The organism is Enemella dayhoffiae, from assembly GCF_002250625.1.
Classification (GTDB): domain Bacteria; phylum Actinomycetota; class Actinomycetes; order Propionibacteriales; family Propionibacteriaceae; genus Enemella; species Enemella dayhoffiae.
In genome coordinates this window covers 57,672-170,413 of the sequence record NZ_NMVQ01000043.1, presented here as the reverse complement: position 1 = coordinate 170,413, position 112,742 = coordinate 57,672, and the positions used below count along the sequence as shown (strand labels likewise).

At 69.9% G+C, this 112,742-nt stretch carries 107 protein-coding genes, 2 tRNA genes and 1 pseudogene (2 of these 110 cut by a window edge); 49 read left to right on the top strand and 61 right to left on the bottom strand.

Going from position 1 to position 112,742, the window contains the following annotated elements:
* On the bottom strand, positions 1-700 hold the 5' portion of the coding sequence (locus CGZ93_RS14785; RefSeq protein ID WP_094364910.1) for a phenylalanine 4-monooxygenase. 194 nt of this gene lie to the left of the window's left edge; only the first 700 of its 894 coding nucleotides appear in the window; it begins with the start codon at positions 698-700; its stop codon lies beyond the left edge, outside the window.
* 240 nt (positions 701-940) lie between these two features.
* On the opposite strand from CGZ93_RS14785, the gene CGZ93_RS14780 reads away from it, so the two are divergent.
* Positions 941-2,071 (top strand): glucosaminidase domain-containing protein, encoded by a 1,131-nt coding sequence (locus CGZ93_RS14780; RefSeq protein ID WP_094364909.1) that lies wholly within the window; start codon positions 941-943, stop codon positions 2,069-2,071.
* Between the two features lie 3 nt (positions 2,072-2,074).
* On the opposite strand, the gene CGZ93_RS14775 is transcribed toward CGZ93_RS14780, so the two are convergent.
* From CGZ93_RS14775 to CGZ93_RS14760, 4 genes are read right to left on the bottom strand one after another with little or no spacing between them, the layout of a single operon-like run.
* Positions 2,075-2,998, bottom strand: a complete 924-nt coding sequence (locus tag CGZ93_RS14775) for an ABC transporter substrate-binding protein (protein WP_094364908.1) — start codon at positions 2,996-2,998, stop codon at positions 2,075-2,077.
* 3 nt (positions 2,999-3,001) lie between these two features.
* Positions 3,002-3,724, bottom strand: coding sequence for an ABC transporter permease (locus CGZ93_RS14770; RefSeq protein ID WP_094364907.1), 723 nt, complete (start codon positions 3,722-3,724; stop codon positions 3,002-3,004).
* The gene (locus CGZ93_RS14765; RefSeq protein WP_229117481.1) at positions 3,721-4,371 is read right to left on the bottom strand and encodes an ABC transporter permease; all 651 of its coding nucleotides are present in this window, start codon (positions 4,369-4,371) and stop codon (positions 3,721-3,723) included. Before CGZ93_RS14765 ends, CGZ93_RS14770 begins: the two co-directional genes overlap by 4 nt.
* Positions 4,368-5,717, bottom strand: coding sequence for an ABC transporter ATP-binding protein (locus CGZ93_RS14760; RefSeq protein WP_176451792.1), 1,350 nt, complete (start codon positions 5,715-5,717; stop codon positions 4,368-4,370). The genes CGZ93_RS14765 and CGZ93_RS14760 overlap by 4 nt, the downstream gene beginning before the upstream one ends.
* Before the next feature lie 98 nt (positions 5,718-5,815).
* Between CGZ93_RS14760 and CGZ93_RS14755 the strand changes: the two genes are divergently transcribed.
* From CGZ93_RS14755 to CGZ93_RS19060, 4 genes are all read left to right on the top strand, one after another.
* Positions 5,816-6,475, top strand: a complete 660-nt coding sequence (locus tag CGZ93_RS14755; RefSeq protein WP_094364905.1) for a GOLPH3/VPS74 family protein — start codon at positions 5,816-5,818, stop codon at positions 6,473-6,475.
* Between the two features lie 100 nt (positions 6,476-6,575).
* Positions 6,576-9,515, top strand: coding sequence for a (Fe-S)-binding protein (locus CGZ93_RS14750; protein ID WP_094364904.1), 2,940 nt, complete (start codon positions 6,576-6,578; stop codon positions 9,513-9,515).
* Positions 9,516-9,545: 30 nt separating this feature from the next.
* The gene (locus tag CGZ93_RS18540) at positions 9,546-9,800 is read left to right on the top strand and encodes a hypothetical protein (RefSeq protein ID WP_141211238.1); all 255 of its coding nucleotides are present in this window, start codon (positions 9,546-9,548) and stop codon (positions 9,798-9,800) included.
* On the top strand, positions 9,776-9,937 hold the full coding sequence (locus CGZ93_RS19060) for a hypothetical protein (RefSeq protein WP_176451790.1): 162 nt from the start codon (positions 9,776-9,778) through the stop codon (positions 9,935-9,937). The genes CGZ93_RS18540 and CGZ93_RS19060 overlap by 25 nt, the downstream gene beginning before the upstream one ends.
* Here CGZ93_RS19060 and CGZ93_RS14745 read toward each other — a convergent pair.
* From CGZ93_RS14745 to CGZ93_RS14705, 9 genes are read right to left on the bottom strand one after another with little or no spacing between them, the layout of a single operon-like run.
* Positions 9,900-10,958: a DUF2330 domain-containing protein gene (locus CGZ93_RS14745; RefSeq protein ID WP_141211237.1), complete on the bottom strand. Its 1,059-nt coding sequence runs from the start codon at positions 10,956-10,958 to the stop codon at positions 9,900-9,902. The genes CGZ93_RS19060 and CGZ93_RS14745 overlap by 38 nt on opposite strands.
* Before the next feature lie 36 nt (positions 10,959-10,994).
* On the bottom strand, positions 10,995-11,753 hold the full coding sequence (locus CGZ93_RS14740) for an SDR family oxidoreductase (RefSeq protein ID WP_324252450.1): 759 nt from the start codon (positions 11,751-11,753) through the stop codon (positions 10,995-10,997).
* Positions 11,750-12,583 carry a 5-dehydro-4-deoxy-D-glucuronate isomerase gene (gene kduI / locus CGZ93_RS14735; protein WP_094364902.1) on the bottom strand — a complete coding sequence of 278 codons (834 nt, stop codon included), beginning with the start codon at positions 12,581-12,583 and terminating at the stop codon, positions 11,750-11,752. The genes CGZ93_RS14740 and kduI overlap by 4 nt, the downstream gene beginning before the upstream one ends.
* Positions 12,584-12,628: 45 nt before the next feature.
* Positions 12,629-13,759: a glycoside hydrolase family 88 protein gene (locus CGZ93_RS14730; RefSeq protein WP_141211236.1), complete on the bottom strand. Its 1,131-nt coding sequence runs from the start codon at positions 13,757-13,759 to the stop codon at positions 12,629-12,631.
* A complete protein-coding gene (locus CGZ93_RS14725) occupies positions 13,752-16,505 on the bottom strand; it encodes a hypothetical protein (protein WP_094364900.1) in 2,754 nt (917 codons plus the stop codon). Before CGZ93_RS14725 ends, CGZ93_RS14730 begins: the two co-directional genes overlap by 8 nt.
* A gap of 16 nt (positions 16,506-16,521) precedes the next feature.
* Positions 16,522-17,430, bottom strand: a complete 909-nt coding sequence (locus tag CGZ93_RS14720) for a carbohydrate ABC transporter permease (RefSeq protein ID WP_094364899.1) — start codon at positions 17,428-17,430, stop codon at positions 16,522-16,524.
* Positions 17,427-18,404 (bottom strand): carbohydrate ABC transporter permease, encoded by a 978-nt coding sequence (locus CGZ93_RS14715; RefSeq protein WP_094364898.1) that lies wholly within the window; start codon positions 18,402-18,404, stop codon positions 17,427-17,429. Before CGZ93_RS14715 ends, CGZ93_RS14720 begins: the two co-directional genes overlap by 4 nt.
* Complete coding sequence (locus CGZ93_RS14710; protein WP_176451789.1) at positions 18,394-19,692, bottom strand: ABC transporter substrate-binding protein; 1,299 nt, start codon at positions 19,690-19,692, stop codon at positions 18,394-18,396. Before CGZ93_RS14710 ends, CGZ93_RS14715 begins: the two co-directional genes overlap by 11 nt.
* A 20-nt stretch (positions 19,693-19,712) precedes the next feature.
* Positions 19,713-20,561 carry an IclR family transcriptional regulator gene (locus tag CGZ93_RS14705; protein ID WP_176451788.1) on the bottom strand — a complete coding sequence of 283 codons (849 nt, stop codon included), beginning with the start codon at positions 20,559-20,561 and terminating at the stop codon, positions 19,713-19,715.
* Between the two features lie 137 nt (positions 20,562-20,698).
* Here CGZ93_RS14705 and CGZ93_RS14700 point away from each other — a divergent pair, with 137 nt between their 5' ends.
* Complete coding sequence (locus CGZ93_RS14700) at positions 20,699-21,310, top strand: DUF3558 domain-containing protein (protein ID WP_094364895.1); 612 nt, start codon at positions 20,699-20,701, stop codon at positions 21,308-21,310.
* Between the two features lie 69 nt (positions 21,311-21,379).
* A complete protein-coding gene (locus tag CGZ93_RS19055; protein WP_176451787.1) occupies positions 21,380-21,547 on the top strand; it encodes a hypothetical protein in 168 nt (55 codons plus the stop codon).
* A gap of 1 nt (position 21,548) precedes the next feature.
* Here CGZ93_RS19055 and CGZ93_RS14695 read toward each other — a convergent pair whose 3' ends face one another.
* The 10 genes from CGZ93_RS14695 to CGZ93_RS14650 all read right to left on the bottom strand — a co-directional run bounded on the left by CGZ93_RS14695 (position 21,549) and on the right by CGZ93_RS14650 (position 38,765).
* Positions 21,549-21,956, bottom strand: a complete 408-nt coding sequence (locus CGZ93_RS14695) for a YchJ family protein (RefSeq protein ID WP_176451786.1) — start codon at positions 21,954-21,956, stop codon at positions 21,549-21,551.
* 72 nt (positions 21,957-22,028) lie between these two features.
* Positions 22,029-23,279, bottom strand: coding sequence for an MFS transporter (locus CGZ93_RS14690; RefSeq protein ID WP_229117489.1), 1,251 nt, complete (start codon positions 23,277-23,279; stop codon positions 22,029-22,031).
* 181 nt (positions 23,280-23,460) lie between these two features.
* Positions 23,461-24,039: a dCTP deaminase gene (dcd, locus tag CGZ93_RS14685; protein WP_094364892.1), complete on the bottom strand. Its 579-nt coding sequence runs from the start codon at positions 24,037-24,039 to the stop codon at positions 23,461-23,463.
* Between the two features lie 136 nt (positions 24,040-24,175).
* The gene (locus CGZ93_RS14680) at positions 24,176-25,420 is read right to left on the bottom strand and encodes an RDD family protein (RefSeq protein ID WP_094364891.1); all 1,245 of its coding nucleotides are present in this window, start codon (positions 25,418-25,420) and stop codon (positions 24,176-24,178) included.
* A gap of 19 nt (positions 25,421-25,439) precedes the next feature.
* Positions 25,440-27,830, bottom strand: coding sequence for a transglutaminase domain-containing protein (locus CGZ93_RS14675; RefSeq protein ID WP_141211235.1), 2,391 nt, complete (start codon positions 27,828-27,830; stop codon positions 25,440-25,442).
* Entirely contained in the window at positions 27,827-29,086 is a 1,260-nt protein-coding gene (locus CGZ93_RS14670) for a DUF58 domain-containing protein (protein WP_094364889.1), read from the bottom strand. The genes CGZ93_RS14675 and CGZ93_RS14670 overlap by 4 nt, the downstream gene beginning before the upstream one ends.
* Positions 29,083-30,057, bottom strand: a complete 975-nt coding sequence (locus CGZ93_RS14665) for an AAA family ATPase (RefSeq protein WP_094364962.1) — start codon at positions 30,055-30,057, stop codon at positions 29,083-29,085. The genes CGZ93_RS14670 and CGZ93_RS14665 overlap by 4 nt, the downstream gene beginning before the upstream one ends.
* An 88-nt stretch (positions 30,058-30,145) precedes the next feature.
* Positions 30,146-35,959 carry an Ig-like domain-containing protein gene (locus CGZ93_RS14660; protein WP_141211234.1) on the bottom strand — a complete coding sequence of 1,938 codons (5,814 nt, stop codon included), beginning with the start codon at positions 35,957-35,959 and terminating at the stop codon, positions 30,146-30,148.
* Between the two features lie 113 nt (positions 35,960-36,072).
* Complete coding sequence (locus tag CGZ93_RS19050; protein ID WP_094364887.1) at positions 36,073-38,004, bottom strand: FHA domain-containing protein; 1,932 nt, start codon at positions 38,002-38,004, stop codon at positions 36,073-36,075.
* Positions 38,001-38,765, bottom strand: coding sequence for a PP2C family protein-serine/threonine phosphatase (locus CGZ93_RS14650; protein WP_171197176.1), 765 nt, complete (start codon positions 38,763-38,765; stop codon positions 38,001-38,003). The genes CGZ93_RS19050 and CGZ93_RS14650 overlap by 4 nt, the downstream gene beginning before the upstream one ends.
* A gap of 42 nt (positions 38,766-38,807) precedes the next feature.
* Between CGZ93_RS14650 and CGZ93_RS14645 the strand changes: the two genes are divergently transcribed.
* Positions 38,808-39,329, top strand: a complete 522-nt coding sequence (locus tag CGZ93_RS14645) for a DoxX family protein (protein WP_094364885.1) — start codon at positions 38,808-38,810, stop codon at positions 39,327-39,329.
* Positions 39,330-39,356: 27 nt separating this feature from the next.
* On the opposite strand, the gene CGZ93_RS14640 is transcribed toward CGZ93_RS14645, so the two are convergent.
* Positions 39,357-40,577, bottom strand: coding sequence for an NAD(P)/FAD-dependent oxidoreductase (locus tag CGZ93_RS14640; RefSeq protein ID WP_094364884.1), 1,221 nt, complete (start codon positions 40,575-40,577; stop codon positions 39,357-39,359).
* An 84-nt stretch (positions 40,578-40,661) separates the two neighbouring features.
* On the opposite strand from CGZ93_RS14640, the gene CGZ93_RS18525 reads away from it, so the two are divergent.
* The 3 genes from CGZ93_RS18525 (at position 40,662) to CGZ93_RS14620 (ending at position 43,151) form a co-directional block, all read left to right on the top strand.
* Complete coding sequence (locus CGZ93_RS18525; RefSeq protein WP_171197174.1) at positions 40,662-41,666, top strand: glucosaminidase domain-containing protein; 1,005 nt, start codon at positions 40,662-40,664, stop codon at positions 41,664-41,666.
* 143 nt (positions 41,667-41,809) lie between these two features.
* Positions 41,810-42,271, top strand: coding sequence for a hypothetical protein (locus tag CGZ93_RS14625; RefSeq protein WP_141211231.1), 462 nt, complete (start codon positions 41,810-41,812; stop codon positions 42,269-42,271).
* Positions 42,272-42,302: 31 nt separating this feature from the next.
* Positions 42,303-43,151, top strand: a complete 849-nt coding sequence (locus tag CGZ93_RS14620; RefSeq protein WP_094364882.1) for a TIGR03560 family F420-dependent LLM class oxidoreductase — start codon at positions 42,303-42,305, stop codon at positions 43,149-43,151.
* Between the two features lie 44 nt (positions 43,152-43,195).
* Here CGZ93_RS14620 and ppdK read toward each other — a convergent pair whose 3' ends face one another.
* Positions 43,196-45,850 (bottom strand): pyruvate, phosphate dikinase, encoded by a 2,655-nt coding sequence (gene ppdK / locus CGZ93_RS14615; protein WP_094364881.1) that lies wholly within the window; start codon positions 45,848-45,850, stop codon positions 43,196-43,198.
* A 121-nt stretch (positions 45,851-45,971) separates the two neighbouring features.
* Positions 45,972-46,853, bottom strand: coding sequence for a pyruvate, water dikinase regulatory protein (locus CGZ93_RS14610; RefSeq protein WP_094364880.1), 882 nt, complete (start codon positions 46,851-46,853; stop codon positions 45,972-45,974).
* A 255-nt stretch (positions 46,854-47,108) separates the two neighbouring features.
* On the opposite strand from CGZ93_RS14610, the gene CGZ93_RS14605 reads away from it, so the two are divergent.
* The 5 genes from CGZ93_RS14605 to CGZ93_RS14585 all read left to right on the top strand — a co-directional run bounded on the left by CGZ93_RS14605 (position 47,109) and on the right by CGZ93_RS14585 (position 51,662).
* Positions 47,109-48,086: a class I SAM-dependent methyltransferase gene (locus CGZ93_RS14605; protein WP_094364879.1), complete on the top strand. Its 978-nt coding sequence runs from the start codon at positions 47,109-47,111 to the stop codon at positions 48,084-48,086.
* Positions 48,087-48,181: 95 nt separating this feature from the next.
* Positions 48,182-49,018: a YwiC-like family protein gene (locus CGZ93_RS14600; protein ID WP_094364878.1), complete on the top strand. Its 837-nt coding sequence runs from the start codon at positions 48,182-48,184 to the stop codon at positions 49,016-49,018.
* A gap of 54 nt (positions 49,019-49,072) precedes the next feature.
* The gene (locus CGZ93_RS14595; protein ID WP_094364877.1) at positions 49,073-49,963 is read left to right on the top strand and encodes a D-hexose-6-phosphate mutarotase; all 891 of its coding nucleotides are present in this window, start codon (positions 49,073-49,075) and stop codon (positions 49,961-49,963) included.
* Positions 49,964-50,031: 68 nt separating this feature from the next.
* Complete coding sequence (locus CGZ93_RS14590) at positions 50,032-50,640, top strand: lysoplasmalogenase (RefSeq protein WP_094364876.1); 609 nt, start codon at positions 50,032-50,034, stop codon at positions 50,638-50,640.
* 29 nt (positions 50,641-50,669) lie between these two features.
* The gene (locus CGZ93_RS14585; RefSeq protein WP_094364875.1) at positions 50,670-51,662 is read left to right on the top strand and encodes a hypothetical protein; all 993 of its coding nucleotides are present in this window, start codon (positions 50,670-50,672) and stop codon (positions 51,660-51,662) included.
* 3 nt (positions 51,663-51,665) lie between these two features.
* Here the strand turns inward: CGZ93_RS14585 and CGZ93_RS14580 are convergent, their stop codons facing one another.
* Together CGZ93_RS14580 and CGZ93_RS14575 are read right to left on the bottom strand one after the other, a co-directional pair.
* Complete coding sequence (locus CGZ93_RS14580; RefSeq protein ID WP_094364874.1) at positions 51,666-52,715, bottom strand: sulfate/molybdate ABC transporter ATP-binding protein; 1,050 nt, start codon at positions 52,713-52,715, stop codon at positions 51,666-51,668.
* Positions 52,712-53,479, bottom strand: a complete 768-nt coding sequence (locus CGZ93_RS14575; RefSeq protein WP_229117480.1) for an ABC transporter permease — start codon at positions 53,477-53,479, stop codon at positions 52,712-52,714. The genes CGZ93_RS14580 and CGZ93_RS14575 overlap by 4 nt, the downstream gene beginning before the upstream one ends.
* 90 nt (positions 53,480-53,569) lie before the next feature.
* Between CGZ93_RS14575 and CGZ93_RS14570 the strand changes: the two genes are divergently transcribed.
* From CGZ93_RS14570 to CGZ93_RS14550, 5 genes are all read left to right on the top strand, one after another.
* The gene (locus CGZ93_RS14570; RefSeq protein ID WP_094364872.1) at positions 53,570-54,775 is read left to right on the top strand and encodes an ATP-binding protein; all 1,206 of its coding nucleotides are present in this window, start codon (positions 53,570-53,572) and stop codon (positions 54,773-54,775) included.
* A gap of 318 nt (positions 54,776-55,093) precedes the next feature.
* The gene (locus CGZ93_RS14565; RefSeq protein WP_176451784.1) at positions 55,094-55,453 is read left to right on the top strand and encodes a DsrE family protein; all 360 of its coding nucleotides are present in this window, start codon (positions 55,094-55,096) and stop codon (positions 55,451-55,453) included.
* Between the two features lie 2 nt (positions 55,454-55,455).
* A complete protein-coding gene (locus CGZ93_RS14560) occupies positions 55,456-56,004 on the top strand; it encodes a carboxymuconolactone decarboxylase family protein (RefSeq protein WP_094364871.1) in 549 nt (182 codons plus the stop codon).
* Positions 56,005-56,053: 49 nt separating this feature from the next.
* Complete coding sequence (locus tag CGZ93_RS14555) at positions 56,054-56,287, top strand: YlcI/YnfO family protein (protein ID WP_094364870.1); 234 nt, start codon at positions 56,054-56,056, stop codon at positions 56,285-56,287.
* Between the two features lie 5 nt (positions 56,288-56,292).
* The gene (locus tag CGZ93_RS14550; RefSeq protein ID WP_094364869.1) at positions 56,293-56,601 is read left to right on the top strand and encodes a type II toxin-antitoxin system PemK/MazF family toxin; all 309 of its coding nucleotides are present in this window, start codon (positions 56,293-56,295) and stop codon (positions 56,599-56,601) included.
* Positions 56,602-56,629: 28 nt separating this feature from the next.
* On the opposite strand, the gene CGZ93_RS14545 is transcribed toward CGZ93_RS14550, so the two are convergent.
* Entirely contained in the window at positions 56,630-57,169 is a 540-nt protein-coding gene (locus CGZ93_RS14545) for a DUF4334 domain-containing protein (RefSeq protein ID WP_094364868.1), read from the bottom strand.
* A 24-nt stretch (positions 57,170-57,193) separates the two neighbouring features.
* Between CGZ93_RS14545 and CGZ93_RS14540 the strand changes: the two genes are divergently transcribed.
* On the top strand, positions 57,194-58,231 hold the full coding sequence (locus CGZ93_RS14540) for a zinc-binding dehydrogenase (RefSeq protein WP_094364959.1): 1,038 nt from the start codon (positions 57,194-57,196) through the stop codon (positions 58,229-58,231).
* Between the two features lie 407 nt (positions 58,232-58,638).
* Here the strand turns inward: CGZ93_RS14540 and CGZ93_RS19595 are convergent.
* From CGZ93_RS19595 to CGZ93_RS14520, 3 genes and pseudogenes are all read right to left on the bottom strand, one after another.
* A pseudogene (locus tag CGZ93_RS19595) lies at positions 58,639-59,052 on the bottom strand (DJ-1/PfpI family protein); the annotation flags it as partial.
* Positions 59,053-59,468: 416 nt separating this feature from the next.
* On the bottom strand, positions 59,469-60,356 hold the full coding sequence (locus tag CGZ93_RS14525) for a DMT family transporter (protein WP_094364866.1): 888 nt from the start codon (positions 60,354-60,356) through the stop codon (positions 59,469-59,471).
* The gene (locus CGZ93_RS14520) at positions 60,353-61,402 is read right to left on the bottom strand and encodes an alpha/beta fold hydrolase (protein WP_176451783.1); all 1,050 of its coding nucleotides are present in this window, start codon (positions 61,400-61,402) and stop codon (positions 60,353-60,355) included. Before CGZ93_RS14520 ends, CGZ93_RS14525 begins: the two co-directional genes overlap by 4 nt.
* Positions 61,403-61,484: 82 nt before the next feature.
* On the opposite strand from CGZ93_RS14520, the gene lhgO reads away from it, so the two are divergent.
* Positions 61,485-62,666: an L-2-hydroxyglutarate oxidase gene (lhgO, locus tag CGZ93_RS14515; protein ID WP_094364865.1), complete on the top strand. Its 1,182-nt coding sequence runs from the start codon at positions 61,485-61,487 to the stop codon at positions 62,664-62,666.
* Position 62,667: 1 nt separating this feature from the next.
* On the opposite strand, the gene CGZ93_RS14510 is transcribed toward lhgO, so the two are convergent.
* Positions 62,668-64,032 carry an aspartate aminotransferase family protein gene (locus tag CGZ93_RS14510; protein WP_094364864.1) on the bottom strand — a complete coding sequence of 455 codons (1,365 nt, stop codon included), beginning with the start codon at positions 64,030-64,032 and terminating at the stop codon, positions 62,668-62,670.
* 82 nt (positions 64,033-64,114) lie between these two features.
* Positions 64,115-64,594 (bottom strand): NUDIX hydrolase, encoded by a 480-nt coding sequence (locus CGZ93_RS14505; RefSeq protein ID WP_094364863.1) that lies wholly within the window; start codon positions 64,592-64,594, stop codon positions 64,115-64,117.
* Between the two features lie 65 nt (positions 64,595-64,659).
* Here CGZ93_RS14505 and CGZ93_RS14500 point away from each other — a divergent pair, with 65 nt between their 5' ends.
* Positions 64,660-65,067, top strand: a complete 408-nt coding sequence (locus tag CGZ93_RS14500; protein ID WP_094364862.1) for a PPOX class F420-dependent oxidoreductase — start codon at positions 64,660-64,662, stop codon at positions 65,065-65,067.
* Between the two features lie 48 nt (positions 65,068-65,115).
* Entirely contained in the window at positions 65,116-66,018 is a 903-nt protein-coding gene (locus tag CGZ93_RS14495; protein ID WP_094364861.1) for an SDR family oxidoreductase, read from the top strand.
* A gap of 145 nt (positions 66,019-66,163) precedes the next feature.
* Here the strand turns inward: CGZ93_RS14495 and CGZ93_RS14490 are convergent, their stop codons facing one another.
* Positions 66,164-67,039, bottom strand: a complete 876-nt coding sequence (locus CGZ93_RS14490) for a LysR family transcriptional regulator (protein ID WP_094364860.1) — start codon at positions 67,037-67,039, stop codon at positions 66,164-66,166.
* 79 nt (positions 67,040-67,118) lie between these two features.
* Here CGZ93_RS14490 and CGZ93_RS14485 point away from each other — a divergent pair, with 79 nt between their 5' ends.
* Together CGZ93_RS14485 and CGZ93_RS14480 are read left to right on the top strand one after the other, a co-directional pair.
* Positions 67,119-68,015 (top strand): EamA family transporter, encoded by an 897-nt coding sequence (locus tag CGZ93_RS14485; protein ID WP_094364859.1) that lies wholly within the window; start codon positions 67,119-67,121, stop codon positions 68,013-68,015.
* Positions 68,012-68,641, top strand: a complete 630-nt coding sequence (locus tag CGZ93_RS14480) for an NAD(P)-dependent oxidoreductase (RefSeq protein ID WP_094364858.1) — start codon at positions 68,012-68,014, stop codon at positions 68,639-68,641. The genes CGZ93_RS14485 and CGZ93_RS14480 overlap by 4 nt, the downstream gene beginning before the upstream one ends.
* 126 nt (positions 68,642-68,767) lie before the next feature.
* Here the strand turns inward: CGZ93_RS14480 and CGZ93_RS14475 are convergent.
* Positions 68,768-68,841: transfer RNA gene (locus tag CGZ93_RS14475), tRNA-Gly, on the bottom strand.
* A 59-nt stretch (positions 68,842-68,900) separates the two neighbouring features.
* On the opposite strand from CGZ93_RS14475, the gene CGZ93_RS14470 reads away from it, so the two are divergent.
* The gene (locus tag CGZ93_RS14470; RefSeq protein WP_094364857.1) at positions 68,901-69,314 is read left to right on the top strand and encodes a type II toxin-antitoxin system PemK/MazF family toxin; all 414 of its coding nucleotides are present in this window, start codon (positions 68,901-68,903) and stop codon (positions 69,312-69,314) included.
* Between the two features lie 103 nt (positions 69,315-69,417).
* Here CGZ93_RS14470 and CGZ93_RS14465 read toward each other — a convergent pair.
* Positions 69,418-69,488 (bottom strand) — tRNA-Gly (locus CGZ93_RS14465).
* Between the two features lie 102 nt (positions 69,489-69,590).
* On the opposite strand from CGZ93_RS14465, the gene CGZ93_RS14460 reads away from it, so the two are divergent.
* From CGZ93_RS14460 to CGZ93_RS14450, 3 genes are read left to right on the top strand one after another with little or no spacing between them, the layout of a single operon-like run.
* Positions 69,591-70,301, top strand: a complete 711-nt coding sequence (locus tag CGZ93_RS14460; RefSeq protein WP_094364856.1) for a DUF1707 SHOCT-like domain-containing protein — start codon at positions 69,591-69,593, stop codon at positions 70,299-70,301.
* A complete protein-coding gene (locus CGZ93_RS14455) occupies positions 70,291-70,797 on the top strand; it encodes a PH domain-containing protein (RefSeq protein ID WP_229117479.1) in 507 nt (168 codons plus the stop codon). Before CGZ93_RS14460 ends, CGZ93_RS14455 begins: the two co-directional genes overlap by 11 nt.
* The gene (locus CGZ93_RS14450; RefSeq protein WP_094364855.1) at positions 70,794-72,230 is read left to right on the top strand and encodes a PH domain-containing protein; all 1,437 of its coding nucleotides are present in this window, start codon (positions 70,794-70,796) and stop codon (positions 72,228-72,230) included. Before CGZ93_RS14455 ends, CGZ93_RS14450 begins: the two co-directional genes overlap by 4 nt.
* A gap of 80 nt (positions 72,231-72,310) precedes the next feature.
* Here CGZ93_RS14450 and galE read toward each other — a convergent pair whose 3' ends face one another.
* The gene (galE, locus tag CGZ93_RS14445) at positions 72,311-73,270 is read right to left on the bottom strand and encodes a UDP-glucose 4-epimerase GalE (RefSeq protein WP_094364854.1); all 960 of its coding nucleotides are present in this window, start codon (positions 73,268-73,270) and stop codon (positions 72,311-72,313) included.
* 98 nt (positions 73,271-73,368) lie between these two features.
* On the opposite strand from galE, the gene ppgK reads away from it, so the two are divergent.
* The 3 genes from ppgK to CGZ93_RS14430 all read left to right on the top strand — a co-directional run bounded on the left by ppgK (position 73,369) and on the right by CGZ93_RS14430 (position 76,547).
* Positions 73,369-74,178: a polyphosphate--glucose phosphotransferase gene (gene ppgK, locus CGZ93_RS14440; RefSeq protein ID WP_094364853.1), complete on the top strand. Its 810-nt coding sequence runs from the start codon at positions 73,369-73,371 to the stop codon at positions 74,176-74,178.
* Between the two features lie 28 nt (positions 74,179-74,206).
* Positions 74,207-75,037 (top strand): aldo/keto reductase, encoded by an 831-nt coding sequence (locus CGZ93_RS14435; protein WP_094364852.1) that lies wholly within the window; start codon positions 74,207-74,209, stop codon positions 75,035-75,037.
* Positions 75,038-75,152: 115 nt separating this feature from the next.
* Positions 75,153-76,547, top strand: a complete 1,395-nt coding sequence (locus CGZ93_RS14430; RefSeq protein WP_094364851.1) for a cation:dicarboxylate symporter family transporter — start codon at positions 75,153-75,155, stop codon at positions 76,545-76,547.
* Positions 76,548-76,641: 94 nt separating this feature from the next.
* On the opposite strand, the gene CGZ93_RS19045 is transcribed toward CGZ93_RS14430, so the two are convergent.
* Together CGZ93_RS19045 and CGZ93_RS14415 are read right to left on the bottom strand one after the other, a co-directional pair.
* The gene (locus tag CGZ93_RS19045; protein WP_176451782.1) at positions 76,642-77,838 is read right to left on the bottom strand and encodes a zinc ribbon domain-containing protein; all 1,197 of its coding nucleotides are present in this window, start codon (positions 77,836-77,838) and stop codon (positions 76,642-76,644) included.
* A gap of 62 nt (positions 77,839-77,900) precedes the next feature.
* On the bottom strand, positions 77,901-78,554 hold the full coding sequence (locus CGZ93_RS14415) for a DUF4352 domain-containing protein (RefSeq protein WP_094364849.1): 654 nt from the start codon (positions 78,552-78,554) through the stop codon (positions 77,901-77,903).
* A 182-nt stretch (positions 78,555-78,736) separates the two neighbouring features.
* Between CGZ93_RS14415 and CGZ93_RS14410 the strand changes: the two genes are divergently transcribed.
* From CGZ93_RS14410 to CGZ93_RS14400, 3 genes are all read left to right on the top strand, one after another.
* Positions 78,737-79,978: a sensor histidine kinase gene (locus tag CGZ93_RS14410; protein WP_171197137.1), complete on the top strand. Its 1,242-nt coding sequence runs from the start codon at positions 78,737-78,739 to the stop codon at positions 79,976-79,978.
* 41 nt (positions 79,979-80,019) lie between these two features.
* The gene (locus CGZ93_RS14405; RefSeq protein ID WP_229117478.1) at positions 80,020-80,694 is read left to right on the top strand and encodes a response regulator; all 675 of its coding nucleotides are present in this window, start codon (positions 80,020-80,022) and stop codon (positions 80,692-80,694) included.
* A 101-nt stretch (positions 80,695-80,795) separates the two neighbouring features.
* Positions 80,796-81,872, top strand: coding sequence for a hypothetical protein (locus CGZ93_RS14400; RefSeq protein WP_094364847.1), 1,077 nt, complete (start codon positions 80,796-80,798; stop codon positions 81,870-81,872).
* Positions 81,873-81,878: 6 nt separating this feature from the next.
* Here the strand turns inward: CGZ93_RS14400 and argS are convergent, their stop codons facing one another.
* Positions 81,879-83,513, bottom strand: coding sequence for an arginine--tRNA ligase (gene argS / locus CGZ93_RS14395; protein ID WP_094364846.1), 1,635 nt, complete (start codon positions 83,511-83,513; stop codon positions 81,879-81,881).
* 128 nt (positions 83,514-83,641) lie between these two features.
* Entirely contained in the window at positions 83,642-84,349 is a 708-nt protein-coding gene (locus CGZ93_RS14390) for a hypothetical protein (protein ID WP_141211230.1), read from the bottom strand.
* A gap of 251 nt (positions 84,350-84,600) precedes the next feature.
* Between CGZ93_RS14390 and CGZ93_RS14385 the strand changes: the two genes are divergently transcribed.
* The 5 genes from CGZ93_RS14385 to CGZ93_RS14370 all read left to right on the top strand — a co-directional run bounded on the left by CGZ93_RS14385 (position 84,601) and on the right by CGZ93_RS14370 (position 89,970).
* Positions 84,601-85,428, top strand: coding sequence for an aldo/keto reductase (locus CGZ93_RS14385; RefSeq protein WP_094364844.1), 828 nt, complete (start codon positions 84,601-84,603; stop codon positions 85,426-85,428).
* Positions 85,429-85,517: 89 nt separating this feature from the next.
* Entirely contained in the window at positions 85,518-86,930 is a 1,413-nt protein-coding gene (locus CGZ93_RS14380; RefSeq protein WP_094364843.1) for a hemolysin family protein, read from the top strand.
* Positions 86,923-87,333, top strand: a complete 411-nt coding sequence (locus CGZ93_RS19590) for a CNNM domain-containing protein (RefSeq protein ID WP_212753552.1) — start codon at positions 86,923-86,925, stop codon at positions 87,331-87,333. The genes CGZ93_RS14380 and CGZ93_RS19590 overlap by 8 nt, the downstream gene beginning before the upstream one ends.
* Positions 87,270-87,956: a CNNM domain-containing protein gene (locus CGZ93_RS14375; protein ID WP_212753551.1), complete on the top strand. Its 687-nt coding sequence runs from the start codon at positions 87,270-87,272 to the stop codon at positions 87,954-87,956. The genes CGZ93_RS19590 and CGZ93_RS14375 overlap by 64 nt, the downstream gene beginning before the upstream one ends.
* Before the next feature lie 94 nt (positions 87,957-88,050).
* Entirely contained in the window at positions 88,051-89,970 is a 1,920-nt protein-coding gene (locus CGZ93_RS14370; RefSeq protein WP_094364842.1) for a glycogen debranching N-terminal domain-containing protein, read from the top strand.
* Positions 89,971-89,982: 12 nt separating this feature from the next.
* Here the strand turns inward: CGZ93_RS14370 and CGZ93_RS19040 are convergent, their stop codons facing one another.
* A complete protein-coding gene (locus CGZ93_RS19040) occupies positions 89,983-90,225 on the bottom strand; it encodes a hypothetical protein (RefSeq protein ID WP_171197132.1) in 243 nt (80 codons plus the stop codon).
* Between the two features lie 15 nt (positions 90,226-90,240).
* Here CGZ93_RS19040 and CGZ93_RS19585 point away from each other — a divergent pair, with 15 nt between their 5' ends.
* On the top strand, positions 90,241-90,642 hold the full coding sequence (locus CGZ93_RS19585; protein WP_212753550.1) for an SDR family NAD(P)-dependent oxidoreductase: 402 nt from the start codon (positions 90,241-90,243) through the stop codon (positions 90,640-90,642).
* 4 nt (positions 90,643-90,646) lie between these two features.
* On the opposite strand, the gene CGZ93_RS14360 is transcribed toward CGZ93_RS19585, so the two are convergent.
* The 6 genes from CGZ93_RS14360 to pgi form a co-directional block, all read right to left on the bottom strand.
* Positions 90,647-92,188: an aldehyde dehydrogenase family protein gene (locus CGZ93_RS14360; protein WP_094364840.1), complete on the bottom strand. Its 1,542-nt coding sequence runs from the start codon at positions 92,186-92,188 to the stop codon at positions 90,647-90,649.
* Entirely contained in the window at positions 92,185-92,598 is a 414-nt protein-coding gene (locus CGZ93_RS14355; RefSeq protein WP_141211229.1) for a hypothetical protein, read from the bottom strand. Before CGZ93_RS14355 ends, CGZ93_RS14360 begins: the two co-directional genes overlap by 4 nt.
* Before the next feature lie 7 nt (positions 92,599-92,605).
* A complete protein-coding gene (locus tag CGZ93_RS19580) occupies positions 92,606-93,022 on the bottom strand; it encodes a GMC oxidoreductase (protein ID WP_212753549.1) in 417 nt (138 codons plus the stop codon).
* Positions 92,932-94,014 (bottom strand): GMC family oxidoreductase N-terminal domain-containing protein, encoded by a 1,083-nt coding sequence (locus CGZ93_RS14350; RefSeq protein WP_212753548.1) that lies wholly within the window; start codon positions 94,012-94,014, stop codon positions 92,932-92,934. Before CGZ93_RS14350 ends, CGZ93_RS19580 begins: the two co-directional genes overlap by 91 nt.
* A gap of 117 nt (positions 94,015-94,131) precedes the next feature.
* Positions 94,132-94,794, bottom strand: a complete 663-nt coding sequence (locus CGZ93_RS14345; RefSeq protein ID WP_094364838.1) for a SanA/YdcF family protein — start codon at positions 94,792-94,794, stop codon at positions 94,132-94,134.
* Between the two features lie 34 nt (positions 94,795-94,828).
* Entirely contained in the window at positions 94,829-96,505 is a 1,677-nt protein-coding gene (gene pgi / locus CGZ93_RS14340; RefSeq protein ID WP_094364837.1) for a glucose-6-phosphate isomerase, read from the bottom strand.
* A gap of 99 nt (positions 96,506-96,604) precedes the next feature.
* On the opposite strand from pgi, the gene CGZ93_RS14335 reads away from it, so the two are divergent.
* Both CGZ93_RS14335 and CGZ93_RS14330 read left to right on the top strand, forming a co-directional pair.
* On the top strand, positions 96,605-96,934 hold the full coding sequence (locus tag CGZ93_RS14335) for a plasmid stabilization protein (RefSeq protein ID WP_094364836.1): 330 nt from the start codon (positions 96,605-96,607) through the stop codon (positions 96,932-96,934).
* A gap of 33 nt (positions 96,935-96,967) precedes the next feature.
* Positions 96,968-98,533: a deoxyguanosinetriphosphate triphosphohydrolase family protein gene (locus tag CGZ93_RS14330; RefSeq protein WP_094364835.1), complete on the top strand. Its 1,566-nt coding sequence runs from the start codon at positions 96,968-96,970 to the stop codon at positions 98,531-98,533.
* Between the two features lie 4 nt (positions 98,534-98,537).
* Here CGZ93_RS14330 and CGZ93_RS19030 read toward each other — a convergent pair whose 3' ends face one another.
* The 7 genes from CGZ93_RS19030 to CGZ93_RS14300 form a co-directional block, all read right to left on the bottom strand.
* On the bottom strand, positions 98,538-98,678 hold the full coding sequence (locus CGZ93_RS19030) for a hypothetical protein (RefSeq protein WP_176451781.1): 141 nt from the start codon (positions 98,676-98,678) through the stop codon (positions 98,538-98,540).
* A 539-nt stretch (positions 98,679-99,217) separates the two neighbouring features.
* On the bottom strand, positions 99,218-100,312 hold the full coding sequence (locus CGZ93_RS14325) for an SH3 domain-containing protein (protein ID WP_094364834.1): 1,095 nt from the start codon (positions 100,310-100,312) through the stop codon (positions 99,218-99,220).
* 113 nt (positions 100,313-100,425) lie between these two features.
* Entirely contained in the window at positions 100,426-101,016 is a 591-nt protein-coding gene (locus CGZ93_RS14320) for a TetR/AcrR family transcriptional regulator (protein WP_094364833.1), read from the bottom strand.
* Between the two features lie 97 nt (positions 101,017-101,113).
* The gene (locus CGZ93_RS14315; RefSeq protein WP_141211228.1) at positions 101,114-101,662 is read right to left on the bottom strand and encodes a TetR/AcrR family transcriptional regulator; all 549 of its coding nucleotides are present in this window, start codon (positions 101,660-101,662) and stop codon (positions 101,114-101,116) included.
* Positions 101,663-101,742: 80 nt separating this feature from the next.
* Complete coding sequence (locus tag CGZ93_RS14310) at positions 101,743-103,578, bottom strand: acyl-CoA dehydrogenase (protein WP_094364831.1); 1,836 nt, start codon at positions 103,576-103,578, stop codon at positions 101,743-101,745.
* 88 nt (positions 103,579-103,666) lie between these two features.
* A complete protein-coding gene (locus CGZ93_RS14305; RefSeq protein WP_212753547.1) occupies positions 103,667-103,768 on the bottom strand; it encodes a hypothetical protein in 102 nt (33 codons plus the stop codon).
* Positions 103,761-104,093, bottom strand: coding sequence for an HAD family hydrolase (locus tag CGZ93_RS14300; RefSeq protein ID WP_407643952.1), 333 nt, complete (start codon positions 104,091-104,093; stop codon positions 103,761-103,763). The genes CGZ93_RS14305 and CGZ93_RS14300 overlap by 8 nt, the downstream gene beginning before the upstream one ends.
* Positions 104,094-104,245: 152 nt before the next feature.
* On the opposite strand from CGZ93_RS14300, the gene CGZ93_RS14295 reads away from it, so the two are divergent.
* Both CGZ93_RS14295 and CGZ93_RS14290 read left to right on the top strand, forming a co-directional pair.
* Positions 104,246-107,008 carry a 5'-nucleotidase C-terminal domain-containing protein gene (locus tag CGZ93_RS14295; RefSeq protein ID WP_094364829.1) on the top strand — a complete coding sequence of 921 codons (2,763 nt, stop codon included), beginning with the start codon at positions 104,246-104,248 and terminating at the stop codon, positions 107,006-107,008.
* 128 nt (positions 107,009-107,136) lie between these two features.
* Positions 107,137-107,874 (top strand): DUF4282 domain-containing protein, encoded by a 738-nt coding sequence (locus tag CGZ93_RS14290; protein ID WP_141211227.1) that lies wholly within the window; start codon positions 107,137-107,139, stop codon positions 107,872-107,874.
* Positions 107,875-107,878: 4 nt separating this feature from the next.
* Here the strand turns inward: CGZ93_RS14290 and CGZ93_RS14285 are convergent, their stop codons facing one another.
* The 4 genes from CGZ93_RS14285 to CGZ93_RS14270 form a co-directional block, all read right to left on the bottom strand.
* Complete coding sequence (locus CGZ93_RS14285) at positions 107,879-109,360, bottom strand: dihydrolipoamide acetyltransferase family protein (RefSeq protein WP_094364827.1); 1,482 nt, start codon at positions 109,358-109,360, stop codon at positions 107,879-107,881.
* The gene (locus CGZ93_RS14280; RefSeq protein WP_094364826.1) at positions 109,360-110,340 is read right to left on the bottom strand and encodes an alpha-ketoacid dehydrogenase subunit beta; all 981 of its coding nucleotides are present in this window, start codon (positions 110,338-110,340) and stop codon (positions 109,360-109,362) included. The genes CGZ93_RS14285 and CGZ93_RS14280 overlap by 1 nt, the downstream gene beginning before the upstream one ends.
* Positions 110,340-111,461, bottom strand: coding sequence for a pyruvate dehydrogenase (acetyl-transferring) E1 component subunit alpha (pdhA, locus tag CGZ93_RS14275; RefSeq protein WP_094364825.1), 1,122 nt, complete (start codon positions 111,459-111,461; stop codon positions 110,340-110,342). The genes CGZ93_RS14280 and pdhA overlap by 1 nt, the downstream gene beginning before the upstream one ends.
* A 189-nt stretch (positions 111,462-111,650) precedes the next feature.
* Entirely contained in the window at positions 111,651-112,127 is a 477-nt protein-coding gene (locus tag CGZ93_RS14270) for a hypothetical protein (RefSeq protein ID WP_094364824.1), read from the bottom strand.
* 214 nt (positions 112,128-112,341) lie between these two features.
* On the opposite strand from CGZ93_RS14270, the gene kdpF reads away from it, so the two are divergent.
* Together kdpF and kdpA are read left to right on the top strand one after the other, a co-directional pair.
* Positions 112,342-112,428 (top strand): K(+)-transporting ATPase subunit F, encoded by an 87-nt coding sequence (gene kdpF, locus CGZ93_RS20140; RefSeq protein WP_141211240.1) that lies wholly within the window; start codon positions 112,342-112,344, stop codon positions 112,426-112,428.
* Positions 112,428-112,742, top strand: partial view of a potassium-transporting ATPase subunit KdpA gene (gene kdpA / locus CGZ93_RS14260; protein WP_094364822.1) — the 5' portion only. 1,347 nt of this gene lie beyond the right edge of the window; only the first 315 of its 1,662 coding nucleotides appear in the window; the start codon lies at positions 112,428-112,430; the stop codon falls past the right edge of the window. Before kdpF ends, kdpA begins: the two co-directional genes overlap by 1 nt.

Sequence of the window (112,742 nt, the reverse complement as noted above, 5' to 3'; positions counted from 1 at the left end):
CGTCCATCTCGCCGAAGCTGGACAGGATCCCGGCGCCGTACGCCTTCAGCTCACCCTGCTCGTGGATCACCCCGAACTCGAGGGAGAACCAGAACACGTCGGCCAGGAACTGCATCCCGGCGTCAGTCTCGAGCCGGGTCGAGGCGACGCCGGCGGCCTCGGTCAGGCGGGCGAAGCGGGGGCTGGCGAGCTGGTTGGCGTGCCCCATCACCTCGTGGATGATGTCCGGTTCGGGGGTGTAGAGCGGCTGGGAGGGGTGGCGCACATATTGCGTCGAGTGGAACACCCGCCAGCCGAGCGCGGCATAGAACCGGCGCAACTCCACCAGTCCGGGGGCGGCGATGTAGGACCAACCGGTGAGCGGGTTGATCAGGGAGCTGACCTCGTCCAACTGGGGCACCCGCTCGGCGGGCAGCCCGAGCGCCTGCTTGGCGGCCAGATATTCGGAATGGGCATATTGTTCGTGCTTGGGCGCCAGCTCGTGGCTGACGATCCGCCAAACCTCGTCCTCGGCCTCGGCGTAGTCGATCCGCGGCACCGGCTGCCCGGGCTCCCAGGCCACCGCCGCGGCCGCGATCTCGTTACGGCGCGCCCGATACGCCTCGTCCCGGAAGCCGGGATGGTTCTCGCCGAGGTGTACCTGGACCCCGCCGTCCGCATCCGCGGTCACCGGTGAGTACAGCTGACCCTCTTCGAACATGCGCCCCCCATCGACAGTGACGTGGTTCACAAGTTCACCACCGGGGCGGCCATTTCCCAACCGTTGCAGTGACCTCTGGTCAGTTCGACCATCACCTGCACACCGAAAGCCGAAACCGTTGGGCAATCTGTCCAGTCGAGCTCCGGCCGCGGATCAGGTGGAAACTTCCAGCGTCCGCGGCGCGACCGACGGGCCCAGCCCGCCCTAGCGTGAAGCCATCCGCACCACGAGGAGCTCGCGATGTCCCACCCGATCCGCCGCCTGACCGCCGCCGCGGCCGTCTGCCTGGCCCTGCTCGGGGCGTTCCTGCTGGCTCCGTTCGCGACCGCGACCAAGGTGGACATCTCCAGCCCGGAGGCCTACCTGAAGTCGGTCGCCCCGCTGGCCCAGGCCAGCATGAGGAAATATGGGGTGCCGGCGTCGGTGGCGATCGCACAGTCGATCCAGGAGACCGGCTGGGGCAAGTCGTCGCTGTCCACCAAGGGCAACGCCTATTTCGGGATCAAGTGCGGCAAACCGAGTCCCTACAGCAACGGGTGCATCGACAAGGAGACCTGGGAGGTCTACGGCGGCAAGAGCACCACGGTGGTGGCCGGCTTCCGCACCTACGCCAAGGCGGACGACAGCTTCCTCGACCACGGGCTGTTCCTGAAGAGCAACCCGCGGTACGCCAAGGCGTTCCAGCACCCGAACAACCCGAAGGCGTTCATCCGCGAGGTGCACAAGGCGGGGTACGCCACCGACCCGGCGTACACCGATCGGGTGGTCGCGCTGATGGACAAGCACAACCTCTACCGCTTCGACAAGGCGACGGGTACGCCGAAGGCGACCGCGACCCCGAAGGTGACTGGTACGCCGAAGGCGACGTCCAGCCCCAAGGAGACTCCGAAGGCCACCGCCACCCCGAAGGCGACCGGCAGCGCCAGCCCGAAGCAGACCGCCAGCCCGAAGCAGACCGCCAGCCCCAAGGTCACGGCGACCCCCAGGGCCACCGGGACCCCCAGGGCGACCGCCAGCGCGAGCCCCAGGACGACTGCGAGTCCGAAGGTGACCGCCTCGCCAGTCCCCGAGACGCCTGCCACCCCCGAGACGCCTGCCACCCCCGAGACGCCTGCCACCCCCGAAACGGCCACCCCGGAGGCGACGCCGACCACGGTGGCGACGCCGCGGGGTTCCGGTGAGGCACCGGCTGAGGAGACCCAGCCGCAGCCGCAGGATCCCGAGGTGGCGACCCCGACCGACGCGGGACCGGCCGGCGCCGCGGGCGGTTCCAGCGCGGAGGCGCCCGCCGACAGCAAGGCCCCGGCCGACAGCAGGTCGACGCCGGCGTACCCCGAATCCAGCGGCGGACTGGCCAGCACCGGCGCCTGAGGCTCAGGCCAGCTGCTTGGCCTTCAGCCAGTCGCCGGCGACCTTCTTGGGGTCGAGGTGGTTGGTGTCGACCTGCTTGTTCAGCGCGGTCAGTTCGGCCGTGGTGAGCGCCGCCTGAACCGCCTCGACCGCCTGCACCGCAGCGGCGTTGTTCTTCACGTCGGCGCGGACCAGCGGGATCACCTGCTGCGGCAGGATCATCTGCTGCGGATCGGTCAGCATGACCAGCTTGTTGTCACTGATCGCGGCGTCGGTGGTGAAGAAGGTGGCGACCTGCACCTTGTTGTCCAGCAGGTCCTTCACCTTCACCGCCATCGCGTCGTAGGTGCGGAACTCGGCAAACTTGGCGCCATAGATCGCCTCGAGCCCGGGCGGGCCGTAGGGGCGCTGCTTGAGCTCGGCGGGGCCACCGAGGGCGGCCTTGGCGGAGATCTTCTTCAGGTCGGCCAGGCTGGCCAGGCCGTTCGCCTGGGCATAGCTGCTGGTCACGCAGTAGACGTCCTGGTCGGCGGCCTGGGAGGCCTTGAGTACGGCCAGGTTCTTCTGGGCGACGACGGTGGCCAGCGCCTGCTCGATCTCGGGGGCCTTGGTGGCCGGGTTGTCCTTGGCCAGGTATTGCAGCAGGTTGCCGCCGTATTCGGGCACCAGCTGGATCGACCCGTCCTGCAACGCCTTGAGGTAGACCTCGCGGCTGCCGATGCCGTGTTTGGTGCTGGCCTGGATCCCCTTGGCGGACATCGCCTGGGCGTACAACTCGGCGAGCACCATCGATTCGGTGAAGTTGGCCGAGCCGACGGCGATGCCGCCCTGGGCGGGGGCCCCGGAGGCACCCGGGGTGGAGCTGGACTGGGCCATCGGGTCCTTGCCCACGCCACAGCCGACAAGCGGGGCGATGGCCGCCAGGGCCAGGAAGTTGCGACGTCTCATCGGTCAGCCTTTCGCGTCAACGGTCTCGGTAGGTGCTGCGGTGGTGCCTGTGTCTTTCGGATCATCCTTGCAGGTACGCCCCCGCGTGCGGCGGCGCAGCGCGGCGGTCAACGCGCCGAGGGCGATGTCGAGGGCGATGGCGAGCGCCATCACCAGCACCGCCCCGGCGAACACCTCCGGATAGCCGCCCTGGCGCTTCTGCCCATCCAGCACCAGTCGGCCCAGCCCTCCGGAGGCGGCCATCGCGGCGACGGTGGCGGTGGCGATCACCTGCAGCACCGCCGAGCGTACGCCGGACACCACCAACGGCAGCGCGAGCGGCCACTCCACCCGGCGGATCACCTGCATCGGGGTCATCCCCATCGCGTGGGCGGCGAGCACGGCATCCCTGTCGGCGTTGAGAAATCCGGAGACGGTGCCATTCAGGATCGGCGGGATGGCGAGCACCGCCAGGCAGAGCACCACGGGCAGAGTGCCGGTGCCCATCAGCGTGACCGCCAGCACCAGCAGACCGAGGGTGGGGATGGCCCGAGTGGCGTTGCTGATCCCGGCGACGACCACGTTGCCGCGGCGGGTGTGCCCGATCAGGATGCCGAGCGGGATGGCGATCAGCATCGCCGCGAGCAGCGAGACCCCGGAATAGAAGAGGTGCTCCAGCAACCGGGCGCCGATTCCGTCGCCGCCGGTCCACTTCGTCGGGTCGAGCAGGTGGTCGAACAGATTCATCGCGCCCTCAATCCGAACCAGGGCAGGAAAACCCGCTGTAGGAACAGGATCAGCCCGTCAGCGACCAGGGCCAGCACCAGGATCAGCACCATGGCGATCACGATCGGGGTGGCGAACCCCTGGTCGAACCCCTGGGTGAAATATTCACCGAGCGCACCCATGCCGATCACCGCACCGACCGAGACCAGCGAGATGTTCGAGACCGTCGCCACGCGCAGGCCGGAGAAGATGACCGGCATCGCCAGCGGCAGCTCGACACCGAGCACTCGGCGTACCGGGCCGTAACCCATCGCCACCGCCGACTGGCGCACGGTCTCGTCGACCGCGCGGAAGCCGTCGCTGACATTGCGCACCAGCAGCGCGAAGGCGTACACGCTCAGGGCCGCGACGACGTTGGCCGGGTCGAGCATCCTCGTCCCGAGGATCATCGGCATCAGCACGAACATGGCGATCGAGGGGATCGCATAGAGCAGCCCGAGCACGGCCAGCCAGGCCCCGGCGGCACGGCCGCTGCGGCTGACCAGATAACCGGCCGGCAGCGCCAGGACCAGGCCGATCAGCACCGGGAGCAGGGAGAGCACCACGTGCTCGCCGGTCCGCCCGACGATCTCGGAGGTGTTGGCCTGCAGCCAGGTCCAGTCGATCACGGGGTCTTGCCCTTCGACTCGTCGCCGCGCTCCTCGCTCACCGACCGTGGGGACTCGCCGCGCTCCTCGCTCACCGAACGCGGGGACTCGTCGCCCACCGGTTCCTTGCGACGCCTGCGCCCCTTGGCGTTGCGGCGCTCCTCCTCGGCGGCGGCAGCCTCGGCGCGGCGGCGCTCCTCCTCTGCGGCCTTTTCGGCGGCGAGCCGTTCGGCCTCGATCCGGGCGGCCTCGGCGTCCTGTTCGGCCTTCACCTGACGGGCCACCTGATCGTCGGCAACCTCGGCGCGGTAGGCCTTGACCTGTTCCATCACCCGGGTGGCGGGGAGGACGCCGGCGTACCGGTTGTCCGCCCCGACGGCCACGGCCAGTCCGACCGGGGAGGTGAGGGCCGCCTCGACCAGCTCGCGCAGCGGGGCACCGGGGTGGGTGAACGTGCTGCCCAGCCCGAGCAGCCGACCGGGGCGAGCGTTGTCTGCCCAGCCCAGCGGGAGACCGTCGGCGTCCACCACCAGCACCGGTTCGCCGGTCTGCCCCTCGCCGCGCTGGTGGGCGGCGTTGCGCACGGTCCGCACCCGCTCCAGCGGCGCATCCGGCGTACCGGCGAAGTTCAGCGAACGGTAACCGCGGTCGCGTCCCACGAAGGAGGCGACGAAGTCGTCGGCCGGGTTGTCCAGGATCTCGTCGGGGGTGTCGAACTGGGCCAGCACGCCGCCGGTGCGCAGCACGGCCACCCGGTCACCCATGCTGAGCGCCTCGTCCATGTCGTGGGTGATCAGCAGGATCGTCTTGTTCAGCTCCCGCTGCAGCTTCTTCACCAACTCCTGCAGGTCGGCGCGCACCAGCGGGTCGACCGCCGAGAACGGCTCGTCCATCAGCAGCAGGTCGGGATTGGCGGCCAGCGCCCGGGCCACGCCGACGCGCTGCTGCTGCCCACCGGACAACTGGGCCGGGAAACGGCGGGCGAGCTTGCGATCGAGCCCGACCAGCTCGAGCAGTTCGTGGGCGCGGGCGGTGATCTTGGCGTCGGACCAGCCGAGCAGCTCGGGGACCGTGCCGATGTTCTCGACGATGGTGCGGTGCGGGAACAGCCCACCGTTCTGGATCACGTAACCCATCTGCCGGCGCAGCACCGTCTTCTTCAGCTTGCGGATCGGGGTGCCGTCCCACTCGATCGAACCGGAGCTCGGCTCGACCATCCGGTTCACCATCCGCAGCAGGGTCGTCTTGCCGCAACCGGACGGACCGACCATGACGGTGATGCCGTCGGAGGGCACCGTGAGGTCGAGATCGGACACCGCGCGGGTGCCGTCCGGGTAGACCTTGGACACCGACTTGAACTCGATCAAGGCGATCCTCGCTGCCGGGGACTGGGGAAGTCCGACCAGCCTAACCGCTGTCACCGACATCGCCGGGGACGACCCGATCCACGGGCTAGCGTGGCGCCATGCTGATCGCCGAGAAGCTCCTGCTGCTGCTCACCGCCGACGACACCGGGAAGGTGAAGGGTCAGTACGCCGACTATGGGCTGGCCGGTGCGGTGCTGCTGGACCTGGCGCTGCGCGGGCGGGTACGCCTGACCGAGAAGGGTGAGCGCGGACATTGGGCGAACCGGGTGGTGGTGGTCGACGACTCCCCCACCGACGACGCGCTGCTGGATGACGCCCTGGCCCGGCTGGCCGGTCGCGACCGGTTCCGGCAGAGCTCGATCACCCGGCTCCATCGCCACGTCCGCAAACCGCTGCAGGAGCGGCTGGTCGGGGCCGGGATCCTGCGCGACGTAGAGCAGGCCGTGCTCGGGTTCATCCCGGTCACCCGGCACCCGACGGTGAATCCGGAGCCGGAGCAGCAGGTGCGCGCCCAGCTGTTCCGGGTGCTGGCCGAGAACGAGGCCCCGGACGCCGAGACCGCAGCCCTGGTCGGCGTACTGTCCGCACTCAACCTGGCGCACACGATGATCGGTGACGAGGCGTCCGGTGCGGCGAAGCGGGCGGTGAAGGCGCGAGCCAAGCAGTTGCGCGAGGAGAACTGGGCCGCGGAGGCGGCGTACAAGGCGATTCAGGCCGCGCAGAGCGCGGGTGCCTCGGCCGGCGCGGCGGGCGGCTGAGACGAGGCACTGGCCCCGGGGCCCTACTGAGCAGTAACATGGCGCAAACGCCGCGTGCCGCACAATGGGCACCGAAACCACCGACCCATCGGAGTGTTGCGTGAACACTGTGCCCGTAGTCCTGGCCCTGCTGATCTCGGTCATCGGCGTCGCCCTGTTCGCTCGCGCGGTCGCGCGGATCGTCGGGGTGGTGAAGCTCGGGCAGCCGACCCTCGGGCGTACCGACAACCCGGGTGAGCGCTGGAAGGCACTGCTGCTGGAGACCTTCCTGCACACCCGGATGCGGCAGTGGACCAAGGTCGGTGTGGCGCACTGGGCGGTGTTCCTGGGCTTCCTCTACCTGTTCTTCACGCTGGTCGCGGCCTATGGACAGCTGTTCTCGCCGAGCTTCGCGCTGCCGATCATCGGGCACTTCTTCCTCTATGAGTGGGGCACCGAGATCCTGTCCTGGCTCACCCTGCTCGCAATCATCTACCTGATGATCAACCGGTTCTTCGTGGTGGGCAACGGCAAGGGCCGCTTCTTCGGGTCGCACAACGGTCAGGCGATCTACATCGAGCTGACCATCCTGGCGATCGGCCTGCTGGAGCTGGTGATGCGAGCGCTCGACTTCGCGCTGCTGGCGCACGAGAAGCCGGAGTACGCCACCCCGTTCCACTTCCCGCTCACCTTTTTTCTCGCCCCACAGGGGATGTCGGTGGAGGCGCTGGAGACCGCGATCGTCTGGGTCGCGGCGATCAAGATCATCATCTCGATGGTCTGGTTCTGCACACTCGGGCTGATTCTGACGATGGGCGTGGCCTGGCACCGGTTCACCGCCTGGCCGAACATCTGGTTCAAGCGGAAGGCCCGCGGCACCGCGCTCGGTGAGCTGCAGCCGATCAACCTCGACGGCCGCCCCATCGGGTTGGAGGACGTCGAGGAGCTGGAGGAGGACGACCAGGAGCGACTCGGCGTCGGCAAGGTGGAGGACTTCACCTGGAAGGGGCTGCTCGACTTCACCTCGTGCACCGAGTGCGGGCGTTGCCAGTCGCAGTGTCCGGCGTGGGCGACCGACAAGCCGCTGTCGCCGAAGCTGCTGATCATGGGGCTGCGCGAGCACGCGTACGCCAAGGCGCCCTATCTGCAGGCCGCCGAGTCGGCCCGCGCGGGCCTGCCCGAGGGCGTACGCGCGGAGGCGGAACGTCCGCTGGTCGGACCCAACCCGGACGTCGCCGCCCAGGCCCACGGGGGCCCGATCCAGGTCGGCACCGACGGCACGGTCGGCGTGATCGACCCCGACGTGCTGTGGTCGTGCACCAGCTGTGGCGCCTGCGTGCAGCAGTGCCCGGTGGACATCGAGCACGTCGACCACATCCTCGACATGCGCCGCTTCGAGGTGCTGGTGAAGTCGGAGTTCCCCGAGGAGCTGAACGGGCTCTACAAGGGCCTGGAGACCAAGGGCAACCCGTGGAACCTGAACCGCAACGGGCGGATGGACTGGGCCAAGGGGCTGCCGTTCGAGGTGCCGGTGGTCGGCGAGGACGTGGAGGACCTGAGCGGGGTCGAATACCTGTTCTGGGTCGGTTGCGCCGGTGCGTTCGAGGATCGCGCCAAGAAGACCACCCAGGCCGTCGCCGAGCTGCTGAACACCGCCGGGGTCACCTTCGCCGTGCTGGGCAAGGGGGAGACCTGTACCGGTGATCCGGCGCGGCGCTCGGGCAACGAGTTCGTGTTCCAGCAGCTGGCCGCCGAGAACGCGGCGACGCTGACCGAGGCAAAGGCGCACAAGGTCATCACCACCTGCGCGCACTGCCTGAACACGCTGAAGAACGAATATCCGCAGGTGGGCGTCGAGCTCGAGGTGGTGCACCACACCCAGCTGCTGAACCGACTGGTCCGCGACGGTCGACTCACCCCGGTCGCCGCGCCGAGCGGTGAGGTCGCCGGGCGCACCATCACCTATCACGACCCGTGCTATCTGGGTCGGCACAATCAGGTCTATGAGGCGCCGCGCGACCTGCTCGGCTCCATCCCCGGGGCGACGTACGCCGAGATGCCGCGGCACGCCGAGAAGTCGTTCTGCTGCGGCGCTGGCGGTGCGCGGATGTGGATGGAGGAGAAGATCGGTACGCGGATCAACCGCAACCGGACCTCCGAGGCGCTCACGGTGCTGGGCCAGAACGACAACTCGGCGATCGCCACCGCCTGCCCGTTCTGCCGGGTGATGATCTCCGACGGCCTCACCGCCGAGCAGCACGACGGCAACGGCGAGAACGTCGAGGTGCTCGACGTCGCCCAGCTGCTGTTGGAATCAGTACGCCGCGGCCAGCCTGCGATCGCCACCCAGAAGGACGAAGCCGCTCAGCCGATGGCCGAGCCCGAGGTGGTTGAGCCTGTCGAAGCCCGCACCCCTCCGGCTGAGCCTGTCGAAGCCAAGGAAACGGCGGCTGAGCCTGTCGAAGCCCCCCAGGCCGAGCCCACCGACAAGCCCCTCTCCCCCATCGAGCGCGCCAAACTCAAGGCCGCCGGAAAGGGTGCCGCGGGTGCCGGGGTTGCCGGTGCCGCCGCCAAGAGCGATACGTCGGCTGAGCGAGCGCAGCGAGTCGAAGCACCCGATGCCAAGGAGACGGTGGCCGAGCCAACCGAGACCCCCCAGGGCAACAAGCCGCTCTCACCCATCGAGCGTGCCAAGCTCAAGGCCGGCAAGGGAAAACAGCCGGCCAGCGACACGACGACTGAACCAGCCGAACCCACGGCGGCTGAGTCCGTCGAAGCCACCCAGCCCGAACCCACCGACAAGCCCCTCTCCCCCATCGAACGCGCCAAACTCAAGGCCGGCAAGGGAAAGCGGACGACCACCAACACGCCGGCCGCCCCGGCCGATCTGACGGTGGCTGAGCCCGTCGAAGCCACCCAGCCGGAGGCTGAGCCCGCCGAAGCCACCCAGGCGGCACCCGGTGACCAGCCCGAATCGGCACCGGCCACGAGCAGCAACGGCAAGGAAAGTCCGATCGAGCGGGCCAAGCGACTGGCGGCGGAACGCCGCGCCAAGGGCTGAGCGCCAAATTCCTCTGTGTGAAGAGCCCGGTTGAACACTCCGCGCTACCGGGGGGCGGTGGCCGCCCGGGCCCGCGTCGGCGTACCTCGACACCGCGGCCGAACGGATCCGCCGGCTCGACCCGACGACGAGACCACCAGCGGGGCGATGGGGTGGCTGTCGTACGCCGTCGGCGCCCGCCCCGAGCTGCAGGATCGGCTTCGCGCCGAGCTGGCCGAGGTGACCGACGGGGCGGTCCCCTCCGCTGCATCGGCTCGTCGATGGCGACCACCGAACTCACCGTGATGCTGGCCCGACTGCTCGCCCGAGGTCGATTCACCCTCGAACCGCAGCGCGTGCGCGCCGTGGCGGTGTCGGCGATGCGGCCGGCGAACGGCATCATGCTCAGCCTCGACGGCGAATCAGCAGCCACGCCACGATGACGCCCACCCCCAGCAGCACCACTGGTACCACCACGATCAGCAGACCGAGGATCCGGCCGGGCGTACGGTCCATCACGGGGTAGGTGCGGAAGAATTCGCTGTCGTCGGGTGCCCGGGCGAAGGCATAGTCGGCGACGAAGGCGTCCGGGTCGACGTTGCCGGACCAGGCGGTGAGGAAGATCCGCCCGTCGCCGGTGAACCCTTCCGGGCGCTCGATCAGGCGACCTGGCTGCCAGCCGGCGTACATCAGCTGGAGCGGTTGCCCCGGCGCGGCGTCGGTGGTGATCGCCATCCGATGTGGCGCGGCCAGATAGAGTGCCACGCGCTGCTTGCCGCCGGCGTGCCGGGAGAGCCGGATCGGATAGCTCACCCGATCTGTGTCGAAGCGCAAACGCAGCGGGGGCAGGCTTTCCTGGAACATGCCACCGGCCTGCTCGGGGACCAGGCGTACCGCCTGGATCCGCCACCCCTGGTCGAGATAGCCCTGAAAGGTGGGCACCAGCTCCGGTCGCACCGGATAGCGGTTCTCCGCCAGCCACCGGTTCACCGAGCCGGCGTCACCGACCAGGGTGGTCACCCGAAACGGGCCGATGTCGACGACCCGCTCGACCCGCGCCCCCGAACCCGGCGGGGCGCCGCCGCTGCGGGCGTCCCCACCCGTCAGCCAGTCGAACCGGGGCGTCCAGTCGGCGACCTTGACCGGTCGCGGCGCGATCGCCACGTCAAGCCCCGGCCACACCTTGTTGCTGCCCAACGACAGTTCAGTGCCCGCGGGGGTGGGCATGATCCACGCCGCCTCGCTGGCACGCCCGCCAAGCCGCATGATCAGGTCGATGGTCTCGGTCCGCCCGTCCCAGGTGATCAGCGCGGTCTCACCGGTCACCCGCTGGTTCTCCCGCGTCGGCGCCGCCCCGCACGCGCAGGCCGGCGCCGTCGGAGCGACCGCGACCTGCCCGCCCGCGACGAACAGCACGATCAGCAGGCCAGCAACAAGACGAGCGGCGAATCGACGGACGAACATGCAGTCGATGGTGCCCCTCAGGCGGGCCACCTCGGGTCAGCGTCCCAGCCAGCCCCCGTCGACGGGCAGGATCGTGCCGTGCACGTACGCCGCCGCGGCCGAGGCGAGGAAGACCGCGGCAGCGCCGATGTCGGACGCCTCGCCCCAACGCCCGGCGGGGATCCGGCCGAGGATGTCGACCGACCGTTTCGGGTCGTCGCGCAGGGCCTGGGTGTTGTCGGTGGCGATGTAACCCGGCGCGATCGCGTTCACGTTCACCCCGCGGCTGGACCACTCGTTGGCGAGCGCCCTGGTCAGGCCCGCGATCGCGGACTTGGCGGCGGCGTACCCCGGCACGTTGATCCCGCCCTGGAAGGAGAGCAGCGAAGCGGTGAAGATGATCTTGCCGTGACCGCGCTCGAGCATCGCCCGGCCGACCTCGCGGGAGAGCACCCAGGGGGCGTCCAGGTTGACCTGCAGCACGTCGGCCCAGTCGGAGTCGGAGTGTTCGGCCGCGGGCGTACGCCGGATGATGCCGGCGTTGTTGACCAGAATGTCCACCCCGGTGAGAGATCCGGCCAACTCCCGGACCGCGTCCGGGTCGGACAGGTCGGCCTGCCGCCAGGTCAGCTCGCGCCCGCAGCGTTCGGCGGTCTCGCTGAGCAGCGCCGAGGGCTCGCCGCCGGTGGCGGTGCCGATCACGTCGGCCCCCGCCTCCAGCAGTGCCACCGCGATCGCTTCACCGATCCCGCGGGAAGCCCCGGTGACCGCGGCCGTCTGCCCGGTCAACGAGAACAGGTCCAGCACCCCGCTCATCGCAGCGAGGTGATCGGCTGCTGCTCGCAGTCCGCATAGTCGGTGTTCTCGCCCGCCATCGCCCAGACGAACGTGTACGCCGCGGTGCCCATGCCGGCGTGGATCGACCACGGCGGGGAGATCACCGCGTCCTCGTTGGCCAGGATGACGTGTCGGGTCTCCTCCGGCTCACCCATCAGGTGCACCACGCGGTGATCCTCGGGCAGGTTGAAGTAGAGGTAGATCTCGGAGCGGCGGGCGTGCACGTGGGCCGGCATGGTGTTCCACATCGACCCCTCGGCGAGCACGGTCACCCCCATCACCAGCTGGCAGGACTTGGCGCCCTCGTCGTGGATGTACTTGTAGATCGTGCGCTCGTTGGAGTTCTTGATGTCACCGAGCGCGACCGGGGCGGCCTCGTCCTTGGTCACCTTGACCGTCGGGTGCTCGGCGTGGGCCGGCGCCGAAACCAGGTAGAGCCGGGTGTCACCGGCGAAGGTGACCTTCCGGGTGCCGCGGCTGATGTAGAGCACCTCCTGGTTGGTGAGCTTGAATTCCTCACCGTCACAGGAAACAGTCGCCTCCCCTTCCCCGATGTTGACCACGCCGACCTCGCGACGATCGCAGAAGTTCTCGGCGCGCAGCTCGTCCGGGACGGGCAGCTCCAGGGTCTTGCCACCGGGCACCACCCCACCGATCACCAGCCGGTCGGCCATCGAATAGCACAACCGGACCTCGCCGTCGGCGAACAGGTCGGTGACCACGAACCGGTCCCGCAGATCGGTCGTGTCGAACAACGGCAGCTGGTCGGGGGCGATGGCGTGGCGTACGTCGAGGTCATGGTCGGTCATGGGATTTCCTTTCCTGGTGCCCTTTCGGGCGGTTCGGGTCGGTCGTCAGATGAGGTGGCGCAGCGCGGCGGCCCAGCCGTGCAGGCCAAGCCCCTGCCCCCACAGTTGGAGGCGGTCGGTGCGGATCACCGAATAGCCGAAGGGGATCAGCTGCAGCACGGTGCCCGCGCTGGTCTGGGTCAGTCCGCCGCGTTCGTCGAGATAGGGGTGCAGCCGCAACATAGCGGTACGCCCGGTGCGGCGGTTCACGTCGGGGTCGATGCCGAGGTCGGCCGCCCGCAGCAGGGCGGCCACCAGTCCGGCGGCGGCCGAGGTCTCCACGATCCCCCTCGTCTCGGGATGTCCGTCCATCAAGACGTACCACACGGCGTCTGGCGGCAGGCAGTCGCGTACCCCGGAGAGCTGGTGCGCCAGCCGCTCGCGGACCTGCTGTTCCACGGTTGCGTCGAGCGCGCCGTCGTGGAAGTCCAACAGCTCACAGGCCGCCAGCGCCAGCCAGGCGTTGGCGCGACCCCAGCGACAGGGTGGCACCTCGCCGCGGTGTGACCCGTGCGCCATCAGCCCGGTGGTGGGGTCCTGCAGGATGTCGGCGTGCGCCAGCCACTGCTCGGCGGCTCGCTGCACCAGGTCCTCGCGTCCGACCAGGCGTCCGTGGTGCACCAGGAACGTCCCCATCATGTACGCCGTGTCTGCCCACACCCCGCCCGGCCAGTGCTCCACTGCGCCGTTGGCGTCGAAGGTGGCGGCACCCGGGGAATCCAGCCAGGCAAGCAATGTGTCTCCGACCGCAGCGTCGCCGAGTCGTGCGGCGGCGGCACCGGGGGCGAGGTTGTTCACGTGTTCGATGACCAACTGCTGCAACCGGTGGTGGGTGAAGAAGCCGGGCACCACGTCGTGGATCGGCTCGCCCAGGGCGAGGGCGGCGTCCACCAGTCCGCCGAGCACGACGCCCTCACCCCAGAACCAGCGGGACAGGTCGAGCTCGGCGGAGCACGAGATCAACCGGTGCAGGTCGTCGGTCAGTCGATCGCGGGTGAGCTCGGCCTCGGGCAGCGGGGGCAGCGGCGGGTCGGCGAGCAGTGCCACGGTAGGGTCGAGGCCGACCTCGGTGGGCTCGTCTGCGGGGCCGGGGAGCGCCCCCGGCACCTCGGTCAGCGGCCGATGTTCCTCAGCCATGCCCGACCTTCCGCTCGCCGGGAGCACGGGTGTCGACCCGATATTCCCTGCCCGCATGGTGATAATGGAGTTCGTCGGCGTCGCCGGTGACGAAGGGGCCCTCGATTCCCGGCTCGTTGCCGAGCGGTTCGGCGACCCGGCCGTCGACCAGCAGCGGGCCGTCGAAGTCGAGCTCGATCGCGGGACGGCCCTGCGGGGAGACCATCACCCGCGGCCCGAGGTCACCGGCCGCATAGTCCGGTTCACCCAGCGAGGCGACGAACTCCGCAAGGCTGCCGTCCTGGCTGGCCCGGCCGACGACGCACACCCACGCGGTGCCGTCACCGATCGGTCGCAGCTCCTGCAGCGCGTCAGACCCGCTGCGGACCAGCCGCGTGCCGCCGGCGGTGCTCAACGCCACATAGCCGTCGCCGCGGCGGCCGGCCGTCCACGACCCGCGTTGCAGCCACTCGTCGAGGTGGGTGGTGGGGAACCAGGCGTGGCTGTAACCCATCGGGTCGTCGGCGCCGATGCGGTGGAGCGCCACCAGCACGTCGCGGTGCTGGTGCACCCGCGGCAGCTCCCGGTTGCCGGCCCAGCTGTTCGGGCGGGCCGACGGGGACACCGACGCGTTGGGGGCGTGGCTCACCGCGATCTGGGTTTCTGGGCCGAGGGTGGCGCCCCAGATGTACTCCTGCAGACCGGGCAGCCCGGAGCGGTAGTCCTGGGCCGAGGAGAGCATCACCTCGGGTGCCCGATAGAACACCGCGCGGGAGCGGTAGGGGCGGCTCAGCAGGTCGTGCTCGAACCGGTAGTCCCCGGCGTACCGCTGTTCGTGCCAGGTCGGCTCGTCGCCCGGGATCGCCAGCTGACGCGCGATTTCCGGCAGCTCATAGCGTTGCGCCGTGGCGATCGCGGCGGTGGGCAGCACGGCCTCGTTGAGGGCGCCGACACCGAAGCAGACCCACTGGATCGGGGCGGTCTCCTCCAGCCGGGAGGAGCGCTGGGTCTGCACGTAGGAGCGGCCGTGGGCGGCACCGTGCACCCCGCGCCAGGAGTTGGTGGCCAGGGAGAGCAGGATCCGGTCGGCGAGTGCCGTGGCCAGCTCGCGCAACTCCTCGTCCTCGGCGAGCTCCACCAGCGAGACGGCGGCGAAGCAGTCGATGGCGAGATAGGCGTTCGAGTCGAACTCGGCGAAGCCGCCGGGCAGGCGTACCCTCAGCCAGTCCAGGGCGAGCCGACGACCGTGCTCGGCGTGCTCGGCTCCAGTCTGGCCGGAGTTGCTGAACCGGCGATCGGCGAACAGCGAGCCGATCAGATATTCGGCGGTGTGCCAGACGAACTGGTGGTTCTCGGTGAAATAGCACATCGCGTCCAGACCGGGCTGGTCGATCCAGAACTTGAAGTCCAGCAGGGATTGCTCGACCCGTTCGCGTACGCCGTCGGCCCACCGATCCGCCGGGATCCGGTGCAGCAGGTGGGCCAGGCCCACCGCCTCGAAGTCGGCGCAGTCGGCGCGGTGGTCGATCATCCACAACGCCTTCTCGACGCGCTCGGTGGTGACCACGGGGGCCTCGACAGGCTCAGCCGACGTGGATGCCTCGGCCGACGTGGCTTCGACAGGCTCAGCCGACGTTGACGGCTCAGCCAGCGTGTGAGCGGCGAGGGCGGCGGCGGTGCCGCCGATGCCGATGGCGTGCTGCAGGAACTCCTGGCGCCACTGCTGCGGATCGCCCTCGGGCTCGGAACGGTAGCGCCTGGGGAGCCGGGCGAACGGGAGCAGGCGGCGGATCGGGCTGCTGGGCTGGTCGGCCACGGCGATCTCGACCTCGTCGTAGGGCCGCGACAGCATCGATGCGCCGGTACCTCCGGTGGACAGGTCGTCCGCGTCGTCCTCGTCGTCAACCGCCGTGAAGTCCAACTCCACGGGGGTTTCCGAGAGTTCGACCCTCCGGCTGACCCCATCCACGGTGGCGTCCACGGTGAGCCCGCGCGGACCCGTCAGCAGAAGTGTGCCCTGCTCGCTGCCCCAGCGCGCCGAGCCGACGGCGTTCAGCAGGTGCTCGCACCCGCGGGCCGCGTCCTCATCGGCACCGGGGCTGGGGATCACCACGCGCACCGGCAGGCCGAGCACGCGGACGCGGTAGACCTGGCGGACCTCGCGGAAGGCGACCTGCCAGCCGGCCAGCACGAGGGTGGAAGTCCCCGAAGGCAACCACACGTCTACCCGATGCGGGGCGGGTTCCATGTAGCGCACTTCGTCTGCTGACAGGATTTCCTTGCCGTTCAGCCACAGGGTGAACGGCCCGGTGGCTGCGACCTCGATGGTGCGCCGGTCGGCCTGGTCCACCTCGAGCACGGTGGCCGCGGTGGCGAATCGCCACTGGGGGGTGTAGCAGAACTCCGACCAGTCCAGCAGTCCGTCGTCGGCCAGGTGCGCCCGGGACCACTTCCCGACGTGGTCGGCGCCCCCCGCGGTGAGGGTGAACGGCCCACCCTCGATCGGCTCGCCGTTCGGCGGCTCGGTGATCCGCCGGGCCGGCAGGATCCGTTCCTTCAGCGGGGTCACGTCGGGGCCGTTGGTCAGCACCCAGCGCGCGTGCTCGTGGCTGACCTCCGGCCCCGAACTGTCACTCCGGAACGGATCCCCTTGATCCGCAAGCTCGGCGGCCAGGTCGGCCGGGGTGGCGTACGCGGGACTGATCAGCCAGTCCCGGATGTTGCGCCGGGCATCGAGGGCGTGCACGGTGCGGTCGGTGATGGGCACGAACTTTCCTTCTGGGTCACTTGATGCCGGTGTTCGAGATGCCGGTGACGATGTGGCGCTGCAGGAACAGGAAGATGATGATCACCGGCAGCATCGTCACCACCGACATGGCGAGGATGTAGTTGAACGAGACGGTCTCCTCGGCGCTGAACTGGGCAAGCGCCACGGGCAGGGTGTACTTGGCCCGGTCCTGGCTGATGATCAACGGCCACAGGAAGTCGTTCCAGCGCCACATCACCGAGAAGATGGTCACCACGGCGATGGCCGGTCCGCAGAGCGGGACGATGATCCGCAGGAAGATGGGGAATTCCCGCGCCCCGTCCACCCGTGCGGATTCGATCAGCTCATCGGGAATCGTCAGCATGTACTGCCTGAGCAGGAAAACGCCGGTCGGGGTGGCGGCCGGTGGGATGATCAGGCCCCACAGCGAGTTGACCAGGCCCAGGGTGTTGGCAACCTGATAGACCGAGATCAGGATCACCTGCAGCGGCACCATGATCATCGCCAGCACCAGGATGAACAGCGCGGTCCGGCCCCGGAAGTTGTACTTGGCCAGTCCGTAGGCGCACATCGTGTTGATCACCACGGTGAGCACGGTGGCGCCGATGGTGACGATCACGGAGTTGGTGAGGTAGGTGGTGAACTCGAACCGGGACAGCGCCTCGACGTAGTTGGTCGGGGCGAAACTCTCCGGCAGCAGGGTCGGCGGCCGCTTGCCCAGCTCACCCTGGGACTTGAAGCTGGACAGCAGTGTCCACACCAGCGGGATCAGCACCCCGATCGAGGCCGCGATCAGCACCGCATAGCGCAGCACCACGACCGTGGTCGGAGCCCCGGTGGATGAGGTGGAGGTCCAGCGCTTTCCCTTGTCCTGCTTGCCAGCGGGTCGGGTGGCCTCGGTATCGGTGGTCGCGGTGGTGCTCATGCCGCCTCCTTGCGTCGCCCGTACCAGAAGTTGAACATCGTCAGCACGAACACGATGAAGAACAGCACCACGCCGCCGGCTGCGGCCAGGCCGTAGCGGCTCGGGGTGCTGAACCCCTTCTCGTAGATGTACTGCACGATCAGCGTGGTGCTGCCGACCGGTCCGCCGCCGGTGAGGGTCCAGATGAAGTCGAAGGACTGGAAGCCGGAGATGGTGGACAGGATCAGCACCACCAGCGTCGTCGGGCGCAGCAGCGGCCAGGTGATCCGGAAGAACCGCTGCATCGTGCTGGCGCCGTCCACCCGGGCGGCCTCGTAGACGTTGGGGTCGATTCCCTGCAACCCGGCGAGCACGATCAGCGTGTAGAAGCCGGTGTGCATCCACAGGCCGACGAAGATGACCACCCCGAGGGCCAGGTTCTCGTTGACCAGCCACGGAATCTCGGGCAGCCCGAAGCTCGAACCGACCACGTTGATCAACCCGTTGGAGCGTTCGAACATCCAGCCCCAGATCAGGCCGATCACCACAGCCGACAGCAGCGACGGCAGGAAGAGCACGGCCCGGAAGAAAGTGCGTCCACGGAACTGGTCGTTCAGCAGCACCGCGAACAGGGTGGCGAAGACGACCGTCAGCACGACGAAGAAGACGGTGAAGATCGCCGTCTGCCAAAGGATTCTGGCGAACTCACCGTCGGTGGCGATCTCGGTGAAGTTGCCGAAGCCGACCGGTTCGAAGGTGCGCCCGTTCTTCGAGTCGAACAGGGACATGTTGAACATGTAGCCGGCGGGGATGATCGTGAACGCGATGAACACCAGCATGTTGGGCAGCACGAACAGGTAGGGCGCGACCGCCTTCCCCGACAGGTGATGCCGCTTGATGCGGCGATTCTCCGAGCCACCGTCGGCCCGGCTCGCCGGGGCGGAGCTGGTCGCTCCGCCCCGGGAGCCCGGTCCAGGATTTTCGTCAGCCGGCATCCTTGATGGCCTTTTCCGTTGCGGCCTTGATCTTCGAGGTGGCCTCGGCTGGCTGCTGCTTACCCGCGAGCACGTTGGAGATCTCGGACACGAACGCCTTGGCCGCGTTGCTGAAGGCTGGAGCGTACGCGCCCGCGTAGGTGTCCTCGGGGGTGTTCTTGATCTCGGCCTTGAACACCTCCATGTCCTGCTTGCGGGTCTTGTACTCGATCGTGGTGTCGACCAGATCCTTGCGCGTGGGCAGGAAGTTGGCTCCGGCGTCCATCTGCTTCTGGTTCTCCGCCGAGTTCATCCAGGCGATGAATTCCGCTGCCAGGGCAGGGTTCTTCGACTTCTTGAAGCCGGCCATGAACTTGCCACCGGGGTAGCCCCCGCAGCGGGCCTGGCACGGGTTGGGCACGGCCTGCCAGCCGAACTTGGCGTTCTTGTCGAACGCGGCCACCTGCCAGTTGCCGGACAGGTAGACCGGCACCTGCTGGGCGAGGAACACCTCGTTGGCGGCCTTGTACTTCGAGCCGGCCTGCAGGGTGAGGTCCTTCGGCATGGTGCCGTCGTTGTTCCACTTGGCGAAGTCGGAGATCATCTGGGTGGTCTTGGCCTCGTCCATCCCGACCGACTTGCCGTCGGCGCCGATCAGGTTGGTGCCGTACTGGCTGAGCATGGTGGAGAACCGGTGCCCGGAGACGTCCATCGCGACCGAATATTCGGTCTTGTTGGCCTCTTTCACCTTCTTGGCGGCGTCCACCATCTCCTGCCACGACTTCCACGGCTTTTCCTTGGTGGGAACCTCGACGCCGGCCTTCTTGAACTGGTCGACGTTGACGAACGGGCCGTTGATGGTGAGGTCGCTGGGGACGGCGAGGCGCTCCCCCTTGTCACCCTTGGTCGCCCTGTCGAAGCCGTCGATGAACTTCCCGTCCAGGTTGTCCTTCTGGTAGGTGTTCAGGTCCAGCAGGTCGGTCTTGAAGTTGGTCAATGCCGACAGCCTGGCGACGTCGGGAGCGTTGCCGCCGCTGAGCCGGGCCTGCAGGGTCTGCTCCAGGTTGGCGAAGGGGACGATCTCCAGGGTGACCTTGACGTTCTTCTCCTTCTCAAACTTCGCGATCAGGTCCCGGGTGGCCTGCTCGTCGGGCCCGTCGGTGAAGTACAGGTAGGTCAACTCCTGCGGACCCGAGCGTGGGTCACTGTTCGTCGTCTGGGTGGTCGGTTTCTCGCCCGGCGTACAGGCGGCCATGGTCAACGCACCAACACAGGCGAGCGCGACCGCGACACTGCGGATCTTGTTCATTGGTTTGCCTTTCTGGGACATCACTGGCTCGTCTCCGTCAGCTGTTGCTGCTGGTCTAGGTGACCCATCCGCTCCGAGAGCGCACGGGCAGTTGCGGTGACCTGGGCGATGACCCGGTCCTGATTGGCCCGGATCCGGTCCTGCGGTCCGGCGACCGAGATGGAGCAGACGGGGTGGTCAACATGGTCGAGCACGGCGACACCGAAGCACATCACGCCGTTCTCGTGTTCGCCGAGATCGATCGCCCAGCCGCGCTCACGGGTCTCGGCCAGCTGGGCGCGCAGCTCCTTGATCGAGGTGATCGTGGTCGGCGTGAACGCCTGCAGTTCAAGGGATTCCAGCAGCGGTTCGAGTTCGCTGTCCGGCATCGCGGCGAGGTACGCCTTGCCCAGCGAGCTGGCGTACGCCGGACGGCGGGCGCCGAGCAGTCGGCGTACACCCACCATGTGGTCGCTGTGGTCCTCGTGGGCGATGTAGACCATCTCCGCCCCGTCGCGGATCGCCATCAGCGCCGACTCGCCGAGGGTGTGCGCCAGCTCGGCCAACAGGTGCCGTCCGTGCTCCCAAGGGTCAAACGTGCGCAGGCCGCTCACCCCGAGCAGGACTGCGCGCTCGCCGGGGACCACCCGCCCGCCCAGGGTGGAGTCCCACTCGACCAGGGCGTGCTCGCGCAGCGTGGCGAGCACGCGGAAGGCCGCACTCTTGGACATGCCGACCCGGTCGATCAGCTCGCTCACCGTGGGCCGCTCGCCGAGGGCCAGCAGGTCGAGGATGGCCAGACCACGCTGCAGGGTGCCAGCCGGCGCCTCCACCTCGACCGCCCGTGTCACCATCGCCACCTCCCCGGCACGATCCGATGAGCGAATCATCGTCCCGATCATTGATGAGAATCTAGGCGGCCGCGGCGGCCTGCGTCAATGGCCGGGACGCTGATCCAGTGAGTGGATTCGATAACGATTTGAGGGCTGGTGTTCGTGATGACCCGGACTAATAGGATCATTAAGGAATGTTCAGATACTTTGCGGCGCTGCCGCTGCTCCTGGTGACCGCCTGCGCCGGCCAGTCCGGCCCCGGGGCGGCACCCACCGCTGCCGACCCGAGCCAGCCGGCCACCCCCACTGCGGGGACGAGTCCCACCGTGTCGGCCAGCCCGACCGCGTCCCGTGACCCTGCCCTGGCTGCGGCGCCCGCCATGTCGGGTGATCAGCTGTGCTCCCTGCTGACCGACGCCCAGGCGTCCGAGGGGACGGGCCTGACCGTGGAGAAGCACCGAGGATCCTCCGGGGTGAGCCACGAGGCCTCCTGCTCCTGGTACACGGCCAAGGGGGAGTTCGTCACGACCAGCATCTCGATCCTGTCGTTCACGGTCCCGGCGACGACCCAGATGGAGAAGTGGGGGGTGACCTTGGCGGACAAGAAGTCACCCTCGCCGGGAGTCGGGGACCAGTCGTACTACCTCGTCGGTGGCTACAACACGAACGCCGGGGTGGTGTTCGCCAAGGGCACCAACATCTTCAACGTGGGGGTGACCGCCGGTGATCCGAACAAGCGGGACGAGCCCGCCGACCGGGCCCTCGCTCTCGCCCGGGCCAAGCAGATCCTGGACAAGGTGCCCTGATCCGTCGTCGACCGATGGGGCATACTGATCGACACATCGACCGTTGACGCACCCACCGGGAGGCTGGACATGAGCGACCACGAGCAGGAGCAGCGCGAGCCCAAGCAGTACGAGACCGCCTACAGCGAGGCGCCCACCGACGGCGAGAGCCTCGACCCGACCCAGCTGGGCACCGAGCAGGACCACCCCGAGCAGTTCGAGACGGCCTACTCCGACCCCGAGGAGAAGTCGAGCTGACTCAGCCGGCGCCGTCGAGGTAGAGCCAGCGGCCGGCGCGGCGCGCGAACCGGGAGCGCTCGTGCAGGGTGCCCGGTCGTCCGTCGATCCGGTGCTGGGCGAGGAACTCGACCACGCCCTCCTCGTCCCCGGGCGTACCCGCCACGGTGTCGACGATCTCGAGCCCGGTCCACTCGATCCCGTCGACGCTGACGGATTCGGGTCGGGTGCGCGGGTGCCAGGTGCGTAACAGGTGCCTCGCATCCCCCACCGCGAACGCCGTGTAGCGCGATCGCATCAGTTCCTCGGCGCGCTCGGCCAGCCTGACGCCGTCCAGCAGCGGACCGCAGCAATCAGCGTACGTCCCGCCCCCGCACGGACACTCGGGAGACGTTTCCACTGATGCTCGACGGGGGATAGGGCTGGGCATGCCGGGATGCTATCGACCCGAATTTGCCCGATCATCCTGGGACCGGCACTGCGGGAGGGCCCGGAGTCAGGGTCAGACCTCGATCCGGGAGGACTGGTAGGCGTGGCCCTGTTCGCGGTCGAGGTGGGTCTGGGACTTGTTCTTGAGGGCAAAGAGATAGACCGCCAGTGAGATGGCGATGCACACGGTCACGTAGACGATGAACATCGGCACCTGGTTGGCGCTCTTGGCGGCCTGGTAGATCATCGGCGCGGTACCACCGAAGGCCGCGTTGGCCAGGCCGTAGCCGAGCCCGACCCCCAGCGCGCGGATGTGGGCGGGGAACAGTTCCGCCTTCACCAGCGCGTTGATCGAGGTGTAGCCGACCAGGATGATGTAACCGACCGCGACCAGCAGGAACGACAGCGCCGGGTTGGTGGTCTTCGGCAGATAGGTGATCAGCACGTAGGTCCAGATCAGGCCACCCACCCCGAACCAGACCAGCAGCGGCTTGCGGCCGACCTTGTCGGAGATCAGGCCGCCGACCGGCTGCAGCAGCATCAGCAGGATCAGCCCGCCGAGGTTGAGCCAGGTGGCGGTGGCCGGGGAGTTCTTGAACGTGGCCTTGACGATCGCGGGCGCGTTCACCGAATAGGTGTAGAACGCGACCGTGCCGCCCAGGGTGATCAGGAAGCACAGCAGCAGCGGCTTGAACTGGTGGGTGAACAGCTCCTTGAGCGAGCCGGCGGCCCGGTCCTGGCCGGTGGCGACCTCGTTGAGAGCCTCCTTGGACAGCGACTCGTCCATCGACCGGCGCAGCCAGAACACCACCACTGCGGCCAGGCCGCCGATCGCGAACGGGATCCGCCAGCCCCAGTCCTTCAGCGTGTCCTGGGACATGGTGAAGGTGAGGATGAGCAGGGTGAACTGGGCGAGCACGTGCCCGCCGACCAGCGTGACGTATTGGAACGAGGAGAAGAAGCCGCGCCGTTCCTTGGTGGCCGCCTCGGACATGTAGGTCGCCGAGGTGCCGTATTCGCCGCCGGTGGCGAAGCCCTGCACCAGCCGGCAGGCCATCAGCAGCAGGACCGCCCAGATGCCGATCGACTCCCGGGTGGGCAGGCAGGCGACGACGAAGGAGGCGGCGGCCATCACCGACACCGAGAAGGTGAGCGCCGCGCGCCGGCCGTGCCGGTCGGCGTACCGGCCGAAGAACCAGGAGCCGAACGGGCGCATCACGAAGGTGACGGCGAAGATCGCGTAGATGTAGAAGGTGGAGTTGGCGTCGGCCGGGTTGATGAACTGGGCCTCGAAATAGGGGGCGAACACCGTGTAGGCGTACACGTCGTACCACTCGACGAGGTTGCCGAGGGAACCCTTGATGGTGTTGGCGACGGCCCGACGGGTGGCGCCCGGCTCCGATCGCGGTGCTGCGTTGACTGGGGTGCTCACGCTGACTCCTCCTGCCCGAGACCGTTCTCGGAGCAAGGGGAATCATCACCCGCAGCGGCGCCGCTGTCGAGTCTCAGCGCACCTCGGTGCGGTGGAAGTTGAGGTGCGAGCGGCTCGGGGTGGGGCCGCGCTGGCCTTGATAACGCGAGCCGTAGGCCTGGGAGCCGTAGGGGTGCTCGGCCGCCGAGGACAGCTGGAAGAAGCAGAGCTGACCGATCTTCATCCCTGGCCACAGCTTGATCGGCAGGGTCGCCATGTTGGACAGCTCGAGCGTCACGTGCCCGGAGAAACCGGGGTCGATGAACCCGGCGGTGGAGTGCGTCAGCAGCCCGAGACGACCGAGCGAGGACTTCCCCTCCAGCCGCGCGGCGACGTCGACCGGGAGCGAGATCACCTCGAAGGTGGAGCCGAGCGCGAACTCGCCGGGGTGCAGGATGAACGGCTCGTCGCCCTGCGGTTCGACCAGGCGGGTCAGCTCCGGCTGGTCCAGCGCCGGGTCGATCGTCGGGTAGCGGTGGTTCTCGAAGATGCGGAACATCCGGTCCAGCCGGACGTCGACGCTCGAGGGCTGGACCATCGCCGGGTCCCAGGGGTCGAGGGCGATGTCACCGGCATCGATGCGGGCGCGGATGTCACCGTCGGAGAGCAGCACGGCAGCAGACTAGCGCGGGTGGGCCTCGGGTGCTTCGAGTCCAATCTCCTGATCGACCACTGGTCGGGGGCGCTGTTCGGCAGACCCGCATCCCCACGTCGACGGCCAGCAACGCGTGGTCGATCCGGAGGGCGGCTCAGCCGCGACGGACCTCGAGCCGCTGCTCGCCGAAACCGATCACGGCACCGGCGCCGACCCGGATCCGCTCACCGGGCGGGATCCGATCGAAGCCGCCGTGTGGGGCGCGGATCCCCGAGCCATTGCGCGAACCGAGGTCGGTGACATAGGGGCCCTGGTCGTCGACGCCTACGAGAAGGTGGTTCTTGGACACCGTCCGGGTCTCATCGCTCATCCGGATCGGCTCAGCGGGTTGGTTGGGCAGCGGGTCGGGGTTGCGGCCGATCACCACCGCCGGGCTGAGCGGCACGGTCCGCCCGTCGCCGAGCACGACCTGCCACCCGCTCTGCGGGGCCGGGCGGCTGCGCGGCCGGATCTGGGTGCGATCGGGGTTCTCGTCGGCCGGGCCGGCGGCCTGGGGAGGTTCGGCGGCCGAAGGGGCCGAGTACGCCGAGGGGGCCGACTGGGCGGACGGGAGCACCTCGGGCGGCTGCCAGCCGCTGGTACCGGCGGGACGGTGGTCGCCCCAGGGGGTCTCGCCGAACTGGTTGGGGCCCTGCACCGGCGGCTGGCCGGGCTGCCGCGGCGGGCCGGGCTGCCGCGGCGGGCCGGGTTGCTGCAGCGGGCCGGGTTGCTGGGGCGGGCCGGGCTGCAGCGGGGGCGGGCCGGCCTGCTGCGGCGTACCCAGTCCCGCGGTGCCGACGGGCTGGAAGCTGGTCGAGCCGGTCAGGTGCGCGGGCAGCGCCACCCGGTTGGTACGCGGCCGCTGCACGGTCAACGGCTCCTGGGTCTGCTCGGCGACGGTCTCGGGTCGGGCGATCACGATGGCGCCACCGGCCCGGTCGTGCCAGCCGCGCTGGTTGGCGTCGAGGACCAGGAAGATGAGCATCAGCACCAGCCCGATCCCGCTGGCGGCCAGCAGCCAGTACGCGAAGGAGCGGGCGAAGAAGCTGCCCCAGCCGATGTGACCGGCGGTCTTGACGTTCACGATCTCGAGCTCGAGCAGCTTCATCCCGGGGGTGGCGGCCCGTTCGGCGCCACACCACCAGACGTAGACCGCCCAGCCGAGGACGATCATCACGGTCAGGATCACCACGACCAGCCCCAGTCGCGAGCCGGCCGGGATCCGGGCCAGGGCCAGCACGCAGCCGGTGATCGCGATCACCGGGAGCACCTGATCGACCATGCAGGCGAGGAAGCGCGCGAACAGCCCGCCGGGGCGGATCCCCGCGGCGGGCGCAGCGGGCCCCTGACTGACAGACATCGTCTCGAAATCTACCCGCTCACCGGTCTGGTCGATCGGCCCGGTGGCGCAGCGATCCGAGCGCCAGCAGGGCGAGCAGGCGGCGCGGGACCGGCACCGACCGGGTCATCCCGCGAACCACCGCGCGCACCCCGTCCCAATATTCGGCGGCCTGGCGGGTGGTCGGCGTACCCGTGCCGAAAACGGTGGCGTCGGCCCGCCAGGCCAGCAGGTTGGGGTCGGCCGGGCCGTCGGCGGAGCGGCTGAACCGCCGGGAGAGGACCTGGGCGGCCTCGGCGCGGGTGAGCGAACGGTGCACCGGTACGCCGAGGTCGCGGGCCCGGTCGATCACCTCCGCCCAGCCACCGGAGACCCGGGTGACCGCGCTGCGGGCCAGCCGCCGGGAACGGGCCCGCCGCAGCTTCATCCCGATGATCGCCGCGGCGGGCAGCACGAGCACCAGCAGCGGGATCCCGGCACCCAGGATCCAGGGCAGGTTGGCGACCAGGTCGAACCCCTTCTCCGGCGGCTCCTGGTCCTTGGGCGGCACCGGTTCGGTCTCGTCCGGCGGTACCTTCTCGGGGCGCTCCGGCGGAGGTGGCGGGTTCTCCACCTGGGGCCGCAGCTGACCGGGGTCGGGGTTGTTCAGCTTCGGCGGTTTGCGGTCCTTCGGCGGCGCGGGCTGGTACGCCACCCAGCCCAGCCCCTCGTACTTGACCTCCACCCAGGCGGTCACGTCGGCGCCGCGTACGCTCACCCGACCCGCCCCCTGCGGCGCGAACCCGTAGCCGACCCGCGCCGGCATCCCGGCCTCGCGCAGCATCAGCGCCATCGCGACGGCGTACTGCTCCTCATCGCCGACCATCACCTCGTCGGTGAACATCCGCTCGATCCGGTACGCCGAGTGGCCCGGCAGCGACGGATGGTCGACCCCGTGGCTGTAGTAGCCCTGCCGCAGCCGGGTGACGATCTGGTTGACCGCCTCGGCGTCGGAGCCGGCCCGCGCCGTCCACAGGGCGAGCCGTTCCTTGAGCACGTCGGGGGCCGGGGCGCCCGTGGGCAGCGAGGCGTCGGCGGCCGAGGCGTCGCGGAGCCGGTCGGCGGGCGGCGCGGGCACCACCACGGCCTGCAGGGTGGCCTGGTCGCCGCGGCGCAGCCCGGTCGTGCTGAGGGCGGTCTGGCTGGCCCGGTTGAGATAGAAGTTCTCCCGCAGCGCCGTGCCGCGCTGGTCCGGGCCGGTGAACGCGACGGCGCTGGTCGCCCCGACGGTCGGCACCCACACGTCCTGGTAGGCCTCGGCGCGGACCTGGACGCTCGCCTGCCGGCCGTCCTCGGGGTCGGGCACCAGGTCACCGATCCGCCGGAAGGTACCACCGTCGGTCGCCGAGGGATCATCGCTCACGTTGTAGGTGACACCGTCCCAGACATCGAGGGTGGCCACCCGGATCCGCGACCCCGCCGGCAGCCCGTCCACGGTCAACTGGACCTGGTCGGCGCGGTCCACGGCGTACGCCCGAAAGCCCTGCAGCGGAGACGGCCAGTCGTGCACCTGCAGCGGCGGCTGGACCACATCGCGCAGCACCACCCGCGGACCCAGCGGCTGCAGCATCGGGAGCGCGAGCAGGCTGACCGCGGCGGCGATACCGAGCACCAGCGCACCCGCGCCCACCGGCAGCACCCGGCCGGCGATCCCACCGGCCCCGCCGACCCCGGCCCCGGCGCCGGAGGACGCGGTCCGGGTGAGCACCCCGTGCCGGGCCCGGGAACGCTGCAGGGCGGTCCAGACCAGGCTGACGGCCAGCACACCGAGGGCGATCGGGGCCGGCCAGACCGCGGTGTGCAGCCCGAACAGGATGCCGACCACGCCGGCGACCAGCCACGGCAGCCACGCCCACCGGGTCCAGCGGCCGGGGGCGTACCGGCGGCCGGGGCTGCGGGCCAACCGCACCGACACCACGGCGGCGATCAGCAGCGTGATCAGTGGCACGGCCAGCAGCCCGCCGGATTCGCCGATCGGCGGGTCGACGGTCAGCGCCGATTTCCACGCCTGGACCGCCGCGGTCGCGAGCCCGGTCAGGACGCGGGCGTTCGGCAGCAATCCCGCGGTGGCCGTGCTCGGCATCGCGAGCGCCCCGCCCACCAGGAAGTACGCCGCTGCGGTCGCCAGTGCGGTGGCCCAGCCGGGCAGCCGGAACAACCGGGTGAGCAGGCCGACGCCGATACCGAGCACGGCCCCACCCAGTCCGGCCCGCCAGATCGTCGCATGCCCGAACGTCGGGGCGAAGGTGAGCACGACCAGCCCGGCCAGCAGCAGCATCGCCACCAGGTCGACGAGCAGCCCGGCCACGCCGCGCGGTTGGCGGGGCGGGGCCGATGGCCGGGGAGCACCGGGTCCAGGGGCGACGCGAGGGCGCAGCACGGTCGTGCTCATCCGCGCACCACCCGTCGCATCGCCGCCGGCAGCTCGGCCAGACCTGGCAGGGTGGCGGTGGTGGTCCGGCCGGCGGTCCGCACGACCAGCGGTTCGGCCGTGGCCAGGCGTACCGCCAGCACCCGGACGTCCGGCCCGAAGAACGCGACGGCCCGCCGCAGGTCGACCGGGGAGGCCGCCGAGCCGGTGACCAGGCAGACCACCGAGGCGCCCGGGGCCGCCCGGTCCACCCGGCGGGCGAGCGCCGACGGCCCCCTCGACTCGTCGCTGCGCTCCTCGCTCGGGGAACGTGAGGGTTTCGCGCTGCGCTCCTCGCTCGGGGAACGTGAGGGTCGCAGTTCCACCGCGCTCAGGGAGTCCAGGGCGCGGGTCGGTGAGGCGGCCGGGAGCTCGTCGTCGCCGGCGACCAGGACCAGCGGGTTGTCATCGACCAGCGCCTCGAGGGCGATCGACCCGGCGACCGATACCCCCGCCTCGAACTCGTCGTCGTCGGCCCAACCGACCGGATTCAGGTCCAGCCCGACGGCCACCTCGGAGCGGCGGGTCTCGGTGAACTGACGGACCAGCAGCTTCTGCGCCCGCGCGCTGGAGCGCCAGTGCACGTGCCGACGATCATCACCGGAGACGTATTCGCGCAGCGCGTGGAAGGACACGTCGGAGGTGGCCAACTCATCGGTACTGTGCCCCTCCAGATCGCGGACGAACCCACCTCGGCGCCCGGCCAGCCGCACCGTGCGCGGGTGAACGAACAGCTCCTCGACCCCGGTCCAGGTGACCGAGCGGGCGAACAGCGAGAACGGGTCGGCGCGGACGCTGCGCGCCGGCCCGACCAGCAGCCGGGCGCGACGCTGGGTGGGCAGCGCGAACACCACGGCGTGGGTGGCCCGGCCGGCCAGCGACGGCACCGGCAGGCTGGCCGTCTCCGGCCCGACCGGCAGGTCGATCCGGGTCGGCAGGGTCCGCCCCGAGCTGGTGTTGCTCACCACCAGCCGCCCCTGGGCGGGTTCGCCGACCACCACCCGGTTGCCGGCCAGGTCGAGCCGGATGGCGTACGCCTGCCGGCCCAGGGTGAACAGCACCGCCAGCGCCAGCACCACCGCCGCGGCGACCGCGGCGATCCGCAGCTCCACCCAGCCGAGCAGCCATCCGGCGAGCGCCGTCAGCGCCGTCGCGAGCAGCAGCCACAGCCCCGCCGGGGTGAGCCCGATCCGGCGGGCGAGGTGACCCAGCCGGGCGAGGACGGCACGCGGGTTCACGCCTGCTTGCGCTCCACCGGCGGGGCGACCTGGGCGAGCACCTGCTGCAGCACCGACTCGCCGGTGGCACCGTTGAACTCGGCCTCCGGGTCGAGGATCACCCGGTGCGCCAGACAGGCGACCGCCAGCGCCTTCACGTCGTCGGGGACCACGAAGTGCCGGCCCTGCGAGGCCGCCCGGACCCGCGCGGCCCGGACCAGCGCCAACCCGCCGCGCACCGAGACGCCGAGGCGTACCTCGGGCAACTGACGGGAGCCCTCGAGCAGCCGCGCCACATATTCGAGCACCGAGCGATCCACGTAGACCTGCTCGCCGAGCGCCTGCATCTCCACCACCACGCTGGAGGCGATCACCGGCTTCAGCGGCACCGAACGCGGCCGGGTCCCACCGGAGGCGAGGATCTGCACGGTGTTCTGCAGATCCGGAGGGCCGAGGCTGGTCTTCATCAGGAACCGGTCGAGCTGGGCCTCGGGCAGTCGATAGGTGCCGGCCTGCTCGATCGGGTTCTGGGTGGCGATCACCATGAACGGGTCGGCCACCGGGTGGGTCACCCCGTCGACGGTGACCCGCGCCTCCTCCATCACCTCGAGCAGCGCCGACTGGGTCTTCGGCGAGGCCCGGTTGATCTCGTCGGCGATCAGGATCGAGGTGAACACCGGTCCGCGGTGGAACTCGAACTGCTGGGTCTTCTGGTCATAGATGGTCACGCCGGTGACGTCGGAGGGCAGCAGGTCTGGGGTGAACTGGATCCGGTTGTGGCTGCCCTGCACGATCTGCGCCAGCGCCCGGGCCAGGGTGGTCTTGCCGGTGCCGGGGGCGTCCTCCAGCAGCAGGTGGCCCTGGGCGAGCAGGCAGGTGACGGTCAGGCGTACCGTGTCGGTCTTGCCGATCACCACCCGCTCGACGTTGGTGACCAGGGAGGCGAAGGTTTCGGCGAACCAGCGCGCCTGCTCGACGCCCATCGTCTCCATGCTCACCTGGTGTCCTCCTGCGGGTTCGGGCTCGGGTTCGGGTTCGGGTTGGGGTGCGGATCGCGGCCCATTCTGGTGTACGCCCCGGTCACCGCGCCTTGGCGGCGGCCGTTCCCTCCGGCCCGGTGCCCGCCTCGTTGGTGGCCCGGGCGTCGATCCGGTGCTCCTGGCCCGGGGTCGAGGGGAGGTCGCGGCGGCCCTTGGGGTCGACCTTCTCCCACTGACCGCCGTCGATCCGGATCTCGGTCTTCGTGATCGGCGAGCCGTTGTCGTTGCCGATGGTGGAGTCCCAGGCGACCGACACGAACCCGACATTGCTCTTGGCGTCCACCGGGACTGCGCCCGGTACGCCGCGGGGGGTGGCCTGGTTGGAGGCGGGGCTCCAGCTCTGGGCGCATTTGGTGCCCGAACACGCGATCACCGAGATGCTGTAGGTCTGCCCGTTGGTCGCCGCCAGCTGCCACCCCTTGGCGGCGTCGGCGGCGCTCACCTCAAGGATCTGGCCGTTGTTCAGGCGTACCCGCCAGCGGGTGATCGAGGCCCCGTTGGTGGGGGCCTGGAACGCGTCGGCGCGGATCAGCTTGTCGCCCTCGTGCAGCCGCGGCGCGGCCGCCGTGCCGGGGGCGCCATAGGGGGTCAGCGGTTCGGTGGCCCCGCTGGCCGGCCCGTCGCCGGCCTTGTTGTGCGCGATCACGCTGAAGCTGTAGGGCATGCCGTTCTCCAGGGTGAACTGCATCCGCGTGTTCCGGCCGGCGTCGGCGATCTTGCGTCCGTTGGCGAGCACCACATAGTTGTCGATCTCGGCACCGTTGGCGGAGGCGGGCGGCTGCCAGCTGACGGTGACCTGCTGGCCGAGCACCCCGCCGGAGTCGCTGGCGGTGACCTGACGCGGCGCGCTGGGCCGACCGGCCGGTTCGACCGGGTCGGACCAGGCCGAGAAGTCCGAAGGGGTGGGTGCCTGGTTGTACGCCTGCACCCGGAAGCGGTAGGAGGCGCCGTTGGTCAGCCCGTCCCAGACCAGCTCGGTGGTGCTGCCGTTGACCTGGCGGGTCTGGCTGCCGCTCGGGCCGGTGATCTGGACGACGTAGCGGTTGACCGCCGACCCCCGGGTCTGGGCGGCGGGCCAGCTCACGGTGGCCGACCTGTCGCCGAAGTGGGTGCTCGGCCGGCCGGGCGGATCGGGGTGCACGTCCGGGCGTACGCCGGCGGAGGCGGCCGAGGCGGGCGACTGGCCCACCTCGTTGATCGCGACGACGGTGAAGGTGTGCACGACGTTGTTCATCAGCCCGGGCACGGTGCAGGTGGTGGCCCGGCAGTCGACGCTCTGGCCGCCCTCGGGGGAGCTGGCGGTGAGCCGATAGCCGGTGATCCTGGCGCCGTTGTCGGCGGGCGCGCTCCAGGTGAGCACGGCGCGCTGGTCACCGACCTCGGTGGCGCGGGGTACGCCGGGACGGCTGGGTTTGCCGCGCACGGTCAGCCGGACCCGGCCCTCGGCGTACCGGCTCGGATCCTTGGTCGCGTCCTCGACCTGATAGCGGACGACCATGGTGCCGACGAACTCCGCGCCCGGGGTGACGACCACCTTGCCGTCGGCGACCTGGGCCTGGCCCGAGCCGGACTCGACGACGGCCTGCAGCAGGTTGAGCGGGCCGCGTTCGGGGAACGGGTTGGCGTCGTTGGCCAGCACCGGCACGGTGACCGCCCTGCCCTGGTTGGCGTTGGGCACGTTGTCGTCCAGCGCCTTGGCGCGCGGGCGGGCCGAGGAGGCGACGACGATGGTCAGGTCGATCATCGTGGTGCCGCCGTGGGAGTCCTTGGCCTCGGCCTTCAACTTGGCGGAGGTACCGGGGCGGGTGGTCAGCTCGGCCCGGGCGGTGACCCGGGTGGCCTCGGTGGTCATGGTGATCCCGGTCGGCACCTCACCGGTCGGCTTGGCAATGATCACCTCCTCGCCCTCGGGGTCGGTCACCGAGCGGCGCAGGTCGATCGTGCGCGGTTCCTCGCCGGCGCCGACGGTGAGGGTGACCGGCTGGGCGCGCGGCGGCTGGTTGAGCGGTTTACCGGGGTCGTCCCTGGGTTTGTCGGGGGCCTTCGGCAGCACCGTGATCGGGACGGTGATCACCGCGCGGCGGCCCTCCGGGTCGGAGGAGTTGCGTCCGTCGGTGACCTCGAAGGTGACCGCGGTCGGCCCGGCGTACAGGCCCGGTGCGGTGAACCGCAGCTTGCGCAGGTCCAGCGGCTGGACCTCGCCGTGCGCGGCCCAGATCCGGTCCTCGGTGGTCAGCGTGACCTCCTTGGCGCCGGTACCGATCACGAACCGCGACAGCGGCAGGTCGATCGATTCGCCGGCGATCACGACGGGATCGGGTACGCCGGGGGCGCGCGCCGGCACCGAGTCGGCGCGTCCGGGGACGGTGATCACCCCGTGGGCGGTCTGCCCGTCGGAGTCGGTCACCGCATAGCGCACCTGCTGCAGCTTGGGTCCAACCTTGACCTGGACCCGGTCGCCGACGACGCGGGGGCGGATCGACTCGGGGATGGCGGCGGCGTCGGGCAGGGTGACCGTGGCCAGCTTGAGGTCGCCGTCGGGGTCGATGTCGTTGGCCAGCACGGGGACGGCGATCTCGTTCTCCCGGGCCACCGCGGCGGCCGAGACGATGTCGTCGCGGGCGATCGGCGGGGCGGGCGGGGCGTTCGGGTCAGCGGTGACCACGACGGTGCCGGTGGCGTCGGCGCCGCGGGTGTCGACGACCTGGTACTGGCCCTGACTGGTGCCGGGGGCGGCCGGGATGGTGAGCTCGATCAGGTCGCCGGCGAGCGCGGCGTCGTGCTCGCGGGGAAAGTCGAGGGCCTTCTCGGCGAACCCGAACCGGTCGCCGTCAGGGTCGGTGTCGTTGGTCAGCACCGGCACCTTGACCCGGCGGCCGGGTTTGGCGACAACCTTGTCCTCCAGGGTGGTCGGGGCGGTGTTGGCGGCACCGCGCGGGACGACGCCGACCCGCACCTCGCCGGTGGCGCGGGCACCGAGGGCGTCGGTGATGGCGTAACGGAAGGTGTCGGTGCCGGCGGCCGTCGGGTACGCCTCATATTCCAGCCAGCGCTCGCCGACGGTGACCACGCGGCCCAGCTTCGGAGCGGTGTCGATGCCGATCAGGCGTACCGCATCGCCCTGCGGGTCGATCCCCTGCAGCGGGACCAGGATCCGGCCCTTGGCCCCGGCCAGCACTCGGCCCTCGACCGGGCGCGGCTCGGGTGGGGTGTTCTCCACGTCGGCGGCGACCACCAGGAAGCGCACCTGGGCGGAGGCTTCCTGGCCCTGCTCGTCGCGGATCCGGTAGACGGCGCGGTATTCGCCGGGGACGGTGGGGGCGATGAAGCGGACGTTCTCGCCGTCGGTCCAGGCGACCGCGGGGGTGGGCTGTTCGGCGAGTTCCTTGTCCAGGGTGAGTTTGGCGCCGATCGGGGAGGTGTCGTTGGCGAGCACGGGGACGCTGACCTGGTCGCCGGCGCGGACGGTGGCCTCGTCACCGGCGGCGATCGGGCGGGTGTCGGTGACCGCGGGGGCGGGCACGACCACGAGGGTGCCGGTGACCTGGGAGTGCCCGTCGGAGACCGTGTAGGGCAGGGTGACCGGGCGGGTGGGGGTGTTCACCGCGGTGATGGTCAGGCCGCGGCGTTGCCGCAGTTGCACCTTGAGGTCGGGGTGCTCGCCGACGCTCTGCAGGACGAGCACGTCGCCGTCGGGGTCCTCGTCGTTGGCGAGCGGGTCGACCTCGACGCTGCCGCCGGCGGGCAGCAGGGCGACGTCGCGGGCGGCCACCGGGGGCCGGTTGCTCACCGAGCGACTGGACACGTCGATCCGGACCAGCCCGGTCGCCCGGGGTCCGTTGGAGATGGTGTAGCCGACGTAGTAGGTGCCAGGGTTGTCGGCGCGGAAGGTGAACTGTCCGGCCGGGAAGTCGGGGGTGACGGTGGCCCCGCGGACCTGGTCGACCGCCGACAGGGTGAGGTTGGCGCCGGTGTCGTTGAGCATCGGGCGGACGACGACCTCGTTGCCGGCCGAGGCGGCCACATAGTCGCCGTTGGCGACCGGGGCGACGTCGGCGGGCCGGCGGGCGTTGAGGACGAGTACGCCCCGGCTGGTCGCCTGGCCGTCGGAGATCTCGAGTTCGATCTCCTTGCGGCCGGGTTTCGTGCCGACGTCGGTGAAGGTGAGGGTGCCGTCGGGGGAGAAGGTGACCTCGTCGTCGCCGGGCGCCTTCGCCTTCACCAGCAGCAGGTCGTCGCCGTCGGGGTCGACCCAGTCGAGCAGGACCCGGCGGGTTTCCCGCCCGCCGAGCGGGACGTCGATCGGTTTGTCGTGGCCCGGGCGCAGGGTGGGCGGTTGGTTGGCGGCGGACTGGTCGGCGGGCAGCACGTTGAGGTTGACCCGGGCAGTCGCCTTGCCGCCGCGTCCGTCGGAGACGGTGTAGTCGAAGCTGAGCACGCGGGGGGCGTCGGCGGGCAGGGTGAGCTGCAGGGTGGTGCCGCCGCGGACCAGGGCGAGTTGTCCGGCACCCGCCTCGGGGACCCGGTCGACGGTGAGGATATCGCCGTCGGGGTCGGAGTCGTTGTCGAGCAGCGGGAGCACGGTGGCCCGTCCGGCGCGGGCCGAGAGGGTGTCGTCGCGAGCGCGGGGTGGGCGGTTCGCCTCGCTGCGTTGCGGTGGTACCTGCTGGGTCTGGTCCTGGTTGTTCTCCTTGCCGCCCTCGGTCGGTTTGGGCGGGACCACCGGGTCCCAGTCGCGGACCAGTTTGAGGTTCTTGTCCAGCAGCCACACGTTGCCGGTCTGGGTGTCGTTGAGCACGGCCACGTCGCGGTTGCGGCGGAGCACGAGGTTGCCGCCGGGGGTGTATTCGGGGACCTGGCTCAGGGTGGGCCCCGAACCGGTGCACAGTTGGGCGGCGGTGGCCGGGCCGCCGACGAAGGTGCCGTACGCGCAGCCGGCCGCGACGAGCGGGCGGACCGGCGTACCGGCTGCTTCGGCGAGGGTGAGCAGGCGCCCCTCACCGACCCCGAGCAGTCCGGTGCGGGTGGCCAGCACGGCGTCGACGGTGCGCTGGCGGGGCAGGATTCCGGGTTCGGTGACCTGGACGCGTTCCTTGTCGGCGGCGGGTGGGGCGAGCAGCGCGGTCGCCGCGTCGGGCACCTCGACGGGATCGGACCCCTCCACCCACACCTGGCGGGTGGCCTGGTTGAGCACCACGGCCCGGTCCCCGACCGCGCTCAACTGGACACCGTCGGTGATCGCCATCCGGATCGGGATCTTCACGGGCTTCTGGTCGCCGCCCGGGCGTACCACCTCGCCACGCTCTACCGACAGGCCGAGCGCCTGGCCGGCGGTGGTGACGGTGGCGGTCCCGCCGGGGCCGAGGTCGAGGTCGGAGCGGGCCTTGATCGTGTCGACGGTGAAGATGCTGGACATCGGGCGGGCCCACATCCGGCCGTTGGTGGGGTTGACGATCGCCACCGTCTCGTTGCCGAGCGCGACGGTCGCGTTGGCGGGGACGATCATCGGCGTACCCAATCGGGACTGGGCCGCGTCGATCGCCTGCAACTGGTTCGCGGCCCGGTCGCGGCTGAGCGCGTTGCGGCCGTCCTGCAACACGTCGAAGTCGCGGTTGACCATGGACACCGAACTGGCGAGCCGGTCGATCTCATGGTTCACCCGGCCGATCAGCGAACGGTTCGAATTGGTGACCAGGACCGATCCGTCGTGCAGATCCACCTCCGCCGCGGGCGAACTGGGCACCACGACGGCGGCGACGACCAGGGCCAGGCCGAGCAGGGCCGTGAGCAGCGCGGGCAGTCGCCGGACCAGCTGGCGCATTCCCATGCTCACCCCCAGTCCCGACGCCGCCACCCCTGCGATGCTATGTCGAGTCAGGGGCACCCGCGAAGCCGAAGCATTCCCCAGGCTTCCCCCTCACGAGATCAGGACTCCACGCCCGGCGGCGGTACCCAAGGGGGCAAGGGTCAGGGGGCGTGGTCGACCAGGATGGTGATGCCGTCGCCGAGGTCGAGGACGCAGCCGGGATAGACCGGGACGGGCTCGCCGGGGGCGAGGCGCTCGGGCTCGGGGTTGCCGGGACGGACCAGGGCGGTGCCGTTGGTGGAGTGCAGGTCGGTCACCAGCAGGTCCCAACCCTCGGGGCTCACCTGGACGTGGTTGCGGGAGATGTCATTGCTCGGCGACGGCACCGTGAGCAGCCGCGGCAGCCGTTCCCGGGCCACCCGGTTGGCGTGCGGGGAGCGTCCGATGAGTACGGTCCGATCCACCTCGACCGGCTGCCCGTGGCTCGGCTTGAGCAGGGCCATCACCGGTCGGTTCACCAGGTGCTGCTGCCCCTGGACCGGGTTGCCGCAGCGCCGGCAGCGCTGCGCCTCGGGCGGGTTCGGGTGACCGAGGGTGCAGTTGACCGCCAGGACGAGGGATTCGCCGTCGCTCGGCGGCTCGCCGAACGGATCCCCCTGCGGACCCTGCGCTCCCGGATGTCCTTGCTGACCGTGCGGCCCCGGGCCGGGTTGACCGGGTTGACCCGGCTGGCCAGACGGGCCCTGCTGGTCGAACGGACCGGGCTGCCCCTGACCCGAGGGCACCTGCCCGAACGGTCCCTGCTGGCCCTGACCCGAGGGCGCCTGCCCGAACGGTCCCTGCTGCCCGAACGGACCCGGCTGACCGAACGGTCCCTGTTGACCCTGACCCTGCCCATGCCCCTGCTGACCCTGCCCCGGTCCCTGCTGCCCGGACTGTCGGGGCTGACCCGGGGCGTACGCCTGCTGGCCGACGAACCCCTGCGGGTAGGGCTGTCCGCCCTGTCCACCCGATTGACCGGGCGGCGGCCCCTGCGGGGTGAATCCCGGCGGGTAGGGCTGGTTCTGCCCGGGCCCGTTCTGCCCGGGCCCGCCGAACCCCTGATGCTGGGGCGACGGCCCACCAAACCCCTGACCGAACGGCGAGGGCGCCTGCGGCGGCGCGGGCTCGGCGTGCGGTTGCGGCGGACCCGGGTACGCCCCAGCGGCCGACCCGACCGCGGCGGCACCGAGCCCGGCGCCCAACGCCGCACCACCAGCCGCACCGGCCGCCGCGAACCCCGCCCCGGCACCTGCCCCTGCGGCAGCGCCGGACCCGGTCCCAGCCGCAGCGTCACCCTGCTCACCGAACACCGGCACCTTGCTGATCGCCGGCTCGGGCTCGGCCGCCTGCTGCTGCTGACGCTGCGCCTCGCGCGGTTCCATGTCGAGGGTGCGATCGGGCGAAGGGTCCTCGGTGGCGGATCCGCCGAACAGGCTCGCCACCAGATCGGCCGGGTTCTGGGCCGCGGCGTCCCCACCCGAGCCCCGCTCGTCACCGCTCGCCCCGTCGGCGCCAGCCCCCGACCCGGCCGTCTCCGCGGACCCCACGCCCGGCGCCGGTACCGCCCGCTGCGGGCTCCGCACCTGGGCCCCGTCGGTGGCGTCGAGCTGCAGCACCGACGCGGTCACCGCGCCAACGACCAGCGGAAGTTGGAGCAGTTCCTCCTGGTCGACCTCCTCCATCGCGATTCGCACCTGGCGTACGTCACCGTGGCCGGTCTCGGACCAGGTGCGCACCCCCTCACCGTTGGCGATCGCCTCACCGCTGGCCAGGTCGACCACCTGGATCTTGCCGCGGACCAGGCTGCGCAGCTCACCCTCGGCCCAGAAGAAGACGCCGAAGCTGGGCATCTGGTCGATCCGGAAGGCGGCGAACTTCTCCACCAGGTCGTCGATCGACTCGGCGGCGAGCACCACGTCCCAGAAGCTGTTCACCATCGCCGAGGCGCGCGCCGGCGCCGGCTGCATCACCGCCAGCGAGGTGGGTCCGGCGAGCACCACCCAGCGCCCGGGGGTGTAGGTGGCCCGCCAGAGGCCGATCTGCTCGCTCATCCAAGCTCCCGTCCGGTTTCCGGCACGTCCTGGGCCGGCTGTGAGTGCACGTCCACCACGATAATCGACACATTGTCTCGGGCTCCGGCCCCGAGCGCCAGATCGAGCAGTCGGCGTACCGCACGCTCGGGGTCCTCCTCCGACCGGGCGATCTCCGCCACCGCGGACAACTCGCTCTCGCGCAGCAGCCCGTCGGAGCAGAGCAGCAACCGGTCCCCGTTCACCATCGGCACCAGCCAGAAGTCGGGACGGAACCGTTCCCCGGCCCCCACCGCACGGGTGATCACGTTGCGGTCGGGATGCTGCTCGGCCTGCGCCTCGGTGATCACCCCGGCCTCGACCAGCTCCTGGACGTGGGAGTGGTCCACGCTCACCTGGGTCAGGTGCCGCCGGTTGCCGCTGATCCGGTACACCCGGGAGTCGCCGATGTTGAAGATGATCCAGTACGCCACCTCACCCATCCGCATGCCGACGGCCCCGCAGGCGGTGGTGGCGGAGTCGTGATGGTCGCGGCGCTGCGCCTCCATCACCTCGGCGTGCGCCCGCTGCAGGGTGTCGGCGACCAGGTCGGGGGCCAGGTCCTGCCGCTCGAGCAGCTCCGCGAAGGCCCGGGTGACCATCTGGGAGGCGATGTCCCCGCGGTTGGAACCGGAGATCCCGTCGGCCACCACGAACACCGGGCTGTCGGCCAGAATGCTGTCCTCGTTGACCTGCTTGACGGTCCCCCGGTGGGTGACCGCCGCGAAGTCGAGGATGTCCACCGCCGCAGGATAGCCAAGAGGGGGCCCTGTAGTGTCCGGGCCATGAGCAGACTGTCCGCGGCCGGGACCGCCGGCCTGATTCTTCGCGGCGCCATCGGCGGCATCATGATCGCCCACGGTCGCAACCACGCCAAGACCCTTGACGGGACCGCCGGCTGGTTCAAGTCGATCGGCTTCCGCGAGGAACGCCTGCACGCCAGGCTGAGCGCGCTCAGCGAGATCGGCGCCGGCGCCGCCCTGATCGCCGGAGCGGGTACGCCGCTGGCGGCGGCCGGGGTGATCGGCACGATGGCCGTCGCGATCCGCACCGTGCACGTGAAGAACGGCTTCTTCATCACCAAGGAGGGCTGGGAATACACCGGCTCGCTGATCGCCGCCGCCGCCGCGCTGGCCGCGACCGGCCCCGGTCCGGTCAGTGTCGACCGCGCCCTCGGCCTGGACAAGGTCGGCTCCCCGATCGGCCGGGCCCTGCTCGCGACCGTGCTGGGTGGAGCCGCGGCGGCCGGGCTGCTGTCGGTCTACTGGAGCGAGCCGACCCCGCAGGTCGAGGACGACCAGGCCTGAGGATCCGCCTGCGGCGTACGCCTGGGGTCAGCGCAACGGGTCGAGCGCCCGCAGCTGCCGCGGAACCTGACCGGTGACCAGTTGCTCGGCGAGCAGCCGTGCGGTGAGCGGACCGAGGGTGAGCCCCCACATGCCGTGACCGCCGTGCACGAACACCCGGGGCGACCGGGTGGCACCGACCAGGGCGAGACCGTCGGCGGTGCACGGCCGCGACCCCACCCACTCGTCCTGCCGGGCCGCCCAGTCGACGCCCGGGAACAGCGGCCGGCAGGCGCGGACGATGGAGCGGATGCGTGCCTGGTCCAGGGGTGCGTCGACGGCGTTGAACTCCATCACCGAGGTGACCCGGAAGCGGTCGCCGAGCGGGTTGCAGGCGACGTGCGGTTCGGGCAGATAGATCGGTGCGGTCGGCATCGGGTCCGGCCACACGCTGAAGCTGTACCCGCGGCCGGCCTGCACAAAGGAGCGCACCCCGAACCCGGTGGCCAGCTCGTTCAGCCAGGCCCCGTTGGCGAGCACCACGGCGTCCGCGCTCAGTTCGCGATCGGAGCCGCTGAGGCGTACGCCTGAACCGGTGTCGTGCACCGCGTCGACCCGGACGCCCTCGAGGATCTCGGCGCCGCCGGCGCGCACGGCGTCGGCGAGCCCGGCCATCAGCTGGGGTGGATTGACGTACGCCTGACCGTGCAGCTCGATACCCGCGCGGATCGGGTCACCCAGGATCGGCAGCCGCTCCTGCATTTCCCGCTGGTCCAGCGCGACCGGGTCGACCGAGGGCCCGGCCGCCGCGAACAGCGGCAGTGCGCGGTCCCGCGCGGCGACCGACAGATAGCCGACCAGGAACGGGTCCCGGCGCAGCGCCACGCCGCTCACCGCCGCCAGCTCGTCGTGCGCGCCCAGCGCCTGACTGCGCAGGTCCTGCAGCACAGACAGGGTGTGCCGGAAGCCGCGGGGGGTGGAGGCGGCGAGCATCCGCAGCAGGAACAGCCAGCGCCGCGGATCGGTTCCCGGGCGCACCTGGAGTGGGCCGCGGGGGTTGCGGGCGACGGTACGCGCTGCGTCCAGCAGCACGAGCGGACCGTTCAGCGGGTCCGTGAGCTCGGGGGTGAGATAACCCGCATTGCCCCAGGAAGCGCCGGCCGCGACCCCGGTGCGGTCCACCACCGTGACCCGAATTCCGCGCTGCTGGCAGTACCAGGCCGTGGCCAGGCCGGTGATGCCGGCCCCCACGACGACGATCTGCTCCATTCCGCCTCTCCTGACCGTTGGTCTGCTCCGGCCCATGCTGTCACTCGGGGGTCCGGCGAAAGCACGCGGGTAGCCTTGGGCCCCGTGCCTGACGCCGCCCGCAAGTCCCCCCGCCGCCGCCTGGGCTGTCTCATCGCCCTGGCCGTGGTGCTGGTGCTGTTGATCAGCGGCACCGTGCTGGGGCTGAACTGGCGCACCGACCGGGAGCGCAGCCTGCGGATCGGGGACACGGGACTGCGGGTGACCGCGCTGCAGTACCTGCTCACCGACTCCGGCAACGAGGTCAGCGCAACCGGCACGTTCGCCACCCAGACCGCGGCCGCCGTCCGGGCGTACCAGCAGGAGAACGGGATCAGGACCGACGGAGTCGCCCACCAGGACACGCTGAATTCCCTGGGCACCGCGACCGTCGCGCCCGGGGCGCCCTATGAGCGGCGGTTTCGGGTGAAGGCCGCGCAGACCCTGCTCGGCCTGCACCAGAACCCCGTATCGGTCACCGGGAGTTTCGACCAGGCGACCACCGACGCGACCCGCGCCCTGCAGACCCAGCGGCGGCTCCCGGTCACCGGGGTGGTCGACGAGGCCACCTGGGGCACCCTGCTGACCGGGCCCCGCAGCGGCCCGGCGGTCACCGAGGCGGATCAGTTCTTCGAGGCGATGGCCCCGCACGCGCGCGCCGCCAAGGCCGAGTTCGGCGTACCCGTTGCGGTGGGTCTCGCCCAGTCGGCGCAGGAGACCGGTTATGGCCACTCGGCGCCGGGCAACAACTTCTACGGCATCAAGTGCTATCGGCAGGTACGTTCGCCGGTCGCCTTCGACTGCGCCGACCGGAAGACCACCGAGTTCGTCAACGGACAGAAGGTGGATGCCACCGAGAGCTTCCGCAGCTATCGCTCGATGGCCGATTCGGTACGCGACCACGGCGCCTTCCTGCGCGCGAACAGCCGGTACGCCCCGGCGTTCACCAGGACCGAGGACCCCGACGGTTTCGCCCGCGCCCTGCAGGCCGCCGGCTATGCCACCGACCCGACGTACGCCGATTCCTTGATCAGAATCATGAGGGCGAAGAACCTGTATCAGTACGGCTGATCATGGACCCAGGCGCTGACCAAGCCCCTGAAGTGATCAAGGAATCGGTCCCACTCGTGTTCGGGATAGGTGCTGCGCACGGTGTCCACCAGGATGCGGTCGAAGCCGGGGCTGGCGAACCAGTCGTGCACCGCCTCCGGCAGGTGGGCCAGGTTGTCCTCGCACCAGTTCCAGTAGCGCGCTGCGTCCAGCTGCCGATCGGCGAGCTCGAGATAGGCGTCGATCTCGGCGCGATAATCCAGGGCCGGGTCGTCGGCGATCGCGACAACGACCCGTCGGACAGCCGCAGCGGCAGCCAGGACCGGTCGCCGAAGCTGCCGCCGGCCCGGCGCGGGTTGCCCGGGTCGGGCACGGTCTCGGTGATCCCCTCGGCGGTGGTCAGCCGCACGCCGTATTCGAGCCGGTCCAGCGGGGGCAGCGGGAAGCTGAGCTCCCAGCCCCCGGGCACCGTCGTGTACGACCGCGGCAGCGGCACGGCGAGATGGGTGTCCAGGGCCACCGCGGCCCACACCCGGTCGGGGTCGGCCAGCGTCAGCCGCACCCTGCCCCCGCGTGCACCCGGCGGCGCCAGTGGCTCGGGGTTCGCGGGCTGGGGCACCGGGTGAGCGTAGCCCACCGTCCGGATAGTTTGTGCCCATGACTGAGTACGCCGTGAAGACGCCTCCGCAGCACGGCAGCTGGGCCGACTATCTGGACGTCTGGCGCACCGCCGATCAGATCGACACGTTCACCCACGCCTGGGTGTTCGACCACTTCTATCCGCTGGTCGGTGACCGCGTCGGCACCTGCCTGGAGTCCTGGACGATGCTGTCCGCACTGGCCCAGGCCACCTCGCGGATCCGGATCGGGTCGATGGTCAACGGGATGCACTACCGGCATCCCGCGGTCACCGCTGCGGCGGCCGGCACCCTCGACATCATCTCGGGCGGCCGGTTCGCGCTGGGGCTGGGTGCGGGCTGGTTCGAGCCGGAGTCCGAGGCGTACGGGATCGAACTGGGCACCATCTCCGAGCGGATGGACCGGTTCGACGAGGGGGTCGAGGTGATCGTCAGCCTGCTCAGCAACGACACCACGACCTTTGCCGGGAAGTACTATCGGCTGACCGATGCGCGCTGCGAACCCAAGGGGGTGCAGCGACCGCACCCGCCGATCGTGATCGGCGGCACCGGGCGCAAGCGCACCATGCGCACCGCCGCCCGGTACGCCCAACAGTGGGACGCCCTGTTCCTCGACTCACCCGAGGCGTTCACCGAGGTCAACGAGGTGATGAACTCCCACTGCGCCGACATCGGACGCGACCCGGTCGAGATCACCCGGTCGGTTCACCTGGCCTGGGCCGACGGCGCCGACCCGGGTCAGCTCGCCGAGGAGGCCGCCGGGTACGCCGCAGCGGGCGCCGATCAGATCGTGTTCTCCATGCGCGGGCCCTATCGCGCCGCGTCTCTCGAACCGCTGGCGAACGCCCTCATCGCGAACCGGGGCTGATCAGGCGGCCCCGCCGGGTGCGGGACCGCCTGATCCGGTTGGCCTCAGCCCTGCTGCCCGTCGAGCACCGCCCGCGCCGCGGCGAAGCGGGCGATCGGCACCCGATAGGGCGAGCAGGACACATATTCCAGCCCGAGCTCCTCGAACAGCGCGATCGAGTCCGGGTCACCGCCGTGCTCACCGCAGACACCGGTCTTGAGCTTCGGCTTGGCGCCCTTGCCCTTCTCCACGCCGATCTTGATCAACCCGCCCACACCGTCGCGGTCCACCGACTCGAACGGGTTGCGCGGCATCACCTCGTCGGCGACGTATTGCCCCAGGAAGCCGGATTCCGCGTCGTCACGGGAAATGCCGATCCCGGTCTGGGTGAGGTCGTTGGTGCCGAAGGAGAAGAAGTCCGCGTGCTCGGCGATCTGGTCCGCGGTGATCGCCGCCCGCGGCAGCTCGATCATCGTGCCCACGGTGAACTCCAGCTCGGCCCCGGCCCGCTCCAACTCGTCGGCGACGGTGTCCTCCACGACGGCGCGCTGGCGCTTCAGCTCCTCGGCGTACGCCACCAGCGGGATCATGATCTCCACCCCAGCGGTCTCCCCCTTGCGCTCACGCACCGCCAGGGCGGCGCGGACGATCGCGCGGGTCTGCATCTCGGGGATCTCCGGATAGAGCATGCCGAGGCGGCAACCGCGCGTGCCGAGCATCGGGTTCTGCTCGTGCAGGCCCTTCACCTGGGCGAGCAGGGCCCGTTCCTTCTCCAGCTCGGCCGCGTCGCCGTTGGTCAACTCCAGCTTCTGCACCTTGAGCGACTGCTCGACCAGGTCGGGCAGGAACTCGTGCAGCGGCGGGTCGAGCAGGCGTACCGTGACCGGCAGCCCGGCCATCGCCTCGAAGATGCCCTCGAAGTCGGATTGCTGCATGGGCAGGATTTCCGCGAGCGCAGCGGTTCGCTCCGCGTCGTCGTTGGCGAGGATCATCCGGCGCACGGCCGGCAACCGGTCGCTGGCCATGAACATGTGCTCGGTCCGGCACAGGCCGATCCCCTGGGCGCCCAGCTCGCGCGCCTTGGCGGCGTCCTCCGCGTTGTCCGCGTTCGCGCGTACGCCGAGGCGACGCACCTCGTCGGCCCACTGCACGATGTGCTGGAAATCCTCGTTGATCTGCGGCGGCACCAGCGGCAACTCTCCGGCGTACACGTCTCCGGTCGAACCGTCGAGGGTGATCATGTCGCCCTCGGTGAACACCTGCCCGGCGATCGTCACCTGCTTGGCCTTCGGGTCGATCTTGATCTCGTGGGCGCCCGCCACGCAGGGGCGGCCCATGCCACGCGCGACGACGGCCGCGTGGGAGGTCATGCCGCCGTGGGCGGTCAGCACACCCTGGGCCACCAGCACGCCGTGGATGTCGTCGGGGGTGGTCTCGAAGCGGACCAGCACCACCGGTTCGCCGGCGTGGCCCTTTTCGTGAGCGGTGTCCGCGTCGAACACCACGGTGCCCATCGCCGCCCCCGGAGAGGCCGGAAGTCCCTTGGTGATAGGGGTTTGGCCGTGACTCGGGTCGATCGCCGGGTGCAGCAGGTGGTCCAGCTGGGCCGGCTCGATCCGGTTGAGCGCCTCCTCCTTGGTCAGGATCCCCTCGGCCACCATGTCGTTGGCGATCTTCAGGGCGGCGGCGGCGGTGCGCTTCCCGTTGCGGGTCTGCAGCAGATAGAGTTGACCACCTTCGATGGTGAACTCCATGTCCTGCATGTCCTTGTAGTGTTGCTCCATCCGGTTCATGGTGTCGATCAGCTGGTCGTACGCCTCCGGCAGGACTTCCTTCATCTCCTCGAGATTGCGCGGAGTGCGGATGCCGGCGACGACGTCCTCACCCTGGGCGTTCACCAGGAACTCACCATAGAGCTCCTTGGCGCCGGTGGACGGGTTGCGGGTGAAGCAGACGCCGGTCGCCGAGTCGTCACCGCGGTTGCCGAACACCATCTGCATCACGTTCACGGCGGTGCCGAGGTCGGCGGAAATGTTGTTGGCCTTGCGATAGACGTCGGCGCGCGGGTTGAGCCAGGACTTGAAGACGGCGTTGATCGCCTTCTTCAACTGCTCGGTCGGGTCGTTGGTCCAGGCGCCGCCAAGGGCGTCATCGGACAGCTTCTTGAACGTGGCAACGAGTTCCCTGAGGTCCTCGGCGGTCAGGTCGGTGTCGTGCTCGACCCCACGGTCGCTCTTCAGTTTGGTGAGCGCGTCCTCATAGACGTGCGGTTCGATCCCCTCGACCACCTCGCCGTACATCTGGATGAAGCGGCGATAGGAGTCCCACGCGAAGCGCTCGTTGCCGCCTGCCTTCGCCAACGCCGGAACGGTTTCCTCCGAGACGCCCAGGTTGAGGATGGTGTCCATCATCCCCGGCATCGACTGGACCGCGCCGGAGCGCACCGACAGCAGCAGCGGCTTCTCGGCGTCCCCCAGCTTCAGTCCCGTCCGCTCCTCCAGCCGGTGCAGGCCGTCGAGCACCTCCTGCCACAGCGATTCCGGCCACTCCCCCTTGCGTCGCATGGTCTCCACGCAGGCGGTGGTGGTGACGGTGAACGCGTCCGGAACGGGTACGCCCAGCCGCTTCATCTCGGCCACGCCCGCGCCCTTGCCGCCGAGCAGGTTGCGCATGGTGGCATCGCCGTCGGAGAGGTCATAGACGTAATCGGTGTGGGTCATCTGGGAATCTCCTTCGATTCGATCGCCAGCGGCCGGCACGACTGGCCGGATGGTGCTGTCTGCAATACTGGGGTGACAAGGGCTGTTGGGCGGAAACGGGTGCCGTCAGACGAAACATCTCTCACGGTGCCATCACCATCTCTCCCGGCGGGCGACGCAGGGCGCGGCCGTTGGCGCGGGCCCGGTTGTCGACCAGATCGATGATGCGGGAGGCGGCCTCCTCGAGGGCGATCTTGGTGGTGTCGAGCACCGGGCAGCCGAGCCGGCGCTGGATCGCGCTGATCTCGTCGAGCTCGTCATAGATCTTGGCCAGGTCGGCGTACCCGTCCTTGTGTCGGCCGCGGCTGCCCATCGTGGTGACCCGGCGGGCGCGGATCGCGGCCATCCGCTCGGGGTCCAGGGTGAGCCCGACGATGCGCCAGCGGTCGAGTTGGAACAGCTCGGCGGGAGGTTCGATACCGGCCACCAGCGGGACGTTGGCCGTCTTGTAGCCGAGGTAGCCCAGGTACATCGACAGTGGCGTCTTGCCGCAACGGGAGGCGGCGACGAGCACGATGTCGGCGTCCTTCAACCCGGCCAACTGCTGGCCGTCGTCGTGGCGTACCGCGAACTCCATCGCGGCGATCCGGCTGAAATAGTCCGCCTCGACACCGACCGGACGCATCGGCACCCGCTCGGCCGGCGCGCCGGTGGCGATCTCGAGCTGCTGCAGGGTCGGGCCGAGCAGGTCGCAGTGCACGATGCCCAGCTCGGCGCACGCGTCGTCGACCAGGTCGCGCAGCACCTGGTTGACCAGGGTCGACAGCACCGCCACCGGTCGATCATGGTGCTGGCGGATGTCGTCGAAGATCAGGAACAGACCCTTGGGGGTGGTGATCCGGGGGTGCCGCACGATCCGGAACGGGTGGTTCGGGAACTGTGCCTGCGCCGCACGGGCCAGCCGCGCCGCCGTCTCGCCGGTCGAGTCGGCGATGACGTGGATTTCCAACGGCTGCCCGGACACGGCACACAACCTACTCCCGGTCAGACCCGCCGCTCATCCCGGGGCTGAGCGCAACGGTGGCTGAGCCTGGCGAAGCCACCCAGCACTCCACCTCGCGGACCGAGTTTCACCTCGCGTGACGAGTTCCACCTCGCGGATCACCGGTGAGCCGCGAAGTGACATTGAGCGCGCGAAGTGACATTGAGCGCGCGAAGTGACGTTCGGTACGCGAAGTGGGCGGCCCTCATCCTCGGCGCAGGCCACTAGGCTGCGGGGGTGGATCCGGTGGAGGCCCTGGTCTGGGACGAGGCGCTCAGCCTCACCCAGACCACCGGCGATCCCGGCCCGGTCCTGGTCCTGGACTCCCCCGCGCTGACCGCCGCCGCCCGGCAGCGGTGGAGCGACGTCCGGGCGTACGACGACCTCCCGGCCGACCACACCGAGGCGCCCCTTGACGCCGCCGACGTCACCCTCGTCCTGGGCCGGTTGCCGAAGTCGCTCGGCGCGCTCGAGGAATACGCCCAGCGCATCGCGGCCACCGCCGACCCCTCAGCCCACCTCGTCCTCGGCGGACGGACCCGGCACATGACCCGGTCGATGAACGACACCCTGGCCAGCCGCTTCGGCGAGGTCCGCGCCTCGCTCGGCAGACAGAAGTCCCGCGCCCTGATCGCCAACCACCCCACACCCGGCCCGGTCGACTGGCCGCGGCACCGCCATCACGCGGACCTCGACCTCACCCTGCATGCCCACGGCGCCACGTTCGGCGGAACCAGGGTGGACCCCGGCACCCGGCTGCTGATCAGCGCCCTCGACCGGCTCACACCCCCGGGTCCGCAAGCCATCGACCTGGGCTGCGGCAACGGCACGCTCACCGCCGTCCTCGCCCGCCGCGGCCTCAGCGTCACCGCCGTCGACAACTCACGCGCGGCGACCGCCGCGACCCGGGCCACCCTCGCGGCCAACGGGCTCAGCGCGACGATCCAGCTCGCCGACAGCCTGACCGGCCGCCCGCCCGACTCCGCCGACCTGATCGTCACCAACCCGCCGTTCCACGTCGGCACCGCCAAGGACACCTCACCCACCCTCGCGATGTTTCGCGACGCCGGGCGCGTGCTTCGTCCCGGTGGCGAGCTGTGGGCCGTCTGGAACGCCCACCTGCCCTACCTCCCGGCCCTGTGGCGCGCGGTGGGGCGGACCGCGATCCTGACGCGCGATCCGCGATTCATCGTGACCCGCTCACGCGTTTCCTGACACCCCGTCACAATTCTGACAACTGGTCAAACTCTTGGGGGTTTTCTTAATATTCTCTTGATCAAACGTCCCGAATCACCATTACATTCGAGCAAATGAGTACCTCGGTGTCCCGCTCGTCGGCCGTCACGGCCGTTCGTCGGGGACGCCGCAGCGAGGGGTGGATCCCTCGCCAGCACGGAGCGTGGGCCATGTTGCTGGTGCCCAGCCTGCTCGCCGTCGTCGCAACGGTCCGCCGCGACGGCCTGTCTCTGCACCTGCTTCCCCTGCTCGCCTGCTGGATCCTGGGCTACTTCGCGTTCAACTCGATCTCCGGCTGGCTCAAGGTCCGCAGCACCCGTCGCCGCTCACGCTATGTGACCCCGATCGCCGCCTGGTGCATCCTCACCGCCGCCTCCGGACTGGTCGCCCTCAGCCAGATCGGCTGGGAACTGCTCGTCTGGGCGGGGGTCTACACGCCGCTGATCACGGGCACGTTGTGGCTGGTCGCCCACCACCAGGAGCGGAGCACGATCTCCGGGCTGCTCACGGTGGCGGCGGCCTGCCTGATGCCGATCACCATCCTGCACCCGAACCCGACCGAGCTGCCGATCAGCGCGAGCACGATCACGCTCAGCCTGCTCGCGTTCGGTTATTTCTTCGGCACGGTCCTCTATGTGAAGACCCTTATCCGCCACCGCAGCGAGGCGAGCTGGTTGATGCTGTCGATCGGTTGGCACGCGGTCGCCTCGGCCGTCGCCGTGGTGACCGCCGCGGCCAGCGGGCTCGGCTGGGCCTGGGCCGTGTTCTTCGACCTGGTGCTGCTGCGGGCGGTGCTCGTTCCCCTGCTCGGGCCGATGTCCGGGCGTACCGTCACCCCCAAGCAGGCCGGTATCGGCGAGATCGTGCTCAGCCTCGCCTTCGCAGCACTCGCCCTATACACCCTGGGCTGAGGCCGGACACCCTGGGCTGAGGCCGGACACCCCCGGCTGAGGCAGGATGGGGACATGTTCGAACGCCACGAGGCCACCGACCGCGCCTTCGGACGCTGCACCGGAGACGTCCCCAACGGTACGCCGCACCCCGGCCGTTTCCAGGCGGTCGACCACGGCGCGCAGATCCTGAGCTGGGCCCCGACGGCCGACACCACCGACGTGTTCTTCGTCTCCGAGCGCGCCCACCATCACCCGCTGAAGGCGATCCGCGGCGGCGTACCGGTCTGCTTCCCGTGGTTCGGCCCCGGCCGCAGCGGCCGGAAACGCCCCTCCCACGGGTTTGCCCGGATCGCCAACTGGCAGCTCGAACGGGCCCGCGAGGTCGCGGCCGTGACCACCCTGGACTGGCGCTTCGACGAGACGATGATCCCCGAGGTCGACCACGTCGACCGGCATCGGAACCGGTTCCAGGCCCACTTCCAGCAGGTGTTCGGCCCGGAGCTGGAGCTGCGTTTCTCGGTCCGCAACACCGACCCGCGCGGTCCGATGGTGTTCGAGTTGGCGCTGCACGCCTATTTCCGGGTCGGCGACGTGCGGCAGCTCAGCGTCGACGGGCTGTCCGGGGTCGACTATCTCGACAAGGTCGGCGGCGATCAGCACACCCAGATCGGCCCGGTACGCCTGACCGGCGAGGTCGACCGGGTGTACGCCGGCGGGAACCGGTTGTCCATCGACGACCCGGTGCTGGGTCGGCGTACCACCGTGCACACCCACAACTCCGCCAACACGGTCGTCTGGAACCCGGGCGCGGAGAAGTCCGCCTCTCTGGACGACCTCGCACCGGGCGAGTGGCAGCGGTTCGTCTGCGTCGAGCCCGGCAACGTGCAGGCCTCCGCGGTGCACCTGCACCCCGGCGAGAGCCACGAGATGTCGGTCAGGATCGCCGTGGAGGAGTTGCCCTGACCCGTTCGGCCGCCTGGCGCTGGGCAGCGTACGCCGCAGTCGTCGCCGCGAACCTGATCGGTCTCGCGGTGGGCTCCCGACCGGTCAGCGCGACCGCCCAGGTGCTGCTCATGCCGGTGCTGGCGCTGACCGCCTGGCGGCTGCCGCGGGGGCGTACCCGCTCCTGGGCGCTGGCCGCCCTGACCGCCTCCTGGCTGGGCGACACGCTGCCCCGGTTCGTCCCAGAGGCGCAGAAGATTCCGGTCCTGATCGGCTGCTTCACGGTGGCGCAGCTGTGCTGGATCGTCGCCCTCTGGCCGACCACACGCCGGCAGCACCGCCGCGCCAACCTCGCCCTCGCCCTCGGCGTCCTCCCCTCGGCGTGGCTGGTCTCCCTGTGCCTGCCGACGGCCGGCGCCCTGGCTCCGGCGGTGGTGGTGTACGCCCTGCTGCTGCTGACGACGGTCTCCCGGGCGGCCTCCTGGGGGGTGCTGGGAGTGGGCGGCGGGGTGCTGTTCTGGATCTCCGACAGCCTGATCGCGGTCACCACCTTCGTTCCCCGGTGGCGGTTCGGCTGGTCCGACCTGGCGATCATGCCCACCTACGCGATCGCCCAGGCGTTGCTCGTGGCCGCCGTCGCGACCCGCCCACGCCCGTCCTCCACCGGTTCGCCTGGCGACAGTGGCAACATTGGGTGACCCAGACTTCCCCGTCACCGGAGGCCCCGATGGACCGACCCCGCGCCGTTCTGGCCGGCACCGTCGCCGTCCTCGCCCTCGCGCTTCCGATGGGGGTCGCCGGGCCGGCGTACGCCAATCCGGCCAGCACGCCCGCCGCCCAGGCCCCGAACGGCGTACTCCTCGAAGCCATCCCCGAACGCACCACCTGGAAGCTGCACGAACGGGTCCCGGTGAACGGTCGGCTCACCGCCACCGGTCGCCCGATCCCGAACGCCACGATCGGGCTGGGCATCGACGGCGACGTGGACGCCCAGCACGTGACCACCGACGCGGACGGGCGCTGGCGGGCCGAGCTGTCCCTCGACGAGTCGTGGGGGATGACCGAGCACAGCCTTTCGGTGTTCTTCGCCGGTGACCCGAATTTCCCGGCGGCCGGCGCCTCGGTCCCGATCACGGTGGTCGCGGACCGGATCTCGCCGATGGTGCTCACCGTGGCCCCCCACCCCGAACCGGTGCGCGCCGGCCAGACCGTGAGCCTCACCGGCGGCCTGCGCCGCGACGAGAACAAGCCGTCGGTTGGCAACCAGATCGTCGCCGTGCTCGATCCCACGCTGAACTCGTACGAGTTCGCGACCACCGACGAGCAGGGCAACTTCAAGCTCGAGCTCACCCTGCCGAGCCAGGCCGGGAACTGGAGCCAGGGGTTCCCGCGCTATCCGGTGAAGGTGCGCTTCGAGGGGGACTTCTGGTCGGCGGTCGCCGAGCAGGAGGTGATGCTGACCCTGGCCGAGCCGCCGCCGGTCGCCGCGCCGTCGGCCACTCCGACACCCACTCGTCGGGTCACCCCCGCACCGGCGACCCCGACCGCGAGCCCGACCCCGGTCGGGGCCGCGGGCTCGGAGGCGCCGCCGCGTCAGGTGGGTGCGATGCTGCTGCCGGCCTGGCTGGTGTCCCGGGCCACCCTGATGGCGATCGGTGCGGTGCTGCTGACCCTGATGGGCGCGGCCCTGTTCTCCCACGGCCGCCGCCGCCACGGCTGAGCCTCACCGTTCCAGCAGTTCGACCTCCTGGGCCTTCACCACGAACCAGCAGCCGTCACCGATCGTGAGGTTCAGCTCGGCCGCGGCGGCTGCGGTGATGTCGGCGCTCAACTCACCGAGCTCCTGATGGGTTCCGCGCAGTCGGACCCCTTCGGCGTACGCCTCCACCCCGGCCAGCCGGACCAGCCAGCTGTTCCGCGGGCTGCCGTGCGGGGGTTGCAGGTGGACCGACACCGCGGCCGGGCGAAACAGGGCGACACCGCTCGCGCCCGGTGCGGCGGCGGGTGTCGGCGGGCGTCCGAGCACGACCCCGTCGCCGCTGCGCAGCTCGGTGCCCCAGAGTTCACCGGCGACCAGGTTCACCCCGGCGAACCGCGCGCCGAACCGGCTGCGCGGCCGGGAGAGGATCTCGCGCAGCGGCCCCTGTTCGACCAGCTTTCCCTGCTCCAGCACGAGAATCCGCTCGGCCAGGGCTAGGGCATCGAGCAGGTCATGGGTGACCAGCACGGTGGTACGCCCGGTCTCCCGCAGCACCCGGCGGAGCACCTGCCGCAGTTCGGCGGCCACCTCGACGTCGAGGGCGGCGAACGGTTCGTCGAGCAGCAGCAGTTGCGGTTCGGCCGCCAGGGCCCGGGCGATCGCCGCCCGCTGCGCCTGCCCACCGGACACCTCCACCGGTCGACGCTGGGCCAGCTCCGGGATTCCCACCAGTGCGAGGAATTCCTTGGCCCGCTCCGCGGCGCGCTGGCGGGAGGTGCCCGCTGCCCGCGGCGCGAACGCGACGTTGTCGAGCAGGCTCAGGTGGGGAAACAGCTTCGGCTGCTGGGTCAGCTGGACCACCCGGCGGCGGTGCGCGGGGACCCGGTCCAGATCGCGGCCGGCCAGGCGTACGCGGGCCTCATCGGGGGTCAACAAGCCCGAAACCACCTTCAGCAGCGAGGATTTCCCGGATCCGTTGGGTCCGATCAGCACCGCCACCTCCCCCTCGGCCAGCTCGAGGGAGGCGTCCAGGCCGCGCTGGGCCAGGCGTACCCGCGCCTCGAACCAGCTCACCGGCGGACCCGCCGATGGGTCAACGCGACGATCGCCGCCGCCAGCACCAGCAGCACCAGCGACAGCGCGACCGCGGCGTCCGGATCGGCCTCGCGCTGCAGATAGATCTCCAGCGGCATGGTCCGGGTCACCCCTTGCAGCGAACCCGCAAACGTCAGCGTGGCACCGAATTCGCCGAGCGCGCGAGCGAACGAGAGCACCGCCCCCGAGCCCAGACCGGGCAGCACCAGCGGCAGGGTGACCCGACGCAGCACGGTCCACGGTCCGGCGCCGAGCCCGGCCGCCACCTGCTCATAACCGACCTCGGCGCTGCGCAGCGCCCCCTCCACCGACAACACCAGGAACGGCAACGAGACAAAGGATTGCGCGAGCACCACGGCCATCGTGGTGAAGGCGAGGTGGATCCCGGCGGCCTCCAACCCGGCACCCAACAGGCCGCGGCGGCCGAACGCCTGCAACAGCGCGATACCGCCGACGACCGGCGGCAGCACCAACGGCAGCAACACCGCGGTGCGCAGCAGGTTCTGGCCGCGGAAGTTGGTCCGGGCCAGCAGCAGCGCCAGCGGTACGCCGAGCAGCAGGCAGATCACGGTCGCGGCCAGGGCGGTGCGCAGGCTGAGCCCGAGGGCGGCCAGGGAGGCCGGGCTGGTGATGAGCGACCCGAACCGCGGCCAGTCGACCCGGAGCACCAGACCGAGCAGGGGGACCAGCACCAGGGCGGCGCCGAGCAGCGCGGGCAGCAGGATCCAGCGCGGCAACGTCACGGGCACAGCCTAACGACCCGGACTCGCGACACGATGCCGAACTCTGCGGAGATCTGTCGTTTTCGCTAGACAAGGCCATACGGTTTTATCGTGGACCCGATCAACAACCCGTACGCCCCCGGCGCCGGTCAGCGCCCACCGGAGCTGGCCGGCCGGGACGAGCAGCTGCGCGCCTTCGAGGTGGTGCTGGAGCGGGTCGGTAAGGGACGCCCCGAACGCTCGATCGTGCTGACCGGCCTGCGCGGGGTGGGCAAGACCGTGCTGTTGAACACGCTGCGCTCGGCGGCGGTACGCCGGGGCTGGGGCTCGGGCAAGTTCGAGGCGCGCCCCGACCAGGGGCTGCGCCGACCGGTGTCGGCGGCCCTGCACACCGCCGTCCGCGAGCTCGGGCACCCGTCGGGTGACGACGTGTCCCAGGTGCTCGGGGTGATCAAGTCGTTCGCGCTGCGGGACTCGCCGGCCAACGCCAAGCTGCGGGATCGATGGCAGCCCGGGATCGATGTACCGGCCACGCCGGGTCGGGCGGACTCCGGCGACATCGAGATCGACCTGGTGGAGTTGTTGACCGATGTCGGCGGGCTGGCCCAGGACGTCGGCAAGGGGGTGGCGATCTTCATCGACGAGATGCAGGACCTGCGCCCCGAGGACGTGTCGGCGCTGTGCGCGGCCTGCCACGAGATCAGCCAGAACGGGCTGCCGGTGATCGTCGTGGGGGCGGGACTCCCGCACGTGCCAGCGGTGCTGTCGGCCTCGAAATCCTATTCCGAAAGACTTTTCCGGTATCAGCGGATCGATCGGCTGGACCGGGAGGCCGCGGCGCAGGCGTTGCAGGCCCCGGCGCGCGAGGAGGGGGCGGAGTTCTCCGAGGCGGCACTGAGGGAGATGTACGCCGCCACCGGCGGCTACCCGTATTTCATTCAGGCGTACGGAAAAGTGGCCTGGGACCTGGCCCCGGTGTCCCCGATCAGCGAGGCGGACGTGCGGATGGCGGCCCCGGAGGCCGAGGCGGAGCTGGCGATCGGCTTCTTCGGCTCCAGGTTCGACCGGGCCACCCCCGGTGAGCGGGAATACCTGCGCGCGATGGCCGACGTGGCGTACGCCCAGATCGACGAGGACGGTCACCCGGCCGAGTCGATCACCACCGCCGATGTCGCCAAAGAACTCGAGCGCAAGCCGCAATCCCTCTCCCCCGCCCGCGACGCCCTGCTGAAGAAGGGGCTGATCTATTCCGGGGAGCGCGGCCGGATCGCGTTCACCGTGCCGCACTTCGGGCGATACCTGCGCGGTCAGGGGTGAGGCTCGACCCGCCGGGGGCTGCCCGGCATGCGCCGCGCCATGGCCGCCTTCTGGCCCGGCCCCGAACATGATCATGACCAGATCGGGGTCGTTTTCGCACAGTGAAAAGACACCGCCGATCTGGTCATGATCATTGCGAACGACACACCGGGGATGACCTGTCGAGCGCTGCCGGAGGTTTTCCGGGAGCTCGGCTGGATGATGCAGCGACTGTCCGACGCCGGCGTGCAGTTGGCCCATTGCTCAGGTCGGTGAGTGGTCGTACCGTGGGGAGGTGCCCCAGTGCCGGGGCCATCTCTCAGCCCGAGGGGGGGCCTGATGACCAAGGCAGCAATCTCACTCTCAACCGGCCTCGAGGACGCGGAGAAGGTGACGGTGGCCTTCCTGGTCGCCGTCGGCGCCGCCGAATCCGGGCGCGAAACGCTCATCTTCCTGACCAAGGAGGCCGTACGCCTCGCCATCAACGGGTACGCCCGCGCCACCGCCTGCGCCGGCTGCCCGCCGCTCGCCGAACTGATGGACCGCTACCGGTCGGCCGGCGGCCGGTACATCGCCTGCGGCATCTGCGTGAAGTCCAAGGGCGTCGATCCAGACTCCCTGGTCGACAACGCCGAGGTGGCCGGCACCGTCCAGCTGTGGGAGTGGATCGGCGACGGCGCCACGACGTTCAGCTACTGATCATGGGATTCCTGTCCAGCATCGAATCCCGCGAGGCGCAGCCGAACTACGAGCGGGTGTTCGCCAGCCGACCGGAGGTGTACGCCGCCTGGCGCCAGCTCGCGGGAGCGATCGTCGGCGGGATGGACAACCGGCTGTACGAGGTGGCGACCATCGGGGCCGCGCGGGCGCTGCAGAGCACCTATTGCAGCCTCGCCCACGGGGGCGTCCTGCTCGACAAGCATGTCGACGAGGACGGCCTCGACGCGCTGCTCGCCGCCGCCGACTCCCGCGACCCGGTGGGAGCAGCGGACCGGGATGCCGCGGTCGCCGCCTTCGCCGCCAAGGTCGCCCGTGGCGCGACCGAGGTGGACGAGTCGGACGTCGACTCGCTCCGGGCGCACGGGCTCGACGATCAGCAGGTGTTCGACGTGACCCTGGCCGCCGCCGCCCGCTGCTTCTTCAGCACGGTGCTGGACGCCACGGGTACGCGCGCCGACGCCTCGTTCCGGGACCGCCTTCCGCCGGAGTTGATCGACCGGCTGACGAGCGGTCGCGCCTGCGAAGACTGATCCACCGCAGCGAATCCCGATTCGGGATTCAATTGGGTATGATGGTCTCATGACCAAGCAGATCGCCGTCCGCCTGCCCGACGAGCTGGTGGCGTTCCTTGACGAGAGCGTGGCGTCAGGCAAGGCCAACAGCCGTGCGGCTCTCGTCGCCTCTGCGCTTGAGCGCGAAATGCGCCGCCAGGCAGCCCAGAGGGACGTCGAGGTACTGAAGCGGCTCGGCTCCGCTGACGACCTCGACGAGCTTGTGAACTGGTCGGTGACGAACGCCGCGGTCGAGGACTGAGGCACGTGCGGGAGATCTGCTTTGCTCGACTCGACAAGACCCGACCTGTAGTGGTGTTGACCCGCGAACCAGCTCGAGCCGCGATGACCAAGGTGACCGTCGCGCCGATCACTTCGACGGTCAAGGGGCTCAGCAGCGAGGTGGGTGTGGGCACCGCGAACGGTCTCGATCACGAGTGCGCGATTTCGATCGACAACGTCGTGACCATCCCGGCGGGTTCGTTGGGAAGGACAATCGGCTTCCTCAGCTCCGAGCAGGAACGAGAGCTGGCTCGTGCTGTCGTCCTGGCCTACGACCTCGATGTCCCTGACTGAGTAGTCAAACCCAAGCAATCCAGACCGTTCAGCGGTCAGCATCCCGTGTGAGCACGAAGAAGTAGGGTCGCGGCTGGTTGCGCAGATCCATCGCGCCGAGCAGGGTTTCGGCGCCGACCCGGCGGAAGGAGTCGATGATCGGCAGGTGGTCATAGATCATCGCCGCGGACACCACGCCGCGATACTCCAGGTTGCGGAGCCGGGCGCGGGGTCGGCTGGTGCGCAGAGCCGGCTCGACCGCACCCAGCAGACGCCGGGCTCGATCGACCACCGGCACCGGCACCACCCCGGCCAGCCCGAGCGGCATCCGCTGCGGGTCGCCGGCGAAGATGCGGCCGCGCGGCGTCCGGAACAGCAGTGGGTGCACGTCCTCGGCCGAGTCGACCTGCTTGCCATACCAGCCGGACGCCGCGAGCAGCCCGTCCAGTCGGTGGCCGGTGCCGAGTTCACGGCCGCGCCAGCGGCCGGTCAGTTCGTCGGCTCGCACGGACGGCAGCGCGTCGAACAGCGCCAGCGCCTGCTGCGGCGTACACGTTGGTTCGAGCTCGGACAACCGGTCTGCGCTCATGCGCCAAATCCTATTGTGGGCTCCATGCGCGCGCTGCTGATGCACCGGTTCGGAGGTCCGCTCGAGGTGACCGAGGTGCCCGACCCGACCGCCCCCGCCGAAGGGGTGGTCGTCGAGGTGCACGCCACCGGGCTGTGCCGCAGCGACTGGCACGCCTGGGCCGGCCACGACGACGGCGTGAACCTGCCGCACGTGCCCGGCCACGAACTCGCGGGGGTGGTCGTCGAGGTGGGTGCGGGCGTGCGCCGCTGGCAGGTCGGTGACCGGGTGACCGTGCCGTTCGTCTGCGGCTGTGGCCGCTGCGCGTGGTGCGTCGCGGGCGACGCCCAGGTGTGTCCGGAGCAGCAGCAACCCGGCTTCACCCACTGGGGTTCGTTCGCCGAACGGGTGGTGCTGCACGCCGCGGATGTCAACCTGGTAGGGATTCCCGACGACGTCACGATGCCGGCCGCCGCCAGTCTCGGCTGCCGGTTCGCGACGGCATACCGCGCGTTGACCGCCCGCGCCCGGCTGCAACCCGGCGAGTGGGTGGCGGTGGTCGGGGCGGGTGGGGTCGGGTTGAGCGCGGTGCAGATCGCCCGCGCCCTGGGTGCCCGGGTGCTGGTGGTCGACCCAAACCCCGGCGCGCGGGCCAGCGCCGAGGCGTTGGGTGCCGAGCACACGCTGGCCCCAGACGACGAGCTGGCCGAGACGATCACTGCTCTCACCGGCGGCTGCCACGTGGCGGTGGACGCCGTCGGCACCGAGGCGACCTGCGCGGCCGCGATCCACTCGTTGCGTCGCCGCGGCCGACACGTGCAGGTCGGGTTGCTGCCGCCGGTCGACGGGCACCCGCGGGTGCCGATGGATCGGGTGATCGGCTGGGAGCTGGACGTGCTCGGCAGCCACGGCATGGCCGCGGTCGACTATCCGCCGATGCTGGAGCTGATCGCCGCGGGATCCCTGCGTCCACAGGATCTGGTACGCCGCACGGTCGGCCTGAGCGCGGCGGCGACCCTGCTACCCTCCCTCGGTGACCGTGGCGCGGCCGGGATCACCGTGATCGACCCGCGGCAGCCCTGACCGGGTGCGGTCGGCGAGCAGCCGGCGCAGCATCCGCGCCTCGGTGAACCCGACGGCGCGAGCGGCCTGCTGCCGTGTCCAGCCTGGCCGATCAGCTGTTCGGCCCGTTCCACCCGCAGTTGCTGCTGGTAGCGCAGCGGGGTGAATCCGGTGGCGGTGACGAACGCGCGCGCGAGGGTACGCGGGCTGACCGCAACCACCTCGGCCAGCTCCTGCAGGCCGAGCGGCTCGGTGAACCGGGCGTCGATCACGTCCTGGGTGCGGTGCTTCAGGTCGACCAGGTGATCGCGATGCCGCAGCATTGCGCTGTGCTGTGGGGAATCCCCGTTGCGACGGGCGGTGACGACCAGGGATCGGGCCGTCCGTGCGGCAACCGCCGGCCCGTGGTCGAGGGCGACCAGGTGCAGCGCCGGGTCGATCCCGCTGGCGATACCCGCCGAGGTGTGCACAATGCCGTCGTCGACGAACAGCACGTCCTCCACCACGCGCACCCACGGAAACCGGGCGGCGAACGCCGGCAGCAGGTCATGGTGGGTGGTGGCCCGTCGTCCGTCCAGCAGCCCGGCCTGAGCCAACGCGACCGCTCCGGCGCACACGCTGGCCGCCCGCCCCCCGCGCTGGTGGTGCGCAGCGATGCGGTGCAACGTTTCCTTGCCGAGCGGACAACGCAGCGGCCGCTGCCCGATCCGCCACCCCGGCACCAGCACGGTGTCGTCCACGGCCAGTTCGGGCCACTCAGTCGGAGTGGGCAACTCGATTCCCCGGTGAGACGTGGTTTGCGGGCGTTCGCCCACCTGGGTGACGCGATAGGCGGCGACCATCCCCGGCGCCGGCGCCGCGTGGGTCAACCTGGGCACCGCCCTGGGCGGGGTGCTGCGCTGGGTGATCCTGGTGTCGCGGTGGTGTTCTCGCTGCTGGTCGTCACCGGCACGATCACCAATTCCCGACTGCTGCGACGGCGTACCCTCGACGACGCCGTGCACGCCGTGACCACCCTGCGCGCCCTGACCGCTCAGCGCGCCACCGACGGATCGCTGCTGGTGAACAGTTTCCTGCCGAGTGCGGTCGCCGGGCGGAGGAACCGTCCCTCACCGACGCGGGTGCAGACTTCCACTTCGGCGATCAGGCGCGCGTGCCGACCGAGTTCGTGATCGAGCAGGACGGCTTCCACCGCATCATCGACGCCGACGGCGCGTACGCCGCACTGCGCGAGCTGGCCTCCCGGGCCTGAGTCGGCTCACCCCGCCGGCCGTCGCCGCCGGTTGACCAGGTAGACCCCCACCACGACCAGGCCCGCGCCCACCAGCAGCATCGGCGACAGCCGTTCGCCGAGCACCACCGCCCCGATCAGCAGCGCCAGGATCGGCACGAAGAAGATGCGCGACGCGGTACGCCCGGCCTCACCCTGGGCGACCAACCAGAAATAGAGCATCCACGCCACCCCGGTGCCGAGCACCCCGGCGAACGCCCACGCCCCGAAGAACCCGGGCGCCGGCCGAACCCGCGGGCCCTCCACGGCCAGCCCCGCCACGGTGAGCACCATCCCGCCGGCCAGGAAGGGCACGGCGACCGACCACCACGCCCCCAACCGCGGCGCCGAATGCTTGAAACCCACGGTGCCGAGGGCCCAGCTGAACGCTGCCGTCGCGGCCAACAGGATCCCGCCCAGCGAGACGTGGCCACCCATGGCGGCGGCGCTGACCACCACGATCCCGCCGAACGCCACCAGCAACCCGATGGCCTTGCCGGGGCCCAGTGGTTCGCCGAGCCAGAACCGGGCCAGGATCGCCACCAGCACCGGCTGCAGATAGATCACCACACCCCCGAGCCCGGACGGCAATGCGTTCAACGCAAGGGTTTGCAGGCCGATGAAACCGATCACGTTGGTGAGGGTGAGCAGCAGATAGGGCCGCCAGTTCTCCCGGATCCGCGGGCGTACTCCGTGCCGCAGCACCAGCGGCAGCATGAGCAGCCCGCCGAGCAGGCAGCGCAGCCCGCCGAACAGCAGCGGCGGGGCATACTGCAACCCGATCTTGATCGCCGTCATCGTGCCGGCCCAGGCCAGGATCAGCGCCACGGTGGCGATGACCTCCCGCCGCTGGGGATGGCTCGGCGCAGCGGTCATCGGACAAGGATCGCCATGATCTCCTCTGCGACGCGATCCGGCGCCGCGAGCGGCATCCCGTGGTCCTCCCCCTCCAGCACCACCTCACGGGTCTGGCCACCACCGGCGGCATAATGCTCCAGCACCTGCCGCGTCTGCGCCTCCATCGGCTGTGACGGCATCACCTCCGCCCCCGGCCACCCGGGCACCACCCCGAGCGAGCCCAGGGTGGCGAGGTCGAACATCGACCGGTCGGAAGCCACCTGGTCCCGATCCCCGCGCAGCCAGGTGATCGGCGGTTTCGGTTCCACGTCGACGATTGCGGTCGAGTTGAACCAGCGCGGGGACATCGTGTTCAGCACCCCGCGATCGCCAGGCGCCACCCCGGGCCAGTTTTCCGAGGTGACGCTGTTTCCGGGATAGAAGTCGTCCCCGGTCTGGGTCAGCAACAGTTCGTCGACCAGGAAGTCGACGTCCACCGCGCCGTTGTCGCCGGGTCCATAGAAGGTGGTGATCACCGCTCGTGGGCTGGTGGCCGGATTGTCCAGGCTGGCGTCCTTGGCGGCCAGCCGGCGTACCAGCTCCGGGTTGGCTCCCCCGCCCCCGGTGCCCGCGAAGTCGTCGGCCCACGGGATCCCCTCGGCTCCCTTGGTGCCGCCGAAGCCGTACGGTGACAGCGGCGCGACCAGCGTGATCGCCGCCAGGTCGGCGGGATGGGCGATCAGCAGCTGCTGCAGCACCCCGCCACCCATCGACCAGCCGGCGGCGTTCACCCGGCGCTGGTCGGCAACCCCGAGCGTCTCGAGCAGCGCGTGCACGTCCTCGCCCAGATCACCCAGACCCACGGTGGCGTCGATCGGGAGCGCGTCGGTCCGCCCGAACCCGCGCAGGTCCGGAGCGATCACCCGCACGTCGTCGGGCAGCTGCTCGGCCACATACTTCCAGAATCCGCCGGTGGACAGGTTTCCGTGCACCAGCAGCACCGGATCGCCGTCCTCGGGTCCGCTGGTCCACACATTCATGGTCAACCGGCCGGTGTCCACCAGCCTGCGGTCGAACGTGCTCATCCTGGCCTCCTCGTGAGTCTCGGGCTGCCAGCGTGTCAGGCGGTCCCAGACAGCGTCCACCCCCTCGTGGCAGAGTGGGCCCATGTCCCACGTCATCATCGTCGGGGCCGGCATCGTCGGCCTGGCCACGGCACGGGAGTTGGTACGCCGGGGCCACCGCGTGACCGTGCTGGAGAAGGAACCGAGCCTCGCCGCCCACCAGACCGGACGCAACTCGGGTGTGGTGCACTCCGGGCTCTACTACCGTCCCGGCTCGCTGAAGGCCCAGCTCTGCACTGCGGGGGCCGAGTCGATGGTCCGCTTCGCCCGCGAGCACGGCGTCGCGGTCGAGGTCTGCGGAAAGCTGGTGGTCGCCACGGAGCGGTCGCAACTTCCTGCCCTGGAGGAGCTGCACCGCCGCGGTCATGCCAACGGCGTACCCTGCACGCTGCTCGACGCGACCGGGGCGCTGGCACACGAGCCGCACGTGCGCGCGGTGGCCGCGCTGCACGTCGCCAGCACCGGGATCATCGACTATCGCGGGGTGTGCACCGCGCTCGCTGACGAGGTGGTCGCCGCGGGCGGGGAGATCTGGTTGCACGCCCCGGTCACCGAGATCCACCACGAGCCGCGCGAGGTCCGGGTGCGGGCTGCGGATCGTGAGGTGCGCGGTGAGCTGCTGGTCAACTGTGCTGGGCTGTACGCCGATCGGCTGGCCCGGCTGGGCGGGGTCGATCCGGGACTGCGGATCATCCCGTTCCGCGGGGAATACTTCGAGCTGGCCGCCGACCAGACGCACCTGGTGCGTGGGCTGATCTATCCGGTGCCCGATCCGACGCTGCCGTTCCTCGGAGTCCACCTGACCCGGATGATCGGCGGCGGGGTGCACGCCGGACCGAACGCCGTGCTGGGGCTCGCCCGCGAGGGATACCGCTGGCGCGATCTGGTGCCGGCCGACCTGGCCGAGACGCTGGCCTGGCCCGGACTGTGGCGCCTGGGCCGCCGCTTCTGGCGTACCGGGGCCGACGAGGTCGCGCGATCGCTGTTCAGGCGGCGATTCCTGGGCAGCCTGCGCGAACTGGTGCCCGAGCTGGGTGACGACGCCCTCCGTCCGGCGCCATCGGGCGTACGCGCCCAGGCGCTGCGCCCGGACGGGCAGCTGGTCGACGACTTCGCGCTGGTCACCGGGCCGCGGCAGCTGCACGTGCTGAACGCCCCCTCCCCGGCCGCCACCGCTGCCCTGGAGATCGCCCGGCTGATCGCCGATCGGGTGCTTGGCCGCTGAGTCAGCCCTCGACGTGGCTGTCGGCGATGGACAGCGCGTCGTCGATCACCGCCAGGCCGCGTCGCAGCTGGTCGTCGGGGATGTTCAGTGCCGGCACGACGTGGATCCGGTTGAAGTTGGTGAACGGGAGCACGCCGCCCTTGAGCAGACCGGCGGTGACCTCGCTCATCGCCGGGCTGGAACCGCCGTAGGGTGCCAGCGGCTCCTTGGTCTCGGGGTTGCTGACGAGCTCGATCGCCCAGAAGGCGCCGACCCCGCGAACCTCGCCGACGCTGACATGGTTGGCCGCAATCTCCTGCAGGGCGGGCGAGATGATCTCCTCACCCAGCCGTGCGGCGTTCTCGACCACCTTCTCCTCGGTCATCGCGTTGATGGCGGCGACGGCCGCCGCGCACGCCAGCGGGTGCCCCGAATAGGTGAGCCCACCGGGATAGGCACGGGTCGCGAAGCTCCGATAGATCGGTTCGGGGATGATCACCCCGCCGAGCGGCACATAGCCCGAGTTGACCCCCTTGGCGAACGTGATCAGGTCGGGGCTGACGCCCTCGCGCTGGACGCCGAACCAGTTCCCGGTACGCCCGAAGCCGGCCATCACCTCGTCGGCGATGTAGATCAGGTCGTACTTGTCGCAGAGTTCGCGTACGCCGGCCAAATAGCCGGGCGGCGGGACCATGATGCCGGCGGTGCCGGGGATGGTCTCGAGGATGATCGCCGCGATCGTCTGCGGACCCTCCATCCGGATCAGGTTCTCCAGATAGGCCAGCGCCCGCTCACACTCCTCGGCCTCGGTGCTCGCGTGAAAGTTGCTCCGATAGAGGAAGGGCGCGAAGAAGTGCACCGTCCCGGCATCGCCGTGGTCGTTGGGAATCCGACGGGGGTCACCGGTGACGTTGATCGCCAGGTCGGTGCCCCCGTGATAGGAGCGATAGGCACTGAGCACCTTGCGCCGGCCGGTGTGCAACCGGGCCATCCGCACGGCGTGCTCGTTGGCGTCGGCGCCACCGTTGGTGAAGAACACGTGCTCGAACCCGTCGCCGGCGACCTCGGTGATCAGCCGGGCGGCCTCGGAGCGTGCGTCGTTGACGTGCTGCGGGGCGATCGTGCACAGCTTGCCCGCCTGCTCGACGATCCCCCGGACGACCTTGGGGTGCTGGTGGCCGAGGTTGGTGAACACCAGTTGCGCGGACAGGTCGATCAGCTCGTTGCCGTCGCCGTCCCACACCAGCGACCCCTCGGCCTTGACCACGGTGAGCGGTTTGAACGTCTCCTGCGCCTGCCAGGAGTGGAACACGTGCGCCCGATCGAGGGCGTACGCCTGGCGGCCGGCCTCCAGCTCGGCCTCGGTGGGTGCGTTGGACTCGCTCATGACCACTCCTCTTGCGGTGCTGCGTCGGTGTCCGCCAAGCGAATCACACTCGGCCAGGCCCAGGGAGACGGTGTCCACGAAGTCAGCGGTTGAACTCGGCCGGGGCGACTGGGCCGAGGGCCTGGCGCACTGCTCGTTGGAAGCGGTCGTTCATCGGCGGCAACTCATCGGCGCCGAACCAGCGCGCCTCGGTGTTCTCACCGTCGGCGGGGTGCGGGTCGCCGGAGACGTGGTGGGCGGCGAAGCACAGGTCGACGTACTGGCTCAGATCTCCGTTGGGATAGCGGATCGGCCCGACCACCTCGACCGACACCAGCCAGTCGCAGCGAGCCTCGACCCCGGCCTCCTCGAGCACCTCCCGCTCGCCGGCGGCCGCGGGCTCCTCACCGGGGTCGACGATCCCGGTGACCGGGGTCCACTGACCGTTGTCGGCGCGGCGTACGCAGAGCACGCGCGGCTGGGGCGTACGCCGATCGATGACCACCACGGTGACGCCGGGCAGCCAGAGCAGGTCTGTCCCGATCTTTTCGCGCAGCCGCAGGATGAAATCGGGGGTCGCCATGCGTTCACCCTAGACAACCAATCCCGGGCCACGCCGGCCCGCGGTCAGACCAGAGGAGATGCCACATGCCCACCGGAGCGCTCACCCCCGAGGCGATGGAACTGCTGCGCCAACCCAATCCGGCCGTGATGGCCACCGTCCGCTCAGACGGCCAACCGGTGAGCGTGGCGACCTGGTACCTGGTGGAGGACGACGGTCGCATCCTGCTCAACCTCGACTCCGAGCGGGTCCGGGTGAAGCACCTGAAGAACGACGGCCGGGTCGCACTCACCGCGCTCAAGGACGGTGAGTGGTACACCCATCTCAGCGTCCAGGGCCATGTCGTGGAGGTGGTCGACGATCCGCAGTTGGTGGACATCGACCGATTGGCACAGCACTACACCGGTCAGCCGTATCCGACCAGGGACCGGGCTCGGGTGTCCGTGCGCGTCCAGATCGACCGGTGGCACGGCTGGGGAGAGCTGGCCGACTGAACGGCCCCCGCGTCCTGACCACAACCTTCGGAGGCGTAGTGTCGACATATGGGTACCGAATCCGAAGTGGCCAGCAAGGCCGAATCGCTGGTCAACGACAAGGGCGGCTTTCCCAAGCAGCTCCAGGAACCGCCGGGTCTGACCAGCGAGATGACTCCCCTGCCGGACCACGGCGAGGAGTCCTGGGTCGGCCATGACCGGTTGAAGGGGCTGAAGGCGCTGATCACCGGTGGTGACTCCGGGATCGGCCGAGCCGTCGCGATCGCGTACGCCCGGGAGGGCGCGGACGTCGCAATCTCCTACCTGTCAGAAGAACAGCCTGACGCGGAGGACACGAAACGGTGGATCGAGAAGGCTGGCCGCAAGGCGGTCCTGCTGCCGGGTGACCTGCGGGATGAGGACACCGCCCGCAAGGTGGTCGACGATGCGGTCGCCGAGCTCGGCGGAATCGACGTGCTGGTGAACAATGCGGCCTTCCAGATGGGCCGCGGCCAGGGGCTGGAGTCGATCAGCACCGAGCAGCTCGACCGGGTGATGAAGACCAACCTGTATGCGATGTTCTGGGTCACCCAGCAGGCGTTGCCGCACCTGAAGAAGGGCGCCAGCGTCATCAACACCACCTCGGTGCAGGCCTACGACCCGTCGGAGTCGCTGATGGACTATGCGGCGACCAAGGCGGCGATCACCAACTTCACGATGAACCTGGCCGCCGAGCTGGGTGAGCGCGGGATCCGGGTGAACGCCGTGGCGCCGGGCCCGATCTGGACTCCTCTGCAGCCGGCCACCCAGCCGGAGGAGAAGGTGGAGCAGTTTGGCGGGGACACCCCGCTCGGGCGGGCCGGGCAGCCGAGCGAACTGGCTGGGGCGTACGTGTTCCTGGCCGCACCGGGTGAGGCGAGCTATGTGTCCGCCACCATTCTCGGGGTGACCGGCGGCAAGCCGATCTTCTGAGCGATCCGGTGCCTCGGTAGCGTGACGGGCAACTCCCCACCGAAGGGGTGCCCCCAGGAAGGTCATCGAAGCCATCCGGCGCCCGCGGAGTCGGTCAGGCGGTCTACATCGAGGACCCGGACGGGAACACGATCGAGCTGCGCCACTACGGGCGGGGTTGATCGAGCAGACCAAGGAACGCCCGAGCGGCGGGGCTGGGATTGAAGTCGCTCCAGGCCAGATATTCCACCCGGGAGGGGCCGCCGGTCACCGCGATCGTGCGTACGCCCCGTCCTTCCGGAACGACCGCCCGGGCTAGGAAAGCGACGGCCAGGCCCTGTTGCACCAGGGCGAGCATCAGCTCGGTGCTCATCGTCTCGAACGTCACCTCGCGGGTCAGCCCGGCCGCTGCAAAGGCGAGGTCGGACTGCGCGCGGCCCGGCGTACCCGCGGTGAAGTCGACGAACGTCTCCTCAGCCAGGTCGCCCAGCCGTAGCCGACGTCTGTCGGCGAACCGGTGTCCGGCGCCGACCACCGCGCACAACCGGTCGCGGCTCAGCTCACGGGCCCGGACGCCCTCGGGCACCGTGCCGGTGGGCAGGCCGAGAAACGCGACGTCCAGTCCACCGGAGATGAGGTCGGCCACCAGTTCGTCGCTACCGGCCGAGCGGAGCCGGATCTTCACCTCCGGGTACGTCTGACGAAACCTCCCAAGCGTGGCGGGCAGGTCGATAGCCGTCACCGTCGGGATGGTGCCGATGCCCAGCTGACCGCGAATGAGACCGGAGGCCGCTGCCGCATCGGACACGGCTCGTTCCGCGGCCGCCAGAGCGGCCCGGGCGCCGATCAGGAACGCCTCGCCCGCGGCGGTCGGCTCGACGCGGCGGCTGGTGCGTGCGAACAGGGTCACCCCGAGCTCGCGCTCGAGTGCCTTGACCTGGTGGCTGAGCGCGGACTGCACCACGAAGCAGCGCTCGCCGGCTCGGGTGAAGCTGCGCTCCTCCGCCACCGCCACCACGTATCGCAGTTGTTGAAGCTCCATGGGGTCCATGTTCTCAGTTCATTGATGCGATGAAAAGCATGTGTTGGACTGATTGATTGTGGCGGAGCACGGTGGAGTCATGAGCACGAGCACCACCTCCGAACGCGTCGGCAGGACCGCGTTGACCGCCCTGGCCCCGGCGGCGTGGGGGACGACGTACATCGTGACCACCCATCTGCTTCCTGCGGGGCATCCGTTGTTTGCCGCGTTGATGCGTACGCTGCCCGCGGGTCTGACCGCGCTGCTGCTGGCACGCCGACTGCCGACCGGGGAGTGGTGGTGGAAGAGTCTCGTGCTGGGCACGCTCAACATGGGTGCGTTCTTCCCGCTGCTCTTCCTGGCCGCACAACGTTTGCCGGGCGGGGTGGCCGCGACGCTCGGGGCGGCGCAGCCGATCGTGGTCGCCTTCCTGGCCGTGCTGCTCCTGCACGAACGGCTGTCCACGTGGCGGGTCGGGTGGGGTGTCGTCGGCATGATCGGGGTCGCCCTGGTCGTGCTCGGTCCGAGCGCGGCGCTGGACCCGATTGGGGTGGCCGCCGGCTTGGGCGGCGCAGTGTCGATGGGGACCGGGGTCGTGCTCACGAAACGCTGGGGTCGCCCACCGGGCGTCTCGAGCGTCGGCCTGGCCGGCTGGCAATTGACCGCCGCCGGGCTGGTGCTGCTGGTGCCGGCATTGCTGATCGACGGCGTACCACCGGGGATCGACGGACGGGCAGTGGCCGGCTATCTGTGGCTGGGGCTGATCGGCGCGCTGATCACCTACACCATCTGGTTTTCCGCGATCCGGCGGCTACCCGTCACCGCCACCGCGCTGCTCGGCCTGCTGTCCCCGTTGGTCGCCGCCGCCCTCGGCGCGATCATCGCCGGGGAATGGCTCACCGTGAGCCAGTTGGCCGGCTTCGCCCTTGCCCTCACCGCGATGGTCTCCGGTCAGCTCGCCCCACCACACAGGAGAAGGAAAACCCAAGCAGCATGAGAATCGCCGTATTCGGATCAACCGGCATGGTCGGCGCCAACGTGGTCGCGGAGGCACTGGACCGCGGGCATGACGTCGATGCCGTCTCCCGGAACCCTGTCGCGTCCGCGCTTGACCGGCTCACCGGGCACGCGGTGGACGTGGCCGACAGGGCGGCCGTGGCTGGTGTGCTCTCACAGGTGGACGCCGCGGTGCTGACCATCCGGCTCGCTCCGGGTGAGGAGCACCAGATTGCTCCGCTCACGCAGGGATTCCTGGAGGCAGCGGCTGGCACGCGGGTGCTGATCGTGGGAGGCTCGGCGCCGCTGCGTACGCCCAATGACCCGGGCCGGCTGGTCATCGACGACCCGCGCTTCGTCCCCGAGCAGTGGCAGCCGATCGCACGCGCCAGCCTGGCGCAGTTTCACGTGTGGCAGGAGTTCCGAGACGCCGGCGCGGTCTATCTCAGCCCGCCCGCGGTCCTCGAGCCCGGCGTACGCGCCGGTCGCTATCGACGGGGCGGCACGACGCTGCTGGTGGACGCCGACGGCAGATCGGCCATCAGCGCCGCCGACCTGGCGATCGCCGTTGTCGACGAACTGGAGCAGCCCTGTCGCGAGCCGCACTTCACGGTCGCGCAACTGTAGCTCTCTTTCCACTCCGCGGCCCGAACACCACTGCGCGGCTCAGCGACGAGCCGTTGAGTGGCTCTCGGGCCGCTGAGTGGCTCTGCGGGGTCGTCGCCCCCATCGCTGCATGGCCGAGTGGATCAGTGGAGCGAATGACGGGAATCGAACCCGCGTATTCAGCTTGGGAAGCTGATGTTCTACCATTGAACTACATTCGCGTGCGACGAGCGCTCCGCCATGATAGCGCATCGGTGCGCCAGCGACGACACTGATTCCCATGACCCAGCCCTACCCCGGCGACTATCGCGGACTGCCCCGGATCGAGTACGCCCCGCATCCGGGGCACCTGCTCGATCCCGGTGAGGTCGCTTGGGCGTGGGTCCCGTATGAGGAGGACCACCGCCAGGGCAAGGAGCGTCCGGTGCTGATCATCGGCCGCGAGGAGCCGTGGCTGCTGGGCCTCCCGCTCACCTCACAGGACCACGATCGCGATCACGCCCAGGAGGCGCGCGAGGGACGCTTCTGGATCGATGTCGGCGTCGGCGAGTGGGACAGCCGGCGCCGACCGAGCGAGGCGCGGGTGAACCGGATCGTCCGGATCGACCCCGAGCAGACCCGCGGGGCAGGCGTACGCCTGGACGAGCGGCGATTCAAAGCCGTCGCGGATGCGGTGCGCGCCCACCGGAAATGATCATGACCGATTCGGGGTCATATCCTCCCCGGGCAGATATGACTCCGCCCTGGTCATGATCATCGCGCAGCGGGCGGCCTACTCGGGCTACGACCCGACGGAGAGCGGGCGGCAAGGATCGAACTCACGTCTGCACCAGGGAATGGTGCCGTTCTGCCACTGAACTACGCCCGCGGGACCACGTCAGCGTACGCGAGTCGGGGCCTTCCCCGGCTAACCCCGGAACGGGTGTCGCCGATCTGACCACGGGTAGTGCTGCTGGCCTACGCTGGACCCATGAGCCCCGCCGAACCCGATGACGTCGGTCCCGCCGTCGGAGGCGACCTCCGCGCCAGCGACGCCGACCGCACCCAGGTGCTCGACCTGCTCTCTGCGGCGTACGCCGAAGGCCGGTTGACCCGCGAGGAGCACGAGGAGCGCAGCGGACTGGCCCACCAGGCGCGCACCTTCGACGACCTCGTCCCGCTGACCCGCGACCTGGTCCCCCTGCACTCCCCGCTCCCGCAGCACCGGCTCAACAGCGCAAACCCGTCGAACCAACAGAGCCCGAACCTGCCGGCCGTCCGACCCGAGGCCGGCGCCCCCGACAGCGAGACCCTCGTCGGGATCCTCGGCGGATCCACCCGCAAGGGCATCTGGCACGTCCGCCGCCAGACCCGCGCCTATGCGCTGATGGGCGGCAACGAGCTCGACTTCACCGAGGCGGTGTTCGACGCCAAGGAGGTGGTGATCGAAGGGTTCTGGATGATGGGCGGGCTTGAGATCACCGTCCCGGCCGGGGTGAACGTGCGCGACGAGGTGGTGGGCATCATGGGCGGCACCGAGGTCAAGGGGCTGCAGCCCGACCCGGACGGCCCGACGATCGTGATCAAGGGGGTCGCGCTGATGGGCGGCGTCGAGGTGAAGGGCCCCGACACGTTCGGCGGCCGGCGCCGAGCCGCCCGCCGACAGCGCCGCGAGCAACGACGGATCGAACGTGGCCACTGATCTCGACACCCTCTTCGCCCCGCCCACCGAACACTGGCACCGCCTCGCCCCGCGCTATCGCACCCTGCGCCGGGCCGGCGTACTGATCGGCTGGCTGCCGTTCGTCGCCCTCGCCACCGCGGTCGTCTGGTTCTTCAGCAACGGGCTCTGGTACTGCTGGGTGCCGGTGCTGGTGGCCGGCCTGGTCTGGACCGGTTGGCGGTTCTGGCGGATGGATGCGCTGTGGCGTTCCTGGGGGTACGCCGAACTGGCCGACGACCTCTACGTCACCCGCGGGCTCTGGTTCCGCCGACTCACCGCCGTCCCCTACGGCCGGATGCAGGTGGTCGAGGTCGAGTCGGGCCCGATCGAACGCGCCCTCGGCCTGGCCACCGTGAAGCTGATCACCGCCTCCGCCTCCACCGACGCCACCATCCCCGGGCTGCCACCCGCCGAGGCCGCCGCCCTGCGCGACCGGTTGACCGAACTGGGTGAGACGAGGATGTCCGGACTGTGAGCCTGCCCGCTCCCCCGCCCGACGACCCTCGCCCGCCCCAGACCCAGGCCACCCCCGAGCCCGGTGAGAAGCCGCCGACCATCGCCCAACGCCCGCATCCGCTCACCCCGCTGATCCGGGGCTGGGTGGTGTTCGTGGCGATCATCGTCGCCTTCTCCCAGGAGCTGATCCCGCGCGGCGGCCCGCGGAGCGGCCGAGAGATCGACTGGTTCTCGATCTGGTGGATCATCGCGCTCGGCATCCTCGCCGTGGCACTCCTCGCCGGACTGGTCTCGCTGGCTGCCTGGTGGTGGACCCGCTATGTCATCGACGACACCGAGCTGCGGATCGAGACCGGGATGCTCACCCGCTCCTCGCGGCGCATCCCGTTCGGCAAGGTGCAGTCGATCGACGTCATCCAACCGCTGGCCGCCCGGCTCTTCGGGCTCTGCGAGCTCCGCATCGAGGCCGGCGGCGGCGACTCCCGAGTGGTGCTGCGCTACCTCAAGCGCGATCGGGCGTACCAACTGCGCGACTATCTGCTGACTCGCGCCCACGGCGTACGAACGACGCTGGCCGAATCGGAACAGCAACCGCAGGCGGACGCGTTCAACGACCTCGCCAGCTCCGACCGAATCCTGGTACGCCTGCAGCCGCCGATCCTGGTACTCGGCCTGGTCACCTCCACCGAGTTCATCATCTCGGTGCTCGCCGTGCTGACCGCGATGGCGATCACCTGGTGGCTCGGCGTCGGCGTATTCGCGATCGGCGGGCTGATCCCGCTGATCATCGGCACCCTGTCGATGATCAGCCGCCGGGTGATCTCACAGTTCAACTACACCCTCGCCCAGACCGGCGGCGGCGCGCTGCGGATCACCCGCGGCCTGACCAACCTGACCAGCCAGTCGGTGCCGCTGGACCGGATCCAGGGCGTGCGGATCAGCCAGTCCTGGCTGTGGCGACACTTCCTGCGGCTGCACCGGGTGGACATCGACGTGCTCGGCTATGGCCACCACGACGGCACCGAGAACACCCGTTCCGCCTCCAGCATGCTGCTGCCGGTCGCCCGGACCGAACAGGTACGCCTCACGATGGCCCACCTGCTGCCCACAGCCGCCGACGAGCAGATCACGCTGCAGCGGGTGCCGCGGCGGGCGGCGTGGCTGCGGCCGATCGGTTGGCGGACGCTGCGCTATGGCTGGAACGAGGAGGTGATGGTGGCCGAGTCGGGTTGGCTGAGCCATCACCGCGACATCGTGCCGCACGCCAAGACCCAGTCGGTACGCCTGACCCAAGGCCCGCTGCAGCGGCGGCTGCGGCTCGCCACCGTGCACGTCGACACCACCCCGGGGCCGGTCACCCAGGTGCTGCACCACCTCGATGTGGCCGAGGCCCGGCGGATCGTCGACGAGCAGCTGCCGCGGGCGGCGCGGGCGCGGGCGGGTCTGCCCTGAGCGAACCGGGCGCGGCTTCGACAGGCTCAGCCAGCGGTGCGGGCGGGCAGTGGCTTCGACACGCTCAGCCAGCGGTGCGCTCAGCCAGCGGTGCGGGCGGACCAGGCGGTGCGGACCATGTCGTCAATGCTGTGTCGCATGGCCCAGTCGAGGTCGCGGGCGGCGGCCTCACCGCTGGCGACGATCCGGGCCGGATCGCCGGGACGCCGCGGACCCTCGTCCGCGGTGAAGTCGATCCCGGTACCGGCCGCCATCGCCGCCATGATCTGGCGTACCGACAGTCCTTCTCCCGAACCGAGGTTGTAGACCGGACGCAACTCCTCGCCGGCAGCCAACGCCCGGGCGGCGACCACATGGCTGTGCGCCAGGTCGGCCACGTGCACGTAGTCGCGGACGCAGCTGCCGTCGGGGGTGTCATAGTCGGTGCCGAAGATCTTCGGCGTACGCCCGGCCAGCAGCGCCTCGATCACGATCGGAAAGAGGTTGTGCGGGCTGACGTCGTGGACCTCATCGGAGCCGGAACCGACCACGTTGAAGTAGCGCAGCGAGGTGTGTCGCAGCCCGACCGCGCGACCCTGGTCGGCGAGCAGCCACTCCCCGACGAGTTTTGATTCCCCGTAAGGGGATTCCGGCCTGGTCGGCGAATCCTCGGTAACCAACTCGGTGTCGGGCGAGCCATAGACCGCGGCCGAGGAGGAGAAGACGATCCGGTCGACCCCACACTGGTCCATCGCCTCCAGCACCGAGGCGGTCCCGGTGACGTTCTGGGCGTAGGTGTGCAGCGGCTGCTGCACCGACACCCCGGCATATTTGAACCCGGCGATGTGCACCACACCCTCGCACCGGTGCTCTGCCAGCGTCTTGGCGACCGTGTCGGTGTCCAGGATGTTCGCCTCGACCAGGGGTACGCCGGCCGGCAGGAACCCCTTCCGGCCCGAGCTGAGGTCGTCGAGCACCACCGAATCGATGCCCGCGCCGAGGAACGAACGCACCACGTGCGCTCCGATGTAACCCGCACCTCCGGTGACCAACCAGGTCATCAACCACTCCTCCGCTAGCGATACCGCATCAGCCTCCAGCCAAGCACGCGGATGAGACCGCTTGCCACCCGGTCCGGACCGCTGGGTAGGCTCGGGGCGTGGCAGAACGACCTGTACTCGGCATCGACATCGGCGGATCCGGCATCAAAGGGGCGCCGGTCGACCTGGCGGCGGGCGACTTCGCCACCGACCGGCTGCGCATCGCCACCCCCAAGAAGTCCACGCCCAAGAACGTGGCCGAGGTGGTGGCCGAGATCGTCACCCACTTCGCCGACCAGATCGGCGACGGTCCGATCGGACTGACCATCCCCGCGGTGGTGACGCACGGGCGGACCCGCTCGGCGGCCAACATCGACAAGTCGTGGATCGACGCCGAGGCCGAGAAGATCTTCGAGGACAAGCTCGGCCGCGACGTGGTGCTGGTCAACGACGCCGACGCCGCCGGCGTGTGCGAGGCGAAGTTCGGCGCCGCCAAGGACCACCCCGGCCTGGTGCTGATGACCACCCTCGGCACCGGGATCGGCAGCGCGATCATCCACAACGGCGTACTCGTGCCGAACTCCGAGCTCGGGCACATCGAGATCGACGGCAAGGACGCCGAGACCCAGGCGTCCTCGGGGGTGAAGGACCAACTCGGGCTGTCCTACTCCGACTGGGTGCCGCGGCTGCAGCGCTACTACGAGACCGTGGAACGGCTGTTGTGGCCCGACCTGATCGTGGTCGGCGGCGGGGTGAGCAAGAACTCCGACAAGTTCCTGCCCCAGCTGAAGCTGAACGCGCCGATCGTGCCCGCCAAGCACCGGAACAAGGCGGGCATCATCGGCGCCGCCTGGCTGGCGGTCGACCGCACCGAGCATCCCGACCCGCTGCGCGATTCGCCGTCGGCCCACCCCGGCACCGTCAACTGAATCCTGTCCCGACCCCGAGGAGCACCGAATGTCCGACACCGCACCCCTGCTTGAGCTCTCCGGCGGCACCCGGATGCCGCAGGTCGCCCTCGGCACCTGGCCGATGAACGACGACGAGGTGGAGCAGGCGTTCCGCTCGGCGGTCGAGGTCGGCTATCGGCACGTGGACACCGCCGAGAACTACGAGAACGAGGCCGGCGTCGGCCGCGGCGTACGCTCCTGCGGGCTGCCGCGCGAGGAGGTCTTCGTCACCACCAAGTTCAACCGGAAGTGGCACAGCGACCCCGCCGCCGGCCTGGCCGGCAACCTGGAGCGGCTCGGGCTGGACCACGTCGACCTGCTGCTGATCCACTGGCCCAACCCCGACCAGAACGCGTATCTGCAGGCGTGGGAGGGGATGCTGGCGTTGCGCGAAAAGGGTCTCGCCCGCGCGATCGGCACCTCGAACTTCAAACCCGCCCACCTGACCCGGTTGATCGAGGCGACCGGGGTGGCCCCCGAGGTGAACCAGATCGAACTGCACCCGTGGGCGGATCGCAGCGCCGAGCGGGAGTTCCACGCCCAGCACGGGATCGTGACGGAGGGCTGGTCCCCGCTGGGTCGCGGCGAGGGCGTGATCACCGAGGAACTGGTGCAGCAGATCGCCGAGGCCCACGGGCGTACGCCGGGCCAGGTGCTGCTGCGCTGGGCGGTGCAGCAGGACTGCGCGGTGGCGCCGAAGTCGGCCAACCAGCTGCGGCAGCGGGAAAACCTGTCGGTCTTCGACTTCTCGCTGTCCGAGGAAGAGGTGCAGGCGCTCACCTCGTTGCAGCCGCCGGCCGACTTCGAGGTGAAGGACTCCGACGAGTTCGGTCACTGAGCAGTAACGTGATCTGGGCCATTTGCGCCCATTTTCTCGACATCTACCGGGTGGTGGGCCCTACCATTTAGCCGGCGACGGGGCCGGTCCTGTCGCGTAGGCACAGGAGACCCCAATGACCCAAGACCCGGCCGCACCAGCGCAGCCGCGGAAGAAGGACCGCACCCACTGGCTCTACATTCTGGTGATCGTCGCGGTGATCGCCGGCGTGATCCTGGGCCTGGTGGCGCCGGAGACGGCGAAGGGGATGAAGCCGCTCGGTGACGGGTTCATCAAGCTGATCAAAATGATCATCGCCCCGGTGATCTTCTGCACGATCGTCCTCGGCATCGGTTCGATCGCCCGCGCTGCCACCGTCGGCAAGGTCGGCGGACTGGCCCTGGGCTATTTCATGGCGATGTCCACCTTCGCGTTGGGCATCGGTCTGGTCGTCGGCAACCTGGTCCACCCGGGTGAGGGCCTGGCGCTCAAGCCGTACACCCCGGCGAAGCCGGGCGATGTGAACGGCACCGTCGACTTCCTGCTGCACATCATCCCCGAGGGACTCCCGGTGCTGCCGACGCTGTTCGTGGCGCTGCTGATCGGCTTCGCACTGCAGCAGCTCGGCGAATCCGGCAAACCGGTGATCAAGGCGATGACCTATCTGCAGGCGCTGGTGTTCCGGGTGCTGATGATGATCATGTGGACCGCCCCGATCGGCGCGTTCGGCGCGATCGCGGCGGTGGTCGGCTCCACCGGTTGGTCGGCGATCGGCGCGATGCTGCTGCTGATGGGCGCGTTCTATGCCACCTGCATCATCTTCATCGTGGTCATCCTCGGCACCCTGCTGCGGGTGGTCGCCGGACTGAACATCTTCAAGATGCTTCGCTATCTGGGCAAGGAATACCTGCTGATCTTCTCCACCTCCAGCTCCGAGACCGCGCTGCCGCGACTGATGGCCAAGATGGAGCACGCCGGGGTTTCCAAGCCGGTGGTCGGGGTGACCGTGCCGACCGGCTATTCGTTCAACCTCGACGGCACCGCGATCTATCTGACCATGTCGGCGCTGTTCGTCTCCAACGCGATGAAGATCCCGCTCAGCATCGGCGAGCAGCTCGGGCTGCTGCTGTTCATGATCGTGGCCTCCAAGGGTGCAGCTGGCGTCACCGGGGCAGGCCTGGCCACCCTGGCGGCCGGCCTGCAGTCGCACCGGCCCGAGCTGCTCGGCGGCATGGGCGTGATCGTCGGCATCGACAAGTTCATGTCCGAGGCGCGCGCGCTGACCAACTTCACCGGCAACGCGGTGGCCACCTTCCTGATCGGGAAGTGGGTCGGTGAGCTCGATCAGGACACCGCGCGACGCGTGCTGGACAAGGAGATCCCGTTCGACGAGGCGACCATGCTCAGCCACCACCACGAAATCGACGACCGCAAGTCGCCGACCGCCCCCGAGCAGTCCCTGGAGGGGCACCCGCAGTCCAGCCTCAACGTGGAGACCCGGGAGCGGGTCAACTCACGCGACTACAGGTGACGCGGCGTACGCCTGAACCGAACAGTCCCCGGGAGCAATCCGCTCCCGGGGGCTGTGCCGTTCGGAATCCCTGGGTCGGAATCCCTGCCTCGGCTCACTTCCAGGTGACCGGAGGAACCCCCGAGGTGGCCCGAGAGGTCATGTCCGCGCAGGCCGTGAACCGGTTCTGCGGGGCAACCGCCGTCCGCTTGTCATAGTTGGCCGTGTAGTACTCGTAGGTGAGGGTGGCGTCAAAGGTCATGCAGACCGCGTTCAGCGGCTGGTTGGCGTCGACGCTCGCGTTGTCGGCGACGTCGTAGGCCCGACGGGCACCGCCGCTGACCTCCCAGTTCGCCGAACTCCGCCCCTTGTCGGCCGGGGCGGGGACGCTGAACGGGCACCCCTGCGGAGCCGGATCGTTGGAGAGGGTGCACTTGCTGAAGGCCGAACCCACCGCGCGCTTGGCGGCGTCCACCCCGTTCTTGGTGAGCTGGACCTGGACGTCGTGGTCCCTCTTCTCCCCCGGCTTGAGGGTGATCGTCTTTCCGCCCTTGATCTCGTAGTAGCTGGACAGCACGCCGCCCGAGTTGCCGCGCAGCTCGTAGGTGCCCGGATAAAGCGGGACGGTCTTGCCCACCAGGTTGTTGTTGCCGTAACCGAGCGAGAGCTCGAGTCCGGCCGGCGCCTTCAGCGAGAGCTGGGAGAAGCCGTCGACGACCTTGTACTTCCCGTTCACCTCGCGCAGCTCCAGGTCGGTCTGCTCGGCGCGCCCGTCGACGGTGTAGTCGACCTTGGCCCGGGTGCCCGAGAGGGACACGTTGCTCACCTCATATTTGCTGCGCCTGCTGGCGGAGAGGGTCTTGGCGTCGTTGAGCTGTTCCGCGCTGGGGACGTTCACGACCTGGTCGGCCAGGTTGCTGGTGTAGGGGTTGTTCAGCGCCTCAAAATAGCGGTCGACGCCCTTCTGCGGGGTGTCCCGACCGGCCCACACACCGAAACCGACGATCGCGCCGAGCACGGCTCCGACCGCCACGATCGCCCCGATCACGATCGGCGTCGCCTTCTTCTTCGGCTTCGGATCCTGCGGAGCGTACGCCGGGAAGGCCGGCCCACCGGAGCCGTGACCACCCGGACCGGGGCCCGGCCCACCGGGGCCGGGACCGGGGCCGGGGCCGCCGGGGCCACCCATTCCGGGAGGTCCACCCCACGGATCGGCGGGCCCGCCCTGGCCACCCCATTGCGGTCCCGGACCTCCCGGGCCCGGGCCATAACCGCCGCCGGGCCCGGGGCCACTCCACTGGTTGTTGCTCATGACACCTGCCGTTCGAGGGAGAGAATTCGCAGGCACCATGATCACATGCGCCCGGCCCAATCTCACTTCAACGAGACGTTGGCTCCCTTGCCGAACAGCGACCCCTGCAGCTTGGCCCGGCTCGGCGAGACCTCCTTGGGCACGTCGTAGTAGACGCTGCCGGTGAGCGTGTTGCCCGGGTTGATCTGTTTCATCAGGATCACCCCGTTGACCATCCAGGTCTCGGAAGAGGACTTGTATTCGGCCCCCTTGTCGTCCATCACCTTCAGGTAGTCATCCATCAGCGACGCCTGCTTGGTGCCGGTGTTCTTCGCCGTCAGGTCCATCTTGCAGAACTGGCCCTGCGGCTGCAGGGTGCGGCTGATGTCGCTCACCGTCACCCCGCATTGGAATCCGGTGACGGTGAACTCGACGCCGTCGTCGGTGACCGGAGTGTTCAGTCCGGCCGGCGGCGGGGTCGTCTTTGCCGCCCGGGTCGCCGGCTGGCTCTGCCCGGCAGGTTCGGCGGTGCTCGCACCGGACCCTCCCCCGCTGAGCTGGGAGATCACGATGATCCCGACCAGGCCGGCCAGCAGCCAGAACCAGACCCGCTTGAAGATCGGCTTCTTCGGTTTCGGCTGCGGTGCCGGCGGCGGCTGCATGCCCTGCTGGGGCGGATACATCGCATAGTTGGGGTGCTGCTGGTGCGGACGCTGCGGGGGCTGCTGCTGGGACATCGGGACTCCTCAGGGGACGGTGCCGGTCGGCGCCGGCGGTGCTCCCACGATCCCGTCCGTGGCCCCTGCCCCGCGTCCGGCGATCGGGTGGACGGCCGTCACCCGAAAGGATGAACAGATCGACATGCCGCGACCCGAACGACGGACGCGAAACGTCAGTCCCGGCCCCTAGGATCCGACCCATGCCACCACCCCCGAACCAGCCCCGACGACACTGGGCACGCAGCCTGCTGTCGGTGGGCGCCTCCGTGCTCGCCCTGCCGGTGCTGGCCGTGGTGAGCGTGCTCGCGGCGCAGGCGTTCCCACCGTATGTGGGCAGCATTGGTCCCAACGGCTCTCCGTTGCCCTCCGAGCTTGGTTCGATGATCACGCTGATTGCGATCGTGCTCGAACTGTCCATCCTGTTCCGCCGCCGGTTCCCGTGGGTGGTCTGGGGCCTCGGGGCGGTGATCACCCTGGTGCTGCAGCTGGACTCGTTGCTGATGCTGCTCGGGATGAGCGAGCTGATCGCGCGGCGACCGCTCAAGCAGTGGCGGCTGGCCGCGATCGGCGCGGGGGCCGCCTCGGTGGTGGCCATGCTGCGCAACCTGATCGCCGGTGGCAGCGCCCTCCCGACCGTCAGCTCCGACCCGTTCACCCGGGTGGTCGCCTTCCTGCTGATTCTGCTGGTCGGGTACGCCGGGGCGTTCGGCCTGGGCTGGCTGCGCCGCAGTCGACGCCAGTTGGAGAGCGTGGACGCCGACCTGGAACAGGCCCAGCAGCACGTGCAGGGCCTCACCAACGAGCTCAGCCGGCAGGCCGAGCGGGAGCTGCTGGCCCGGGAGATCCACGACGCGCTGGCCCATCGGTTGTCGCTGGTGTCGTTGCACTCGGGGGCGCTGGAGGACGCCATCCGATCCGGTGACCCGTCCACCGCACAGGCGGCCCAGGTGGTCCGGGACAACGCGCACCGGTCCTTGGAGGACCTGCGCGATCTGGTCGGCGCGCTGCGCGATCCCCAGCCGCCCGGCCCGGTCACCGAGCCCGCCCGGGTGCCGCTGCACGGGATGGCCGACGTCGCCGAGGTGATCGACTCGACCATCGCCGCCGGCGTACAGGTGAACGCGTTCGTCCAACTGACCGACAGCGATCAGGCCGGCGAACTGCTCAACCGAGCGGTCTTCCGGATCGTGCAGGAGGCGCTGACCAACGTGGTCAAACACGCCCCCGGCAGCAGTGTCGGTCTGGATCTGCGGGCCAGTCCCGAGACCGGGGTGCTGCTGCGGATCCGGAATCCGCTGGTGGGTGGCACTTCGGGCGTACCCGGCTCGGGGTCCGGGCTGATCGGGATGCGGGAGCGGGTCGCGGCACTGGAGGGCCAGCTCACCGTTGGTCCAACCGAGGACGGTTGGTTCGAGGTGTCGGTCCGGTTGCCCTGGCGGTGAAACCGGTCTCCGGAGCAGAGCATCGCTCGTACAATGAGCCGGTGTCCACCCCCACCGACGCACCCCGGATCCGCGTGCTGCTGGTCGATGACGACCCGATGGCCAGGGCCGGCGTACGCCAGATCCTCACCCAGGACCCGCGGATCGAGGTGGTCGCCGAGGTGAGCGACGGGGATCAGGTGGTCGAGGCGTGCCAGCGGCACTCCCCCGACGTGGTGCTGATGGATCTGCGAATGCAGCGGGTGAACGGGATCGAGGCGACCGCCACGGTACGCCGACAGGTACGCCCGCCGCAGGTGATCGCGTTGACCTCTTTCGACCTGGACCAGTACGTGTACGCCGCCCTGGCCGCCGGTGCGGCCGGCTTCCTGCTGAAGGACGCCAGCCCCGAGGACCTGCGACGGTCGGTGCACACCGTGTTTGCCGGGGACGCGGTGCTGTCCCCGCGCAGCACCCGACACCTGCTCAACCACTTCAGCCAGACCGAGGCCGGCCGGGGTCAGTTGCGGCGCCAGTCTGCGGAAACCTTTGCCGGGTTGAGCGATCGGGAGCAGGAGATCGCGCGGTTGGTGTGGCAGGGTCTGTCCAACCGCGAGATCGCCGCCCGGTTGTTTCTGGGCGAGGCCACGGTGAAAACCCACCTCGCGCGGCTGATGGCGAAGGTGGACGCCGACTCCAGGGTGCAGGTGGCACTACTGGTTGAACGGGCCAGCTGAGCTGCTCGGAGGGCGGGATAGGGGAAGCTTCCGCCGCTCGCGGGGTGCGTCGACGACTCCGGATTTCCTAGCGTGGAGGCATACCGATCAGGGAGACCCCGATGCCTCGCTTCAGCACCCGCCGGATCATCACCGCAGTGGCGCTCACCGCCGCCCTCGGCAGCGCCGGTGTCGGCGTACCGGTCGCGGTGTCAGTGGCCGCCGCTCCGTCGAGCGCCTACAAGGGCCTCAACGCGGAGCAGCTGGACAACGCCAGGACGATCATCGCCACGGTGAAGAAGCACAAGATGTCGGAGCGGGCGATGCAGATCGCGATCGCGACGGCCATGCAGGAGTCGACGCTGAAGAACCTGAACTATGGCGATCGCGACTCGCTGGGGCTGTTCCAGCAGCGGCCGAGCATGGGGTGGTGCCCCAGCGGGGAGTGCCGCAAGCCGGCGCTGGCCACCGAGGCGTTCCTCGGGGTTGCCAAGCACACCAGCAATCCGGGCCTGACCGACGTCAAGGGGTGGGAGAAGATGCGCCTCACCGACGCGGCCCAGGCGGTGCAGCGCTCCGGTTTCCCGGGGGCGTACCAGAAGTGGGAGCCGCTGGCCAAGGAGATCGTGCAGCGGTTGAACGTCGAGCCGAAACCGACGCAGACCGCCACCGCGACCAAGCAGCCCACGAAGACGGCCACCCCCACAAAGCAGCCGACGAAATCTGCCACGCCGACCGGGAAGCCCACCCGGACGGCGACCGCGACCAAGGAGCCGACCCGGACCGTCAGCCCGAAGCCGACCGTCAGCCCGAAGCCGACCGGCAGCCCGAAGCCGACCGGGAAGGGTACGCCGGAGCGCAGCGCCACCCCGCGCGGCAGCCAGAGCCCGCGTCCGACCGCGGCCCCGACGACGGAGCCGACCGAGCCGGAGACCACCGAGCCGGAAACCACCGAGATCCCGGAGAGCACCGAGACCGAGGCCCCCACCACCCCGGCACCGCAGACCCCTGAGCCGGCCGCACCCCGGGCCACGAGCGGTGCGGCCGAAGGTGCCGGTGGCGCCGGGAGCAGCGACGGGGCCAGCGGTTCAGCGGCCCCTGCGGGCAGCGACGCGGGCGGCACGGACAGTGGCGCGACCACGAGTGGCGCCGACACCCCGCCCGAGTCGACCGGCGGCCTGGCCAAGACCGGTGACTGAGCGGGGCTACATCCGCTCGGGAGCCACGATCCCGAGCAGGTCGAGCCCGCGCGCGAGCACGTCCCGGGTCGCCTGGACCAGACCGAGCCGCGAGGCGCGGACCGGATCCTCGGACTTGAGCACCGGGCACTTCTCATAGAAGACAGAGAAGCCGGTGGCCAGCTCGAACAGGTAGGTGCACAGCTTGTGCGGCTGCAGGTTCTCGGCCAGCTCGTCGACCACCTCACCGAATCGGGAGAGCGACATCGCCAGCTGCTGTTCGGCCGGCTCGTCGAGCACCTCGATCGGGCCGACCGCGTGGCCACGGGACTCGGCCTCACGCAGGATCGAACAGCAGCGTGAGTGCGCATATTGCAGATAGGGGCCGGTGTCCCCCTGGGTCTTGGTCATCCGCTCCGGGTCGAACACATAGTCCTTCTGCAGCCCGGATGACAGGTCGGCATATTTGATCGCGGCCAGAGCGATGTCGGGTGCCGCGTTCTGCTCGGCCGCATCCAGCAGGTCCACCAGCTTGGCGGCGGAGCCGTCGCGGGACTTGAGCGGCTTGTTGTCCTCGCCGAGCACCATGCCGTAACCGATGTGTTCGGCGCGTATGCCGTCCGGCAGCCAACCGGCCTTGCGGGCTGCGGCGAACACCTGGCGGAAGTGGCCGGACTGGCGGGCGTCGGTCACATAGATCATCCGGTCGACGTGCAACTCGCGCACCCGGCGTCGGATCGCGGCCAGGTCGGTGGTGGCGTAGCCGTAACCGCCGTCGCGCTTGCGCACGATCAGTGGGGCGTCGAACCCGTCGACGAACACGCACAGCGCCCCGTCGTCGATCACACCGACCCCGCTGGCCTCGAGCTCGTCGCAGACCGCGGCCAGGTCGTCGTTGTAGGTGGACTCACCAGCCAGGTCGTCGTCGGTGAGCAGCACGTTCAGCCGGGCGTACGCGGAGTTGAACCCCTGCTTGGAGATCTCCAGCAGCTGCCGCCAGATGGCAAGCGACTGCTCGTCTCCGCCCTGGAAGATGCCGACCCGCGCCCGGGCCCGGGTGGCGAACTCCTCGTCGGTCTTGAAGCGGGCGGCGGCTCGCTTGTAGAGGGCGTCGGCGGCGGCGAGGTCGAGGGTGGCGACGTCGAGCTGCTCGTCGAGGATCTGCTCGATCAGCATGCCGAACTGGGTGCCCCAGTCGCCGATGTGGTTCTGCGCGATCACGGTGTTGCCGGTGGCCCTGAGCACCCGGTTGAAGCAGTCGCCGATGATCGTGGTGCGCAGGTGGCCGACGTGCATCTGCTTGGCCACGTTGGGTGCCGAATAGTCGATCACCACCCGTTGCGGGTCTGTGGCGGCGGCGATGCCGACCCGCGGGTCGGTGAGCAGGGCCTGGGCGGTGCGGGCCAGCACGTCGTTGCGGAGCCGGAAGTTGATGAATCCCGGTCCGGCCACCTCGAGCGGTTCGCACAGGTCGGACACGTCCAGCTCGTCGATGATCCGCTGGGCCACCTCGCGCGGCGGCTTCCCCTCCGCCTTGGCCAGCCGGAGCGCGACGTTGGACTGGAAGTGACCGAACTGCGGCTTGGTCGCGGCGCGCAGTTCCGGGTCGATCCCGGCCACGGCAGCCACCCGTGCGTTCAACTCAGAGGGGAGCGAGGACATGATGCGCATTCTTTCACTGCTTGGCTCCCCCTCCGAATCGACCTCGAGTGGGTGGGCGGGCGCGGTTCACCGCAGGTCTGCCGTCCATCGGTGGTGACCGGCGGTCGATGCGGAGGGCATCTCGAGCGTCACCTCGTCACGGTCAGCGTGAGCACGTCGTCGATGAACTGCTCCGGCCGTTCGGTCAGTCCGAGCCAGGTGAACCCGGGGATCCGCCACCCGGTGATTCCCGCCTGGCGAAGCAGCTGGTGGGCCGCGCGTTCGGCCTCGGACCAGGGCCGGTCCGCCGAGTCGGTGAGCAACTCGCAACGCCTGACGTTGCCGGGCCGACGCGGGTTCGCCCGATGGGCCTGCCAGAGCCGGTCGAGCGCCCACTCACCGCGTTTCGGGTGGCGGCGCAGCAGGTCGTCGATCACCTGACCGCCCTGCTCGGGGATCAGGTCGACCGTGGTCAGGAACTGGTTGGTGACCCGGATGCCGTCGAGCGTCCTGATCCACTCGGGGTCGATCCGGCGGCGGGTGAGCGCGAATCCCCGGTGACTCTTCAGCTTGTGGGGGATCGCGGCCGTCACTCGCCCCGGTTCCTCGCCACCCCACCCCAGCAGCGTCGCCGCGGATCGCCCGGTCAGCACCGCGTCGGGGCAGGCGGCGCTCAGCGCCCGAGCTCGGGTGAGGTGGTCATCGGCGGCGGTGGGCGGGGCCAGCACCCCGGGCAGCACCGCCCGCAGCTCGCCGACCCGGGCCAGCCACCGCACCGAGTTCTGCAACTCCCCCGCCTGGCTGACCCGGATCACGCCGTGGTTCTCGGCCAACAACTGTTTCACGTGTTCTCTCATGCAGGGAACGTGGCGAGCGATCCGCGGATCGTTCGGTCGCCGGAGCGCGGTTGTGGACAACTCGGGCCCACGGGTGCCTTGTGGAGAACCCTCCGGATCGACCGCTCGTGAAGGACCCCGGCGCGCCGAGCCGCGAACTCTCGTTGCGCGAAATCCTCGAGTGGTCGATCCGGGGGGAAGCGCTCGGAATAAAGTCGCCCCGCGGTGTTGCTGGCATCACAGAAGCGGAAAATCGGCCCGACGGAGGAATCTTGTCGAACGTCCCCAGCATCACCCTGAACGACGGCCACACCATCCCCCAGCTCGGTTTCGGCGTCTGGCAGGTGTCCACCGAGGACATCCAGCCGGCGGTCCGCAAGGCGCTGGAGGTCGGCTATCGCCACATCGACACCGCCGCGGTCTATGGCAACGAGGAGGGGGTGGGCGCGGCCATCCGGGAGTCCGGGGTGCCCCGCGAGGAGCTGTTCATCACCACCAAGCTGTGGAACGACCGCCACGGTGACGTCCGGGCCGCGCTGAGCGAGAGCCTGGAGCGGTTGGGGGTCGACCAGGTGGATCTCTATCTGACGCACTGGCCCGTGGCCGGCCAGAACCAGCACGTGCAGGCGTGGCAGCAGCTGGAGCAGGTGCGCGCCGAGGGGCTGACCCGCAGCATCGGGGTGTCGAACCACCAGCGCAGCCACCTGACCGAGATCCTCGACCAGGGCAGCGTGGTGCCCGCGGTGAACCAGATCGAGGTGCACCCGACGTTCACCCAGTCCGAGCTGGTCGACTTCAACGCCGAGCACGGGATCGTGACCGAGGCGTGGTCGCCCCTGGGTCAGGCGAAGGATCTCGAGTCGGATGCGGTGGTCGAACTGGCCCGCGAGCTGGGCCGCACGCCGGCCCAGGTCATCCTGCGCTGGCACCTGCAGCGCGGCCTGGTCGTGTTCCCCAAGTCGATCACGCCCAGCCGGATCGAGGAGAACTTCGACGTGCTCGACTTCGAACTCGACGAGGCCGCCCTGGCGCGGATCTCCGGACTGGACGCCGGCAACCGGATCGGCCCCGACCCGGACACGTTCGACGTGGGCGCCTGACCAGGCCGATCGTTTGACGCTGGGTTTGGCGACACCCCAGAACTGGCAGACCCAGCTCTGATCGACCCGTCGAACCCGGGAGGTTTCCCTTGGCCACGGCCTGGTTGCTCCTGGCGCTCGTCATCATCCTGATCGCCATGAATGGCTTCTTCGTGATGGCCGAGTTCGCCCTCGTCACCGTGGAACGCCCAGCGGTCCGCAGGGCCGTCTCCGAGGGAGACTCCCGCGCCGAGTCGGTGCAGGAGGCGCTGCGGACGCTGTCCACCCAGCTCTCCGGCTGTCAGCTGGGGATCACGGTGACCAGCCTGATCGTGGGGTTCATCGCCGAACCGTCGATCGCCACCATCCTCCAACCGCTGCTGGACGCGGCGGGGCTGCCCGAACAGGCGGCGCTCGCGGTGTCGCTGAGCGCCGCGTTCGTGCTCGCCACCGTCACCCAGATGGTGTTCGGCGAGCTGGTGCCGAAGAACTGGGCGCTGGCCGAACCGCTGCGGCTGGCCCGCTGGGTGGCCACCCCGCACCGGATCTTCTGCAAGGTCACCCGGCCGCTGCTGGCGTTCTTCAACGGCACCGCCAACGTGGTGGTGCGCATGTTCGGCATCACCCCGGCCGAGGAGATGGCCTCGGGCCACTCACCACGCGAGTTGAGCGCCCTGGCGTACCGGTCCGCCCGGGAGGGAACCCTGCAACCCGAACTGGCCGAGCACATGCGCCAGTCCGCGGAGTTGGGCCAGCGGTTCGCCGCCGACGCGATGACCCCCCGCGCCCGGGCGCACTTCCTGGACGCGACGGTCCCGGTCAGCCGACTGCTGGAGTACTCCCGGCGCACCGGGCACTCCCGCTTCCCGATCACCGGTGAGGACGCGGACCATCTGGTCGGCGCCGCGCACTTCAGCGACGTGCTGCAGGTGCCGGTGGAAAGGCGCGACCAGGTCCGGGTCAGCGAGATCATGCAGCCGATCCCGATGGTTCCTGCCTCGATGCCGCTGGACAACGTGCTGGGCGAACTGCGCGGGGGTCTGCAGATGGCGGTGGTGATCGACGAATACGGCGGTACCGACGGGATCATCACCCTGGAGGACCTGATGGAGGAGCTGGTCGGCGAGATCACCGACGAGCAGGACCAGCCCGAGGAGCGCTGCGAGGAGTTGGGCGAGGGGCGCTGGAAGTTCTCCGGACTGGTGCGACCCGACGACGAGCTGCCCCGCCTGGTCGGGTTGGAGCTGCCGCAGGGCCGCGTCAGCGAGACCCTGGGCGGGCTGCTCACCGAACGCCTGGAACGGTTCCCCGAGCAGGGCGATTCGGTGGTCGTGGACGGCCGCGACCTGGGTCATCCCGACGAGGACGGAATCGCTCCGCGGGTGCGGGTACGCCTCAGCGCCGACCACCTGGAGGGGCACCGGGTGGCCGCCGTCCTGGTCGAGCTGATCGACGAGGACGAGGAAACCGAGGAGTCCGAGAACGACGAGGCCGGCGAGCGCAAGGAGGCCGACGATGAGTGACGGACTCGCGATCGCCCTGACCGTGCTGCTGCTGCTCGGCAACGCCTTCTTCGTGGGAGCCGAATTCTCGCTGGTCGCGGCCCGGCGTACCGGAATCGAGGACGCCGCGGCCAACGGCAGCACCGGCGCCCGCTGGACCGTCCGCGCGATGGACAAGGTGTCGTTGATGATGGCCGGCGCGCAGCTGGGGATCACCATGTGCTCGCTCGGTCTGGGCGCCCTCGGCGAACCGGCGGTGGCGCACCTGCTGGAGCCGCTGTTCCACCTGCTGCACGTGCCGGAGGCGCTGTTGCACGTGATCTCGTTCGCAGTGGCGATGACGATCGTCGTCTTCTGCACATGGTGCTCGGCGAGATGGTGCCGAAGAACATCGCCATCGCCGGCCCGGAGCGCACCGCGCTGATCCTCGGCCCGCCGATGTATGCGATCGCGTTCATCCTGCGCCCGGTCCTGTGGCTGCTGAACGAGATGTCGAACGTGGTGCTCCGGTTGATGAAGGTGCAGCCGACCGATGAGGTGCAGTCCACCGTCAGCGAGGAGGACGTGCCCGACTATCTGGAGGAGTCGCACGACGAGGGGACGTTGGAGGACAACGAGCACCAGCTGATGTCGGGCGCGTTGACCATGAACCGCGGTCACGTCGAGGAGGTGATGATCGGTACCGACCGGATCGTCGCCCTGGCCGCGGGCACCACCGTGGCCGAGGCCGAACAGGCCTGCGCCGAGCACGGACACTCCCGGTTCCCGGTGCGTGACGGCGAACGCTGGATCGGTTATGTCCACCTGAAGGACCTGCTCGATCCGGCGCTCGACCGCCACGCCCCCATCCCGAGCCAGGAGATTCGCGACCTGGTGCACGTGAACCAGGGAGCGACCCTGCTGGAGGCGCTGCGCCCGATGCAGAGCAGCGGTGCGCACCTGGCCATGGTCACCGGGCCCGACGAGGAGTTGGTCGGCTGGGTGATGCTGGAAGACGTGATGGAGACGATGATCGGCACCGTCTCCGACGACGACCGCCCGGCGTGAGCCCGTGCCGAACCGTTGACTGACCGGCTGGTAGCTTGTGGCCGATGGGACGGACCAGGGCAGGGTTCGCCCACCCGATCCGCCAGGAGATGACGTGATCAGCCAGTCGGCCCCGCACCCCACTCGCACCACCCGGAGCGCCCGCGCCGCAGCCGCCCTGCACGACCTGGTGACCACGGTCGCCGCCCCGACCGTGGCCATGTCCGACGCCTGCGGCGACATGGTGCCGGGGCGGGCCGAGGGAGTGCTGCACGCCGACGTGCGCACCTTGAGCCGCAACGAGCTGCTGCTCGACGGGGAGACGCCGATGCCGCTGGCCCGGCACTTCGACGGCCCTGACGCGGTCTTCGTCTCGGCGGTGCAGGGAGCCAAGGACCCGGCGCTGCGCCTGCAGCGGCGACGAGGCGTACGCCCCGGTGAGCTCACCGAGACCCTGACCCTGCGCGGGCTGGACGACCAGGATCGTGACGAGGTGGTGCTCGAGGTGGTGCTGGAGAGCGACGGCAGCGATCCCGGCCAGATCAAATCGGGTACGCCGAACGAGCCGCTCTCCTTCTCGGATGCGGTTTCGGGGGACACGGTCGAGTTCGGTGGGGAGGTGCGCTGTAGGATCGAGGCACCCGGGGCCGGGCTGAGCGCCGAGGGATCGTTGCTGCGGCTGCGTTGGGCGCAATCGTTGCCGAGAGGCCAGGAAATCGTACTGCGGTGGCGATTGCGGATGAGCGACAGCGGCGGCGCGGTCGTCGCCCCGCGCGGAGCCGGGCTGCCCGTGGCCGAGTGGAGCCAGACGTTGACCGCGCAGGCCGACCCGGCGTACCGGCGTCGCCTCGAGCCGTGGCTGACCCGCTCCCTGCACGACCTGGACGGGATGCGGATGGCCACCGCCGATCGGCCGGAGGACGCCTTCTTCGCGGCCGGGGCACCGTGGTACCTGACGCTGTTCGGCCGGGATTCACTGTGGACGGCCAGATTCCTGCTGGAGGCGGACTGGCGACCGGCGGCTTCGACGCTGCGTACGCTCGCGGCGCGGCAGGGGGTCCGCGAGGACGCGGCGGCCGCCGAACAACCCGGCAAGATCATGCACGAGCTGCGTCGCGGCACCTATGTGATGGCCGAACTGACCCTGCCGCCGCTCTATTTCGGCACCATCGACGCCACGGCGCTGTGGGTGTGCCTGCTGCACGACGCCTGGCGGGCCGGAATGCCTGAGGATCAGGTGGCCGCGCTGCTGCCGCAGCTGCGGGCGGCCCTGGCGTGGGTCACCGGCGCCGCGGACAGCGACGGCGACGGATTCGCCGAATATCTGGACGCCACCGGGCACGGGCTGGCCAACCAGGGCTGGAAGGACTCGGCCGACTCGGTCCGCTTCCACGACGGGCGGCAGGCCGAGGGTCCGATCGCGCTGGTCGAGGTGCAGGGGTACGCCCACGAGGCGGCCGTGCACGGGGCGGATCTCCTTGCGACACTGGGATCGCGGGAGGACGCCGTCGAGGCGGGGCGGCTCCGGGAGTGGGCGGCGGGGTTGGCCAACCGATTCCGGCAGCGGTTCTGGTGCGAGCGGGACGGTGACCGATTCCCGGCCCTCGCCCTGGACGCGCAGAAGCGTCCGGTCGACTCGGTCACCTCGAACATCGGCCACCTGCTCGGGACCGGGATCCTGTCCGCCGAGGAGGAGCGGCTGGTCGCAGCCCGCCTGGTCCGTCCCGACCTGGACTCGGGTCTGGGGCTGCGCACGATGGCGACCAGCGATCACGGGTATTCACCGCTGTCGTATCACTGCGGCAGCGTCTGGCCACACGACACGGCGATCGTGATCCGCGGCCTGTTGGTGGGCGGATTCACTGAAGAGGCGCGAAAATTGGCCGAGGGCCTGCTCGCCGTGGCGGACACCCTCGGTGGCCGACTGCCCGAGCTGTGGTCCGGGGACGAGCAGCTGATCCCCTATCCGGCCGCCTGCCACCCGCAGGCGTGGTCGGCCGCGGCCGCCCTGATCGCCGCACGCGCGCTGCGTTGACCACCTGGTCGGCTAACCGGCCCGATCGTGCCGCGGGGCGACTCCGAACTCTTCCTCGAAACCGGCGAGCAGCCTTGCCAGCAACGGATTCAGCCGATCCAGCTGCGCGGGGGTCCCCGACGAAAACAGTTGCTGCTCGATCCGGGTGCGGGTGGCCGTTGCCTTCCGCCACCGCTGCCGCGCCGCCTCGACTCCGGCATCGGCCGGCTCCATCCCCGCCATCCAGGCGGAGAGATCGCGTTCCACCGAGTCCACAACGCCTCCTCTTGTTTGATCCTCTATTCGACGACGAAATTTGCCCTGGAAGGGATGTCCGAGGCGCTCGCCGGAGAGGTGGCCGGGTTCGGCGTACGGGTGACGCTGGTTGAGCCGGGTCCGATCCGGACCGATTTCGCTGGCCGCTCGATCGGGCGGGCCGAACCGCTGGAGGCGTACCAGAATTCCCCGGCTGGAGAGCTGCGTCGCAACTTTGGCAACCAGCGCGGAAAACAGCCCAACGACCCGGCCCGGGCCGCCCGGGCAATCCTGGAGGCGGTGGCCGATCCGACCTCTCCGCTGCGGCTACCCCTGGGCCCGGAGTCGGTCGCGCGCATCCGCGGCAAGCTCACCGGCCAACTGGCGGACCTCGAACGCTGGGCGGACCGGTCGATCGACACCCGGTATGCCGAATGAGCAGCTACTTGCCGCGAGGCTTCTGGGCGTACGCCTCGAGCCTGCTGCCGGTGCGGGCGAACTTGGCCAGCCGCGTCGGACCCCTGTCCAGCCAGGCGGTCATCATCTGCCGGAAGAGCTGGTATTTCGCACCGGTGTAGGGAAACCAGTTGGGCTCGAGCTTCTTTCCGTCGGAGTCGATGATCACCGACTGGGCGTCGCAGAAGGTGCGCAGTCCGGCGGCTCCCTTGTAGCGTCCCATCCCGGACTCGCCGACCCCGCCGAAGGGGAGCGCGGGAGTGGCCTCGGTGGCCATCACGTTGTTGATGGACACCCCGCCACAGCGCAGCTGTCGGGCCACCCGCTCGGCCCGGTCGAGATCGTGGCTCCAGACGCTGGCGGTGAGCCCGTAGGGGGTGTCCTTGGCGCGGCCGACAACCTCTTGCTCGGTGTCGAACGTGAAGACCGGCAGCACCGGGCCGAAGGTCTCCTCGCTGGCCAGCAGGGAATCCTCCGGGACGTCGACGAACACCATTGGCGGCACGAACCGGTAGGGCCGGTCCGGCAGACCGGGGCGCCCCTCGACGGCCGCGGCGGCGTCCCAGTCGGTGCCGGTGAGCCGGCGGGCACCCTGCTGCTCGGCGTCGAGGACGTGGCGGGCCACCGTTGCCACCTGGAAGTCGGTGGTCATCACACCGAGGTCGGCGTCACCGGCCCGATCGGTGGCGGGATCGGCGACCTGCTGCAGTCCCTCGACCAGTTTCACCAACCGGCGTACGAAATCCTCACAGACGCCGCGCTGCACGAAGAGCCGTTCCACCGAGGTGCACGACTGCCCGTTGGCGGTGAGTCCACCGAAAGCGGCACCGGCCACGGTGCGGTCCAGGTTGACGTCGTCGAAGACGATCATCGGGTCCTTGCCGCCCAGCTCCAGCTCGACCGGGATCAGCAGCTCGGCGGCCTGGCGCAGGATGGCCCGGCCGGTGCGAGCGGAACCGGTGAACATCACCTGATCGGGCCGCTGGGTGATCAACCGCTCGGCGACCTCGCCGTCACCCTGGACCACCTGCACCCAGGCCGGTGCGATTCCCGCCTGCTCCAGCAGGGATTCCAGCAACCCGGGCAGCGGCGTGTGCTCGCTCGGCTTGTAGACTACGGCGTTCCCGGCGACGAACGCGTTCACGATCGGCACCACCGCCTGGAAGAACGGGTAGTTCCACGGGGAGATGATCAGCGCCACCCCACGCGGGGCATACCAGATACGTGACTTCTTGCCCATCAGGGTGAGCGGGGTCGACACCTTCTCATCGGCCAGGATGGCGGCCGCATTCCCTTCCAGCCAGAGGATCGCGTCGAGGACGCCGAACACCTCCGACATCAGGATGTCGGAACGGGTCTTGCCGGTCTCGGCCTGCACCCGGTCCACGATCTCCTCGCTCCGGTCCTGGATCGTGCGGCGCAGCCGGCTCAGGTGGGCCAGCCGCTCCTCGGGGCTCAACCACCCCACGGCCACCTGGGCGACGCGTGCCCGGGCGATCGTTCCGTCGACAGTGAGCCCTGCGGTCATCGGTTCTCCCCTTCGCTGAATCCGTGTGCTGTCTCGTCAATCCGGGCGTCGTACCCTATCGCTGCGTGGATTCCCTGTTGCGACAGGTCGGACCAATAGAGGGCGTGCACCACGCCCTTGAGGGCGAAGTTGACCATCCGCAACCCTGCCGCCAGCGGCTCGGGTGCACTGGCCCAGCGGGAGGCGGCGGCGACGATCGCGCGCACGCCCGGGCGGGGCAGCCTGGCGAACACGTCCAGCAGGGTCAACAGAGCGGCCCGGTCCTCGGCGTAGAGGTGGGGCAGCACGTCGTCCATCCGATCGAGTATGCCGGCCGCGGAGAACGACGGCAGCGCGTCGTCCCCGGGGATCATCACGTCCCCGACCCGGGCCAGGCCGCGACGTTGGGCGGGGGTGAGTCGCAGGCTCATCGGCACCTCACTTTCCGGCCGTGGCGAGGATCGCGTCCGCCGCGGCCAGGGACTGGGCGGCGATGGTCAGCGCCGGGTTGATGCCGGGCGCGTTCGGGAAGATGCTCGAATCGGCCGCATGGATCCGCCGGCTGCCGTGCAGCATGAAGTCCGGGGAGACGACCGAGGAGTCCTGGTCGGTCCCGATCGCGCAGCCGCCCATCAGGTGCAGCCCGATCCCGGCGTCCCCGTTGATCTGTTCGCGGGCACCCATCGCGTTGAAGATGTTGCGGATCGCGTCGAACCCTGCGGTCCGCCGTCGCCGGTCCTCGGCGTTGAGCGTCTTCTCGACGATCAGCCGTCCCCGGCGGTCCAGCGAGATCCGCCCGGGGTTGGTGTCGCGTACGCACACCTCGATGCAGGCCAGGTGGTCATAGCGGCGCATCCGAGCCAGATGGGTCGCGCCGAAGCCGGGCAGCAGCAGGGCGACGAGGCGGGTCCGGCGAACACGTTCTCCAGTTTGAACCCCTGCCGTCGAAAGCCGGGGTCGGCCGACTTGTAGTTCTGCAGCGGACCGTCGTGGGCGCGTACCGGATCGTCGAAGACGCCGAAGTTCATGTACTGCGGATGGGTGAAGAAGTTGTGCCCGAGCGCCGGCAACTGCTGGGCGAAACCGCTGGCGAGCAGCAGCCTGGTGTTGCCGATCGCCCCGGCCGCGAGCACCAGCCGTTCCGCGGTCCAGGTCTGTTCGGTCGGCGGCCGACCGGGTTCACCGACCAGTCCGCGCACCCGCACCCGGTCGGGAAGCTCCACCACTCGGGTCACCTTGACCCGCGGCTGCACGGTGGCGCCATGCGCCTCGGCGACCGGGAGCGCGGTGACCGCCGTCGACTGCTTGGAGTCGATCGGGCACCCGAACAGGCAGCGGATGCAGGAGTTGCCCTGCTCCAGGTGGCAGTCCGACTGGGCCCGGCGCAGCGGGGCGTACGCATAACCGTTGGCGGCGAACCCGCCGGCGAAGATCTCGGCGTTGCGGTTGCGGTACGCCTCGGGCACGGTGTCGAGCTGCAGGTTGGCCCCTGCCCGGTCATAGTAGGGCGCCAGTGCCGCAGTCGTGTGCAGCTCCGCCCCGCTCGCCGCGCGGAAGGAGTCCAGCGCGTCGTCGTCGAAGCGGTCCATCAGCGCCTGGTTCACCACCGAGCCGCCGCCGACCACCTTGGGTCGTAGCAGGCCGAGGGCGGCGTCGGCGGTCAGCTCGACACCGCCACCCCAGAACAGCGACACCGACCCCATCAGCTCATCGCGCGGATAGCTGGCGCGGGAGTGGCGCGCGCCGGCCTCGAGGGCCAGCACGTCGAGCCCGCCCACCGCCAGATCGCGCGCCAGATTGAGTCCGGAGGTACCGGCGCCGACGACGATCACGTCGTGATGGGTCATTGGGGGCTCCCGCGCGGTCTACTGAGGAGCAGGATGGCGCGCCCGAGTGAGTTAGGTCAAGTGACCAAAGTGGGATTCTCGCGGAACTGCCGGCCGTATTCGCACCGTCCCCGGGAGTTACCGCAGCGCCTCCTGGACGCTGGTCTCCTGCTGGCCCAGGACCGGCGTACGCCTGGTCCCGACATCCCACGTCATCTTGAAGTTCGCCCCCAGCTCCCGCAGTTGGCCGTAGCGCCAGGTCGGGCCCTGCAGTCGACCGGAATAGTCGCCGACCCCCTCGGCCTCGACCCCGACCAGCCGACACGTCGCCACGGCCCGCGGCAGGTGATAGCCCTGCGTCACCACGGTGAGCCGGGACACCCCGAAGATCTGGCGGGCGCGTACGCACGAGTCGTAGGTGTCGAACCCGGCATAGTCCGCGACCACCCGGTTGGCCGGAACGCCGTTGCGGATCAGGTAATTCCGCATCCCGTCCGGTTCGTTGTAGTGCAACTCACCGTTGTCGCCCGAGACCAGGATGGCCTTCACCTTTCCGGTCTGGTACAGCCGCTTGGCCAGATCGAGGCGACCCTTCAGATAGGGCGAGGGGGTGCCGTCGGGATAGATCTCGGCCCCCAGGACCAGCGCCACCGGGGTTGCCGGAACCTTGTCGGCACCGTAGATGTGCGGGGCCGACAGCGATCGGACGAAACCGGCCGTCCCGAGCACCGCCAGCGCCCCCGCCAGGCCGACCGCGGCAACGGTGAACGCCGCGCGCTTGAGCAGGCGGGCGGGCGGCATGGCACCAGAATAGGCGGATCGGCCAAGAGCGACGTCAGGCGCGATGAGCCAGGTAGTACTCGATCAACGACCTGGTGGACTGGTCCTGCTCGGCCAGCGCGTCCCGGTCTCCGTCGACGGCCGGGGCGACCTGCTTGGCCAGCTGTTTGCCGAGCTCGACCCCCCACTGGTCGAACGAGTCGATCCCCCAGACGACGCCCTGGGTGAAGGTGAGGTGCTCATAGAGCGCGATCAGCTGGCCCAGCACCGCGGGGGTGAGTGCCGGCGCCATGATCGAGGTCGACGGCCGGTTGCCCGGGAACACCCGCGCCGGGACGATCGCCTCCGGCGTCCCCTCCTCGCGCACCTCGTCGGCGGTCTTGCCGAACGCCAGCGCCTTGGTCTGGGCGAAGAAGTTCGCCAGGAACAGCGCGTGCACGTCCGACTCACCGTCGCGCAGGGCGTGGGTGGGGTTGGCGAAGGCGATGAAGTCGGTCGGGATCAGCTCGGTGCCCTGGTGGATCAGCTGATAGAACGCGTGCTGGCCGTTGGTGCCGGGTTCACCCCAGAACACCTCGCCGGTCGCCGTCGTCACCGGGCTGCCGTCCCAGCGCACCGACTTGCCGTTGGATTCCATGGTCAACTGCTGCAGATACGCCGGGAACCGGTGCAGGTATTGCGAATAGGGCAGCACCGCGTGGGTGCGCGCACCGAGGAAGTTGCCGTACCACACGTTGAGCAGCCCGAGCAGGGCCGGCACGTTGCGCTCCAGCGGGGTGGTGCGGAAATGGTCGTCCATGGCGTGGAAGCCGCCGAGCAGCTCGGCGAACCGCTCCGGGCCGATGAAGATCGCGATCGAGGTGCCGATCACCGAGTCCACCGAATAGCGGCCACCCACCCAGTCCCAGAAGCCGAACGTGTTGTCGGTGTCGATGCCGAACTCCGACACCTTGTCCAGCGCGGTCGACACGGCGACGAAGTGCTGCGCCACCGCGCCCCGGGCCGCCTCCTCACCCTCGCCGACCACACCGCGCTCGCGCAATTGATCAAGGAGCCAGGCCTTGGCCAGCCGGGCGTTGGTCAACGTCTCCAAGGTGGTGAACGTCTTGGAGGCGACGATGAACAGGGTGGTCTCCGGGTCGAGTCCGAACGTCTTCTCGGCCAGGTCGGTGGGGTCGATGTTGGAGATGAACCGGCACTCCAGACCGAGCTTGCCGTAGGGCTTGAGCGCCTCGTAGACCATCACCGGACCAAGATCAGAACCACCGATGCCGATGTTGATCACGGTCTGCACGGGCTTTCCGGTGACCCCGGTCCACTCGCCGCTGCGCACCCGGTCGGCGAAGGCGTACATCTTGTCCAGCTCGGTGTGCACGTCGGCGACGACGTCCTGCCCGTCCACCTCGAGCTCGGCGTCCCGGGGCAGGCGCAGCGCGGTGTGCAGCACGGCGCGGTCCTCGGTGACGTTGATGTGCTCACCGGTGAACATCGCCTCGATCCGCTGCTGCAGACCGACCGCGCGGGCCAGCCCGATCAATGACTGCGCCACCGGCGGGGTGATCAGGTTCTTGGACAGGTCGATGTGCAGGTCGACCGCCTCGAAGGTGAGAGCGCGGGTCCGGTCGGGGTCGCTGGCGAACCAGGCGCGCAGGTCGGGGCGGAAATTCTCGGCGAGCTGGGTGAGCGTACGCCAGGGCCCGGTGCTGGTGGGGTCGACGGGTGCGGTGGTCATGGCCCAACTCTAGGACCGGCGTACGCCGGACGGCAGGGCGGTCGCCGGAACGGGCGACCGGCAGGCGTACCGTCGAAGGACGGCACCGAGGAGGGCACCATGGCACCCCAGCAGTCCTGGAGCGAGAAGCGGGAACGGCAGTACGAGCACATCAAGGAGGGGCTGACCGACCGCGGTCACGACACCGACGAGGCCGAGGAGATCGCGGCCCGGACGGTGAACAAGGAGCGCGCCCGCGCCGGTGAGTCGGAGCAGGCCAGCCGCAGCTCCACCGAGGACATCTCCTCCAGCCGGCGCGGGGGCCTGCGTTCCCACTCGGGTGAGGGTGGGCGTACCCGCGATCAGTTGTACGCCGAGGCGAAGCGACGCGGGATCAAGGGCCGCTCCGCGATGTCGAAGGCCGAGCTGGAGCGCGCCCTCGACCGCTGACGCGTCGCCGGCACGGGGCTACGCTTGGGCCCCATGGCGGAGCAGACCGGCCGCGGCCGCGATCTTGAGGAGTTGGCGGAGGTACGCCTGGCGCGCCGGCACCCGGAGAGCGAGCCGTGGCAGCCGCTGACCGCGGGGGCGGAGTCGGAGTTCCGGGTCGACCTGGAGCGGCTGCGGTTCGCGCCCGCCTTCGCCCGGTTGGCCGAGGTGACCCAGGTGGTCACCGCCGACGCCACCGACGGGGTGGTGCACAACCGGCTCACCCACTCGATCAAGGTGACCGCGCTCGCCCGCGCGCTGGCCGTCGGGCTGCGCCAGATCGCCGACCCCGCCGACATCGAGCGCTGGGGCGGGCTGGATCACGTGGTCGCGCAGTCGGGGGCGGTCGCGCACGACCTGGGGCATCCGCCGTTCGGGCACCTCGGCGAGCGCACGCTGGACCGCGTGGCCCGCGAGCGGTTCGGGCTGGAGGACGGGTTCGAGGGGAACGCGCAGACGTTTCGAATCCTCACCCAGCTGGAGGTGCACGGGGAGCAGGACGGGCTCAACCTGACCGCGGCCACCAGGGCGGCGGTGCTGAAGTATCCGTGGGGGCGGTTCGACCTGCCCGACCCGCACCCGGGCCAGTGGCCGGACCGGCCCCGCGGTGCCAACCCGGGGGCCCACGGTTCGGGAGCGGCCAAGTTCAACGCCTACGTGCCCGAGCTGGCCGAGATGGCCGAGGTGCTGGGCGGGTTCGAGCTGCCGAGCGGTCGGCAGACGCTCGAGTGCTCGGTGATGGACCTGGCCGACGACATCGCCTATTCGCTGCACGACCTGGAGGACTTTCACCGCTCCGGGGTGCTGCAGTTCTCCCCCATCTCCGGGGAGTTCCGCAGTTGGCTGGGCGATCAGGGCCGCTGGGCGGGCGTACCCGATGCGGAGCTGGATTCGATGTGGCGTACGCCCGGAGCAGGGCTGGAGCGGTTGCGGCGCGGCGCCCGGGACAAGGACGACTGGGTGTTCGACGACTCCGCGTTCACCGAAGCGGTGCGGATCGTCGGCGCCGAGTTCGTCGACGGGGTGCTGGTACTCCCCTATGACGGGTCACGGGCAGCCGACCGCTCGATCTCCGGGTTCGTCGGTGACTGGATCGACCACTTCACCACCGCGATCCAGATGAACGCCGATCCGAGCGGGGCGCGGATGCCGGTGGTCACCGTGCAACAACTCGAGTGGCACCAGATCCAGGTGCTGAAGTTCGTGCACCAGTATTTCGTGCTGCACCGGCCGGATCTGGCGATGTTGCAACGGGGCCAGTCGATGGTGCTGACCGATCTGGTGGAGACCTTCGACGCCTGGCTGGCCGATCGGTTCGACGCCCTGCGCGCACCGCGGCGGCTGCTCGACCTGGTCACCCTGGCCGAGCGCGGCTATCAGCGGGTCCGCGAGGAGAACCCCGAGTGGCTACGCGGACGTACCGATCGGGGTGAGGTCGCCCGGATGGCACGTGGCCGCGCCATCATCGACTTCGTGGCCGGCTTGAGCGACGCGCAGGCGTTGGCGTACGCCGGACGGCTCGGCCCCTCCTCGGGGTTGCTCTGGGCGAGCGGGGTGTGACGGCTCAGAACAAGCGCTGACGCTGCGCGACGATGATCAGCTCGTCGCGCATGGCCGGGGTGGCCGCATGGCTGATGGCTCGCTGGACGGCACGCTGGGTGCGGTTGGCGGCGCGACGCTGACGGAGGTTCTGAGCGAAGGACATGACACGCTTTCCTGGATCATCCTGACGTGATGGTCAGGCAAATTAAGTGACTGTTGGGCCATCCCCAACACATATTTCAGTGTACACCGCGATATTCGCGGAATCCAATCGCATATGCGCTCCGTGATATGACCTTGTTCACCCTGGGCTGGGCTGGGCTGGTTGGCTGGGGCGATTGGGTGGGCTGGCTGGGCTGGTTGGCTGGTGCCATCCAGCGAACCCACCTGCCACCCAGCGCCCCCTGCAGGGTTCGACCAATGGCCCCACGGTTCGCTGGATCGCCATCGGGCACCCGTAATCCCATCCAGCGAACCCACCTGCCACCCAGCGCCCCCAGCAGGGTTCGACCAATGGCCCCACGGTTCGCTGGATCGCCACGCGGGCACCCGTAATCCCATCCAGCGAACCCACCTGCCACCCAGCGCCCCCTGCAGGGTTCGACCAATGGCCCCACGGTTCGCTGGATCGCCACGCGGGCACCCCGAGAACACAGCAGGGGCGCCCCGGATCGGGGCGCCCCTGCTGGGTGGTTCGCTGGATCAGCGAATCGCGATGTGCACGTGATCCATGTGGTTGGCGGTGGCCGAGCCGCGGTCGCTCATCGCGCGCCAGCCCTCGGAGGAGCGCTGGGTGGTCCAGATCTTCTGCTGATAGATCACCTGGGTGATGCCGAAGCTGCTGGCGTTGGCGCGGGCGAAGTTGGCGATCGCCCAGCCGAGGCTGCTGTTGGAGGTCATGCAGTCCAGCGCGAGCCCGCTCGGGTGGTGATAGTCACCGTCGCTGCGGACGCCGCCATAGCTGCTGACACCGGGGAAATTGCCGCACAGCACCTGGTGCAGCTTCTCGGTCGAGCCCTGCAGGCCGGACAGCGGGGCGCAGTTGCCCGAGCTGGACACGTTGGCCGAGGAGTCCGATGAGCCGGCCGACCCGGACGAGCTTGAACCCGACGCGGAGCGCGGCGCCGCGGCCGGCTTGGATGCGGTCGGGCTGGGTGCGGGGCTGCTGGGTTTGCTGCTCGACAGGTATTGGCTGGAGACCCAGCCCGCCTTGCCATCAACGAGGATCTGGCTGAAGCCGGCAGTTGTCTTCCCGGTGATCGAGACCGAGTCGTCCTGGCTGACCGAGCCGATCTTGTCGCTGTCCGCGCTCGCCTGGGCGCGCACGTTGACCGTCTCGGTGGCATAGCGGGTGCCAGCCGCCGAGGGGGCGCTGGTGGTGGGCGCGGGCTCGGCCATCTTCATCAGCGGGGCCTGGCTGGGCGGTCCGGGCTGACCGGCCGGGGGCTCCGGCTCGGGGGTGGGCTCGGCGGTCGGGGTGTCGATCGCGGGCCGCTCCTGGTCGCGGCTGACCTGGTCGCCACCCCGGGGCTCCTCAGTCGCGGCGGTCGCTGCGGCCGGCGCCGCCGCGATGCTCGTGTCCGGACGGGGTTCGGTGGCTCCGGCCAGGGCGAGCCCCGCAAGCACCGACAGGGTCAGTACGCCCGGAAGTGCGAAGCGGCGTACCCGGGTCCGGAAGGCGGCCACGCCACCGGCGTCCGGCTCGTCGGCGAAGGCCCGCTGCGGCAGGTGCTCGACCCGGTCCTCGGTCGCCGAGAGGTCCTCGGAGGTGGACTGGGGCTTCGGGGAGTCAGACAAGTTGCTGGCCTTCGGGTCGAGATCATTTCGTGACTGTTCGGCCTGAATCTAAACACAGCCCGGCACGAAACCGAAATTTTCGACCCGTTTTCCTCAGAAATGGCCCCAGATTCTCAGGAAACGGGGTACGCCAAGTCCGCCAGATAGACGGCGAACCGCTTCATCGAGGCCAGGCAGGCCTCGTCGTCGCGGGTGCCGAGCCAGGTCACCGTGTTGCCCTCGACCACGGTGATCACCATCTGCGCCAGCAGTTCACGGTCGGTGTGCAGCGGCCCGTGCTTGGCCTCCAGCTTGTCCAGCACCCCACCCACGACGCCGAGCGACACCTCATGCCGCGAGCCGACCAGGTCCTCCAGCCCGCGCGTACGCGCCGCATAGTGGCCGAGCTCCAGCAGTGCCAGCTCCTCACCCGGGTGCGCGCGCACGAAGTCGAACGTGCTCAGCAGCAGTGCCTCGATGTCGGCGGCGTGATCGTCGGTGACCTCGAAATCGTGCACGTGCTCCGATTCGCGGGTGACCACCGAGGTGATCAGTGCCGCCATCAACGCCTTCTGAGACTCGAACACGTAGTGGAAACTGGCCAGCGGCATCCCCGCCTCGGCACAGACCGCGCGGGTGGTCGCGGCGGCCACCCCGTCCCGGGACATGACTCTGAATGCCGCCTCCAGCAACAGCTGCTGGCGCCGGGCCGGGGGTATGCGCATCGGCTGGTCCTTATGGTGGGCTCAGGTTGTTGCGCGAACAATAGTGGACTCTCGGCCCCCGAAGGCCCGTCTCACCCTCCGGCGCGGCCCAAGCGACTCAGACCGGTGCCGGCCGGAGAGCCCGCAGCAGGTTGGAGAAGTGTTCCGAGTCCCGGGCGTGGTCAGGCAGGTTGACCGCCATCACGTGGTGGATGGTGAACCCGGTTCCGAGGAAATCGGCGGCGTCGGCGTACGTCCCGCCGGCCCGGTTGACGATGATGTCGAGCACCTCGGCCAGCGTCCGTCGGGCCTCGTCGCCGATGGCCGGGACGTAGGCCGAGGCGAAACCCTGGAAGACGATCAGCAGGGCCTCGCTCTCCTGACGGGCCAGCTCGTAGTAGCCGGCCCCGAGCACCTCGGCCGAGAACGGCGGCGACGCGTTCTCGTTGAGCACGCCCACCAACCGGCCAGCGGCCATCTGATGCGCCTCGATGAAGGCGTTCTCCTTGTTGCCGAAGATCTGGCTGATCCGCGGCTGGGTCACACCCGCCTCGGCCGCGATGTCGGCCAGCGTCGTCCCCCCATATCCGCCCCGCGCGAAGGCGCGCATCGCTGCGCGGACGATTTCGGCGCGACGATCGCCGGGGGAAGCGGAGGTTTCGGACACGCTTCAAACCATAGTCGGATGGTGGTGAGGAAGGGCCCTGAATGGCCGTTCCCCACGACCCCGATCCGGTGACACTTCTCTCAGAACGCGCTCTCCGGAAGCTCCATCGCGTCGAGGGTGGTCGATTCCAGCATTTTCCGCTCAGCAGTCAATTGCGGGAGTCGGGTGCTGCAGAACCACTGGGCCGAGGCAACCTTGCCGGCAAGGAAGTCCCGCTCGTCCCCGCTGGCCCCCTCGAGCCGCTGCGAGGCGACCTCGCCCGCGCGGACCAGCAGCCAGGCGCACACCAGATCGCCCAGCGCCATCAGCACCCGGCTGGTGTTCAGCCCGACCCGGTACACGTCCTTCGGCTGCTCCCCGGCGCCCATCATCAGCTGGGTGAGGGTGCCGATCATCTGCGCCACGTCCTGGGCGGCGCGACCGAGTAGTTCCCGCTCCCGGGTCAGCGGACCGGCCCCGGTCAGGAATTCCTCGATCTGCTTGGAGAGCACGCCGATGGCGCGGCCCTGGTCCTTGATGATCTTGCGGAAGAACAGGTCCTGGCCCTGGATCGCGGTGGTGCCCTCATAGAGGGTGTCGATCTTGGCGTCGCGGACGTACTGCTCGATCGGATACTCCTGCAGGAATCCGGAGCCGCCGAAGGTCTGCAGCGACTCGGTGCCCAGGGTGGTCCAGGCCCGCTCGGAGCAGTAGCCCTTGACGATCGGCAGCAGCAGGTCGTTGACCCCCTCGGCCTCCTCGTCGCGGCGGCCCTCGGACTCGGCGATCCACACCCGGTCCTGGAACGTGGCGGTGAACAGCACCAGCAGCCGCAGCGCCTCGGCGGTCGACTTCTGGGTGAGCAGCGAGCGGCGTACGTCCGGGTGGTGGGTGATGGTGACGCGCGGGGCGTCCTTGGCCGGGGTGAGCATGTCGGCACCCTGGACGCGCTGCTTGGCGTACTCGAGCGCATTCAGATAGCCGGTGGACAGCGTCGCCATCGCCTTGGTGCCGACCATCATCCGGGCGTGCTCGATCACCTGGAACATCTGGACGATGCCCTCGTGCACCTCTCCGAGCAGCCAACCCACGGCCGGCTGACCGTCGCCGAAGGTCATCTCGCAGGTGGCGGAGACCTTGAGCCCCATCTTCTTCTCGACGTTGGTGGCGTACACGCCGTTGCGCTGGTCGGTGAACACCTCACCGGTCTCCAGATCGAACATGTACTTCGGCACCAGGAACAGCGACAGGCCCTTGGTGCCCGGGCCGCCGACGCCCTCGACGCCGCTCGGCCGGGCCAGCACCAGGTGCATGATGTTCTCGGTCATGTCCTGATCACCCGAGGTGATGAACCGCTTGACGCCCTCGATGTGCCAGGTTCCGTCGGCCTGCAGGGTGGCCCTGGTACGCCCGGCGCCCACGTCGGAGCCGGCGTCCGGCTCGGTCAGGATCATCGTGGCGCCCCACTGACGGTTGACCATGTGCTGGGCGATCTTCTTGTCCCGCTCGGTGCCGTTGACGTGCACCACCTGGGCAAACTTGGGGCCCGCGGAATACATGTAGAGCGCCGGGTTGGCGCCGAGGATCTGCTCCATCGCGGCCCAGCGCAGCGACGGTGGCGTGTCCTGGCCGCCGAGTTCCTCGGGCAGCTCGAGGCGCCACCAGTCGGAGTCCATGTACTGCTTGAACGCCGACTTGGTCGACTCCGGCATCGTCACGCTGCGGGTCTGCGGGTCATAGATCGGCGGGTTCCGGTCGCCCTCGGCGTACGGCTCGGCGAGGCGGGTGGCGCAGAGGTGCTCCATCTCGGTGAGCACGGCCTCGGCGGTCTCACGGTCCATGTCCTCGGCCGGCCCGGTGCCGAGCACCGAGTCCCGATCCAGGACCTCGAACAGGTCGAAGGTGATGTCGCGCAGGTTGGACTTGAAGTGCGTCATGACGTGGTTACCTCATCGGAACGGGTCAGCATTACTGGCAGGTAACCCATTGAACTACTCGTCAGTAATAAAATCAAGGGGTGAGTCGTCAGAGGCGATTGAGCAGCCACTCCGCGACGGCTTCGTCGTCGTTTCCGGCGGAGAGCACCTCATCCGCCGCTGCCCGCGCCTGCGGGTCGGCGTCACCCATCGCGACCCCGTGCCCGGCCCAGCGCAGCATGGCCCACCGGGGCCAGAGTTCGGGCGTACGCCACCTCGCCGGTGCCGAGGTGCTCGGCGAAGGCGCCGTTGGCGCAGATCGCCCACTCCTCGAAACCGGCCGCCCCGGTCACCTGCAGCATCGGCCCCGGCTGCCGGGCGGTCACCGGTACCACCGGGATGCCGAGCTCCCGGCAGCGACCGATCGCCCGCACCGTCCGCGGCCCGATTCTCAGGTCGCTGCGCAGCAGGGTGCCGTCGAGGTCGGTGGCGACCAGACGGATGGGGTTCGGCCCGGTCGGGTTGGGCGCGGTCACGGGATGAGCCTAGACATCCCGTCGCGAACGCCCGCAGGGAAACAACCGGCCAACAATCGGCGACATCGGTTGCAACGCCCCCGCGCGCCCGCTTGGGTGGGTCGGGGCACGTCCGCGTGCCCGCCTCGTGCCCACACGTCGTCAGGAGAGTCATGCAGAAAGCTGGCTGGATCCGGGGTGCCGCAACCACGGTTTGCGCCCTCGGCCTCATCGCCGGGCCGGTCGCGACCGCGTACGCCGCGCCGACCCCCACCGCACCATCAGGAACCCGTACGCCCGCGCAGGTCCGCGCCACCCCGGCCCCGGCCGGCACGACCTGCGGCCCGGACAAGCTGACGGTGCTCAACATCAACGACTTCCACGGCCGGCTCGCCACGTCCCGGCCGGACACCGTCGGCTTCTTCGGCGACCTGGAAAAGTTGCGCGCCGATGCCGGCGGTGACTCCAGGGCGCTGGTGTACGCGAACGGTGACTCGATCGGCGGCTCGCTGTTCGCCTCGGCCTCCCAGCAGGACAACCCCACCATCGACATCCTGAACGCGGCCGCGATCGACGGGCACTCCACCGGCAACCACGAGTTCGACCAGGGGGCGAAGGACTTCGTCGAGCGGGTCGTGCCCGGGGCCACCTTCCCCTACCAGAGCGCGAACGTGATCAACGAGAGCACCGGCAAGCCGATCGCCGAGGCGTACAGGATCTATGACAAGGCCGGGCTCAAGGTGGCCGTGGTCGGCGCGGTGACCGGCGACCTGCCGTCGCTGGTCTCGCCGACCGGGCTGGCCGGCTACAAGGTGACCGACCCGGTCGACGCGGTGAACGCCGAGGTGGCCAAGCTGAAGGACGGCGACCCCACCAACGGCGAGGCCGACATCGTGATCGCGGCCTACCACGAGGGGGCTTCCGGCTCGAGCACCGACCCGAAGGTCGCCCCGGCCGGCAACCCGGCGTTCGACAAGATCGTGAACAGGACCGACTCCCGGGTGAACGCGATCCTGAACGCGCACAGCCACATGAACTATGCCTACCAGGCGCCGGTGCCCGGCATGACCGGCGCCACCCGCCCGGTGATCCAGTCCGGTTCGTACGCCTCGCACATCGGCAAGGTGGAGCTCGGCTTCGACCCGACCAGCAAGCAGGTCACCTGCTACACCGCGGCCAACGTGCCCTCGACGATGGCCTCCAGCGCCGCGGTGGCGGCGTACCCGCGGGCCGCGGCGATCAAGCCGATCCTGGACAAGGCGCTGGCCGACGCCAAGGTGGTCGGCGCCCAGGTGGTCGGCAGCGCGACCGCCCCGATCACCCGCGCCCAGGCCGGTGAGCGGACCCGCGAGTCGGCGCTCACCGACACGGTGGCGCAGATGTTCCGCGACCAGCTCTCCGGCGGGAACGCAGACTTCATCGGCCTGCAGAACCCCGGTGGCACCCGCGCCGACCTCGACGCCGGCGACATCACCTACGAGGAGGCGGCCGGGGTGCTCCCCTTCGCCAACTCGCTGATGACCACCGAGATCACCGGCGCCCAGCTCAAGGCGGTGCTGGAGCAGCAGTGGCAGCCCGGCGACAAGTACCTTCAGCTGGGCGTGTCCCCCAACCTCACCTACACCTACGACCCGGCGGCCGCCGCCGGGTCGCGGATCACCTCGATCGCGCTGAACGGCAAGCCGGTCAACCCGAGCACCAAGTACACCGTCGGTTCCGGCTCGTTCCTGATCAGCGGCGGGGACAATTTCAGCGAGCTGACCAAGGGCACCAACACCAGGGACACCGGCCGGGTCGACCTGGAGGCGTTCGTCGACTGGGTGAAGGCGAAGAAGACGCTGAGCCCCGACTTTGCCCGGCAGGCCGTGTCGATGACCCCGAAGGCGGGCGGCATGGAGGCCGGCAAGCCGGTCACGTTCACCCTCGGCAAGCCGAGCGCCCTGGCCCCCGACACCCTGGACATGACCGCCTCCGGCAGCACTCCGCCGCCGAACACCGAGGTGATCGCCACGGTCAACGGCAAGGGGGTCGGCCGGGCGCCGGTCGCCAACGGCCAGTCCACGCTGACGGTGAACCTGCCCGCCGACGTTCCGGCCGGCCCGGCGGTCCTGAAGATCGAGGCGAAGCCGAGCGGCACCACCTCCTATGTCCCGATCACCGTGGCCGGTCCGCTGGGCCAGCCGGTCAGCACCCAGTTCTGCGGGTTGCGCGACGGCGGCTGCGGGCAGCACTTCGAGCGCGGCTCGGTCTATGACTCGGCCAGCACGAACCCGCAGATCATCAAGGGCGCGATCCGCGAGAAGTGGGCGCAACTCGGTTGGGAGAACGGCCAGCTCGGCTATCCGACCTCCGACGAGAACTGCGGCCTCAAGGACGGCGGCTGCTTCCAGTCCTTCCAGGGCGGGCTGATCTACTGGTCCCCGGCCACCGGGGCCCACCCGGTCTGGGGCGAGATCTACAAGGCGTACGCCGCCCAGGGCTGGGAGCGCGGCACGCTCGGCTACCCGACCTCGGACGAGAACTGCGGCCTGAAGGACAAGGGCTGCGTGCAGGGCTTCCAGGGTGGGGTCATCCTGTGGTCCCCGGCGACCGGGGCGCACCCGGTCTGGGGTGCCATCGTCTACAAGTATGCCGAGAAGGGCTGGGAGACCGGCCAGCTCGGCTATCCGATCGGCAACGAGTTCTGCGGGCTCCGCGACGGCGGCTGCGCCCAGTTCTTCCAGGGGGGCTCGATCTACTGGTCCCCGGCCAGCGGGGCACACCCGAGCTGGGGCCTGATCCGCGACCACTGGGCCCGCAACGGCTGGGAGGCCGGCCGCTTCGGTTACCCGGTGTGGGATGAGCAGTGCAGCCCGGTGGGCGGCGACTTCGAGTGCCGCCAGTCCTATCAGGGCGGCGTGATCGTCTGGAACAACCGCACCGGGATGTCCGGCTGATCGGTCCCGCTACGACGCGCTGGCGGCGTCCCTCACACCGGGAGGGGCGCCGCCTCGTTTTCCCCGGGACTGGTTTTTCGGGTGCGTCGCCGACCACCTGACCCGCCGGGGCGTGCAGAATGCGGGACATGTCCTACGACCAGTACGGCCAGTCCGGCTACCAGAACAACTCCCAGAACCAGGGCTGGGGCTCCGGCGACGCGGGCCAGTCCGCCTGGTCCGGTGACGCCCAGCCCACCCAGCAGTACCCCACCTCGCAGCCGTCAGCCGGGTACGCCGACCAGCAGGCCTCGAGCGGGTACGCCGACCAGCAGGCCTCGGGCTATCCGGGTTCCCAGTCCTCGGCCTCCTACCCCGGCTCGCAGGCCTCCGCGGCCTATCCGGGCTCGCAAGCCTCTGCGGCGTACGCCTCGGAACAGCAGCAGGGCGGCTGGGCCCCGCAGCAGCAGTCCGCCGACGCGGCCTGGTCGGGCGCCAACACCAACGTGGCCCAGCCGACCGGGACCGCGCAGAACAAGGGCCTGTTCGCCACCTTGTTCGACTTCAGCTTCAGCGAGTACGCCACCCCGGCGCTGGCGAAGATCCTCTACATCCTCGGGATCGTGATCGGCGTCCTCTACTGGCTGGGCAGCGCCGGCTATGTGTTCCTGGTGGGACAGGTGATGGCCTCCGCCATGGGCGGCATGCTGGGCGGCTCCAGCAGCGGCGCCTCCGGGGTGTTCGTGTTCCTCGGGCTGATGGCGCTGGTGCTCGGCCTGGTGCCACTGGCGTTCTGGATCATCAGTCTGCGGATGGGCCTGGAGTTCATGCTCGCCACGGTGAAGACCCAGCAGGACACCGCCGCCCTCCGCGCCAACAAGGACTGAGGGTTCAAAAGAGCAGCGCCATCCCGGGGTCGGTGACGATCCGGGCGACGTCGGCGAGGAACTTCGACCCCTGTTCCCCGTCGACCAGGCGGTGGTCGAAGGAGACCGCGAGCGTGGTCACCCAGCGCGCCTCGATCCGCTCCTCGGTCCCTGAGCCTGTCGAAGGGCCGCCGACCACCCACGGGCGCCGCTGGATCGCTCCCACGGCGAGGATTCCGGCCTCCCCCGGGTTGAGGATCGGCGTACCGCCGTCGATGCCGAAGACGCCGATGTTGGTGATCGTGAACGTGCCGCCGGAGAGGTCGGCCGGCTGGCTGCGACCCTCCTTGGCGACGGCGACCAGATCCTTCAGCGCCTCGGCCAGCTCGGCCAGCGACAGCCGGTCGGCACCCTTGACGTTGGGCACCAGCAACCCGCGCGGGGTGGCCGCGGCGATGCCGAGGTTCACCTGCGGGTGATAGACGATCTCCTGGCTCGAGGCGTCCCAGGAGGTGTTCAGCTCGGGGTTGCGGCCGATCGCCAGCAGCGCCGCCCGGGCCACCAGCAGCAGCGGGGACAGGCGTACGCCCCGGAGGTCGCGGTGCTGCTTCAGTTTCTCCAGCAACTCCATCATCGCGGTGACGTCGCAGGTCACCCACTCGGTGGCGTGCGGGGCGGTGAACGCCGAGGACACCATCGCCTCGGCGGTCATCTTCCGGACGCCCTTGATCGGCACCCGCCGCTCCTGCGATGCGCCCGCCGTACCCGAGCCGGAACCCGCACCGCCCGAGCCCTGTCCGGCGGCCGCCGACTGGACGTCCTCGCGGGTGATCACCCCGTCCTCCCCCGTCCCGCGGACCCGGGACAGGTCGATGCCCAGGTCCTTCGCCAGCCGGCGTACCGGAGGCTTGGCCAACGGTCGCCCGGCGCCGGAGTCCGCGTCGGCGTCGGTGTCGTCGTCCAGGGTGTGCAGCCGCGCCGGCTGGCCCGGACCGGGCAACTCACCGTGCCGGGGCAGCCCCTCGACGCTGCCGTGCAGCGGCTCGCGGAGATCGGCGTGCCGGCTGACCGGCTGCGCCATGTCGAAGGTGCCGGTGACCTGCTCGTGGGCGACCGAGGCCGACTCGTCGGCGGCCGGGCGACCCTTGCGGGCACGCCGCTTCGTGCTGCCCTCGACCGCGCCATACCCGACCAGGTTGGGGGTCCTCTTCTGCGCACCCTCCTTGTCGGCGTCGGCCGCGCCGCCGCCCTGGGCGGGCGGCTCGTCACCCGAACCGTCGTCGATCTGGATGATCGGCGTACCCACGTCGACGGTCTCCCCGGCCGGCACCATGATCTTGGCGACCGTGCCCGCCCACGGGATCGGTAGCTCCACCAGCGACTTGGAGGTCTCCACCTCGACCACGATGTCGTTCACCTTGACGGTGTCGCCCTCGGCCACCCGCCAGGTGACGATCTCGGCCTCGGTGAGTCCCTCACCGGGGTCGGTCAGCTTGAAAACCTTCATCAGAACTCCCTCACGCGGTCGACGGCGTCGAGCACCCGGTCCAGATCGGGCAGATAGTCCTCCTCGACCCGGCTGGGCGGATAGGGCGTGTCATAGCCGCCGACCCGCAGCACGGGCGCCTCCAGTTCGTAGAAGCACATCTCCGACAGCCGGGCGGCCAGCTCGGCGCCCAGGCCGAGCGAGGTCTGCGCCTCGTGCACCACCACGACCCGCCGGGTACGCCGGGCCGAGGCGATGATGGTGGTCATGTCGAACGGCGACAGGGTGCGCAGGTCGACCACCTCGATCGAGGTGCCCTCCTCGGCGGCGGCCGCTGCCGCGGCCAGGCAGGTCTTCACCATCGGGCCATAGCAGAGCACGGTCACGTCGCGACCGGGCTGCAGGATGCGGGCCTGGTGCAGCGGCATCGGCGGCGCCGACGGGTCCACCTCGCCCTTGTCGTGATAGCGCCGCTTGGGCTCCATGAAGATCACCGGGTCGTCGGAGGCGACCGCCTGCTGGATCATCCAGTAGGCGTCCTGCGGGCTGGAGCAGGAGACCACCTTCAACCCCGGGGTGTGCGCGAAGTACGCCTCCGGCGACTCGGAGTGGTGCTCCACCGCGCCGATGCCGCCGCCGAACGGGATCCGGATCACCATCGGCATCTTCAGCATCCCGGCCGAGCGGTAGTGCATCTTGGCGACCTGGGTGACGATCTGGTCATAGGCGGGGAACACGAACCCGTCGAACTGCATCTCCACCACCGGACGGTAGCCGCGCAGCGCCATCCCGACCGCGGTGCCGACGATGCCCGACTCGGCCAGCGGGGAGTCGATCACCCGGTGCTCGCCGAAGTCCTTCTGCAGGCCCTCGGTGATCCGGAACACCCCGCCGAGCTTGCCGATGTCCTCACCGCACAGCACCACCTTCGGGTCGGCGTCCAGCGCCTTGCGCAGGCCGGCGTTCAACGCCTTGCCCAGGGTCAGCTTCTGTGCGCTCATCACGCCTCCTCGAACGACTGGGCGTACGCGCGATAGCGCTCCTGCTGGCCGCGCAGATAGTTGGTCTGGTCGGCGTACACCAGGTCGAAGGTGTCCGCCAGGGACGGGTTGGGCAGGTTCAGCGTCCGCTGCCGCAGTTCGGCGGCCAGGTCGTCGGACTCGGCCTCCAGGTCGGCGAAGAACTTCTGGTCGACCACCCCCTTGCGGGAGAGGTACGCCCGGACGCGCTCGATGGGGTCCTTCAGCTTCCAGGTCTCCAACTCGGTGGCGAGCCGATATTTCGACGGGTCGTCGGAGGTGGTGTGCGCGCCCATCCGATAGGTGAACGCCTCGATGAAGGTCGGGCCCTCTCCGTTGCGCGCCCGGTCGAGCGCCCAGGTGGTGACCGCGTGCACGGCCAGCACGTCGTTGCCGTCGACGCGTACGCCCGGGAAACCGAACCCGTGCGCCCGCTGATAGAGCGGGATCCGCGACTGGCGGGTGATCGGCTCGGAGATCGCCCACTGGTTGTTCTGGCAGAAGAACACCACCGGCGCGTTGTAGGAGGAGGCGAAGATGAACGACTCGTTGACGTCTCCCTGGCTGGTCGCGCCGTCGCCGAAATAGGCGATCACGGCGGCGTCCCGGTCCGGGTCCTGGTTGCCAACCAGCCCGTCGTTGGAGATGCCCATCGCATAGCCGACCGCGTGCAGGGTCTGCGAACCGATCACCACCGTGTAGAGGTGGAAGTTGCCCTGCCCGGCCCAGCCGCCCATGTCCACCCCGCGGAACATCGCGGTCAGCCGGACCGGGTCGACCCCGCGGCACCAGGCGACCCCGTGCTCGCGATAGGTCGGGAAGATGAAGTCCTGCTCACGCGCGGCCCGGCCGGAACCGACCTGGGCGGCCTCCTGGCCGAGGCAGGGGGCCCAGAGGCCGAGCTCGCCCTGGCGCTGCAGGGCGGTGGCCTCGGCGTCGATCCGCCGGGAGAGGACCATGTCGCGCAGATAGCCGGCGATGTCCTCGTCGCTGCCGGTGAAGGAGAAGTCCGGGTGGGACACCCGTTCACCCTCGGGGGTGAGTAGTTGGACCGTGTCCGGGGACTCGGTCGCCGGCGCCGTCTCGTCGCTGGCTGTTGTCACCGAAGGTTCCTCTCATCGGGTGCGGGATCCCCGCACTGCTGGGGACAACGACACCGCACCACCGGTGCGGGCGTCCTTGCCCGGAGTCGCTCTGTTCGTGCCGCCCGAGGATCACCCGGCGGTCGGGCCAAACCTAACCCCTGCTCTCCCGCGCCGGAAAGGGGACCCCCTGACCACGGGTCACGGCGGTCACAGCCGCTCCAGCTGGGCGGCCCCGCCGGAGAGCTCGGTGATCGCCGCCTCGATCGCACCCGGCTCCGCGTCCAGGTGGTCGACCCGAAACGCCAGCCCGACCGGGCTGCACAGCAACCGGGGTTCGGCCTCGTCGGTGAGCACGAACCGCACCTCACCCCAGGCGTACCGCTTGTGTCGGGGGAACGCGGCACCGTCGGCGTCGAGGGCGAACGCGAGCGGAGGTTCGCTGGCGTCACGCAGGCCGCGCCGGCGATGGTCCCAGCCGGCATAGCAGGCGTACAGACCGGAGAAGATCACCACGCCACCGAAGAACAGGGACACCCCGTGCGGGTCGCGGGCCAGCAGCACGACGCCGAGCACGGTGATCAGCACCCCGGGCACCAGCAGCAGCGCCGAGCCGAGCGGCCCGGACCAGAACCGGCGATACGCCCGCTGCCCGACCGGGTTGATGCCGACCACGAGCTGTTGCATGGCTGAGAGCCTAGCCGCGTCCGCGGCGCGTCACGGGCCGCAAAAGCCGCGTCAACACCGGTGCCCGGCGCGTCAAGAACGCGTCAAGAACGGGCCGGGACCCAAGAATCGGGGCTGCGATGGATCTCGTGATGGACCTCATCTGTTTGTTCCTGCTGGTCGCCTTCTTCGCGGCCGTGGCCCTGCTGGCGCTGGTGCGTTCGGGGGTGCGCTCATGATCGAGAACCTGGTGGCCGCCGTGCTTGCGGTGGCTCTGCTCGGTTATCTCGGATACAGCCTGCTGCGTCCGGAGAAGTTCTGATGAGCCCGGTGCTCGCCGGCCTGCTGCAGGCCGGACTGCTGATCGGGCTGCTGGCCGTCTGCCACGTCCCGCTGGGCCGGTTGCTGTACGTCACCGCGACCGGGCCGCGGGACCTGAGGGTGGAACGCTGGTGCTACCGCGTCATCGGGGTGGACCCGAGGGCCGAACAGTCCTGGCGGCACTACCTCCTGGCGGTGCTCGGCTTCTCCCTGGCCGGCGTGCTCGCCCTGTACGCCCTGCTCCGGCTGCAGTACTGGCTGCCGCTGGGGCTGGGCCGGGACGGGTTCGACCCCGCGGGCGCGTTCAACACCGCA

Coding starts and splice junctions, on each gene's coding strand:
- CGZ93_RS14780 (WP_094364909.1), top strand. CDS start 941: ATGTCCCACCCGATCCGCCGCCTGACCGCCGCCGCGGCCGTCTGCCTG.
- CGZ93_RS14775 (WP_094364908.1), bottom strand. CDS start 2,998: ATGAGACGTCGCAACTTCCTGGCCCTGGCGGCCATCGCCCCGCTTGTC.
- CGZ93_RS14770 (WP_094364907.1), bottom strand. CDS start 3,724: ATGAATCTGTTCGACCACCTGCTCGACCCGACGAAGTGGACCGGCGGC.
- CGZ93_RS14755 (WP_094364905.1), top strand. CDS start 5,816: ATGCTGATCGCCGAGAAGCTCCTGCTGCTGCTCACCGCCGACGACACC.
- CGZ93_RS19060 (WP_176451790.1), top strand. CDS start 9,776: ATGGCGACCACCGAACTCACCGTGATGCTGGCCCGACTGCTCGCCCGA.
- CGZ93_RS14745 (WP_141211237.1), bottom strand. CDS start 10,958: ATGTTCGTCCGTCGATTCGCCGCTCGTCTTGTTGCTGGCCTGCTGATC.
- CGZ93_RS14740 (WP_324252450.1), bottom strand. CDS start 11,753: ATGAGCGGGGTGCTGGACCTGTTCTCGTTGACCGGGCAGACGGCCGCG.
- kduI (WP_094364902.1), bottom strand. CDS start 12,583: ATGACCGACCATGACCTCGACGTACGCCACGCCATCGCCCCCGACCAG.
- CGZ93_RS14730 (WP_141211236.1), bottom strand. CDS start 13,759: ATGGCTGAGGAACATCGGCCGCTGACCGAGGTGCCGGGGGCGCTCCCC.
- CGZ93_RS14720 (WP_094364899.1), bottom strand. CDS start 17,430: ATGAGCACCACCGCGACCACCGATACCGAGGCCACCCGACCCGCTGGC.
- CGZ93_RS14715 (WP_094364898.1), bottom strand. CDS start 18,404: ATGCCGGCTGACGAAAATCCTGGACCGGGCTCCCGGGGCGGAGCGACC.
- CGZ93_RS14710 (WP_176451789.1), bottom strand. CDS start 19,692: ATGAACAAGATCCGCAGTGTCGCGGTCGCGCTCGCCTGTGTTGGTGCG.
- CGZ93_RS14705 (WP_176451788.1), bottom strand. CDS start 20,561: ATGATTCGCTCATCGGATCGTGCCGGGGAGGTGGCGATGGTGACACGG.
- CGZ93_RS14700 (WP_094364895.1), top strand. CDS start 20,699: ATGTTCAGATACTTTGCGGCGCTGCCGCTGCTCCTGGTGACCGCCTGC.
- CGZ93_RS19055 (WP_176451787.1), top strand. CDS start 21,380: ATGAGCGACCACGAGCAGGAGCAGCGCGAGCCCAAGCAGTACGAGACC.
- CGZ93_RS14695 (WP_176451786.1), bottom strand. CDS start 21,956: ATGCCCAGCCCTATCCCCCGTCGAGCATCAGTGGAAACGTCTCCCGAG.
- CGZ93_RS14680 (WP_094364891.1), bottom strand. CDS start 25,420: ATGTCTGTCAGTCAGGGGCCCGCTGCGCCCGCCGCGGGGATCCGCCCC.
- CGZ93_RS14675 (WP_141211235.1), bottom strand. CDS start 27,830: ATGAGCACGACCGTGCTGCGCCCTCGCGTCGCCCCTGGACCCGGTGCT.
- CGZ93_RS14665 (WP_094364962.1), bottom strand. CDS start 30,057: ATGGAGACGATGGGCGTCGAGCAGGCGCGCTGGTTCGCCGAAACCTTC.
- CGZ93_RS19050 (WP_094364887.1), bottom strand. CDS start 38,004: ATGAGCGAGCAGATCGGCCTCTGGCGGGCCACCTACACCCCCGGGCGC.
- CGZ93_RS14645 (WP_094364885.1), top strand. CDS start 38,808: ATGAGCAGACTGTCCGCGGCCGGGACCGCCGGCCTGATTCTTCGCGGC.
- CGZ93_RS14640 (WP_094364884.1), bottom strand. CDS start 40,577: ATGGAGCAGATCGTCGTCGTGGGGGCCGGCATCACCGGCCTGGCCACG.
- CGZ93_RS14620 (WP_094364882.1), top strand. CDS start 42,303: ATGACTGAGTACGCCGTGAAGACGCCTCCGCAGCACGGCAGCTGGGCC.
- ppdK (WP_094364881.1), bottom strand. CDS start 45,850: ATGACCCACACCGATTACGTCTATGACCTCTCCGACGGCGATGCCACC.
- CGZ93_RS14600 (WP_094364878.1), top strand. CDS start 48,182: ATGAGTACCTCGGTGTCCCGCTCGTCGGCCGTCACGGCCGTTCGTCGG.
- CGZ93_RS14595 (WP_094364877.1), top strand. CDS start 49,073: ATGTTCGAACGCCACGAGGCCACCGACCGCGCCTTCGGACGCTGCACC.
- CGZ93_RS14585 (WP_094364875.1), top strand. CDS start 50,670: ATGGACCGACCCCGCGCCGTTCTGGCCGGCACCGTCGCCGTCCTCGCC.
- CGZ93_RS14565 (WP_176451784.1), top strand. CDS start 55,094: ATGACCAAGGCAGCAATCTCACTCTCAACCGGCCTCGAGGACGCGGAG.
- CGZ93_RS14560 (WP_094364871.1), top strand. CDS start 55,456: ATGGGATTCCTGTCCAGCATCGAATCCCGCGAGGCGCAGCCGAACTAC.
- CGZ93_RS14555 (WP_094364870.1), top strand. CDS start 56,054: ATGACCAAGCAGATCGCCGTCCGCCTGCCCGACGAGCTGGTGGCGTTC.
- CGZ93_RS14545 (WP_094364868.1), bottom strand. CDS start 57,169: ATGAGCGCAGACCGGTTGTCCGAGCTCGAACCAACGTGTACGCCGCAG.
- CGZ93_RS14540 (WP_094364959.1), top strand. CDS start 57,194: ATGCGCGCGCTGCTGATGCACCGGTTCGGAGGTCCGCTCGAGGTGACC.
- CGZ93_RS14525 (WP_094364866.1), bottom strand. CDS start 60,356: ATGACCGCTGCGCCGAGCCATCCCCAGCGGCGGGAGGTCATCGCCACC.
- CGZ93_RS14520 (WP_176451783.1), bottom strand. CDS start 61,402: ATGAGCACGTTCGACCGCAGGCTGGTGGACACCGGCCGGTTGACCATG.
- lhgO (WP_094364865.1), top strand. CDS start 61,485: ATGTCCCACGTCATCATCGTCGGGGCCGGCATCGTCGGCCTGGCCACG.
- CGZ93_RS14510 (WP_094364864.1), bottom strand. CDS start 64,032: ATGAGCGAGTCCAACGCACCCACCGAGGCCGAGCTGGAGGCCGGCCGC.
- CGZ93_RS14505 (WP_094364863.1), bottom strand. CDS start 64,594: ATGGCGACCCCCGATTTCATCCTGCGGCTGCGCGAAAAGATCGGGACA.
- CGZ93_RS14500 (WP_094364862.1), top strand. CDS start 64,660: ATGCCCACCGGAGCGCTCACCCCCGAGGCGATGGAACTGCTGCGCCAA.
- CGZ93_RS14495 (WP_094364861.1), top strand. CDS start 65,116: ATGGGTACCGAATCCGAAGTGGCCAGCAAGGCCGAATCGCTGGTCAAC.
- CGZ93_RS14490 (WP_094364860.1), bottom strand. CDS start 67,039: ATGGAGCTTCAACAACTGCGATACGTGGTGGCGGTGGCGGAGGAGCGC.
- CGZ93_RS14485 (WP_094364859.1), top strand. CDS start 67,119: ATGAGCACGAGCACCACCTCCGAACGCGTCGGCAGGACCGCGTTGACC.
- CGZ93_RS14480 (WP_094364858.1), top strand. CDS start 68,012: ATGAGAATCGCCGTATTCGGATCAACCGGCATGGTCGGCGCCAACGTG.
- CGZ93_RS14470 (WP_094364857.1), top strand. CDS start 68,901: ATGACCCAGCCCTACCCCGGCGACTATCGCGGACTGCCCCGGATCGAG.
- CGZ93_RS14460 (WP_094364856.1), top strand. CDS start 69,591: ATGAGCCCCGCCGAACCCGATGACGTCGGTCCCGCCGTCGGAGGCGAC.
- galE (WP_094364854.1), bottom strand. CDS start 73,270: ATGACCTGGTTGGTCACCGGAGGTGCGGGTTACATCGGAGCGCACGTG.
- CGZ93_RS14435 (WP_094364852.1), top strand. CDS start 74,207: ATGTCCGACACCGCACCCCTGCTTGAGCTCTCCGGCGGCACCCGGATG.
- CGZ93_RS14430 (WP_094364851.1), top strand. CDS start 75,153: ATGACCCAAGACCCGGCCGCACCAGCGCAGCCGCGGAAGAAGGACCGC.
- CGZ93_RS19045 (WP_176451782.1), bottom strand. CDS start 77,838: ATGAGCAACAACCAGTGGAGTGGCCCCGGGCCCGGCGGCGGTTATGGC.
- CGZ93_RS14415 (WP_094364849.1), bottom strand. CDS start 78,554: ATGTCCCAGCAGCAGCCCCCGCAGCGTCCGCACCAGCAGCACCCCAAC.
- CGZ93_RS14410 (WP_171197137.1), top strand. CDS start 78,737: ATGCCACCACCCCCGAACCAGCCCCGACGACACTGGGCACGCAGCCTG.
- CGZ93_RS14400 (WP_094364847.1), top strand. CDS start 80,796: ATGCCTCGCTTCAGCACCCGCCGGATCATCACCGCAGTGGCGCTCACC.
- argS (WP_094364846.1), bottom strand. CDS start 83,513: ATGTCCTCGCTCCCCTCTGAGTTGAACGCACGGGTGGCTGCCGTGGCC.
- CGZ93_RS14390 (WP_141211230.1), bottom strand. CDS start 84,349: ATGAGAGAACACGTGAAACAGTTGTTGGCCGAGAACCACGGCGTGATC.
- CGZ93_RS19590 (WP_212753552.1), top strand. CDS start 86,923: ATGAGTGACGGACTCGCGATCGCCCTGACCGTGCTGCTGCTGCTCGGC.
- CGZ93_RS14375 (WP_212753551.1), top strand. CDS start 87,270: ATGGTGCTCGGCGAGATGGTGCCGAAGAACATCGCCATCGCCGGCCCG.
- CGZ93_RS14360 (WP_094364840.1), bottom strand. CDS start 92,188: ATGACCGCAGGGCTCACTGTCGACGGAACGATCGCCCGGGCACGCGTC.
- CGZ93_RS14355 (WP_141211229.1), bottom strand. CDS start 92,598: ATGAGCCTGCGACTCACCCCCGCCCAACGTCGCGGCCTGGCCCGGGTC.
- CGZ93_RS19580 (WP_212753549.1), bottom strand. CDS start 93,022: ATGCGCCGCTATGACCACCTGGCCTGCATCGAGGTGTGCGTACGCGAC.
- CGZ93_RS14350 (WP_212753548.1), bottom strand. CDS start 94,014: ATGACCCATCACGACGTGATCGTCGTCGGCGCCGGTACCTCCGGACTC.
- CGZ93_RS14345 (WP_094364838.1), bottom strand. CDS start 94,794: ATGCCGCCCGCCCGCCTGCTCAAGCGCGCGGCGTTCACCGTTGCCGCG.
- pgi (WP_094364837.1), bottom strand. CDS start 96,505: ATGACCACCGCACCCGTCGACCCCACCAGCACCGGGCCCTGGCGTACG.
- CGZ93_RS14335 (WP_094364836.1), top strand. CDS start 96,605: ATGGCACCCCAGCAGTCCTGGAGCGAGAAGCGGGAACGGCAGTACGAG.
- CGZ93_RS14330 (WP_094364835.1), top strand. CDS start 96,968: ATGGCGGAGCAGACCGGCCGCGGCCGCGATCTTGAGGAGTTGGCGGAG.
- CGZ93_RS19030 (WP_176451781.1), bottom strand. CDS start 98,678: ATGTCCTTCGCTCAGAACCTCCGTCAGCGTCGCGCCGCCAACCGCACC.
- CGZ93_RS14320 (WP_094364833.1), bottom strand. CDS start 101,016: ATGCGCATACCCCCGGCCCGGCGCCAGCAGCTGTTGCTGGAGGCGGCA.
- CGZ93_RS14310 (WP_094364831.1), bottom strand. CDS start 103,578: ATGACGCACTTCAAGTCCAACCTGCGCGACATCACCTTCGACCTGTTC.
- CGZ93_RS14305 (WP_212753547.1), bottom strand. CDS start 103,768: ATGGGTGACGCCGACCCGCAGGCGCGGGCAGCGGCGGATGAGGTGCTC.
- CGZ93_RS14295 (WP_094364829.1), top strand. CDS start 104,246: ATGCAGAAAGCTGGCTGGATCCGGGGTGCCGCAACCACGGTTTGCGCC.
- CGZ93_RS14290 (WP_141211227.1), top strand. CDS start 107,137: ATGTCCTACGACCAGTACGGCCAGTCCGGCTACCAGAACAACTCCCAG.
- CGZ93_RS14285 (WP_094364827.1), bottom strand. CDS start 109,360: ATGAAGGTTTTCAAGCTGACCGACCCCGGTGAGGGACTCACCGAGGCC.
- CGZ93_RS14280 (WP_094364826.1), bottom strand. CDS start 110,340: ATGAGCGCACAGAAGCTGACCCTGGGCAAGGCGTTGAACGCCGGCCTG.
- CGZ93_RS14270 (WP_094364824.1), bottom strand. CDS start 112,127: ATGCAACAGCTCGTGGTCGGCATCAACCCGGTCGGGCAGCGGGCGTAT.
- kdpF (WP_141211240.1), top strand. CDS start 112,342: ATGATCGAGAACCTGGTGGCCGCCGTGCTTGCGGTGGCTCTGCTCGGT.